87 protein-coding genes and 11 pseudogenes (1 of these 98 running past the window's edge) are annotated in these 113,545 nt (G+C 60.7%); 39 read left to right on the top strand and 59 right to left on the bottom strand.

What is annotated here, in order from left to right; translation table 11 throughout:
- The 4 genes and pseudogenes from groEL to CQ13_RS14475 form a co-directional block, all read right to left on the bottom strand.
- A pseudogene (gene groEL / locus CQ13_RS14485) lies at positions 1-187 on the bottom strand (chaperonin GroEL); the annotation flags it as partial.
- 387 nt (positions 188-574) lie between these two features.
- On the bottom strand, positions 575-718 hold the full coding sequence (locus CQ13_RS42950) for a hypothetical protein (protein ID WP_156433670.1): 144 nt from the start codon (positions 716-718) through the stop codon (positions 575-577).
- 1 nt (position 719) lies between these two features.
- Positions 720-1,121: a hypothetical protein gene (locus CQ13_RS14480; protein WP_057843557.1), complete on the bottom strand. Its 402-nt coding sequence runs from the start codon at positions 1,119-1,121 to the stop codon at positions 720-722.
- Positions 1,122-1,876: 755 nt separating this feature from the next.
- Entirely contained in the window at positions 1,877-4,279 is a 2,403-nt protein-coding gene (locus CQ13_RS14475; protein ID WP_082637467.1) for an AI-2E family transporter, read from the bottom strand.
- Positions 4,280-5,616: 1,337 nt separating this feature from the next.
- Here CQ13_RS14475 and CQ13_RS14470 point away from each other — a divergent pair.
- The 5 genes from CQ13_RS14470 (at position 5,617) to CQ13_RS14455 (ending at position 10,113) form a co-directional block, all read left to right on the top strand.
- On the top strand, positions 5,617-6,138 hold the full coding sequence (locus CQ13_RS14470) for an ATP-dependent DNA ligase (protein ID WP_245309179.1): 522 nt from the start codon (positions 5,617-5,619) through the stop codon (positions 6,136-6,138).
- 19 nt (positions 6,139-6,157) lie between these two features.
- On the top strand, positions 6,158-6,355 hold the full coding sequence (locus CQ13_RS45630) for an ATP dependent DNA ligase (RefSeq protein WP_245309178.1): 198 nt from the start codon (positions 6,158-6,160) through the stop codon (positions 6,353-6,355).
- 544 nt (positions 6,356-6,899) lie between these two features.
- Positions 6,900-7,964, top strand: coding sequence for an alpha/beta fold hydrolase (locus CQ13_RS14465; RefSeq protein WP_057843506.1), 1,065 nt, complete (start codon positions 6,900-6,902; stop codon positions 7,962-7,964).
- Positions 7,965-8,153: 189 nt separating this feature from the next.
- Positions 8,154-8,942 (top strand): alpha/beta fold hydrolase, encoded by a 789-nt coding sequence (locus CQ13_RS14460; protein ID WP_057843505.1) that lies wholly within the window; start codon positions 8,154-8,156, stop codon positions 8,940-8,942.
- A complete protein-coding gene (locus CQ13_RS14455) occupies positions 8,935-10,113 on the top strand; it encodes a PAS domain-containing sensor histidine kinase (RefSeq protein ID WP_057843504.1) in 1,179 nt (392 codons plus the stop codon). Before CQ13_RS14460 ends, CQ13_RS14455 begins: the two co-directional genes overlap by 8 nt.
- A 344-nt stretch (positions 10,114-10,457) precedes the next feature.
- Here CQ13_RS14455 and CQ13_RS14450 read toward each other — a convergent pair whose 3' ends face one another.
- On the bottom strand, positions 10,458-10,739 hold the full coding sequence (locus tag CQ13_RS14450) for a SemiSWEET family sugar transporter (RefSeq protein ID WP_245309177.1): 282 nt from the start codon (positions 10,737-10,739) through the stop codon (positions 10,458-10,460).
- A gap of 209 nt (positions 10,740-10,948) precedes the next feature.
- Between CQ13_RS14450 and CQ13_RS14445 the strand changes: the two genes are divergently transcribed.
- Positions 10,949-11,278 (top strand): hypothetical protein, encoded by a 330-nt coding sequence (locus CQ13_RS14445; RefSeq protein ID WP_197427339.1) that lies wholly within the window; start codon positions 10,949-10,951, stop codon positions 11,276-11,278.
- 476 nt (positions 11,279-11,754) lie between these two features.
- On the opposite strand, the gene CQ13_RS14440 is transcribed toward CQ13_RS14445, so the two are convergent.
- The 4 genes from CQ13_RS14440 to CQ13_RS14420 all read right to left on the bottom strand — a co-directional run bounded on the left by CQ13_RS14440 (position 11,755) and on the right by CQ13_RS14420 (position 16,934).
- Positions 11,755-11,967: a DUF3072 domain-containing protein gene (locus tag CQ13_RS14440; protein WP_057843501.1), complete on the bottom strand. Its 213-nt coding sequence runs from the start codon at positions 11,965-11,967 to the stop codon at positions 11,755-11,757.
- Between the two features lie 894 nt (positions 11,968-12,861).
- Positions 12,862-13,146, bottom strand: coding sequence for a hypothetical protein (locus CQ13_RS42940; RefSeq protein ID WP_156433668.1), 285 nt, complete (start codon positions 13,144-13,146; stop codon positions 12,862-12,864).
- Between the two features lie 895 nt (positions 13,147-14,041).
- Positions 14,042-14,611: a DUF1236 domain-containing protein gene (locus CQ13_RS14435; protein WP_057843500.1), complete on the bottom strand. Its 570-nt coding sequence runs from the start codon at positions 14,609-14,611 to the stop codon at positions 14,042-14,044.
- Between the two features lie 1,900 nt (positions 14,612-16,511).
- On the bottom strand, positions 16,512-16,934 hold the full coding sequence (locus tag CQ13_RS14420; RefSeq protein WP_057843497.1) for an NUDIX hydrolase: 423 nt from the start codon (positions 16,932-16,934) through the stop codon (positions 16,512-16,514).
- Positions 16,935-17,247: 313 nt separating this feature from the next.
- Between CQ13_RS14420 and CQ13_RS14415 the strand changes: the two genes are divergently transcribed.
- Positions 17,248-18,024 carry a succinate dehydrogenase iron-sulfur subunit gene (locus tag CQ13_RS14415; protein ID WP_057843556.1) on the top strand — a complete coding sequence of 259 codons (777 nt, stop codon included), beginning with the start codon at positions 17,248-17,250 and terminating at the stop codon, positions 18,022-18,024.
- A 1,974-nt stretch (positions 18,025-19,998) separates the two neighbouring features.
- Here the strand turns inward: CQ13_RS14415 and CQ13_RS14405 are convergent.
- The 11 genes and pseudogenes from CQ13_RS14405 to CQ13_RS47110 all read right to left on the bottom strand — a co-directional run bounded on the left by CQ13_RS14405 (position 19,999) and on the right by CQ13_RS47110 (position 31,228).
- On the bottom strand, positions 19,999-20,430 hold the full coding sequence (locus CQ13_RS14405) for a cyclase dehydrase (RefSeq protein WP_245309176.1): 432 nt from the start codon (positions 20,428-20,430) through the stop codon (positions 19,999-20,001).
- A gap of 100 nt (positions 20,431-20,530) precedes the next feature.
- Complete coding sequence (locus tag CQ13_RS14400) at positions 20,531-21,727, bottom strand: zinc-dependent alcohol dehydrogenase (RefSeq protein WP_057843494.1); 1,197 nt, start codon at positions 21,725-21,727, stop codon at positions 20,531-20,533.
- 167 nt (positions 21,728-21,894) lie between these two features.
- Positions 21,895-22,386: pseudogene (locus CQ13_RS41045) on the bottom strand (YciE/YciF ferroxidase family protein).
- A 260-nt stretch (positions 22,387-22,646) separates the two neighbouring features.
- Complete coding sequence (locus tag CQ13_RS46805) at positions 22,647-22,889, bottom strand: hypothetical protein (protein ID WP_347337037.1); 243 nt, start codon at positions 22,887-22,889, stop codon at positions 22,647-22,649.
- A 758-nt stretch (positions 22,890-23,647) separates the two neighbouring features.
- Positions 23,648-24,874 (bottom strand): carboxylate-amine ligase, encoded by a 1,227-nt coding sequence (locus CQ13_RS14390; RefSeq protein ID WP_057843492.1) that lies wholly within the window; start codon positions 24,872-24,874, stop codon positions 23,648-23,650.
- 141 nt (positions 24,875-25,015) lie between these two features.
- Positions 25,016-26,038 (bottom strand): asparagine synthase-related protein, encoded by a 1,023-nt coding sequence (locus tag CQ13_RS14385; RefSeq protein ID WP_430649684.1) that lies wholly within the window; start codon positions 26,036-26,038, stop codon positions 25,016-25,018.
- Positions 26,039-26,099: 61 nt separating this feature from the next.
- Positions 26,100-26,468 carry a hypothetical protein gene (locus CQ13_RS47115; RefSeq protein ID WP_063800077.1) on the bottom strand — a complete coding sequence of 123 codons (369 nt, stop codon included), beginning with the start codon at positions 26,466-26,468 and terminating at the stop codon, positions 26,100-26,102.
- A 523-nt stretch (positions 26,469-26,991) separates the two neighbouring features.
- Positions 26,992-28,110 carry a site-2 protease family protein gene (locus CQ13_RS14375; RefSeq protein ID WP_057843490.1) on the bottom strand — a complete coding sequence of 373 codons (1,119 nt, stop codon included), beginning with the start codon at positions 28,108-28,110 and terminating at the stop codon, positions 26,992-26,994.
- Positions 28,111-28,298: 188 nt separating this feature from the next.
- On the bottom strand, positions 28,299-29,198 hold the full coding sequence (locus tag CQ13_RS14370) for a diacylglycerol/lipid kinase family protein (RefSeq protein ID WP_197427338.1): 900 nt from the start codon (positions 29,196-29,198) through the stop codon (positions 28,299-28,301).
- 88 nt (positions 29,199-29,286) lie between these two features.
- On the bottom strand, positions 29,287-29,985 hold the full coding sequence (locus CQ13_RS14365; RefSeq protein ID WP_057843488.1) for a phosphatase PAP2 family protein: 699 nt from the start codon (positions 29,983-29,985) through the stop codon (positions 29,287-29,289).
- 216 nt (positions 29,986-30,201) lie between these two features.
- Positions 30,202-31,228, bottom strand: a pseudogene (locus CQ13_RS47110) (TerC family protein).
- A gap of 748 nt (positions 31,229-31,976) precedes the next feature.
- Here CQ13_RS47110 and CQ13_RS14355 point away from each other — a divergent pair.
- Positions 31,977-32,630 carry a GGDEF domain-containing protein gene (locus CQ13_RS14355; protein WP_245309175.1) on the top strand — a complete coding sequence of 218 codons (654 nt, stop codon included), beginning with the start codon at positions 31,977-31,979 and terminating at the stop codon, positions 32,628-32,630.
- A 75-nt stretch (positions 32,631-32,705) separates the two neighbouring features.
- Here CQ13_RS14355 and CQ13_RS46435 read toward each other — a convergent pair.
- The 4 genes and pseudogenes from CQ13_RS46435 to CQ13_RS14340 form a co-directional block, all read right to left on the bottom strand.
- Positions 32,706-33,049: pseudogene (locus tag CQ13_RS46435) on the bottom strand (NYN domain-containing protein).
- A complete protein-coding gene (locus tag CQ13_RS46430; protein ID WP_283807506.1) occupies positions 32,992-33,450 on the bottom strand; it encodes an NYN domain-containing protein in 459 nt (152 codons plus the stop codon). Before CQ13_RS46430 ends, CQ13_RS46435 begins: the two are co-directional and overlap by 58 nt.
- Positions 33,451-35,088: 1,638 nt before the next feature.
- Positions 35,089-35,313 (bottom strand): hypothetical protein, encoded by a 225-nt coding sequence (locus tag CQ13_RS14345; RefSeq protein WP_057843487.1) that lies wholly within the window; start codon positions 35,311-35,313, stop codon positions 35,089-35,091.
- 1,116 nt (positions 35,314-36,429) lie between these two features.
- A complete protein-coding gene (locus tag CQ13_RS14340) occupies positions 36,430-36,630 on the bottom strand; it encodes a DUF2905 domain-containing protein (protein WP_057843486.1) in 201 nt (66 codons plus the stop codon).
- Positions 36,631-38,105: 1,475 nt separating this feature from the next.
- Here CQ13_RS14340 and CQ13_RS14330 point away from each other — a divergent pair.
- The 3 genes from CQ13_RS14330 to CQ13_RS14320 are packed head-to-tail and all read left to right on the top strand — an operon-like array spanning position 38,106 to position 39,354.
- Positions 38,106-38,837 (top strand): Crp/Fnr family transcriptional regulator, encoded by a 732-nt coding sequence (locus CQ13_RS14330; protein ID WP_057843484.1) that lies wholly within the window; start codon positions 38,106-38,108, stop codon positions 38,835-38,837.
- Between the two features lie 8 nt (positions 38,838-38,845).
- Complete coding sequence (locus CQ13_RS44420; RefSeq protein ID WP_057843483.1) at positions 38,846-39,070, top strand: DUF6894 family protein; 225 nt, start codon at positions 38,846-38,848, stop codon at positions 39,068-39,070.
- Entirely contained in the window at positions 39,067-39,354 is a 288-nt protein-coding gene (locus CQ13_RS14320; RefSeq protein WP_057843482.1) for a helix-turn-helix domain-containing protein, read from the top strand. Before CQ13_RS44420 ends, CQ13_RS14320 begins: the two co-directional genes overlap by 4 nt.
- A gap of 124 nt (positions 39,355-39,478) precedes the next feature.
- Here CQ13_RS14320 and CQ13_RS14315 read toward each other — a convergent pair whose 3' ends face one another.
- Positions 39,479-39,772: a hypothetical protein gene (locus CQ13_RS14315; protein ID WP_057843481.1), complete on the bottom strand. Its 294-nt coding sequence runs from the start codon at positions 39,770-39,772 to the stop codon at positions 39,479-39,481.
- Positions 39,773-40,496: 724 nt separating this feature from the next.
- Here CQ13_RS14315 and CQ13_RS14310 point away from each other — a divergent pair.
- The gene (locus CQ13_RS14310) at positions 40,497-40,982 is read left to right on the top strand and encodes an Hsp20/alpha crystallin family protein (RefSeq protein WP_057843480.1); all 486 of its coding nucleotides are present in this window, start codon (positions 40,497-40,499) and stop codon (positions 40,980-40,982) included.
- 146 nt (positions 40,983-41,128) lie between these two features.
- On the opposite strand, the gene CQ13_RS45620 is transcribed toward CQ13_RS14310, so the two are convergent.
- Positions 41,129-41,722 carry a PDZ domain-containing protein gene (locus CQ13_RS45620; protein WP_057843479.1) on the bottom strand — a complete coding sequence of 198 codons (594 nt, stop codon included), beginning with the start codon at positions 41,720-41,722 and terminating at the stop codon, positions 41,129-41,131.
- Positions 41,723-41,745: 23 nt separating this feature from the next.
- Positions 41,746-42,360 (bottom strand): annotated as a pseudogene (locus tag CQ13_RS45615) (trypsin-like peptidase domain-containing protein).
- 277 nt (positions 42,361-42,637) lie between these two features.
- On the opposite strand from CQ13_RS45615, the gene CQ13_RS14295 reads away from it, so the two are divergent.
- From CQ13_RS14295 to CQ13_RS14275, 5 genes are all read left to right on the top strand, one after another.
- A complete protein-coding gene (locus CQ13_RS14295; RefSeq protein WP_057843477.1) occupies positions 42,638-44,047 on the top strand; it encodes a hypothetical protein in 1,410 nt (469 codons plus the stop codon).
- A 63-nt stretch (positions 44,048-44,110) separates the two neighbouring features.
- On the top strand, positions 44,111-44,749 hold the full coding sequence (locus CQ13_RS14290) for a DUF4142 domain-containing protein (protein ID WP_057843476.1): 639 nt from the start codon (positions 44,111-44,113) through the stop codon (positions 44,747-44,749).
- Between the two features lie 81 nt (positions 44,750-44,830).
- The gene (locus tag CQ13_RS14285) at positions 44,831-45,616 is read left to right on the top strand and encodes a DUF2243 domain-containing protein (RefSeq protein WP_057843475.1); all 786 of its coding nucleotides are present in this window, start codon (positions 44,831-44,833) and stop codon (positions 45,614-45,616) included.
- 693 nt (positions 45,617-46,309) lie between these two features.
- Positions 46,310-46,819, top strand: a complete 510-nt coding sequence (locus CQ13_RS14280) for a ferritin-like domain-containing protein (protein ID WP_057843554.1) — start codon at positions 46,310-46,312, stop codon at positions 46,817-46,819.
- Positions 46,820-47,724: 905 nt separating this feature from the next.
- Positions 47,725-48,138: an imm11 family protein gene (locus tag CQ13_RS14275; protein WP_057843474.1), complete on the top strand. Its 414-nt coding sequence runs from the start codon at positions 47,725-47,727 to the stop codon at positions 48,136-48,138.
- Between the two features lie 1,204 nt (positions 48,139-49,342).
- Here the strand turns inward: CQ13_RS14275 and CQ13_RS14270 are convergent.
- From CQ13_RS14270 to CQ13_RS14260, 3 genes and pseudogenes are all read right to left on the bottom strand, one after another.
- A pseudogene (locus CQ13_RS14270) lies at positions 49,343-49,853 on the bottom strand (inorganic diphosphatase).
- A 113-nt stretch (positions 49,854-49,966) separates the two neighbouring features.
- A complete protein-coding gene (locus CQ13_RS14265) occupies positions 49,967-50,533 on the bottom strand; it encodes a DUF4142 domain-containing protein (protein WP_156433667.1) in 567 nt (188 codons plus the stop codon).
- A gap of 672 nt (positions 50,534-51,205) precedes the next feature.
- A complete protein-coding gene (locus tag CQ13_RS14260) occupies positions 51,206-51,391 on the bottom strand; it encodes a hypothetical protein (protein WP_057843472.1) in 186 nt (61 codons plus the stop codon).
- Between the two features lie 616 nt (positions 51,392-52,007).
- Between CQ13_RS14260 and CQ13_RS46790 the strand changes: the two genes are divergently transcribed.
- Positions 52,008-52,220, top strand: coding sequence for a hypothetical protein (locus tag CQ13_RS46790; protein WP_057843470.1), 213 nt, complete (start codon positions 52,008-52,010; stop codon positions 52,218-52,220).
- On the opposite strand, the pseudogene CQ13_RS14245 reads toward CQ13_RS46790, so the two are convergent.
- The 3 genes and pseudogenes from CQ13_RS14245 to CQ13_RS14240 form a co-directional block, all read right to left on the bottom strand.
- A pseudogene (locus CQ13_RS14245) lies at positions 52,220-52,578 on the bottom strand (SOS response-associated peptidase family protein); the annotation flags it as partial. The gene CQ13_RS46790 and the pseudogene CQ13_RS14245 overlap by 1 nt on opposite strands.
- Positions 52,579-52,596: 18 nt before the next feature.
- Positions 52,597-52,848, bottom strand: coding sequence for a hypothetical protein (locus CQ13_RS47105; protein ID WP_245309174.1), 252 nt, complete (start codon positions 52,846-52,848; stop codon positions 52,597-52,599).
- A gap of 320 nt (positions 52,849-53,168) precedes the next feature.
- Positions 53,169-53,384, bottom strand: a complete 216-nt coding sequence (locus CQ13_RS14240; RefSeq protein WP_057843469.1) for a hypothetical protein — start codon at positions 53,382-53,384, stop codon at positions 53,169-53,171.
- A gap of 659 nt (positions 53,385-54,043) precedes the next feature.
- On the opposite strand from CQ13_RS14240, the pseudogene CQ13_RS45600 reads away from it, so the two are divergent.
- Both CQ13_RS45600 and CQ13_RS47100 read left to right on the top strand, forming a co-directional pair.
- A pseudogene (locus tag CQ13_RS45600) lies at positions 54,044-54,603 on the top strand (transposase); the annotation flags it as partial.
- Positions 54,588-54,863: pseudogene (locus tag CQ13_RS47100) on the top strand (c-type cytochrome); the annotation flags it as partial. The pseudogenes CQ13_RS45600 and CQ13_RS47100, both read left to right, overlap by 16 nt.
- A 45-nt stretch (positions 54,864-54,908) precedes the next feature.
- Here CQ13_RS47100 and CQ13_RS14230 read toward each other — a convergent pair.
- The 21 genes from CQ13_RS14230 to CQ13_RS14135 form a co-directional block, all read right to left on the bottom strand.
- Positions 54,909-55,958: a UDP-glucuronic acid decarboxylase family protein gene (locus CQ13_RS14230; RefSeq protein WP_057843468.1), complete on the bottom strand. Its 1,050-nt coding sequence runs from the start codon at positions 55,956-55,958 to the stop codon at positions 54,909-54,911.
- A gap of 226 nt (positions 55,959-56,184) precedes the next feature.
- The gene (locus CQ13_RS14225; RefSeq protein WP_057843467.1) at positions 56,185-57,297 is read right to left on the bottom strand and encodes a CgeB family protein; all 1,113 of its coding nucleotides are present in this window, start codon (positions 57,295-57,297) and stop codon (positions 56,185-56,187) included.
- Complete coding sequence (locus tag CQ13_RS14220) at positions 57,294-58,385, bottom strand: CgeB family protein (protein ID WP_057843466.1); 1,092 nt, start codon at positions 58,383-58,385, stop codon at positions 57,294-57,296. Before CQ13_RS14220 ends, CQ13_RS14225 begins: the two co-directional genes overlap by 4 nt.
- Positions 58,382-59,524: a CgeB family protein gene (locus CQ13_RS14215; protein WP_057843465.1), complete on the bottom strand. Its 1,143-nt coding sequence runs from the start codon at positions 59,522-59,524 to the stop codon at positions 58,382-58,384. Before CQ13_RS14215 ends, CQ13_RS14220 begins: the two co-directional genes overlap by 4 nt.
- On the bottom strand, positions 59,521-60,669 hold the full coding sequence (locus CQ13_RS14210) for a glycosyltransferase family 4 protein (RefSeq protein WP_057843464.1): 1,149 nt from the start codon (positions 60,667-60,669) through the stop codon (positions 59,521-59,523). Before CQ13_RS14210 ends, CQ13_RS14215 begins: the two co-directional genes overlap by 4 nt.
- Positions 60,666-61,757, bottom strand: coding sequence for an NAD-dependent epimerase/dehydratase family protein (locus tag CQ13_RS14205; protein WP_057843463.1), 1,092 nt, complete (start codon positions 61,755-61,757; stop codon positions 60,666-60,668). Before CQ13_RS14205 ends, CQ13_RS14210 begins: the two co-directional genes overlap by 4 nt.
- Positions 61,754-62,869: an NAD-dependent epimerase/dehydratase family protein gene (locus CQ13_RS14200; protein ID WP_057843462.1), complete on the bottom strand. Its 1,116-nt coding sequence runs from the start codon at positions 62,867-62,869 to the stop codon at positions 61,754-61,756. Before CQ13_RS14200 ends, CQ13_RS14205 begins: the two co-directional genes overlap by 4 nt.
- A gap of 211 nt (positions 62,870-63,080) precedes the next feature.
- Complete coding sequence (locus tag CQ13_RS14195) at positions 63,081-64,328, bottom strand: phosphopentomutase (RefSeq protein ID WP_057843461.1); 1,248 nt, start codon at positions 64,326-64,328, stop codon at positions 63,081-63,083.
- Positions 64,300-64,806 carry a class I SAM-dependent methyltransferase gene (locus CQ13_RS14190; RefSeq protein ID WP_197427336.1) on the bottom strand — a complete coding sequence of 169 codons (507 nt, stop codon included), beginning with the start codon at positions 64,804-64,806 and terminating at the stop codon, positions 64,300-64,302. Before CQ13_RS14190 ends, CQ13_RS14195 begins: the two co-directional genes overlap by 29 nt.
- Positions 64,764-65,198, bottom strand: a complete 435-nt coding sequence (locus tag CQ13_RS14185; protein WP_156433666.1) for a cupin domain-containing protein — start codon at positions 65,196-65,198, stop codon at positions 64,764-64,766. Before CQ13_RS14185 ends, CQ13_RS14190 begins: the two co-directional genes overlap by 43 nt.
- Before the next feature lie 95 nt (positions 65,199-65,293).
- A complete protein-coding gene (locus tag CQ13_RS40995; protein WP_082637456.1) occupies positions 65,294-65,455 on the bottom strand; it encodes a hypothetical protein in 162 nt (53 codons plus the stop codon).
- Positions 65,456-65,457: 2 nt separating this feature from the next.
- A complete protein-coding gene (locus tag CQ13_RS14180; RefSeq protein ID WP_156433665.1) occupies positions 65,458-66,009 on the bottom strand; it encodes a GNAT family N-acetyltransferase in 552 nt (183 codons plus the stop codon).
- A 225-nt stretch (positions 66,010-66,234) separates the two neighbouring features.
- Positions 66,235-66,537 carry a glycosyltransferase family protein gene (locus CQ13_RS14175; protein ID WP_057843457.1) on the bottom strand — a complete coding sequence of 101 codons (303 nt, stop codon included), beginning with the start codon at positions 66,535-66,537 and terminating at the stop codon, positions 66,235-66,237.
- Entirely contained in the window at positions 66,528-66,977 is a 450-nt protein-coding gene (locus CQ13_RS40990) for a PIG-L deacetylase family protein (RefSeq protein WP_057843456.1), read from the bottom strand. Before CQ13_RS40990 ends, CQ13_RS14175 begins: the two co-directional genes overlap by 10 nt.
- Positions 66,937-67,368: a PIG-L deacetylase family protein gene (locus CQ13_RS40985; protein ID WP_197427335.1), complete on the bottom strand. Its 432-nt coding sequence runs from the start codon at positions 67,366-67,368 to the stop codon at positions 66,937-66,939. The genes CQ13_RS40990 and CQ13_RS40985 overlap by 41 nt, the downstream gene beginning before the upstream one ends.
- Positions 67,369-67,411: 43 nt before the next feature.
- Entirely contained in the window at positions 67,412-68,347 is a 936-nt protein-coding gene (locus CQ13_RS14160; protein WP_057843454.1) for a glycoside hydrolase 5 family protein, read from the bottom strand.
- Positions 68,340-69,110 carry a TIGR04290 family methyltransferase gene (locus CQ13_RS14155; RefSeq protein WP_057843453.1) on the bottom strand — a complete coding sequence of 257 codons (771 nt, stop codon included), beginning with the start codon at positions 69,108-69,110 and terminating at the stop codon, positions 68,340-68,342. The genes CQ13_RS14160 and CQ13_RS14155 overlap by 8 nt, the downstream gene beginning before the upstream one ends.
- Complete coding sequence (locus tag CQ13_RS14150) at positions 69,107-69,922, bottom strand: nucleotidyltransferase family protein (protein ID WP_082637455.1); 816 nt, start codon at positions 69,920-69,922, stop codon at positions 69,107-69,109. The genes CQ13_RS14155 and CQ13_RS14150 overlap by 4 nt, the downstream gene beginning before the upstream one ends.
- Positions 69,923-69,924: 2 nt before the next feature.
- Positions 69,925-71,019: a CgeB family protein gene (locus CQ13_RS14145; RefSeq protein WP_057843452.1), complete on the bottom strand. Its 1,095-nt coding sequence runs from the start codon at positions 71,017-71,019 to the stop codon at positions 69,925-69,927.
- Positions 71,016-71,597 (bottom strand): histidine phosphatase family protein, encoded by a 582-nt coding sequence (locus tag CQ13_RS14140; RefSeq protein WP_283807507.1) that lies wholly within the window; start codon positions 71,595-71,597, stop codon positions 71,016-71,018. Before CQ13_RS14140 ends, CQ13_RS14145 begins: the two co-directional genes overlap by 4 nt.
- A 28-nt stretch (positions 71,598-71,625) precedes the next feature.
- Positions 71,626-72,702, bottom strand: a complete 1,077-nt coding sequence (locus CQ13_RS14135; protein ID WP_057843552.1) for an inositol-3-phosphate synthase — start codon at positions 72,700-72,702, stop codon at positions 71,626-71,628.
- A gap of 71 nt (positions 72,703-72,773) precedes the next feature.
- Between CQ13_RS14135 and CQ13_RS42925 the strand changes: the two genes are divergently transcribed.
- From CQ13_RS42925 to CQ13_RS14120, 4 genes are all read left to right on the top strand, one after another.
- Positions 72,774-72,935 carry a hypothetical protein gene (locus CQ13_RS42925; RefSeq protein WP_156433664.1) on the top strand — a complete coding sequence of 54 codons (162 nt, stop codon included), beginning with the start codon at positions 72,774-72,776 and terminating at the stop codon, positions 72,933-72,935.
- Positions 72,936-73,061: 126 nt separating this feature from the next.
- Entirely contained in the window at positions 73,062-73,346 is a 285-nt protein-coding gene (locus CQ13_RS14130) for a hypothetical protein (RefSeq protein ID WP_057843451.1), read from the top strand.
- A 216-nt stretch (positions 73,347-73,562) separates the two neighbouring features.
- Complete coding sequence (locus CQ13_RS14125) at positions 73,563-74,417, top strand: SIR2 family NAD-dependent protein deacylase (RefSeq protein WP_057843450.1); 855 nt, start codon at positions 73,563-73,565, stop codon at positions 74,415-74,417.
- 491 nt (positions 74,418-74,908) lie between these two features.
- Positions 74,909-75,523 (top strand): hypothetical protein, encoded by a 615-nt coding sequence (locus tag CQ13_RS14120; RefSeq protein WP_057843449.1) that lies wholly within the window; start codon positions 74,909-74,911, stop codon positions 75,521-75,523.
- A gap of 725 nt (positions 75,524-76,248) precedes the next feature.
- On the opposite strand, the gene CQ13_RS42920 is transcribed toward CQ13_RS14120, so the two are convergent.
- Positions 76,249-76,674 carry a hypothetical protein gene (locus CQ13_RS42920; RefSeq protein ID WP_156433663.1) on the bottom strand — a complete coding sequence of 142 codons (426 nt, stop codon included), beginning with the start codon at positions 76,672-76,674 and terminating at the stop codon, positions 76,249-76,251.
- 161 nt (positions 76,675-76,835) lie between these two features.
- On the opposite strand from CQ13_RS42920, the gene CQ13_RS14110 reads away from it, so the two are divergent.
- Complete coding sequence (locus CQ13_RS14110) at positions 76,836-78,074, top strand: alpha-amylase family glycosyl hydrolase (RefSeq protein WP_156433662.1); 1,239 nt, start codon at positions 76,836-76,838, stop codon at positions 78,072-78,074.
- Between the two features lie 241 nt (positions 78,075-78,315).
- Here CQ13_RS14110 and CQ13_RS14100 read toward each other — a convergent pair whose 3' ends face one another.
- Both CQ13_RS14100 and CQ13_RS14095 read right to left on the bottom strand, forming a co-directional pair.
- On the bottom strand, positions 78,316-79,341 hold the full coding sequence (locus CQ13_RS14100; RefSeq protein ID WP_057843445.1) for a Gfo/Idh/MocA family protein: 1,026 nt from the start codon (positions 79,339-79,341) through the stop codon (positions 78,316-78,318).
- On the bottom strand, positions 79,338-80,324 hold the full coding sequence (locus CQ13_RS14095) for an MDR/zinc-dependent alcohol dehydrogenase-like family protein (RefSeq protein WP_057843444.1): 987 nt from the start codon (positions 80,322-80,324) through the stop codon (positions 79,338-79,340). The genes CQ13_RS14100 and CQ13_RS14095 overlap by 4 nt, the downstream gene beginning before the upstream one ends.
- Before the next feature lie 245 nt (positions 80,325-80,569).
- On the opposite strand from CQ13_RS14095, the gene CQ13_RS14090 reads away from it, so the two are divergent.
- Complete coding sequence (locus CQ13_RS14090) at positions 80,570-80,827, top strand: hypothetical protein (RefSeq protein WP_197427334.1); 258 nt, start codon at positions 80,570-80,572, stop codon at positions 80,825-80,827.
- Between the two features lie 191 nt (positions 80,828-81,018).
- Here the strand turns inward: CQ13_RS14090 and CQ13_RS14085 are convergent.
- Positions 81,019-81,711 (bottom strand): annotated as a pseudogene (locus CQ13_RS14085) (thiamine pyrophosphate-dependent enzyme); the annotation flags it as partial.
- A gap of 88 nt (positions 81,712-81,799) precedes the next feature.
- On the opposite strand from CQ13_RS14085, the gene CQ13_RS44405 reads away from it, so the two are divergent.
- The 5 genes and pseudogenes from CQ13_RS44405 (at position 81,800) to CQ13_RS40975 (ending at position 84,687) form a co-directional block, all read left to right on the top strand.
- Positions 81,800-82,114 carry a hypothetical protein gene (locus CQ13_RS44405; protein WP_057843442.1) on the top strand — a complete coding sequence of 105 codons (315 nt, stop codon included), beginning with the start codon at positions 81,800-81,802 and terminating at the stop codon, positions 82,112-82,114.
- 11 nt (positions 82,115-82,125) lie between these two features.
- Entirely contained in the window at positions 82,126-82,551 is a 426-nt protein-coding gene (locus CQ13_RS44400; RefSeq protein WP_057843441.1) for a phage holin family protein, read from the top strand.
- Entirely contained in the window at positions 82,529-82,750 is a 222-nt protein-coding gene (locus CQ13_RS14070) for a DUF3618 domain-containing protein (RefSeq protein ID WP_057843440.1), read from the top strand. Before CQ13_RS44400 ends, CQ13_RS14070 begins: the two co-directional genes overlap by 23 nt.
- A gap of 3 nt (positions 82,751-82,753) precedes the next feature.
- Complete coding sequence (locus CQ13_RS14065; protein ID WP_057843439.1) at positions 82,754-83,569, top strand: hypothetical protein; 816 nt, start codon at positions 82,754-82,756, stop codon at positions 83,567-83,569.
- Positions 83,556-84,687 (top strand): annotated as a pseudogene (locus CQ13_RS40975) (YihY/virulence factor BrkB family protein). Before CQ13_RS14065 ends, CQ13_RS40975 begins: the two are co-directional and overlap by 14 nt.
- A 293-nt stretch (positions 84,688-84,980) precedes the next feature.
- Here CQ13_RS40975 and CQ13_RS14055 read toward each other — a convergent pair.
- Positions 84,981-85,538 (bottom strand): YciE/YciF ferroxidase family protein, encoded by a 558-nt coding sequence (locus tag CQ13_RS14055; protein ID WP_057843437.1) that lies wholly within the window; start codon positions 85,536-85,538, stop codon positions 84,981-84,983.
- Positions 85,539-87,274: 1,736 nt separating this feature from the next.
- Here CQ13_RS14055 and CQ13_RS14045 point away from each other — a divergent pair.
- From CQ13_RS14045 to CQ13_RS14010, 8 genes are all read left to right on the top strand, one after another.
- Complete coding sequence (locus CQ13_RS14045; RefSeq protein ID WP_057843435.1) at positions 87,275-88,423, top strand: amidohydrolase; 1,149 nt, start codon at positions 87,275-87,277, stop codon at positions 88,421-88,423.
- Positions 88,424-88,681: 258 nt separating this feature from the next.
- Positions 88,682-91,018, top strand: a complete 2,337-nt coding sequence (locus CQ13_RS14040; protein ID WP_057843434.1) for a TonB-dependent receptor — start codon at positions 88,682-88,684, stop codon at positions 91,016-91,018.
- A 385-nt stretch (positions 91,019-91,403) separates the two neighbouring features.
- A complete protein-coding gene (locus CQ13_RS14035) occupies positions 91,404-91,631 on the top strand; it encodes an MbtH family protein (RefSeq protein ID WP_057843433.1) in 228 nt (75 codons plus the stop codon).
- Positions 91,632-91,653: 22 nt separating this feature from the next.
- On the top strand, positions 91,654-92,409 hold the full coding sequence (locus CQ13_RS14030; protein ID WP_082637453.1) for a thioesterase II family protein: 756 nt from the start codon (positions 91,654-91,656) through the stop codon (positions 92,407-92,409).
- A complete protein-coding gene (locus tag CQ13_RS14025; protein ID WP_057843431.1) occupies positions 92,378-93,346 on the top strand; it encodes a TauD/TfdA family dioxygenase in 969 nt (322 codons plus the stop codon). Before CQ13_RS14030 ends, CQ13_RS14025 begins: the two co-directional genes overlap by 32 nt.
- 54 nt (positions 93,347-93,400) lie before the next feature.
- Complete coding sequence (locus tag CQ13_RS14020; RefSeq protein ID WP_057843430.1) at positions 93,401-103,153, top strand: non-ribosomal peptide synthetase; 9,753 nt, start codon at positions 93,401-93,403, stop codon at positions 103,151-103,153.
- Positions 103,154-103,155: 2 nt separating this feature from the next.
- Positions 103,156-109,743 (top strand): non-ribosomal peptide synthetase, encoded by a 6,588-nt coding sequence (locus CQ13_RS14015; RefSeq protein ID WP_057843429.1) that lies wholly within the window; start codon positions 103,156-103,158, stop codon positions 109,741-109,743.
- Positions 109,736-113,545, top strand: the start of a protein-coding gene (locus CQ13_RS14010) for a non-ribosomal peptide synthetase (protein ID WP_057843428.1). The gene runs 12,627 nt beyond the window's last position; the window shows 3,810 of its 16,437 coding nt (coding positions 1-3,810); its start codon is at positions 109,736-109,738; the stop codon falls past the right edge of the window. The genes CQ13_RS14015 and CQ13_RS14010 overlap by 8 nt, the downstream gene beginning before the upstream one ends.

Below are 113,545 nucleotides of genomic sequence, written 5' to 3'. Positions count from 1 at the left end.
TGGTGACGAAGTAGGGCGAGATGTAGCCGCGGTCGAACTGCATGCCTTCGACGACGTCGAGTTCGGTCTCGAGCGACTTGGCTTCCTCAACCGTGATGACGCCCTCGTTGCCGACCTTCTTCATGGCGTCAGCCAGGAACTTGCCGATCTCGGCGTCGCCGTCGGCGGAGATGGTGCCGACCTGGGCGCGCACTCGAAACTGATCAAGCCAGCCGAAATGCACGCCGTCGACGGCGTGTTCCGGTTGCATTACCGCAACGGAGTAGACGTTGGGGGTGATCTTTGTCGCTCATGAGCAAATTGCTTTCAGGAAATCTACTCCGTCACTCGGGCCAATTCAGCGAAATCCTGGTCCCACATCTTCTGCTCACCGGCGCCGACGAAGTGATCGAATAATTTTCGCTGTTTGCTGCGGTGCATGAGTCCGAATCTGGCACCTTTGAGACATGCCGACAGACTCTGAACTTGTCTGCTTATCGGGTAGACCGGAAGTGCTCGGCCCTCCGTCAGAACGACGCGAACGACCCGTAGCCGGCTTGCCGGTGTAGTTCTGAAAGGAAAATCGCGCGAGACGTCAGCGATTGAATGTCAGAGTCGGGGCCATGGTTGCGGAGCTGTCGGTTTGAACCCCATTGACCAGCACATAGCCGCCGAACAGGATGACGGCCAGCAAGCCATAGACAAGATAGGACCGCCGTCCGGATCTTTGTCCGTTCATTTCACTGCAACCCCTGTTTTGGCGAACCGATGCTCAGCTCTTTCGTCGCCGTCTTCGAGAGTTCGGCTTCGACGCCGGCGGCGCAGGCCCTCGCGAATGAATAGTCCATGCTCGTGGCGGCAACGGTCTTGACGTACTCGCTGATGACGTTGTCCTTATAGGAACCCGCCGCCTTGAACTTGGCGACGGCGCCGTCGGCCGCGGTGAACTGCGCGACGCAGATCGGGACCAGGACAGACATCCGGCCGTTGCTCTCTGCCATGGCGGTCATGGTTTTGGCGGTGCCGCTGGTGACCCAGCCGCCCCACATGAATCCGATCGCCACCGCAGCAACAGCGCCGAACGCGATACCCTGGAGAAAGCGGGTCCGCGCCTCACCTTGCAAAATGTCGGGCATTCTCATGATGGTCTCCTTTGTTGTTGTTTGCGCGCACGAGCGCGTTCGCAGCCGCAGGATGCCGCTTGCATCCGCGCTTAGCAAAAACATCCAGCCTATTGAGATTGCGCCTTCCGATGGCACGCAAGCTGCCGCTACGAGGACGAGCAGCGACTTCGGACGTCACCGCTTCATGGACAGCTTCAAGGCGAACAACGGCCACCCCTATCGCTCGACGGTAGATCTTTGTCGTGATGCTGTACAGCACGTTCTTGCTCTCTAGTCAGAAGGTCGCAGCGCCATCGTCTCTGGAGAGCGATCCCAGGCCGTGATCGCAGCTATCAGCGGCGTGGTCGCGACGATGTTCATGACCGCGTCAGATTATCAGCCAGGACAGAAAGCTATCTCCGCGGTCCTGGACGCGCTTTGCACGCTGGATGAAGGACCGCGGCATCGCCGGTCAGATGATTTTCTATGGTTTGCCCGTTGGCGGCTGTCCTTAAGTCAGTACCGGAATATTGCGCCATGGCCGCGCGTGTTTCGCCGGCGTTAGCCCCACCTGTCTCGGCAAAGACATCGTGCGCTATGCGCGAGGAGCCGACGGCACGCCGCCTCATCACCCGCACACCGATTCACCGGGAATTGGGCCCGCCAAGCGGCAGCGTCTTCAGGTCCTAAGGTCGGGAGGTCCCTTCGAACTCCCGGGCAAACCGTTTTTGCGAAGACACTTTCATCATAAGCCAGCCTTCCGTCTTCAGAACCTGGAGTTGGCGCTGCTCAGGCTACGGAGGCACTTTCTGACCGGCCGTTCCCGATGAGGCAGCAGGTGCTGATTCAACCGACGCTTCTTCTTCCGCATCACTCGTTGTCATGGTGGCTACGACGTCGGCGGCCATCGTTTCAAGCAATGCGACGTCGCTTTCCTTCAGGGTGCGGGGTTCGGAGTCGAGAATGCATAGCGCTCCGATTACCAGGCCGTCGGCTGCGCGTAGCGGCGCCCCGGCGTAGAACCGCATGTCCCATTGCTCGATCGTCTGGTTATCGGCAAAGCGCGGGTCGCGCTCGATATCCGAAACCACCAGCGTCTCGTCGTCGGCTACTACGTAGTTGCAGATCGCGTGTTCGCGGTCCATCGGCAGCAGCGCGCCTGCATCATCGGTAATGGCGTCCGGCAATTTTCCACTTTGTCCGACGAAGTATTCGCGGTCCTTATCGATAGTGGTGATCACGGCAACGCTGGTGTCAAATACTTCGGCCGCGCGTTTTGCGAGTGCATCCAGAGCGTCACGTTTGTTTCCGTCCAGGACCCCGGTCGCTTTCAGCGCGTCGACACGCGCTGCGTCGTTGTCAGGCACAGAGGCTCGTTGGGCTGCTTTCGCTTCTTCAGGGTCGACGATGCGGTGAATACGACGAACGGCCTCCTCGATTGAAGTCACGACCGCATCGGCTTTGAGCGTTTCAAGGGATTCGTCGGTCAATAGTTCCGCCGGCGCGTTCCATAGCGCCAGAACGATGCGCAGAGTCGGCCATCGTCTTCGCAGACGCCGGCAAGCGTGACGAGCGGGAATGGCGGGATTCGACGTAAAGTAACTGAGGCAGACAAGGTCCGCGCCCTTCAGATCAAGCTTGGCCAGATAGTCAGCATTGACACTTGCAGGGGGTTGAGACGTCGCGGCGATTCCTTCGAAAGCAAGCGCGTGAGCTAGCATCTCGCCGGCGAGAGCATCGATCTCCCATTTTCCGCCGATGCACAGGACCGTTGGCGTTGCCTCCGAGCTCAGGGATGAGGGGTATTGTTCCTTGAGATCGTCGAGCAGCGCATCCATTCCGCTCGCCAGACGCAGGCGGTGCTCGGCACTCGCGTTCTGGAGATACTCCTCGCTTGCCAGACGAAGGACCTCGATGCCGATTGCATCGTAGAATGATACGACCGAAGACTTTTCGATCTCGGTGCTTGCGATCTCGACGGCTTCGTCGGCATCATTTGCAATCAGCCGCTGATAGATGCGGGCCGGAATATCTAGTGCAGGTGTCGAGCCAAGCATGGTGTCGAGGAAGCGCAGCTGCGGCAGATTGCGTCCGAGGACTAGCAGACAAACCGTGAGGGGGGTGGAGAGGATCAGCCCCACGGGGCCCCAGAGCGCTGTCCACAATATCGCCGCGGCGATCAGGGAGATGGCCGACAGGCCGGTGCTGGAACCATATAGCAGCGGCTCGACAATGTTGTTACTTATCAACTCTAGGATGACGATCAGCGCAACGGTCCAGAGCAACATGCTCCAGCCATTGTCGACGGCGAAAGCGATCGCGACTGGAAAGATCGCAGCAATCAGCGGGCCGACATAGGGGACGAAGCGCATGACCGCGCCTAGGGCGCCCCACAGCATGGCGCCTGGCACACCGATGATCCAGAGCCCGAGAGCCAGCGGCACGCCGTAACTGACGTTTACGAGTAGTTGCATCAGAAGATATCTGCTGATACGCGCGCCGGCCTCCTGAATAGCATCCGTCGAACGATGGAAGTTTCCACCCAACAGGCGCAAAAATCGGTCGCGAAGGTTGCCAATATCAAGCAGCCCCAGAAAGACGAAGATCAAAACGATGCCGGCCGTGGCCAGAGGCTCCGCTGACCGCACAAGCCAGGCAAATGCCTGCTCGAACGGCGTTTGCGGCATGGGAACGATTTCGACGCGCTGTGGGGGCGGGCCTTCGGCGGGCTTATCGTCCTTTGACTCGACCTCCTTCTGTACACGTTCGACGGTCTTCAGCACGCCGTCGAACAATCCGGGTGCTTTGAGATTCTGGCGCAGGTCCGCCAACTTCGTCAGTATGGTCGATTGATAGGCCGGCAATTCGACGGCGATCGAACGGACCTGTGCGCCGAGAATGATGCCTAGTCCAACCAGAGCGCACCCGACGGTTACCATGACGAGGCTCGTCGCGAGCAGCCTGGGCAGGCCGAGCCTGGCCAGCCAAGTGACCGGCGGGCTCAGAGCGAATGTGATCAGGAATGCGATCGCGAGCGGTATGAGTATTTCACGGCCGAAATACAGGGCAGCAAGGATAACCGCGCCTGACACCAGGGCGGCCGCAACTCTTACAATGTCCAGTTCGCGAGACGCGACCGGGTCCGTGCGGCCCTGGCTTGGTGATGGAAGCCCTGATGCTGTAGGCAAATTATGCATTGTGCTCCGCCTCACACGAAAACACGAACGGACCCAGCAAGTTCCCCTCATGCCATTCGTGTCGTGGAGCTTGGCACGGGCAATAAACCGTCGGCTTCACGACGGGACAAGCACGCGTTCCGCGAGGATGTGATCGAGAGGATCCGCGCCAGTTAATGGCAGGCTGATCAGCGGTCTCTCAGGCGGTGTCGATTCCGAGGTCCCAGCGGTCTCGATCCACCCATAGGTGCCCACGGCAACCATGGCACTAACCGGATTGTGCGCTTGGCCTAATCGACGTCCGCTGTTAGAGGCCAAGCGGACGCCGATCCATAACTTCTGAAGTACGACTTTCGACGTCGGCACTGGAGTAAAAGCGGTCGTTCCGACGATGCATACGCAACTTCAAGGTGGCTCCGGCCCCGGAAGTCGAGATTGACGGCGCAAGACTGGGGTCCTCGGGGCATCTGTTCAGGCGACGCCACCCCATCCCTACGCTGTCGGGCGCGGATCGTTCCTCCGGATTGTACGAGCGTTAATCGTGAACTGCAGACCAGGGCTAGCCCCAATAGGAACAGAATGAATTCGGGCAACGTTGGTCTGCAGAGTGTTTGCGGAGTAGTTGCAATGCAAAAGATCCCGATAAAGCTGTTGGTGGTTGCAATGCTGATCACGCCAATTTCCGCCCTTGCTCAGAGTGGAGGTAGCGGAGGCGGTTCTGGAGGATCGGCCGGCGGCTCGGCTGGTGGAGCGTCGGCCAGTGGCGCGGCCAGCGGACCGACGGCTGGCACTGGAAGCGCGGCAGGCTCGCCGAACGCGGGCTCAACTGGGGCTGGGACGGCGGCCACCAGCGGCGTGCCATCAGGGCCAGCAAACTCCGGTGGACTGAACAATTCAGTTAACGATCCGAGCGGAGCTGGAAATGCTGCCAAGGTGCCGGATGCTCCAGGAACGAATTCCCTCGGTACCGCCAATTCGTCGGGTTCGACGACTGGCGCCGCATCACCCCGTGGTTCAATCACTGCTGGCACGAGAGACAACAGGGCTGGCGGCACGAACTCTGGGCGGATCGACGGAACGGTCACGCCCGGGCCATCGCTGCCGGGAGACGCAGAAATCCGCGCGGAAAATTCGAAAGTGGACCAGAAGATCAAGAGCATCTGTAAAGGATGCTAAGCACCATAGCATTGGTGGTAGCAGGAAGGACCGCGTCCCCTGATTGTTCGGAATCCACCGGAATTAAGTAAATGCCCGCCGTTGCCCTCAAGTGCGGCGGGCATTTTATGAGTTGCGTTACTGCCTAAGCGTACCCAGGCTCGCTTCATTGCGCGGATGATCGAAGGTTCAAGCCTTCGAACATGCCGGGATTCATACCGCCCCAGCTTGCCACGCTCAAGCGTAGGGTGCCGGTCGGCGACAATTGGATTCACGAAATCAAATATGACGGCTACCGGGTGCAGGTTCACCTGAACAAGGGCAGGGTGACCGTCTACCGGAACGGGCTGGATTGGACCAAGCGCTTCCGCATCATCGTCAATGCTTTCGACATTCCTGCCGAGCGCGCAGTTCTCGACGGCGAGGTGGTCGTCATCAAGGATGGCCGCGCCAACTTCTCTGAGCTTCAGGCCGAGGTCGCAGCTGGCCGGCAGCGGCATCTTGCGTTCTACGCGTTCGATCTCCTCTTCCTGGAAGGCTTCGACCTTCGGAGATCTCCGCAGCTTGAACGCAAGCGGGTTCTCAAGATGCTGTTTGATGAGACCGGGTTGAAGAGCCCAGTGGTCTACAGCGACCACCTCGTCATCGACGGGCGGGACATGTTCCAGCACGCCTGCAAGCTGAGCTGGGAGGGCATTATCTCCAAGGATGCGGACGCCCCATAATCTCCGACCGCAACGATGGATGTCCGCGGAAATCCGCCGCAAGCTGAACGAGGTCGTCAGCCCCAAATCGAAGTTGACCAAGCCCGTCCGCAAACCAAAAGCCACCTGGGTCGAGCCGTCGTTCATGGCGGACGTCGAGTATCGCGACGTCACGTCCGAAGGATTGCTGCGCCATAGCTCCTTCAAGGGGCTGTTCAAGGGAACGCGGCGTTCCTGAGCGCGTCGCGCTTGACGGTAGAGACGCTGCCGAGATTGGTCGAAAATTTTCAGATTGCCTGCGGGTAGAACTGGCGGCGGCACTCCGTCTCTACTCGGAGCGCCGCTGGCAATGGCTGCTGCGTGCCGGCGAACGGACATTAAGCGGGGGCGCGAGTCCGCTGTTTGCGCTGGTAGAGTAACAAGCATTCGCTTGGCTCCAGGCGATTCGCAGCGCTCACGCTGCCGGCCTTCCGCTATGTCGCCTTGTCACGCGTAAAACGACCCGTCTGCGCTCTAAACCTTTGGCCCGCCTCTCCGCGATTTCTGCTAGGCGAGGCAAAGCGGAGATCGTCCAGAGCCGCAAGGGCGTCTGCTAACACCCAACTCAGGCTGTGGGTACCATGGCCCCGGGTCGCTTGAGTTGCGGTGTTGTCAGTTGCTTCAATCCGGCACCAGATTAGCCCTGATCGCGAGGAACGAACCTGAGTGCTGACTGTTCATTCTGCGCGGCAACACTTCTTGGATTCTCCCGGATTTCGTGCACGCCCCCTTGAGTGCATACGATGACCGCAGCCCACCTCCAGACCCGCTCGCTAAGGTCCCTTGCCAATAAAGGCCGTATGATCGCCCAGGCGCATCCTTATGTAGCAGCTGCAGCCGCGACCGCAGGAGCTTTGGCTATACTGGCCTTGGTGAACCGCCGCCTGGCCAGCAATGCTGAAAACGACAATCGTCCCGCTGGCCAATTCCTGGAGGTAAACGGCGTCCGGCTCCACTATGTCGAACGTGGCGCAGGCACGCCGCTGGTCCTGCTGCACGGCAATGGCAGCATGATACAGGATTTCGAATCCAGCGGTTTGATCGATTTAGCCGCCAAGAAGTATCGCGTCATCGTTTTCGATCGTCCCGGCTTCGGTCACAGCGCTCGGCCGCGCAATGTTGTCTGGACTCCAGCGGCACAGGCTGAACTGATTAACAGCGCACTCCAACGGCTGGGCGTCTCTGATGCAATCGTATTGGGGCACTCGTGGGGCGCTTCTGTCGCAGTCGCGCTGGCGCTTAAATATCCGGACCTGGTCCAAGGCCTGGTTCTTGCCTCGGGATATTACTATCCGACGTTGCGTCCTGACGTGGTTGCGTTATCCGCTCCAGCCGTGCCTTTGGTGGGCGATGTCCTGGGGCACACTATCTCACCAATTCTAGGCCGGGTTATGTGGCCGCTCTTGATGGCAAAAATCTTTGGTCCACGGTCCGTGCCTAAGAAGTTTCAGGGCTTTCCGAAAGAAATGGCCCTTCGTCCTTCTCAGATTCGCGCTTCAGCCGCGGAGTCGGCACTTATGATTCCGGATGCATTTTACTTTCGCGACGAGTACGCAAATTTGAAGATGCCCGTGGTCATCGTCGCAGGGGAGGGAGACCGATTGGTTGACATTGATGCGCAATCGACACGGTTGCACCGCGATATTCCCCAAAGCAGTTTTCACCGCGTTCCTGGAACCGGTCACATGATCCATCAGACCGCAACCGGTGTAGTCATGTCTGCAATCGACGAAGTGGCGATCGCGAGGTCCGCGTTGGCTAACAGAAACGTCGAGGAAGCAAATGAAGCAAAGCCGACTGTCTTCTGACGCGTTAGCCATCGCGATCGGCGATCGCGGGTCTAGAACCTGTCGTTGCGGCGGGGTGGTCGGCCGCGACGGCGGTCGGTGCAGCGGCCGGCGCCGCCACCGGCGGAATGCCATCTGCATTGCCGGTAGCTGATTACGGACCAAAGGCTTGAATATGAAGGCCGCCAACGCTCGTACCTAGGAACATCCATGTCAGTTGCAAAGCGAAACAACGTCCGGGTTCGCGGTAGCGGTCCAAGAGCCATGGTGTTTGCTCATGGCTTTGGGTGCGACCAGAACATGTGGCGCTTCGTTGCTCCGGAATTTGAGCGCGACTATAGAACTGTTCTGTTCGATCATGTCGGGGCCGGACATTCAGACTTGAACGCCTACGATCCCGCGCGATACTCAAGTCTCCAAGGTTACGCGGACGATTTGCTCCAAATTGGTCGCGAGCTGCGTCTGGAGAATGCAGTATTCGTCGGCCATTCGGTGAGTGCGATGATCGGGGCTCTGGCTTCGCTCCAGGATCCTGCCATGTTCGGTAGTCTCATCATGGTGGGCCCTTCTCCCCGCTACATCGACGATGATGGGTACAAGGGCGGATTTAGCGCGCAACAGATCGAAGAATTGCTGTCCTTTCTGGAAGAAAACCATATGGGCTGGTCTGCGCAGATGGCGCCGGCCATCATGGGAAATCCCGACCGCCCGGAACTTGCCGAGGAACTGACCAACAGTTTTTGCCGCACCGATCCGGAGATCGCCAAGGCGTTCGCCCGCGTGACCTTCATGTCGGACAACCGTGCCGATCTGCCGAGAATATCGGCGCGAACGCTTGTGCTTCAGTGCAGCGAGGACATCATCGCCGGCCAGCAAGTCGGTGAATACGTGCAAAAGCAAATACCGCGCAGCGAATTGGTGATGCTCAATGCAACCGGGCATTGTCCGAACCTGAGCGCGCCTGACGAAGTTATCGCGGCGATCCGTGCATTTGTCTGATCCCAGCCACGACCGCGATCCGGCTTCGGTCGAAGACCTCGACGACCTCTACGAGAACGCGCCTTGCGGATACCTTTCCCTGCGCCCCGACGCGCGGATCGCGAAGGCCAACCGGACCCTTGCGACCTGGGTTGAGTATGAGCCGGCGGAAATACCCGGAAAGCCGATGACCGATCTGCTCAACGTGGCAGGAGGCATCTTCTTCGAAACTCATGTCCGTCCCCTGCTGCGCATGCAGGGCTTCTTCAACGAATTTGCGATCGACATGGTGACGAAAGCGGGAAACCGCATTCCCGTGCTTGCCAATGCGGTTGAGCGGCGCGACGAAGCTGGCGGACTTCTCTTCACGCGACTCACGATTTTCCGGGCGACCGATAGGCGACGTTTCGAACGCGAGTTGCTGGATGCACGCGCCGCTGCCGAAGCTGCGCGCCAGCAGAGCGAACAGCTCAGAATCCTGACGGAAGCAAGCCTCAGGGCCGAGCGTGAAACGGCCGAACTGCGCGAACAGTTCATCGCCGTGCTGGGCCATGACCTTCGTAACCCGCTTGCCTCGTTATCGGCAGGGGCCCGCATGATGTTGAGAGTCAGATCGCCAGAGGAGGCGGTCAAATTCGAGGCCATGATGCAAAACAGCGTCGCGAGAATGGCAAAGATGATCGACAGCGTGATGGATTTTGCCCGGGGCCGGATGGGTGGCGGCCTGACGCTGGGCCAACGCGCGTTCCAGGCCCTCGAACCCGTGCTCGACCAGGTCGTGGCCGAGTTGGCCTCAGCGCATCCTGAGCGCGCCATCGAAGCGCATTTCGACCTTGGAACGCCGGTTCACTGCGACGCCCCGCGTATCGCGCAGCTGTTCTCAAATTTGCTCGGCAATGCAATTACCCACGGCGCCCCGGATGCGCCTATCCGCGTCGAGGGCCAGGTGCGGAATCAAAGCTTTGAATTGTCCGTTGCGAATGCCGGTCAGCCAATTTCGGAAAAGGCCATGGAGCGGCTGTTTCAGCCTTTCTATCGCGGGGAGGTTCGCCCGTCCCAGCAGGGGCTCGGCTTGGGACTGTATATTGCGTCGGAGATCGCGAAAGCACATGGCGGCACGCTCGCGGTGACGTCCGTACAGGATGAAACACGCTTTACATTCAGCATGCCGTTGGCACCGCCGGCGTTATAGAGCGCGTAAGCTCCCTGGTCGCCGGATACTGACGTCGGGTGATGTTTCGGAGCCATGGTGAGGTAGCATCCGACGGACCAAACAATACCACGTCCCGCCCGTAGGCCTCCGCTGGCCACTGAGGTTCGTGACAGCCACCGACCCGGAATGGCTCGTAGAATTCGTGGGTTGAAAAGAGTTTCTGCCCCAATCTTAGCTATGCACCTAGCGCGATGGTTGACACGGTGCTCGCCACAGAACCTGTCATGAGCGTGGAAGCTACAATTCTGACGATCTATCCATGCGCGCTCTGACCTAATTCTAAAAAGCCAGCTACAACCCGCTTCTGCAATCGATAGTTTCGATTAAGCTTTGCGGTGTTCTCTCAGCTTGAAATAAAGGATGCCCAGCAACAGGCACAGGCTCACAGCATTAGCAATGATGATTACGATGTCCTGCTGCAGGAACCCATATACTATCCAGGTCGCCACACCCAACGCCAAGATCAGGAACATCTTCAGCGAGAGGTCCCCAGCCGAGCCTGTTTCCCAGCATTTCTTTAGCTGCGGGAAATATGAAACGGTCGTGCAAACGGCGGCAAATAAGCCAACAGCAGTGTTCATCGAACAGAAATGAATTGCCGACATGTTCGTTCCTACAGCTGCAACCGGTTTGCGGCGCGGGCAGAAGGTCGAAGGCAGCGTATGTTCATCGAATCGGCATAGCAAATGCTGGGTGATCTAGCGCCAGTCGCCGCGCGGCTCCAACGGCTTGCTGGAAGTGGGAACCACGGAGGAAGTGAAACACTTGATATGAGCCTTGGGAGGTTGCCGCGGACACATACGGGGACGCCATGATGAGTGACAAGGGAAAGACGATGCTCGAGGAGGCCGTCGATAAGGTCAACGATGTCGTCGAGGACCTCACGCTCAAAGCGGCCGACGCTGCGATCGAGCCCACCTCCGAGCACGTTGCGCGGCATAACGAGCAAGTCCGCCTCTCTGAGACGTCAGAAAGCCCTTCTCTTCCCAGTCATATCGATCCAAGCTCCGTGGAGCGTGCTGCTCGTGAACGTCAGAAGTACGTCGAGCAAATCGTCGCAGCGGCTGCGAACTCAGGTCAGGTCAGGGATAAGGCTGAGGCATCGCGGCTGGTGAAGTCAAAGAGAAAGAAGGCCAGGCGCTAAGGGCCGGGACGGAGCGAGACTAACCCACGGACGAAGCAATGGGTGACAAGGCGAGTTTTACCAAGGAAGAATGGAACGTTGCTCCTGGAGAGCCCGATGAAAGCGGGCATGGCCCTCACGGCGGCGGATCCTAGCGGGCTTTGGGGGCTACTAAAGGAATCGTTTGCAGGAGGCAGTGCGCTGACTCAGGCCGTCACTGGTGCCAATACAAACGCTTTGGTCAAGGCTGTGGTCACGGAGTTTTCGACCAGCGAAGGACGACGCGCTGCACACGATTGCCTCAAAAGCAAAGTGTGCCACTAGTCAGGCAGCTGACGTCACGAAAACATCGATCGAGTCATTGCGAACAATTTCTGCACTGCTCAAGGCGAAAGCTCCGGGCGCAGTTATACTGCTCTAAGGATAGCAGGGTACCCGCCCGCAGCTTTTCTACGTTTGGGGCAATCTTCTCCGTCATCACCTTTGGGTCCAGGCCCCTAAACGACGTGGGCTCTCTCACGCATCTCGTCAATCAGCTTTGATGCCTCCGCCTTCGTGAGATTCTCATTGAACAGTTCGGGCGTTCCGGCTTGCTCGCACAGTGTCTTCAGATAGGACGCTTGCGCGCCTGTCATGGGGTCGTCGCCCGAGACCCACTCGTCAGGGTCCTTCTTCGTGTTGTCGGTCGGTTCGGGTTTTGGATTACTCATGATGATGCTCCCGCGGATCGAGCGAATAACGCATGTGTTCGCTATGCGTTCCTGTCACCTCCTATTAGCGTGTGATCCCTTTTCACCTCTCCTCGTCCGGGTGAATCCACTTGTACGGCGTGACGTCGCGCGTCTGGGTCAGCTTGATTAAATGCACCGGCGGCGCGGTTCGGCCCTTCCGCCATGGATGGCGTATGATCCTAACTCGGGCGGGCGCAACGAGAATTCACGCGCGCTCATTGCGAGGCTACACCGTGGTGAATCCGCGCGCAGCATGACCATCAGTAAATCGCTCGACAAGTTCCGCCACGCGGTCGCGTCAGGAATGGTGCAGCCGCGTGGCTGGTTCTATTTGCGCAGAAAGAATGGTGAAAATTGCGACAGACCGTACCCCGGCCCGTCGCACCGTGGGTTAAGCGCGCGTTGATAGGGACACGCCAAGCTTTGCAGCCATGACGCTAGTGGCACCGGGAGTCCGCTTCAACGCTTTTGCGATCTTGGCGACGCCTGACTTGGATTTTGCCATCGTCTTCATTGTTCGAATATCGTCCCTTGTCCACGCGCGGCGGACGACTTTCTTAGCTTTTGCCATTCTTACTCCGAATCATATTGGGCAGTGCCGGGCTTCTATCATGACTGTCTGCGTTGCGACCAAGAACAAACTTTCATTGCGAGAATGTGAATGCGATCTCGCTACGTGAAAACGAGATATGTGATCTAAATTACTGTCATTGGTCGGAGAACGCGGTCATGTACCTCCCTTATCAAGGGGACGGCCCAGCATGGACGACCGATTTTACAGGAATAGAGCGCGCGTCCTCCGGGAACTTGCGGCGGAGGCAGACCCATTAATCAAAGGACGGCTGTTGCGTCTTGCGGACAATTACGACGATATCACCACAACGCAGACAGCGCGTGATCAAGCGTCAAAGAGGCCAGAGCAAAGTGCCCACGTCGATCGTCGCGAAAACTAGCAATTTCTTTCTGCGCTTCGACAACAATCATTGTGTCTTCGCAAACGTCGCGATAGCTGCGACGCGGCTTGGCTCGACCCATGAAGCCATGCGCCGACATTGGCCCGCATGGATTGCCACCGGCATTGCCGCCATCAATCCAAGCGGCCTTTGCTTTGCCGCCAGGCCATTTTATAAAGCCCGATACGCCGCTTGGCGGGGCCATTGGGCACCGGTCTTGACGGTGATGTACGACAAGACTTGCGGGCAACTTCCCAGGATCGCCCAAAGTCGCCGACACAGAGCGCTACGCCATTACGGGTACTAGCGTTCCCGCAATAAACACTGCGCCAGCGACGGGCGCGCTCCTGAGCGCAATGGCTTGGGCTACCGTAGACGTCCCCGCGCTCATTCCGACGAGGACGGCCTTGCCGCTCGCTTTACCGAACGGCGTTCGCGGCCGCGACCGCTGCGGCAGCCGACGTTGGCGAGCTGGGTTTGCAAGCCGTGACAAGCAAGTGCCTTCTAATTCCGAATTAAGCAGTCGCTTGGTATTGCACCACCGGCGCCCGGAACCAGGACGACCGCAACCTTTGCTGATTGCGCGAACGCGCCGGAAAAAGACAACGCAGCGATTGTGATGAATATGCAATGTGCTGCAATGCGCATTTCCACCACTCAAATGAGTTATAGCAAATCATCACATGCTGGACAGAAGATTCCGAAAGGTCAACGCGTGGGGCGCCGCGCGCGCCCCGGGGCACATCCGATCTTGAGCAGTTTAGGGTCTTAGACTGGCGGGTACTAAAACTTGCTCATCCGCAAAATGGGAAACGGAAGACGGAGGCTTCGTTGCCGTCCAAGGTCTTAGGACCTTAACCGCTTAAATCTCTCTCGACTTCACCGCTCTTCGTCAGGGGTAACCCACTTGGTGAGGTTTTTCGGGGTTGATCCTCCCTGCGAGGGCTGCTTGTTTGGAACAACTGCCAACCTATTGAAAATCGATAGAGAGCGTCTTTAGCTTTTTTCCAAATGCGGCTTGGCACTCTGCTCAGCGGCCGGATTCGGGGAGGGGGCTCTCGTCGTTGGCTGTCTTCCAGGCCCGCGTCGGGATGGAAGAATTAGCGCACGCCAGCGATGATTGCCGCTACCCGCCGGGAATTCTGGTCAACTACGACAAGGTCCTTTCCAGCTATTATATATTGGCTGCCCCAGTATCCGTTCAGCACCTGGGTAGCTTCTGGCGGCAGGTCGGCCAACTCGGTTTGACGGGGCACCGACGTGCCGATCATCATCTCGAAATTCGGGCGGTCTATCTTCGGTCCTCCCGCGGAAGAGAAGATAGCCCGCAGCTTGTCCCGCTGCTCCTGGGTGAGTGAGACGGGCTGCGAACTCTGCTTGATGTTGCGCGCCCGACCCCCTGAGCGATCTTCCGTACCAGCAGGGTCATTCTTGGCGACTGCACTCTCCGCTTCGCGCTGGGTCGGGACACTTGTGCCTACCGTGGTGGCTGCGGTCCCCTTGTCGGCCCCCGTGGAGGGCCGACCCAAGTAGTCAGTTGTGCCCAGCAGTTGCGGCACTGCAAACCATGCAAACAGCCCCACGAACACAACGGCCGCGATGACCGAGCCGCCCAACAACAGCTTGCGGGTGCCTTCCCTCTCACCATTTCGGGATAGATCCTTGGGCATTGACCTGCTCTCTCGATCTGAAAATCTCGAGGCAAACCCGAAGCAGAGCTGTTCGTTCCTGTCTGCAGCCCTATTGTGTCGAGCGGTGCAGGCGGTGGCGCGCCCAAGCGGCCCCACTCACATGGCCGAGCCACGCCATTTGGTGGCGGGATGCTTTTGAAGCTGGCCAGGACCGGTGGTTCCTCGATTGCCTCTCGCCCATGTGTCCGGCATCCAGCAGGTCCGGCGACGACCAGCCCCTGCGGGCGCGTCGATGTATGGCCCCGTTAAATCGAGCTGGTCCGTTCAGGATTGCCTTGCCACCGCTCGTCAGTCGGCTTACGCGGCCAACCAATCGGGCTGCTGAGCTGAGAGCCGTTGTTGAAACGTCGAGGGCGCCCGCCCCACGCCTTGGCTGACCTTACCTTTCGGTAATCTCCTTGAAGATAGGTGCCTTCAAACCACCTTAGTGCTAGGCGGGAGCGTCTAAACCCGCTCTTCAACTGACACCCAGCGGCGGTGCTCAGAAAGGCGAGCTGGGTCTTTTGAATTTCCAATATGGCCCTGCCTCACTGAGGCGATGATGATGTCCACTTTGAGAGAACGTCACGGCCGGTTCTGGTCGGACGAAGACGACAATCTGCTGCGCTCGATGTCGCAAGCTGGGAAGAGCCTTACACTGATGACAGTCAGGCTCAACCGCCCGATGGCGTCTATCAAGGCGCGGGCTCAGGACTTGGGTATCCCCATTCCCGGTACCGACATTGGAACGAAGCGGAAGCGTAGCCAGCCTTTCGATAACAGGAAGACCTCTCAACCAGCCGAAAACTGATTCAGGAGTTTCGTCGGCCGCCTGACGTCTCGTCTGTACTTCGATGCGCCATTTAGCGTGCTAAACGGGACGGGGGTCCTGCGTTTGCGCCGGCATCTTGCAGCCCTTCATCCCACATCGCCTGTTCTTTCGGACCTGCAACAATAGGAACGTCGCCGGGCAATGCGAATTGAGAGGATGTCGCGCATTGTAATCCCGGAAGGGTCTCGGCTCCTTCGTGCATAGGGACCCAGTATGGAGGCCAGCAGATGACGAAAGATATGCTACCTATTTGCGCTGGAATGCTAGCAGTTGGTTTGGGGGTGTGGAGCTTCTGGGGTAATCGACAGAGTACGAGACCTGCGAATACGCAAGCCGTGCGGTTCTTGGCCGACGATCCTCGCTGAAACTTGTGTCTGAGAAGAGCCCTCACATGCGGACGGAACGCTAACTCTAGACATCAGACCAAATGCTGAAGAGCAGGCAAGTTCCTTATCGCCACATGCGGTGTAGCTCTTCCGTGTAGCTCTGCTGATTGCCAAAGCCTTCCGGTTTCCAATCGCACTTGCCCGAGTCTGTTTCCGCTACCGTGAGAACAAGACGCACGGGACTGTTTAAGAACGACTCCTTTGTTGCGTCAGCACTCGAAACAGCAGCGCTTAGAGTGGTGTTTGCGGTCTAACTGTCGGGCGTGGCTCCATTCCGCGAAGCCCCTTCCGGGGCGGGTGATCGTTGCGCCAGGTGCTCAATTCACCTTCGCGCGTCGGCTTCCCTCGCCAGCCGCATGGCACGGACCTGCCTGGAATCCGCGAATGGCCTGCCCAATTCTCTGGCCTTGTTTTGGACCGCCAACCTCGGGCGCTTCAGCACCACAGAAGCACGGACGGCCGACACGCCGCTGTCGACGAGTGCACAAAGAAGCTTGATCTGTTCGGCAGTCCAGCTGCGGCTAGTAATGCGAGGCATTTCGGTGACCCATGATCTGGAATTCTTCCTGATGGCTTCCCCTCTCCGGTTGCGGGCTGGCGCTGCCGTAACACTCGGTCTGTTCAGTACACGACAGAGTTGTTTCGGTCCTCTGCTGGCGTTGTCCGCGCGCCTGTCTGGCGTTCAATCTTGGTCATCTTGTTGCTCGATCTCCTTAAGTAGAACTTCGGGAGCAACGTCTTTCGTGATCTCGGCTATCTCCGGCTCTGCGCCGGTGCGAACCTCAAGCTTCTGAGCGATTGCAGAAACCATCTCAGTCAGCCGCGTTAGTTCGTGTTCGGCGAGAAGATCAATGTGCAGATCAAGATCGATTGCTTTTTCCGTTGCCTTCGTTTCCGGAAACGCCCGATCTTCTTTCCCCAGATGTCTCCCGCACGCCGGCCTCTTCGTATGCTTCGATAAGGCGGTCTCGTGCGGAGCAGTCCGCTTGATCGGCCATCCCTTGGGTATCGACCAGCGGCGCTTCTTTCTGGTTGTGATCAGCAATATCTGGAGGTCATCCTCCCGCAGTCGATAAGGCAGAGCTGCAAATTGTTTGAACGCCACCGGGCTAGTCCCCCAAAAGCCCTAGAACAATCCGCACTGGTTATGGTTCCTGGTGGAACGGTCGCGGTCCGCGTCCTCGCTTGCGGCCTCCATAAACGATTGTTTGTCGAGACTACTGAATGACTGTGCGTTTCGTGGCCCGCTCTATCTGCTTTCGAGGTGCCACGCACAAACCACCTAGGGCGCAGGCCTTTTAGTGGCCTGAAATCAGCCAGAGCCAGGAACGATCCTTACAGGCCAGCATTCAGAACCACGGGTGGCCAGTTCGAAGACAGAAGACGGTGCGCTGGGGAAGGTCGTGCGAGGAGTGAACATGGTTCAATTCAGGCTGCCGCAAAACTCCAGGATCGGAACTGGAAGGACCTGGCCGAAACCTGCTTCAGCCAGTTTGCGTGAATTCCGGGTGTATCGATGGAATCCGGAAGACGGCGGGAATCCGCTCACTGACACCTATTTCGTCGACACGGACGATTGCGGACCGATGGTGCTCGACGGCCTGATCTGGATCAAGAACAACGTCGACTCGACGCTGACATTTCGTCGTTCATGCCGTGAAGGCATCTGCGGCTCCTGCGCGATGAATATCAACGGGCAGAATACGCTTGCCTGTACCATGGCGATGGATGCCGAAATAGGCGCGGTGATGATAAATCCCCTGCCGCACCAACCTGTGATCAAAGACCTTGTTCCGGATCTCACTAATTTCTTTGCGCAGCTCGCTAGCATCGAGCCTTGGCTGCAGACCAGGACTCCAACACCTGAAAAAGAGTGGCGGCAAAGCCATGAAGATAGGGAAAAGCTCGACGGCCTATACGAATGCATCCTTTGCGCCTGCTGCTCGACCTCATGCCCAAGCTATTGGTGGAATAGCGAGCGCTTTCTAGGACCGGCCGCCCTGTTGCAGGCCGCACGGTGGATCAGGGATAGCCGTGATGAAGCGACCGGTGAGCGGCTTGACAATCTGGAGGATCCGTTTCGCCTCTACAGGTGCCATACCATCCTGAACTGTGCGAAGGCGTGCCCCAAAGGGCTAAACCCATCGGAGGCGATTGCCGAGCTTAGATTGAAGCTGGTTGAGCGGAAGCTCTGATCATCGCCGCGTCGATGCGTTCGTGCCGATGGCTTTCGCCGTGAAGAGTAGGTTTCAGCCGAGGCTAGGCACGCGTGGCTTCAGATTTCTTCATCATTGGCCATCCTTTCGGATTAGCTGAGGATGAGGTGACGCCGATGAAGCCGCCTTGCATTAGGAACGATCATTTTGATTCACCGTTGCTAAAAACCCAATGAACTCGCGGGCGATCAATGTACGGTTTAGACTGGCCGAAAGGTAACGATGCCCCTCTTCTCTACGAGGCTCTGGATATAGCGATGCCTTATCTGGAGAAGGGGGGTCTTGCGGGACGTGTTGTTAATGCTGAGGAACTTGTCGCGGCAGAGATCCTTGATGCGTGGAGACGGGGTGTGCGGCACAAGATTGCCTTGGCTAACGCCGGAATTGTAGCCGCTGAAAGGCAAGTCGGGATGTTGCCATCCGTTTTCCCGAAAAGCGGGTAGAGCAAATTACAAACTCGACGGTTGGTGGGCGTGAATCGAAGCCTGATTGATTGCCAAGCTTGGCGAGCGATCTGCCGCGCCAGGGGCTGCAGTCAATTGATCTGACGTGAGACCCAGATGAGCGATGTACGTAACGTTGATCAATTAAGGTCCAAAATCGACTCTGGGCAGGCCGGTGACAAAATACCCTGGTCTGACCCTGCAGCTGCGCCGTTAGGAACCGATGATGAAGCGGGGGGTGCACCCCCTACGCGAGCGCAGGTTGCGGCAGCATATCGTCAGGAAGCGGGTAGGCCAGTTTCTTCTTCATCGCCGGTTGGGCGGGGTTTGGGGCAGGGCTGGTGGATCGTCGGGATAACGATACTGATTGCCCTCTCGATGATCGCCGTTCCCTTCTTGCGATAGCGCACCCCATATCGTCTGCGGTACGGCCTTGGCTCTTGCCTGATTAAGGTGTCTCGGTGCGAGTCTGGCTCTGATTTCAGATGGCGACCAGTTGAGCGATGCGGCATCAGCGAGTTATTGACATCGAGGGACATCAGAGGAAGGCAAGGCGCTGATCCGGCAATCGCGACGATTGACCCGAGCAAGTGAAACTGATGTGCCATATCTTCACCGGTCCGGAAGTGCGGGCCGTTGCAAAGGGCCGTTCGCTCGGCTTCGTAGCATCAGGTCATTTGGACGGTTCGGAAAGCAAGCAAGGACGTTGGGCGAACGGGCCATCGGTAGACGCAAGGGTCAGTTCACCCATGCGAAGATCAAAGCGCTCACGGACGATGAGGGCTTGCTGGGTCAGGTCGATCCACGCACCTATTGGACGCCTGCCTCTCCGACACCGGCGCCAAGCGGCTGAGTAATTCTCAGCGAACCTATGGCAGGTGATTTGAGGAGCGCCGCCAGGAGCCACTTCAATCTCCTAACGGCGCCTTATTGGGAACGCCTGATCTGCTTCGGTCGGTAGAATTTTGGAACCACCGTCGCATCTGATTGGTTCAGTGCGCCGGAGGATGAGATGCCCGCAATAGGCTTTCATGCATCGCATGAGCAGTTTCCGCCTTCTGAGTGCAGGCGTCGGAGGCTGCCGGCTTTGATTGCGCGATGTCATCGGACCATTTCCGACCCTGGGGGGCCGGCTCAGGGGCAATGATTTGCCTGGTCATGGCTCGGAGCTGCACTCCATGCAACGACTTTGAGCAGGCCAAAAAGGGAGGCGGAAGCGGAGCACCATTTACAACGGCGGTGGTTCTGGCGATCACGGCTTGCGTGGCGATGTTTGTGTGGCAATTCCTCACGTGGGTGCGAACTGAATTATCTATGTCTGGTGACGCACGGACTTCGGCGGCGCAGTTATCTCCTGCATTCGTTTCGATATTGACGACCAGAGGAGGTCGGATCGAGAGGAATTCGAAACGGCGAGAAGGTGGTCCTTGGCTCGCCAGCTGCTCACGGCATCTGCCAGCCGCAGTGCTGCCGGGCTTTCCTCAACCACCTGTACTTGCTTAGCCGCCTGTTACGTCCATGGACGCAGCAATTCCGGCGTCCTCATGTCATCCGGAACCTTGAAATCTCGAGCTGCTCCTCTCGCGGCTTGCAGACCCTGCGGAAAGCCGCTGCGGCCGCTGTAATCTCTTGCAGCAGTCTTCCGGCTAGCCTTTTCCGAATTCAAGCCGTTGGCGCAGGCCAAGTCGACGATTGTCACCGCGGCGAGAGCGGCGAGTGTAAGCGCGCTTCTGCCCTTGCTATTGTTGTCCTGCCTAAGACCCGTCGCGATGGTGGCGATGTCAGCGAGATCGCCAGCCACTCGGGTCCAAATCCAAGGTTCCGGATTGTGGCTGGTCAAAATGGCGGCGCCGGTTGCGATCTCGCGCGCACCGTAGCCGCGAACCACGTTCTCAATCCCTTCTACGCCGGCAGCCTTGCAAATAGCCTTCGGCGCGACCATCTCGGCGACTCCAAGAGCAATCGAGAAGTAGCCGAGGCCCCTCGCGAGTTTGTCGTGCGGCGATTGCGAGCGCCCGGGCAGGGCGGTTCTACGAACCACATCATCCATGGAGCGCTCCGTTCATTGCGGGCTTCAACACCACCTTGATGCAGCCATCCTGCTTATCCCGGAAGGTCTTGTACATCTCAGGCCCGCTTCCAAGTGGCTCGGTATGGGTGATGACGAAGGACGGGTCTATTTGATTTTCGAGTACCCGATTGAGCAGGTCGTCAGTCCAACGGTTTACGTGTGTCTGACCGGTCCGGATGGTCAAACCCTTGTTCATGACGGCGCCCAGCGGAATCTTGTCCAGCAGGCCGCCATAAACGCCAGGTATTGAGAGGACGCCGGCAGGACGGCAGACATACATCATCTCGCGAAGCACATGCGGGCGATCGGTTTCCAGCATCATGGCTTGCTTGGCACGGTCGTATATCGAATCCACCGAACCGGTTGCATGAGCCTCCAGGCCTACGGCATCGATGCACTTTTCCGGACCCTTGCCGCCGGTCAGTTCGTTCAATCGCTCCACCACGCTTTCCTCTTCGAAGTTGATCGTGATGGCTCCTCCCGCCTTGGCCATCGAAAGACGCTCCGGCAGGCGATCGATCGCGATAACCCGCTCGGCGCCGAGCAACACAGCGCTTCTGACCGTCATTTGGCCGACAGGGCCACAACCCCAGATCGCCACAGTGTCTGTGGGCTGGATGTCGCACTGAACCGCAGCCTGCCAGCCGGTCGGAAAGATGTCGGACAGGAACAGTAGCTTTTCGTCCGGAACGCCCTCCGGGACCTTGATGTGGGTGGTATCGGCAAACGGGACCCGCAGATATTCCGCCTGTCCGCCGGCATAGCCGCCGGTCAGGTGTGTATAGCCAAACAGGCCAGCGGTCGTGTGCCCGAACGCCTTATCGGCAAGGTGCTTGTTGCGGTTCGTTGTTTCGCAAACGGAGAAGTTTCCCCGCCTGCATTGCTCACATTCGCCACAGATGATGGTGAACGGTATGACGACGCGGTCGCCCACCTTAAGCGATTTCCTTGCCGCGGCTCCAACCTCCACGACCTCGCCCATGCTCTCGTGGCCCATGACATCTCCGGCCTTCATACCGGGCATGAAGTGGTCGTAGAGATGCAGGTCCGAGCCACAGATTGCGCAGCTAGTCACCTTGATAATCGCGTCCCGCTCGTGCTCGATCGCTGGATCGGGCACGCTCTCGCAGCGAATGTCCGTGGTGCCCTGCCAAACAAGTGCCTTCATCGCGGCCTCCGCGTTACAAGCTTCGGCGTCTGTGCCTCTTGAACATCAAATGAACGCGTTTGTTCCTCGAGCATTTTTTGGGGTGAGGTCACCAGGTCATGTGGCCTTACGCAGTTTATGAATGTCCTGACCGCGCCTTGCTGCGATTGCGCTGTGCCGCCTTGCCTTCAGGCGTCCTCTTCTTCCTCTTGCTCGGCTTCCAGGTTGATTACTGAAGTCGCAAGCTCGGTTAGCGCCTGATCGGTTGCTTCCTCCTCTTCCAGCGTCTCCTGAAGCAGATTTGCGGTCTGACATCCCGAGTTGTTCAGCCAGGTGCGAAGGGTGCCATAACGGGAGATTTCGTATTGCTCGACCGCTTGTGCGGCAGCGACAAGACCGGCGTCCAGCGCGGGTATCCCGCGAAACTCCTTCTGATTTCAGCGCCCTCATCGGCGATGCCATTGATCCCCTCGCACGGCTTTCCACGAGCTGGCTTGCCAAAGATGCGAAAGCCCGGTCGAGCCGTTTGACCTGACCCTGAGTCTCACCGAGGTGCTTGTTGAAAGCTGCCGTCAGCTCCTTGGACTGCGCCGTCTTCGCCATCTTTGGCAATGTCTTAATGATCTTATTCTCAGTATAAAGTAGATGTCCTTGAGCGCCTCGTGGAAGAGATCGCTCAATTTCTTCTACGGTCGGCTGGTGCGACGCGCAGTTGATTTTATCTTCTTCGCTCGTTTCGCCAAAACTTCTCCTGTGTGCCACTTGAAAAGTGCCTGTCCTGATCGATCAATGTTTGCGTGACGTCGAAAGTTCCAATTGGCCAGGCGGAAGTCCTGGCGCGCGAGGAACTGCTTGAGATAGGCAAGCTCTCCGACCTGGAGCTCAAAAGATGCCTCGCCGTAGGTTTGCAGCTGCGTCCCGTGGTCGGGGGAAGGCAATCCTACTTCAGCAGCCAGTCCAGCGATGAGACCAGGCGTTCAGTTGCATGCTCGGCGTACCACTGGCCGCGGCTGAAAATCACGAAGCGCGAATCGAAATCGACAGGCGCCTGGCTGCCACAGAAGCGTCCTTGCGCTTCATCGTGATAGTGGCGCGCAGATAAACCGGTGCCTTTCCATTCGGCGCGACCACGCCGGCCAAGCGCGCCACGGGCCTCAGTAGAGGATGGCAATGCTCCTGCCACTGCTTGACGAACATCCAGTGCGCGCTATTTGGCGCAATGATGTGAGCAATCGGACCGAGATTCTCGAGGGAACGCTGAAGCACGCGATCGTACCGGGTCGGCGAGTGCAAGACTGATGCTCCATCCCGCAGACGTATAATAGTTATGCGAACCGGCAAAATGGATCACACCCATCGCCCGTATTGGCCCGCTGTCTACAATCCAGACTGAGGCTGCAACGGGCTTGGCGACCTCCAGAGAAGCGTAAGTGATTTGCTCGGCGTTCAGGTGAGGCGCCTGCAATTGCCGGCCCGTGGGCAGAACACGTTGGTCCCGTTCGATGGCAAGAACAAAGTGGACTGCGGCTCGTTCCGCCGCTCCGTTCTGGCTTCATACGTGGTGATTCGGCCATCTGGGCAATGGAACCAACAACCAAGTTGGTGGTTTGTGGCGCACGGCCGATGCGGACGTACCATCGGCGTTGGAACGCCGCCGCTTAGGCTGACCCCCGGCCTAGGGGCGGCGTTTTCGTCCCACGCAAGATGGGGATTCGTTCGGAGACTCCTTTTTCCGCAAGTTTCGTCAGGTGAGCAGGAGCTACCCGGCGGCGTGTGCCGAGATGGAGTGGGAGCCGCGCTGCGGCAAAAGCTGGTCCTGTCGAGCAGCATGGCTGCTGAAATAGATATCGCCTTTCGCGTTATTCTCGTTTCAAGAGTGCGGGATCTCCGATACGAAACCTCAATCATCCACTGACTTGCCAAACAGTGGCGAAAATCAGATTACGGCTCGATGCCAAAGCGGCGGCTTCGCAATGCTTGCTCCGAGCCTGTCGCGGAAGCGATCCACTTCAGAACGGCCGATATGTCTTCCCCCGATTCCCGATAAGTCGAAAGCTGACAATCCGCCGAACTTCCGCGCTCCACAATGAGCCGGCAATGCTCGACTTCGCTGGAGCAGCCAAGTGCTGAGGCATCTTCCGATACTCGTTGGATCAGCGAGGACAGCGCATCCTTGATCGGTATGGGGCCATCCTTCGAGGCAAAAATGCAGTCCGTTCCATAGCGTTGGGCGCGCCATTTATTCTCAACTGCGATCGCCCGATCAACGCTGGTGACCAGGTGCGAGAGAGCCGGCCTTTCATGGAGGTGTCGTACCAGCGAGCGGTACAGGGAGGCGACAGCGAGCGCGTCATCGATGGATGTGCAGACATCGGGAGCGCGCAGCTCCAGGGTAGGGTGGCGCGACGACGGTCGCATTGCCCACCAGATGTAGCTTTCGTCCGGAATCACCCCGGAGTCCTTCAACGCCGCAACGTACGCGTCGTATTCCCGTTTGCTCTCGAAGACCTCGGGAAGACCGGTCCGCGGCAGTTCGTCGTAGGCGGCAAGCCGATAACCCTTCAATCCGGTCTCCTTCGAATTCCAGAAGGGTGAGGAGGTTGAGAGGGCGATGAGCAGGGGGATGTGCGGTATCATGGCTTGCATGACGGCGAAGCGGTTCTCGGGATCCGGAAGCTGGACGTGCACATGCATTCCACAAAGCATGTTGCGGTGGCCGATGGTCCGAAGGTCCTCGATCATCTCCTCATAGCGTGGTTTTGGGCTCGGAACGGATTGCCGCCAGATCGCGGTCGGATGCGTGCCGCATGCCATGATGGCGAGCCCGTATTGAGCGGCCACCGCAGCAACTTCGCGGCGGAGGAATTTCAGTTCTTCCCGCGCGTCTCTTATGTCCAGGTGAATGTTTGTCGCGACCTCAAGTTGGGCCTGCAGCATTTCCCGCATCGCTTGCCCGCCGGTGGACCAACTTGCGGCTTCGAACAACTCGTTGGGTGTCTGGATAGCAACGTTCAGGCTTGTCGCATCGGCCAGGAAATACTCCTCCTCGATTCCGAAGGAGTATTCAGAAGTATCCTCCTGGCCAGCGGCCGAGCGGATTATGATGTGACTGTTGTCGCGGCTCAGGCCCAAACGCAACATCTTCATGATCTTGGGGTCAAATTGCATGAGCCTGCAGCCATGTCTCGAGAAGGGCCGCTTGCCACAATCGGGAATGTCCCTTTGGACTCATCTCAGCTTCGGGATTCTTCAGCATGTGCTCGATAAACTCAGTACGATAGAGTGCGCGTTTCCTTGCGCGCTTGGACCTCAGGATTTCCTTGACGCCGGACAGGAAGGTCCGCGCAGGTATCGGAGCGAGGGAACCGGCAAATATCCCTTGGAGCGGTCGATAACTTCTGCCGGTACGAACTTTCTCGCCGCCTCCCTCAGAATGTACTTGCCGTCGCCCCTGACCTTGAGATTCGCCGGGATGCGAGCCGCCAGCTCGACCACCTCGTGATCTAGGAACGGCACGCGAGCTTCCAGGCCATGGGCCATGGTCATACTGTCGACCCGCTTGACGGGATCGTCGACCAACATGATTTCAGTATCAATTTGCAGGGCCTTGTCGACCGCCGTTGACGCCGAGGGTCTGTGCAAAGAAATCCTCGACAAACCCGAGGCTGAAATCTTTCGAACAAACTCGGGCGACATCAGTCTGGCTAGATCGACATGACTCCAATCGAAATAGGCCCCTTGATACTGCTCGGTCGCATCGTCGGCGGCGAGGAACGACGGAGACCAACTATAGCCTCCGGACACCTCATCTGCGCCCTGGCCGGTTTGGACAACTTTCACGCGCTGGGCGACCTCGGCAGAAAGCAAGAAGAACGCTACGGAGTCGTGGCTGACAATCGGCTTTGACATCGCTTCAATAGCGCCGCCCTCCGTGTAGTAGAGCGGCTTGATGCCCAGACGATCCCGCGCGAGTACAACTCGTCCGCTGTCTCGTTCCCAAACTGCAAAAGCGAACATTCCTTTAAACTTGCGAACGCAGTTAGGGCCCCAGGTATGGTAAGACTTTAGGATGACCTCGGTGTCACCCTCCGAGAAGAAACGATAGCCTTTGGCACCGATCTCCGATTTCAGTTCGCGAAAATTGTAGATACAGCATTTGAAGACGAGCCAAAGACCTAGCTCATTGTCGATCATCGGTTGCTGGGATGCGGGCGCGAGATCCAGGATTCTGAGGCGGCGGTGGCCGAACGCCAAATTGCCTCGGACAAAAAAGCCCACGGCATCCGGACCGCGGGAGTGCATCGACAGGGTTGCTCTCGTGAGTTCCCACAAGGAAACCTCGCCACTGGTCCGCACCTCACCACAAATCCCGCGCATGTCTTTGAGCTCGCTGCTATTCGCCGCGCGCGATAACCCTCTGCAAACGCATGTGTTCCTGTTTTATTTTCCACTGAGTTGGACCGCATGAGAGGAACGATCTCCGCAGGTTTGGAGACAGGGGCGCCAGTGCATGATTCAGCGGCACCTCAGTCCAGTCCGGCTCTTTGTCGAAAGACTCCGAAACCACGATCAGCTGTTCGCCGTTCTCACGAAAATACAAAGTATTCGCGCTGTCGTGCTCGGCGAGCCGAAGGCATAGCGTTACGCGGCCATTGGAAGCTGCGGCGGTAAAGCGCAGCTGCTCCCGATCTCCGTCCTCGTTTACGAATTCGCAGAGGCATTGCAGGACACGCCATGTGGCTTCGACTGGATACTTATCCAATCCGGCCCCCCATCATTGCCAAGAAAACACACACGAACGGGTGGCAGTTCTGTCGGGTTACCGCAGTGCCAGTCGCTGCATGCACGTGAGCGAAAAATACGTGCGAGTGCAGATGCCGGCACCGGTAACGGAGGTTCTCGTCCGACCAGGCAGGCCGGGTTTGCCGTTACAAGCCGGGTTCTGGATGGTTGCCGCACCAGCCCAAGTCAAATCCATCGCCGTTGGTCCAGGCGGTGGATTCGAGAGCGCGGAGGCTTTGGGCTACAAGTGAGTGCTCCGGCTAGTCACGTGAGGCTCGAACGCGGTAGTCTCCCCCCGGTAAGCGATCCAGCGGCACATCGAAAGTGTCCTCTATTAAATTGCGCTTCGACTGCAGAGGGTTAGGGAATGGCCAGCCGCGGGTTCGCTGCAGCTGGGGAGATGCCGAGACGCCTCCCGGAACGTAATCGCCGCTCAGGCCATTGATTCCTCCTGGTCTCGGCAGCAGGCAATCAGCACCCAAATCCTGCGGCAAGTACCCCTTTCAGGCTGCCGCGCGCCGGTGGCCACCGCCCAGGCGGTATCCAGGCGGCATCGCGCCAGCTATCATCAGCATTTCGCCAAGCGTTTCGGAGCTCACGAGCCCAACCAGCCGGCCCGCAGCATCGAGTACGCCGACTGCGGGCGCGCCCTTTTCCTGAAGGAGCTTGAGCGCGTCTTCCAGCGTGCAACGGCGGTCGCACGTCGGCAACGGCGACAATGTCGCTTGCTTGACGTGGGCCTCCGGGCCGGACTCCTTCAGAACTCGGATGAGGTCGGCGCGCGATAGAATGCCGACCGGCCGCTGCACGTGATCCACGATCGGGAACTCGCTCTGGCTGGTGCGCAGCAGGAGCTCGATCGCCTCGTCGATGCGCGATTCCGGCGTGAGCGCCGCGAATTGCGTCATCGTGGCGGCGCCGACCGGCACGCCTTGCGACAAGGAGCGGAGGGCGACCATATGAGCCTCTGCGGAGGCTGCCAGATAGACGAAGATCGCGATAAAGACCAGCATGGGGCTCCCGAAGAGGCCGATAAAGCCGAGCACGAATGCGACCCACTGACCAACCGTCGCGGCGATCTCGGTGGCGCGCACGAAGCCGAATCGCGCTGAGAGGGCCGCGCGCAGGATGCGTCCGCCGTCCATAGGGAAGGCCGGGATCAGGTTGAAGATTGCGAGGAACAGATTCACCGATGCGAGCCTGTCGACCATAGAGACTTTGGCGCTCTCGACTGTGGCGAGCGAGCCGCCGTCCGGTGTCGCGCTAGTGACCAGGACAAGACCGAACGCAATCGCCACATTGACCAGCGGGCCCGCGATCGCGATGAGAAATTCCTTCCGCGGCTCTTCCGGAATGCGCTCCAGCCGCGCAACGCCACCGATCGGAAGCAGAACGACATCGGGCGTCAGAATGCCGAAGCCGCGCGCCGTCAGGATGTGGCCGAATTCATGCGCCAGCACGCAGAGGAACAGAAGCACCATGAAGAGAAGCCCGCTCCAGGCGGCCTCGGCCCCGCCGGAAACGTAGCTCGTGCCGAAAATCCAGGCGAGGAAGAGGATGAACGTGATGTGGATCCGAATGGCTGTTCCTGAGATAGAACCGATTTTCATGGACCAAGACATGGCTTGCCTCGCAATGGTCGGGCGCTAGGGCTGAGTTAAGCGCGAAGTGGTGCTTCTTCGAGAGCTGCGGCTTATGATGAACTGCTTTTCCTGCGACCGCTCGCAAGCGCAGTCCCATGGGTGTCGATTGAAACACGACGCCGGCAGATCCGGCGGCCAAGTTGTCCGCGCGAGCGAATGGCGAGCAGCTATGGATCATTCGCGGCAGGGGCGAGAACGCGCAAAGCGGCGGGCATGATCTTGTAGCGCAGCGGAGTTTCCATCGACCGGATTTCACCATCGAGCGCAACCAATAATCGCTTTCGATGAGAACTAACTTCGAGGGCGGTGACTTTGATGCTACGTAAATTGTGTTGATCAACCATGCCGAACACGCATTTCAGGCCGAGCCATAACAGCCCAAGCCGGCTTTGCGGCTTCGCAACCAACAGGGCCAACTCGCCCCTGTCCAGCGCCGGACGCCTTCCCAAGGCAGCGCCTCTCAATTCGTATGCATTGTTTCCAATTAACACAAATGGGCTACGAAACGTGTCATGACAGTCGTCTGCGCGAATTGAAAGGCGGCGGAGCGGCAAGCTTCGGAACGCCCTTAGGCTGGCCAAAGCCATGGCCGGCCATTTTGACAATCCCCGACGCTTCCTTCGCCGATCTCGATCTAGAACCAGGTAAGGATAGATGCCGATGGATGAGTTGTTGATAAAAATTTGGCCATTCACGTTGCCGACGTCGACACGTCGAGCCGCTCCCGCTGCAATGATGGTGACCGCATCAGTAACATCAGAAGGAATCTTGAGGTCCTTTGCAAAGTTGTTCAAGGTACCTAACGGAATAACACCAAACGGAATGTCCGCACCTACCAATGCACTGGCGACCGTGCGGGTGGTGCCATCACCACCGCCTGCGATAATTGCGTCAAATTCGCCCGCCGCGGCTCTTCTCGCCGCCTGCTTGGCTCCTTCCTGCAGATCCGGCCCCTCGAGGAATTCTAGCGTAGCGGAGATGGTGTGTCGCTCAAAGGCGGCCCTTAGCTCCGCATGCAGCTCTTCTTGCTTCTTCTTCGCGGCGGTGCCGGAAGAGGAATTGAGCAAGATATTGATCCGCTGGGGTTTCAGGGTGGCCTCACTATGATGCGGACCTCTAACCCAAATCGGCTTCAGTTGTTCCGGAGCCTGGAATCTAAACATGTGTGTCGGGCTGGAGGCGGAACATGAGCGCCCAGAACGCTAGCGCCCAGGCGGATCCAAAGCACCAGCCCGCAAGGATGTCGGTGGGGTAATGAACGCCTAGATAAATCCGGCTTACGCCGATCAGAATGATCAACGTTATCGCCGCGGCCATGAAAAAGATTCGAAGGTGCTGAGACGTGGTGCGTCTGGCAAGAACCATCGCTAACGTCATATACGTGATTGCCGATAACGCGGCATGTCCACTGGGAAAGCTCGCAGTGAAGACCCTCACCGCTGGAGCGAGCAGGTCAGGGCGGGGCCTCGCAAACTGAATTTTGAGCAGAGTATTGATTGCTTCACCGCCGGCAACGGCGATTAACACGAGCAGTGCTGTTGCGCGTGCCCCACTAAGAAGCAGGTATCCAATGAACGTAGAAACGATAATTCCCAATACCATGACGCTGCCTAGCGCCGTGACATCGCGAGCGGCTCCCAGTATCCATGGTGGGCCAGTGGGCTCAGAGAGACTGTCCGCACCGCCGCGCAAAGCAACGATAATAAATTGGTCGAAGTTGGTGCTCCGACCTTCCATGACCTGAGTGGCGATAAAGCCAAACATGAGAACAAGCGCAGCAATCAAGAAAGCAGAAACGAGCAGCCATGTCTCGGTGTTCCAAATTACGATGAAGCGTTGTCGAAGGCGTCGCATTAGTTGGCACCTGTTGTCGGCAGTTCGTTGGCAAACACTGGGCCTAGATTGGGCGGGCTCGGGAACATTCCGGTCTCTGATATTCGCCACGGCATGATGCGCTGCACTGGTTGGAACGGACCCACCAGGCAGATGGGCCTGCGGCCATATGTAAAGCTAATCAAGTGAAACGGACCACGATGATATCCTCCTGTTCCTGGCGCGACGATCCCGGCATCAACCCGGAGGGACTGCCGAAGTGTTGCGCCGTTCTGTTGGACCGTCAGCGGACGTTTTCGGAGCGGCGGGCCTGGTGCGCCAGAATGAATAGGCGACGCCGCCAATCAGGACTGAGAGCGTGACCGCGAGCGATACCATCGGGTCAATCTTCCCGAACAGCACGTTGTAGAAAATCTTCACCCCGGCCAAGCCGAGCAGCAAGCCCATCGCGGCCTTCAAGTGCTCAAAGCGCCGGATCACATCTGACAAAGCGAAGTAAAGCGCGCGCAGACCCAGCACCGCGAAAATGTTCGATGTGTAGACGATATAGGGGTCGGTAGTGATGGCGAAGATCGCGGGCACGCTGTCGACCGCGAACAGAACGTCGCTCAATTCCACCAGAAGCAAACTCAGGAAGAGTGGCGTCGCGGTCAGCCGGCCGGGACGGCCATCGGACTGTAGCTCGCGAACGAAGAATCGGCTGCCGTAAAGCTTATCGGTCACCGGCAGCATCCGCCGCAGGAGGTTGTGGAAGGGCTTTTGCAGCGGCTCGCCAGCATGGCCGTGGGACCGGGCGATGCGATAGCCGGCATAAAGCAGGAAGGCGGCCGAAGAGGGGCAGAACCCAAGCGAACTCGTGCACCAGAGCGGCACCCAGCCCGATCAGACCGGCGCGGAGCACCAGTACGCTCACGATGCCCCAGAAGAGCACCCGGTGTTGATGTTCGCGCGGAATCGCCAGCGTCCCAAATATGGCTGAGATGACGAAGACGTTGTCCAGCGAGAGACTCTTCTCGATCAGATAGCCGCTGAAGAAGGCCGCGCCGGCTTCAGAGCCGAGGCTCCACCAAGTCCAGGCTCCAAACGCGACCGCGGCGAGAACGTAGGCGCTGCTCAACAGCAAGCTTTCCTTCAGGGGAATTTCACGCGACCGGCGGTGGAGCACTCCGAGATCGAAGGCCAGCAGCCCCAGAACGATGCCGCCAAAAAGGGCCCAAAGCCACATGGGCCTATCGAGGAACATAGCGTCGAACGCCCACGCCATGTCATTTACCGATGGGACGCCGGCCGGCGGCGCAGTCGTCTTTCACGCAGAGTAACGAGCACTGCAAGACGTGCGACCCGCGCACTTCGCGCCGAAAGCCAGCCGTTTTTCGGGTGGGAGAATCTCCGGCCTGCTCGGGGCTCCTGTAGCAGTGGTTCTGCAGGCGACCTCACATTTGCCAGTTGTTTAATTGTACTCGCCTTCATCACAATTCTGACGAGGGGCACCAGCCCCTTTTCCGGAGCGTCGCAGCGCACGACAACCAACCCGACGATACTGATGTGGGCCAGGATCGCAGCCGAATGAGCAAACAGCTACGTCCCCTTATCATTTTGAAGCGCATCCGTTCCCAAGCGCAACGACCGCTGCTCGAGTGGGTTTGCCTGCTGGGGATTTTAACGCGAAGGACGACAAATTGATCCTAAGGTTTGCCCGAACGCCGGCAGCGAGGCAAAGGCCTGCCACGACCGTGCAACTTTAACTTCCCCAGGCCCGACTGCGCAATTTTAGCTTTGATCTTGTAGCGGCGTTAACGGCATCCCACGGAGCAAACGGGCCTTAACCCGTCGTGAAGCTGAAGAGGTTCATGCTGATTGCAACAACGGCAGAGCGCATGGCGAACCATATCATTACGCACAGGGATGCGCTGCGCCACACCGCGGCTCGCTCAGCCGTGAGCATGGGTCTGACCGTTGTCTTGACATTGTCCTTGTGCCTTATCCAGTTTGGACCCGATCCGGATGCGTTCGTGCGCGCCGGCTTCGTGACCAAGTCGTCGATCATCATCAGCATGATCATTTCGGGTCTGCTGACGGCAGGCCTGAGCTATCGATCCGCTTTGGTGATGCTTGAATTGGCCCTGGCGCGCGCCGAGTTGCTGCGGATTTCCGGTACCGATCAGTTGACCGGACTGCTCAACCGACGGGGCTTTGACCAAGCGGCCGAATCGGCCTTGGCAAAGGCGCAAGAGGCGAACGTGCCTACGACCGTGCTGATGTGCGACATCGACCGCTTCAAGGCGATCAACGACCAGTTCGGGCACGAATTCGGGGACAAGGTGCTCATCGCGATCGCGGAGGTGTTGCGCTCCTTCGCCGAGCGAAGACAGATGCTGGTGGCAAGGCATGGCGGGGAAGAATTTGCCATTCTGATGACCGGGGTATCCAAGGAACGCGCCGCCGAGTATGCGGAAGAGCTGCGGCAGGCCTGTGCCGACAAGGAAATCTCAAACGAACAGATTTCAGCCTGCGTGACGATCAGCATCGGGCTGGCCGGATGCCACGGTGAAACGGAGCTGGCCAAGGTCATGCGCATCGCCGATCAGGCTCTCTATGCGGCCAAACGTCGAGGGCGCAATCGCGTCGTCCGGGCGGACGTCTTGGCGGATTCGATCGCGGCGTAGTCCCAGGCGCATGCCGGACGATGGCGGCCTGGCGATCACAAGTGCGACCTCGTTTTGCGCGGCTCCGCAGCAGCATCAGCCATTGAATTCGTCGACATTCCCGTGCGGTCGTGTGGCAGTAGCGCGCTGAGCGAATTGCGGCGTGCGCAGGTCGCCGCGCTCCCGCGGCGGGCGTTCGGATAGGTCTCGGCTCACCTTGGCTGGCAGCTCCGTCAGGTCGGTGAAGGCATCCGCCTGGCGGCGGAGTTCGTCGGCGATCATCGGCGGCTGGGTGGCGATGCTGGAGACCACCGTGACGCGGACGCCGCGGCGCTGCACCGCCTCGACAGTGAGCGAAAATCGCCGTCGCCCGAAAACAGGATCATCTCGTTGATCCGGCCGGCGAGCTCCATGGCATGGACCGCAAGCTCGATAGCCATACTGCCCTTAGGCTTGCGGCGGCCGGAAGCGTCGACGAATTCCTTGGGGCTTTGGTGATGACGGTGTAGCCGTTGTAGTCGAGCCAATCGACCAGCGGCCGGATCGAGGAGAACTCCTGATCCTCAATAATGGCCGTGTAGTAAAAGGCGCGGAGTAGCGTGCCGCGGCCCCGGAATTCCTCCAGGAGGCGCTTGTAGTCGATGTCGAAACCAAGCGTCCTGGCGGTGCCGTGAAGATTGGCGCCGTCAATGAAGAGCGCAAATCTTGGTGGACGCGGAAGACATTTTGGCGGCTCGAATTGCGTCCGTACGGGGCAGGCGATTCCGCACAGGCTCCGGTTTATCAAAGCGGTCTGAAGTTGAGGTTGGGGCGGCCTTTGACGATTGCCGCTCACTCGCATTCTTTGCACTCGTTCAAGAATTCAAGCTCCGACAAGGAGAATGTATTCCCAATTGTTTGTAGTTTCAAAAGCTTTTTCGCTAACACTTGAACCTTCGCGGAGAAGCAAGAGACAGATGACTGCGATGCCGGAGCAACTCCCATTTTTCGAGACCCACCTGAGAAAACGCGGCCGGGCCTGCAGGTGGTACCTGTGCACGGCCGATGGCCATGCCGTCATGCAGGGATCGGAAGCAAGCCGGACCGCCGCCAGGTACCAGGCCAATCGCGCGCTGTTTCTGATGCTGATGGTTTCGGCTTATCACCCGCCTCGGCTCAGCAGTCGGCGCGGGAGCACCTCACGCCGAAACCGGTCACCAGCCAGCTGAGCCAGACATCCAGTGCGCCGCAGGCCGATTGGCTGCGGCCATTATGTTTCGGACCCGGTTATCGCGCCGGTTGGGGGCACCATCCGGAGTGCCTGGGAGCCGGGGCCCGTACCCGTACGGCACCCGGGCAAGTCTAGCCCCTCGTATCAATTCAACGCCAGCCGGTTGGATGCAGGTTCGCCTGAATACAAGTTCGCGTGCGGCAATCTGAGCGGAGCCGACCCGCGACGGGTGGTCCGCCGACGGAGCGTCGTCGTTTGGTCGCCGATCCGAAGGCGAACTTCGCCTTGGTTAGGCCGATCTGCGGTCTGCCTCGCCTAGCGCCCTTCGCCGACGGACTCTAGCTCACCCAGATTAGTACGGCCGCTCTCGGCTGCCCGAAGGAGTGCTTCGGCAACTCGTTTTCGCGTTTCGTGATTGCCGCCGTTGGGCAGCTTTCGGCAAACGGTCTCGAGTGCGACTTCCAAATTTGCAGCTTTTATCCGGCCAAACTTCTTCATGAGATCTGACCTCGAAAAATACAGAAACGGTGAAAGATTAGCATTTGGCGGCCCGCAGAGGGAATCCGCTCGACATTGCACCTGCGAGATGACGCGTGCGAAGCAGAGGCGGTCGCGACCACCACGGTTGGTGAAGGTTCTAGCCTATAGCCGGTCATCCGTATTTCTACGGTCGCAGAATCCTCTTCCATTGTCGGCTTCAAGACAGACGAGCCGATTTGCAAACGCTTGGATGCCTCGGTTTCAACACCTGAAAAATACTTCTCGATCGCCCGGCCAACAGCCGGGCTTTTCGTTTGCGGCAGCTGAGGTTCGATCAAGGCGCGCTGGCCAAGATGGCGGCGCTCCCGATCATGTTTGCCGCGAGTTGTCGCCGGAAGCGCCGACTGCTGATAACCGTCGCCGGTCCTGCTTCATAAGACTCGGATCAACGCTTGAGCCGGTAATACGCCGTCTTCCGCCAACGTCGATCCTCGATCGGGACGGCCATCCTCATGGCGTCCGGAGCAGCTTGCTCGAAAATTTGAGGTCCTCCTGGACCCTGGGTTCTGGGCGGTTGTTTCCATCGGCCAAATGACGCTGATCGTAGCGTGCCGCTTCACATGATGCAGGCGTGACGGGCGACAAGCCGGTCGCACAGTAAAGATGTTGAGTTGAGCAACATGGGTTGGCACCGACCCTCAGCGAAACGCGCTGCCAGGTCTGTTAAACGAGTTGCGGCTTGGCCGCGGGCGAGCGATGCGAAATAGCCGTCGTCACCGGCGGCTGGATTCAGCCACGAAATGTTTTCCGATTGGCCGCGGCGCGGACCGCTGCTATCGCCATCCAGTCCCGCAGCAGTCCTCTGTCCTCCTTTGAGAATGCGGCCCGCCGCTTGAGATCATCCAGTGTATCTCCGGGATGGCATCGCTCATAATCCTCGCGGATCAGCGACTCCAGGTAAAACTGTTCTTCCTCGCTGGCTCCATGAAGATCGTGGTTGGAGTTGATCGGCATCACTACGAGCTTTCCGAAGGCACTCTGCGCATACCTCTAAGTTAGAGGAGCGAGTGCCTTTTCACTCGGCAACAGGACTCGAACTCAGGCCTTTTTGGCGCAGTGATGTCCAATCTCCACTCGAACCCGCTGCGCTAGTTCTTCTTGAAGTGCTGTGTAACCCTCCCTTGTCATCGGCAGCTTCTAAGTCGGTCTGTCAAAATAATCATTCATTGCATTGCTGCTCATCGTTAGTTCACATTCGAACGCTGCTTCCGGCGTACATCATCCTGAATTTTCAGCAATGAATGTGCCGGTCATCAGTTTCTTCCGGCGGGAGCCAGGGGCGCTCCGCACCTGCCGTACCCTGTGCCTGTCGAAGATAGATGGCCCGCTCGATTAGATCGAGATTGGCTTGGGCGGCCGTGTGCCAAGCGCGTATTCGCGATACACAATTGTTAAGGACGGCGCTCTGAAAACTGGGCACATTGATCTCAGCTGGTAGAGAGCCCTCAGTCCTCACCGGCTGCCCCGAGCTGACACGGCCCGGCGGCCCGGGCCGTGTCAGCCCGCCAGGCATAACTTGGCAGGCATGCGGTTTGGCCATGAACGACCCAGCTACATTTCGCAAGCAAGCGGAGGAATGCCGCCAACAGGCGGCCAAGACCGTTAGCCCCATCGAAAAGCAGCGATGGCTGTTACTTTCCGAGAAATGGCTCCGCCTCGCGCAATATGCCGAGCTAGGGCCACCAGTTGAGCCGCGCAACGTGCTCGGCCCAGGAGGTGAGGGCTTCCTTGGGACTTCCGGTCACGTGTGCGACGCAGAAATGGCCGGTGCGGCCGTACCGCGCGGTCCGCTTGCGTCATAGCTGATGTACTTCAGATAATCAGTCTCCCCAGCTCGACTGGCTGGGCAGCTGTCTCCGCGACATCCTCGATCCGCTCAAGTCGATGCTCCGGCAAAGAACGCAAGCGCTCTGCTGGGATGTTCCTCGATGGGCGAGCCGGCCCGCGGCGCTCTTTTCCGGCTGCAGACTGCGCGCAAGGGATGGTGATCAGCGGCCGGAAGAATGATGGGGCGCGGTAGGCCTGTCCCCAGGCGCCTTCCGACGTCCAGGCTTACGATCTGATCGCACTTCAGCGGTTCACGATCCAGAACACCAGGCTCAGGAAGGCGCTCAACAGCAAACATGTCATCAGCGGGAAGTGGAACGTCATATTTTCCCGCTCGATAACAATATCGCCAGGCAACCGTCCCAGCCCGATCCGGCTCAGGTAAGGCCACAGCAGCCCAATAGCCAGAATGACAATGCCGAGAGTGATAAGAAAGCGCGCCATCGTCGAATGACTCCTGACTTACATATGCGAGCGCCAGGGCTGGATCGCCAGTCTGCTGGGGCGCTGCATAGCTACGCATTTCGTTCAAAACGAAATACACGTCGGCCAGCCGACGGTAGACAGCCCGTAAACGCTCGCGCGGGGGAGTCCGATTGAAGGTGAGGGGCTCGGTGCCTGCTAACAGCTCGGAACGTTACCAATAGAAACTCATCGGTCCTCCTTGCTATGGCGACGTCACTCGCTCCGCGGAGCCCAGTCCAGATCTTCGTCGCCGTTGCGCTGGAGATCAGGAGGACATGGCTTGATTTCCAACTTCTGCTCGAGGACGGGCTCGCCATCCACGTTCTCTACCAGTCCGGCCTCAAAAGCCTTTTTAACGCTTCTTCCTTGGTGGGGAAGGTGCGGCTCAACTTTTCGCCGTCCTTGAACATCGCGTAGGCCATAACTTCCTCTCTATATTACTCGCCTGCACTAGGTTTGATCCCGACCGCCGTTCCAGAGACTTTCGAAGGACCAGTCCACGCACGCGCCTTGCCTGGTACCCTTTGTTGATCCGGCACCAGCCCGCGGCACTAGGAACGACAAGGAAGCGTTGCGGTTTCATCGTTTTCTATAATTTCGGAGCGACCAATTTGATGAGCTACCTGGACCAGCAAGCCTTTGCGGCTGCCCTGACCGTAAGCCGCTTTCACGCCGCCCGCTGACGCACTTGGGCACACCTTTTGCGGGCCGCAGGTGATCCGCTGGGACCCTGGTGCCCGGCAAGAGCTCCAGTTCGAAGTGCCGCGTCAGCACGGCCAACACAATTGTCGCCTCCTGCAGCGCAAACGCCACGGACATGACGGAGGTTTGACGTATTGCCGCAAGAGATGCCTTGGCCGTCGTGGGGTGTGTTCGGCCTACATCAACGCGACGCAATCAATCTCGATATCTAAGGGGCGGATCATTTGGGAAACAAGCCGCGCGCTTGGGATTTTCCGGGAAATGATAGGCGTAGATCCTCGACAGCGTCCCTGGAACCAGCCTGTTTCGTTGCCCGAGAACTGCAACACCCGAGGGTTGCCCATCGCTGCCATTCGGCGAAGATCGCCAGCGCTGCTACTTACAAGCGCGGCGATCAAGAGGCCACTTGGCCAGGCATTCCAGTTGTCTGTAGGCACTCGCGGCACGCCCGCGTCAAAGCCGGCCGGTACGGCGCATTTCTTTTGATCTGTATCGAGCGTCAGTCGTGGGTGAGACCAACCTGGATCGTGGGGCAATCGATAGTAAAAGACTTAAGACACTCAGAATGTGCACTTAGCACAGTTGGGATCGGACAGGGCCGCCGGCGAGAGCGGTTGAAGCCTTCCTGCAGCCATCCCGCTGATCAGCGCCGAACCACGTCTGAATTCGGCAGCGACGGGGATGCTAGTTAGGAACGTTATTTCGAATGATTGGTTTGGATCACAAGGCGGGTGTGTTCTCAGGATTTCAGAATGGACAAGGCCGCCGCTACATCAATCCTGCTGAAAAGACTGCGGGTCAGCACAAATATCGACGAAGAGGATCAGCGCGCGATCAACGCGCTGCCGATCGCGTTGAAGCAAGTACGTGACGAGGAGAGCATCGTATCCACGGGAGATCGTCCTTCCGCTTGCTGCCTTCTGGTGGATGGGTTCATTTTTCGGTCCAAGGTGGTGGGTGGGGGAAAACGGCAAGTAATCGCATTCCATCAACCGGGTGATATTCCAGATCTCCAAAGCCTCTACATTCCAGTGCTGGATCATGATGTGACTGCGCTCGGCGACTGCGTGCTGGGCTTCATCTCTCACGCCCCGTTGCGCGCACTCGTAAGGCACAGGCCAAACGTTGCTGAGATCCTCTGGCGCGACACGTTGATCGATGCAGCCATTTTCCGGGAATGGATTTGCAACGTCGGGCACAGGTCCGGGATCAGCCGAACGGCACACGTGATCTTCGAAATCTACACCAGGCTCAAAGCAGTCCAGCGAACAAAAGACAAATCTTTTCAATTCCCGGCTACCCAGGTTCTGCTCGGAGAAGCAGTCGGGCTCAGCGCAGTCCACGTAAACAGAGTTATGCAGGAACTAAGGGAAAAGGGACTTCTCAGATTCGAGCGCGGCACAGTGACGATACTGGACGAGGCCAAGCTCAAGGATGTAGCCGATTTCGATCCGCTCTATCTGCATCTCGACCCGGCACTGTAGCGAGGGCCATGCCCCGGTACTTCTTCGACATCGATGACGATCAATTCTCCATCAGCGATACGGTGGGACTAGATTGCCCTAGCCTCGAGGCCGCAAGCAAAGAGGCCGTCAGGGTGGCGGCGTGCATCGCCAAAGACCTGTTTTCATCCGGAGCCGGCACAAGGATCACCGTGCGCGTGCGAGATATCGACCAGCAGGTCTTCGAAGCTACCCTGCTATTGAAGGTGACGTGAGTACCTCCCGAGCCGAGATTACCAAGCGGACAGGTCCAAGTACTGAATTGCGCGAGCGCCTCTCCTCGGTCGGACTGATCGCAGACCACCAATTCGAGTTTTCCGTGACTCAGGTCGACCTGGCCGACGCGCTCGGGCTGAGTGCTGTTCACGTCAACCGGGTCATTCAGGAGTTTCGGAAGGACGGCGTGTTGGATTCGCAGAGAAACATGGTCACGCTAAACGACGCTGCCAAGGTGGCGGAGATAGGCGTGTTCGATAACCTGTTACCTCCACACACGTGATAGTGATTTGCCGGCCTAGGTACCCTGTTCAATTACAGCGCGGGTGGCTTTTGACGAGCACATAGAAGCCCTTCGCAAGAAAGTGGCCTCCGTGGCGAGGCCACTTTAGAGCGGCCCTGCGTGCCTACCAACCCGGGGCCAGGTAGTCGACTTCCGCGATATAGCCGTAAGGCGGCAGCGGCGCACGGTAGACTGGGGCCGGCAAATAGGGCGCTCGGGTCACCACCACGGTACGCTTGCGCACGATTGGCACGGGCGGCGCAATGACCGTCTGTCTGACCACATACGGGCCCGGTGACCAGGCTGCGGGATATGGATCGACATAGATCGTCTGTGCAGACGCCGTGCCGCTGCCTAAGCCCAGCCATCCTGCCGCTGCCAAGCCAACTGCCGAGAGCAGATTCGATCTCGCTTTCATGTGCTAAGCCTCCATTGCAAATGGTTTGCGGTTGGAACGGCTACGAAACACGAAGGTTCCTGGCCGGCCAACGGTCGGACAACCGACATGGTGGGGGAAGCCTGAGTGACGACGACCCAGCAACCTAGCGGGATTTTCCGCGTCTCCTAGCGTCGCGTGTTCCACGCGCTCGCAAGATCTGCAGCGCTGGCGTACTTTGTTCGGGCGGCTGATGATATGGGCTCCCCACGATGGCGCTGGCCATGAAGCAGGGCGGATCGCTGCCGGGGAATGTTTGCTCGAGAATGAGGTCCAATTCTTCGGTCGAGACTGGGTGGCTGGCCATAGCTTCTCCCTTGCAAGTGAGCTCAATTCTGCTCCGGGCAAGAACGTAGCTCGGGCCCGGAAGTTCTGCTCTTGTGTTTGCACAGATGGCTTTCTTGGCCGGGGAAGTGCGGCTAAGCTTTTTCCGACGCTCAAAGCTTCGAGTGTGCACGGCGCCAGCGCCTGGCCGCGGCGGGTTTTTTGAGCCGGGGCCGCGGATCGATGATCGCTGAGCAGGCCGCACAACGAACTTGGCAGGCGGGAGGTTTGAGCGTGACCCAGGCAGCGAACTTGCGCGAGCAGGCAGATCAATACCGCCCGCAGGCCTTACGGCCGGTAGCGCGAAAAAACAGCCTCTGAGCGGCGTGTTTGGGCGTCGTTGAGTTCTATCGAATCAACATGAAGAGCAAAGGAGACAAGTATGGCACTACGCGATCTTATTCTCTGGGGCAACGGCCCTCGTGATCTGAGCCTGCACCGCAACGAGCCCAACTCCTTCCTCGCGCTTCATCGCGAGATGAATCGGTTGTTCGACAATGCGTTCCGCTCGCTCGACATCGCTCCGTTCAGCTCGCAGGCGATGGGCTGGCCGAGCGTCGAGGTCAACGAGACCGAGAAGGAAGTCAAAGTGATTGCTGAACTCCCCGGTCTCGAAGAGAAGGACGTCAACGTCGAACTCAGGGACGGTATGCTGACCATCAGCGGCGAGAAAAAGAGCGAGACCGAAGACAAGGAGCGTCGCTTCAGCGAGCGCTACTACGGGCGCTTCGCACGTTCCGTCCCGGTCGATGATATCGATCAGGATAAGATCGCGGCGTCGTTCAAGGACGGCGTTCTCACCGTGACGCTGCCGAAGGCACCCGCCGCGCAGCAGAAGGTGAAGCGGATCGCTATCAAGAGCAACTGATCGCAGGTCGGCGAGAGTTCGCGCTCTCGTCCGACCACCGGCTTTTCCCGCGACGCTAAGCTTCTTCGGTCAGCCGGCGGCTAATCGAGCCATCTGTGCGTGTGCTCTGCAGGGCTTGTTCGATCGCACTCTTCGTAGCCGCCTATTCAGGAGATCGCGACAAAGAGCGACTGGCCGTCGCGGTTGACGCGCAGCAGGATGGGCCTGTTCTCCCGTCGCGCCTTCGCCCACTCCTCCGCCGAATCGGTGGGTTGGGCAACGTCGCGATTATTGGCCGTGACGATCACGTCCCCGGGACGGATCCCGCTCTCGGCGGCCGGGCTGCCCGATTCCACACTGCCGACCATCAAACCGGTATCCAAGCCTAGCCGCCGCCGCGCCACCTCAGGGATCGGCGCGAGACTTAATCCAAGCCGTTTACCGGCCTTATCGCGGTCTTCAAGGGAACCCGTCCGGGTAGGGCGATCCTCTTGACGCTTGTCAATGGCGACCGTGATTTCCTGCGTCTTACCGTCTCGTACCACGGTGAGTGGCGTCCGCACTCCTGGCTTCATCCCGACGACGGCCTTAGACATATCGCGCGGTCCCTCTATGGTCTGATTTCCAATTCGGGTGATCACGTCACCGATCTTGATCCCGGCCTCCTCCGCAGGGCTGCCCGGCTCCACCGAGGCAACAGGTGCACCCTTCGTGTCGGGCCGGCCCAACGCTTGGGCGATCCCGGTCGTCAATTCCTGCAAGCGAACGCCGATGTAGCCCCGCTCTACCTTACCCGTGCGGATGAGCTGATCCGCGACCGCCTGTGCGGTCGCGACGGAACCGCAAATCCGATGCCCACGTTAACGCCCACGGGCGAAAAGATCGCCGTGTTGACGCCGATCACCTCACCGGCGGCGTTGAACAGCGGGCCTCCCGAATTGCCTTGGTTGATGGACGCATCGGTCTGCAGGAAGTCGTCATATGACCCGGCTTGAATATCGCGCGCCCGCGCCGAGAGTACCCCGACAGTGACTGTGCCACCGAGGCCGAAGGGGCTGCCGATCGCGATCGTTCAGGCCCCTGGCTCCATCTTGTCGGAGTCGCCCCAGGCCACGACGGCCATATTGGGCCGCGGCTCGATCTTGAGCACCGCGACGTCGGTTGACGGATCACGACCTACCAGCTTCGCCGGAACATCCGTTTTGTCTGTGAAGCGGACATGAATTTCGCTGGCGTTGTCGACGACGTGGTTGTTCGTGACGATGTGGCCCTCGGCACTGACGATGAACCCTGACCCGAGCGCCGACCGCGCCTGCGGACGGGGTTCGCCGAAGCGACGCCGAAATAGGTCACCGAAGGGCAGATCGTCCGGGATGCCGCGTGCCTCATTCTCGATCATTTGTTTCGTGAGGATTGCGCCGCCGCTGATCGCAAGCGCAGCGTGCCTTCGGACATTTGCTTCCACCAATGTCGGTAAGTTTTTCTACCAATGTCGATAAGCCGATGGAACGCTTCTTTCGTAACGGCATTGAGCGGACACTACTCATGCGGGAATCAATCAGGCTCCGGATTTCTGCGGCGTAAGTGGCGCTATGCGCCTTCCATGCCGAGCATCAGCATGACCATGACCGCAGCACGACCACGACCCATGTTTCCCGAACACGAAAGGGCGGCCGATGTCACAATTTCTCAAAGCAATCGGGCTGTTCGCGGCTGCCTTCGTAAGCAGCGTGGCGGTGCTCAGTCTGGCTGCCATTTCGGATCCGCTGCCGCCCGATACGACCTACCGGCCACTTCCAACCCGCCCATTTTCTGCCGTCAAGGCCGACGATGAGGCGCAGAAGCAGCAGGTCATGCAACGGCAGGCCAGCCTGCTCAATCGACGCTACGACATGTCGGACCGACCGATCGCAGGCGTAATGATGTCGGGCGGTCGAAAGGCGGTGCCGGGTGGCGTTCGGGTCAAGCTGCAGTCGGGCACCACGTGGGAGAACTTGGCCGAAATGAGCCCTGACGAGATTCGTCAAAGGAGCCTTTTGCCCGAAGGCTTCCTTCCACTTCCCCATGTCAAGCAGGCGACCGGCGGCCAAGTCATTCCGGACCGTCAGATCGACGATATCCGAAGACAGGAGGCGCGAGATCTGCGGCGCTTCGACGTCAATTTCGATCTTCCCGACCATCTGACGCCCGAATTTCCGCCGCCCATCTTTCTTACGACCCAGCCGCATCTCGGCGATGTCTCACGCGGGCAGTTGCTGACGATCAAGAATTTCTACGAGGTGATGAACGGGATTATCACTCCGGTGCAGATGGAAGGATTGCGCCTCCTTCTCACGCCGTTCCCACAGGAAGAGTTCAACCAAACCGAAGATCGAAAAGTGGCCGAGCAGAGTACCGGAATTACCTGCCTCGATTGCCACGCCAATTTCCATACGAACGCAGCCTTCCACCTTACGCCCGACGTTCGCCCGCAAGCAGCGCGGTTCCGGCTGGACTCCACCAGCCTTCGCGGGGTGTTCAATCAGCAAATCCACGGGTCGAAGCGGTCACTGCGGTCCATCGAGGACTTCACTGAATTCGAGCAGCGGACCGCGTACTTCAATGGCGACCACGTCAGCGCGACTCGAAAGGGCGTGCATTTGCCCGACCGAACCAATCAAGTCGCCATGATGGCTCAGATGCAGAACATTATCGACTTTCCTCCGGCCCCCAAGCTGGACGCGTTTGGACGCCTCGATCGGGCGAGGGCGACCGAACAGGAACTCGCCGGCGAGCAGGTCTTCTTCGGGAAAGGCCGCTGCAACGAGTGTCACGTTGCGCAGACCTCTTTCATGGACAACAATATGCACGATCTGAAGCTCGAGCGGTTTTATCAGGTCGGGCATACCTTCAACGACTTCGTGACGTTGCCGGACGGCCCCATCAAGACGTTTACGCTGCGAGGAATCAAGGATTCTCCGCCCTACCTGCACGATGGCCGCCTCATGACGCTGGCCGACACCGTCGAATTTTTCAATCTCGTGCTTGGTTTGCGGCTCACGCAGCCGGAGAAGGAAGCGCTGGTCGCCTATATGCTGGCCTTGTGAATGCAAGGACAAAGGACATTCGGCGTCAGGCCCATGACGATCGTTCGATCAAGGAGGCAGACAATGCGTTCGCTCGCCCAGGGACTGGCAGTAGCGACGCTGTTCGCGTCGCCTGCGTTCGCCCAGATCGGCAATCCGGCGGGCACCGAACCGGACACGCGACAGAGCGCGCCTGGCATTCCTGCACCGCATCAGACCAATGCGCAGGACCAGTTATTCGCGCAGCAGGCCGTAATCGGCGGCATGGCCGAGGTGGCGCTTGGAAAACTCGCGGATCGAAAAGCGCATAATCGCGCGGTGGCGGAATTCGCTGGTGTCATGATCCAGGATCATGGCAAGGCGAACGAAAAGCTCGCAAGTCTCGCCGGGTCCGCCCGAATTCCTTTACCGAACGAGCCGGATGCCGAGCACAAGGCCGTTCACGCCCGTCTTGAGCGGCTGAGTGGTGCGCAATTTGATGTCGCTTATCTCGAGGCTCAGGTGCAGGATCATCAGAAGACCGCTCAACTCCTGCAGTGGGAGATCAACTCGGGTCAGGACGCGCAGCTTCAACGCTTCGCATCCGAGACACTGCCAATCGTACTAAGGCATCTGCGCATGGCTCAGGATCTTGCGTCGCAAATTGCGGGCCAGACACCGCGCGAGCTAGCGCCTGCTACCACAGGAATGGGCCATCAAGACCAACCTCGGCGAACTCGCTAGGCGCTGAGCCGCACCAACATTGCAGCCGACCGAGCCGCCGCGGACGGCGCAGCTTCGGCCATGCTTACGCGGAGACTCTCCATGCCCGAATCGGCCCGGTTTACGAAACCCCTGCACTGGTGCGGTCACCTACTGGGCTTCAGCCTCGGAGGCTTCTTCGATGGCATAATGCTTCACCAGATCCTGCAGTGGCACCACCTTCTGAGTGCGCTTCCCGGCGAGCTGTTCCGGGATATCCGATTGCAAATTTTTGCCGACGGCCTGTTCCACGGCGTGATGTACGTCGTAGCCGCAGCGGGCCTGTGGCTGCTCTGGCGCGTCCGGCAGGAGTTTTCTACGGCTGGGGCAGACCAAATTCTATTCGCCGACGTGCTGATCGGTTTCGGCGCATGGCACATCCTCGACGGTATCCTTTCCCATTGGCTGATCGGCATTCATCGCATCCGGATGGATTCCTCCAATCCGCTCGTTTGGGATCTCGTCTGGTTCTTTGCATTCGGCATAGCGCCGCTGTTGCTTGGCTGGCTATTACGGCGGTACCCGCGGTCGGGAAGATCAATGCGCGGCGGTACTGCCGCTTCGGTTACGGTGGTGACTATCTTGAGCGCTGCCGCGGTCTCGATGCTGCCGGCGCCGAACGCCACTCAGGTGATCGTTTATTTCATGCCGGGCACTACCGCGCAGCAAGTCTTCTCAGCAGCAATGGCAGCGGATGCGCGAATCATCGGATTCGATGCATCCCAGACGCTTTGGGCCTTCGAACTTGCCGACGCGGGTCAATCAAAGAATCTCTATCGGCATGGCGCCCTGTTCGTCAGCAATTCAATGTTCCCCGCAAGCTGCCTGTCCTGGTCGCGTCTCATCTGATTGGGCCAATAGACGCTGTGCGTGCCATCGCCGGCGGGATTGCTGAAGGGAAGTCCGAAAGGCCTCATGCACAGCTCCAGCGTCGGCTACGTTTCGTAATCAGTTTGTCGCGTCAGGAACTGCACCGCCATTTGGAGGTCCGCGGGTGATCGATCCTTCCGGCCCGATCGAGCTCGCGAGCAGTGAGCGCCATGACCGCACCCCAAAACCAGGCGGCAATCATGAGAGTGTTCCGATCTCGGGGATGCTGAGTGGCCGCCGTCGATGCCTGGAACGGCAGGGATCCAGCCGAGATACTCGCGGCCCAGATCCCCAGTTCTGTGCGATTTTTCGCGGCGGCAGCGGATACTGAGAAGCTGGAGGGCGTGTCGCCTCAATGACTACGCTCATCGCGAATACGGGAGATCGATGATCTTCCTCCTGCGCGAGAGTGCACGTCACAGTAAGCACCCCACGAGGCGTTGATGAAGAAGCTTCGGGCCGTCCGGCTGGCGGGCGATTGGCGTGCAAACCGAGGTGGCTCCAAAAGCTAAAGTGAGCGTCTTGCCGAAAGAATCACAGCGGCTGAGACTCCATCAGGAACATCACCTAGGTCGTCGGCGTTCCCCAAGGCGGATGGTACTCGGCCAGGCAGGGCTGCCGACCAGAGTACAACGCAAACAAAGCAGTCCACCCACGCAGAAGGAGAGACGAATGGCCAGCGCTGAAGAGCGGTTAATGGAATGGCTACGTGACGCCCACGCGGCGGAGAAACAGGCCGAGACCATGTTGAGCGGCATGGCTCAACGAATCGAGAACTATCCCGACCTGAAGGCGCGGATTGTTCAGCACATCGGCGAGACTCAGCGGCAAGCTGAACGCGTTCGCAGCTGCATCGAGCGGAGGGGCGAGAGCACATCCACGATCAAAGACACTGGCGGAACGATGTTTGGGTTCGGCCAGGCCATGAGCGGCATGTTTGTAGGCGACGAGGTGATGAAGGGTTCGATTGCCTGTTCTGCCTTTGAGGCGATGGAAATCGCCTCCTATCGCATTCTGATCGACACGGCGAGAGAGGTGGGCGATGAGGAAACCGCTCGGACCTGCGAGCAGATCCTGCAGGAGGAAGAAGCTATGGCGGATTGGCTGGAGCAGAACCTTCCAACGTTAACCCATCAATATCTGGCACGCGAGCAAACGCCCGGCGCCCGCGCTACGAGCTAAAACTGCCGCCGCGTCCGGCTGCGCGGTTCGGTCCTCGGGTCCTTGATCGCGAGCGAGCGATCACTGCCCCGAGGTTGCGCATGTCGACCGGCGCGCCGCAGAAGGACCAGATAGCGGCCGGACTCTCGGCGTCTGCGATGCGCGCCAGTGGCGTGCTCCCGATCGACGATGGTTTTCGATACAGCGGGCTGAGAAGCGGCGCGCAGCCGGCAGGCAATGCGGCAAAAGCAGGAGTTGCTTCGCGCCGTAGACAGGGTTGGCAACTCCGCTTCGGCTGTCAGGTAGGAACTGGGGCTGTTCGGCACACGGCATCAGCAGGGATAAGAGGCTGCATGCTTGCACTCGGAGGATCGGGCGTCCGCTAAGCACTTCTCCTGCGCTTGCGCCGGCCGATCTCAGTTCCGGGGATCCCTATACCGAGATCTTCTGCACGCGCTCTGATTGATGCCATCGGCCGATTGAGCTTCACCGTCATAAGGGTGAGACTCTTTCCTGCCTGTGACATAGAGCGCAGCAGGTTATCTTCCTCGTCCGACCAGTGACGGCCGCGGTTTTGTCTCATGCCACTCATCGTAGTTTGCCTCTTAGGCCAATTGAGGCGGGCCAGTTGCAGAAAATCAAAAGGACCCAGCTCGCCTCACTGAGCACGGCCGCTGGGCTTCAGTTGAAGGGCGGATTCAACGCTTCCGCCTGTCACTTACATGGTGCAAACGTGCTTGCCTTCAAGAATATTACGCAATTGTAAGCTCTCTGAAAGTACGCCTCATCAGGAGGAAGTCTTGAGGATCTACGAGCCGCGGGTCCGTCCGAACTTGGAGTGGGTCCTTCCGGTGCACGAGAGCGATCACGAGTATCTGTGGAGCCTGGATGGGACCGCCCGGCGAGCTAGCTGGCGACCAATGCCCATGGCCAGGCTCCTGGTGGACGACGAAGGTGAGCCGCGGGCTGAAGCGGATCTTCCCTGGCTTGGCGGTCACGTGCTGGTGCTTCGCGAGCATGCGGCCAAGGTGCTGGCACCGCTGCTGGACCGTTCCGGCGAACTACTGCCGCTGGCATGTCCGGACGCGGACCTGTGGCTGTTCAACGTGCTAACCGTGGTTGACGCGCTTGATGAGGAAAAGTCGGAGCTGGTGCGGTTCGATGATGGAGACATCCTTGATGTCGAGCGCTACGCGTTCCGGCCGGAACTGGCCGACGGGCTAACGGTGTTCAAGGTGCCGCAGCTGCTACGCGGCCCGTTGTTCTTGGGCGACGAATTTGTCAGTGCGGTGAAAGCTGCCGGATTGCGTGGACCCGAATTTATCCAGCTCTGGCCGTAGCGCGCTGGAAGGGTAGCACGAGTCGAAGCCCATCAATAGCCTGCGCGGATGGGTATCGCTTCCGGCTTTGCCCTGGCAAGCTACGGCGGATAATCGCTCTACCCATCCTGCGCGCTACGTGGCAACGGACCTGCGCGCTCTAGTCGCACTAGCTCCACCTGCCATAGCCCTCGTCGCATCGCGCCCGCGCGCGGCAGGGCACGGGCAGCGGCGGCCGCGGCGCGTATTCGCCCGCATACTCGTATTTCTGTGCTTAGTAGCGCTCCCCGATAGGCGGGCGGGCGCTCGACGTAGACGGGCTGCGCGGGGTAGGGCGTTCCGTACTCGCCATAGACCGATGCCGGTGCGCGGTTGGCCAGTGCCCGGCACGCCGTAAGGGCGCTGCCGATATTCCGTAACCGGGTTCCGCGTAAGGCCGATGAGCCGGGCCAATACGCACATAGATGTCAGCGGAAAGCGCGCAGAGTCCGCCGCCGAGCTCGGCCAGGTTGCCCATTGGCCTTTCGCCTTCGATGCGGCTGGCATGGCTACCTTCCGCGCACTCACGCTGATTGCCACTCACCCTGCCGCTCAGAGTTGCGGCCACGAGGAGATACTGAAAGCCGGACCCACCGGTCGCGGCGACCTGCCGTTTGTGCGTGCTGCATTAAGGAGTCGGTGCGGGTCTGGCCGACTACGCCGACAAAGACGGTGCAGGAAGCGGCCTTGGTGGCGTTCTGCCGAAGAAAACGCAGGTTCTGATCTAGCGCCCTTCTTCCACAGACACGAAAGCCTGGCCTATGTGCATTGCTTCGCCCCGGAGCTATGGCTCAGGCGCGGTCCGGGTGACCGATGGCCTTTAGTGCAGGTCCCAACGTCAGCCCGGCTCACGAGCTGGTGCCCATGATTGGAAGCGCAACGATCGCAGTTCTTCTTAGTCATGGTTGGATCGAGCTCGAGCAAGCCGCTGCCCTAACGCCAGATCGTGCCCTACCGGGCGCCGTCAGCCACCATGAGCTAATCTTAAAGGCTTCGGGACCGGTCTGGCTGAACCGTCCGCGGCTTGGCTCGTTTGTGAAAATGGCAGCTCCTAGCAGATCGTCCGCCACTTAGGATTCGGTCGCTCCTCTCTTCCGCGAGGCCTGAGAGCGCCCACCGTGGCGCTCGTCAGTGTTGCACATCGGGCGAGGATTGAGCGTCAGGAGCTGGAGCTTGGCAGAGGCTATTAGCGCGAAAATCGGTTAATCATTTTGACCGCAGCGCGGGGGCCGCGCCAGCCTAGAAATTCAATCTCCTTTTTCTTGAGCGCGTTGGTGGCACGAAAGAACTTCTGCAGTTCGTCCATGGCCCGCGAAGGAAGATGCCGGACATCGTATAAGTGGCCAGCAAAAGGAGAACGCTCTGGCACTGCGAATACGCGGTCATTTCTATTCTTTTTACGCCCGGTCGTTTGCAGGACCTTGAGGACGCCAATCGGCCTGCAACGAAGCACGAGCCCCGGTTCCAGTCTCGTGAATCACCAGAACATCCACTGGATCACCGTCATCGGCTTTTGTGGAGGGAATGAAGCCCCAGTCATACGGGTAAGTAAGTTCCGTCATCAGAGGTTTCGCGAGTGTAAACACGCGGAGCGTGGAGTCGAATTCCAGTTTGCAGCTACTGCCGCGCGGGGTCTCGACAACAGCATGGATATGTTCTTTGTCGGCCCACGTAGGCAGCTTTATCAAGTTCGTCATTCACCACCACTCGCACAGCTCCCGTGCCGCCCTATCCAAGCCAAGTGGTCGGCCGAGCGGCTGCTCAGCATTCCGCGGAACGATCTCGCTCCTACATTGCCGATGTGTGCCGCTCAGAGGCGGCGCGCCATGGACAAGTGGTGCCGCAAACGCGGCAACGTCGACCGCGCGAAACTGACGAGGCGGGGGTCGTCGCCGGTAGCGCCATAGGATGAAAACAGCGCGACCGCTTCCCGATGCCCGGCCAGTTGCATCTGCGCGTAGACACGGTCAAAACCCGGTCCGCTCAGCGCCCCAAGTTGCGAGAGCATCGCCGCGTGTTTGGGATCGAGCAGACCGAAAGGGCCGGAGAATGCGGTCAGCATCGGCGCGCTCTGTGACAGAGCGGCACTCGTCATTGAATGGTCATTGATCATGTGCTGCGCGAAAGCGCGCACCCGCGGATTGGTGGATCGCTGTAAGGCGAGCTGGCTCGACTGGACCTCGAAGCTATCGCTGGCGGTGGCCATGCGGGTGAAGGTCATTGCGTCGATGCGTTGCTGCGCGGCAGCAGAGTGCACCGCAGCAAAGGCGAGGAAAGCAAAGGCGAGGAAAGCACAGACTGGGAATAAAGTGGGGCGCTTCATTAACACTCCTCGCTTGGCGCTGCAGCAGCTCAACAATTGCATGTGCTCGTTCAACGAACATTTTCATCCATTGTTCCTAAGACCATGTCCGCTATCAGACGGACTGCATCAGTGGCTAGTTCAATAGTTCAACGTGCCAATTCGCCGTGTCATGAAGCGAATCATCCAAGCAAGACTCATTTGAAGATCGCCTCCCTGAAGCAGCAACCAAACTAACTAAGCAGGCAACTTCGGGGAAACAACGCAATGAATGTTACGGAAGGTGCGCGCGAATAGATACGGCTGCGCGCCTAAATGCGTGGTGAGATCTCCCGTCCTTCGATAGCCAGTTAAAACAGGTAGCAAGGGAGGATCATATGATCACTGATACCGCTCGAGGGCCACTTCCATTAGCCATCGTTCGGCGATCGAAGGCGCGAGTTTACTTCTTCTGACTGGCCGCAAGAAACACCAGGCCCGTCGAATCATGGTGACGCACCTTGGTCAGACTTACTGGCGCCGGATATGCCGCTGTGATGCAATTGACTGCTTCCGGCCAGTCCGTCAGCAAGAAAGAAGCCGCAGCTAGTGGTTCTTACCCGAATTGGGGAATGAGGCGAAGAGACGAGGAGGTCAGCTTTGCGGTGAAGAAGGCCCTCAAGAAGTCGGTACCTCCGTAGGCGGGTCGAGCGCCAGCTTGGACGTCAGTAACGGCTCGACAGAATTCGAGTTTTGGGTCGCGGAAGGTCAGGCTGACCACTTGTCTTCTTCGCGCCTGGCTTCGTCTTCGTTAAGGCGCTCTACGATTTCGGCGGCGACGGCGGGACTCTCCGCATCTGCGATGGGAGTACCGTCCTGCTTCTTTATCTTCTGACCTTCGACATCCACGGGAAAATCTTCGGGCCTTAGTGGCTTCTTTGAATTCGGCGTCATGTCCTTCCTCCCTGCATTTCGTCGGGCGATTGCTGCTCTGGCTTAGGTTCTACGCGAGGAATGGTTCCTATCACGCTGATATTGCGTCTACGCATTTTGCCGCAGCAAAAATAGGAACGGGGCAAAGCCTGAAAAATTGCCGGTTTCCACGATTACAAGGAGAACGACCATGAAAGTATCAGCGATCGCGTTACTATTGTTCTTTGGGCTCGGCTCAACGTTGGCTGTCGCCCAAGGCGCCGGAGGAGCCGGGGGCGCCGGCGGTGCAGGCGCGGGCGGCGCAGGCGCCGGCGCGGGTGCTGGCGGCGCTGGTGCCGGCGGCGCTGGTGCCGGCGGCGCAGGTAGCGGAGGAGCCGGTGACGGCGGCGCGGGTGGAACCGGTTCTGGCGGTGCCGCCGGCGGAGGGGGGCCGCCCGTACCAGTTGACAGCTCCCGTAGTCCTGCCGACGTAAGGACGCCAGACGATGAAATGAGAAGGCCGAGGAAGTAAATCGGCCGGCTTTTGCCGACCAAGAACATTTGACCGCTTAAAAGCGGCACGGTGGCAGCCCGGGCTAGTGCGTCAGGCGAACAGCTCGGCCCCGGCGGGCGTGAAGGTGACGAAAGTCCCTGACTCATGCAGCGTGAGCCGACCACGGTAGATCGCTGGCTTGATGCCCTCGCCGTACTCGGCCGGACTGCCGCCGTCGCGAAACAGAAACGGCTCGTTGATCTACTCGATGTGGATGCGCCCTTGAACCGGCTCGACCGCCTTCGCGATCTCGAGGATCCGGCGCGCGGCTTTTTCCGGGCGACTATGGCATTCCGCGACGTCGTCAGAAAGCCTTAGACTTGGTGCGGCCCCGCGATCGGTTTCGATTTCGTCCCCGGTCGGCCTTGAATTCGATCCAGATGCCGGCAAAGCAGGCCAGTGGCCGATCGTCATTGATCGCAAACCAGACGACGTCCTTTTTCTTGGTTTCCGTTCGGCGCTGGCGCGTATTCGGCAAAGCTGTTGAACGGCACCAGGCAGCGGCTCTCCGGTTTCAACCAGCCGCGCCAGTGGGGTGAAGAGGTGTTGCTAATGTTGGTCACCAGCGGCCCGCCGGTCCGCGGCGGCGGCATGGCCCAGCGCAGAGGACGAACTCGCGCTCGGCGCCGGCGTTCTTCACGACTGGCGCGTGATAATCTGGAAGGACGCCTGGCATCGGCGGCAGATTGCCGACTTAGCGGGTGATGACGCGGAAGAGGGCGGCAATAGCGCTTTGGTTGGTGGTACCTCGCTCTAACAATTGGTACGTCCATCGCGTGAACTGTCCGGCAACTACGCTGGTTTCTTTCGCGGGCCGCGAGAACGGATGCCGCAGGTCCTCACCCTGCAAGGCGAGCACGTTACATGGATAAAACAGTATCTCGTCATTGTGCTTGCGGCTGTCGAGCCCCTTGAAATCGGAACGCCCGTCGACGCGGAGCAGCACCGCCTCGCCATCAAAAATACGCCGCCGGGCTCGAAATACGTTGTGCCGGCAGCGCTTAAACCTTGGACGTCCGATGATCTTTCAAAGTCGAAGAGACGGCGGGGAAGATGCCCGCTGGTAATATTACCTCAGAATTGGGAGGACTTCGGTACCCGTCACTCAAAAGTAGATTTCGCCACTGCGATTTTGAGCTCGGTTGATACCACGAGAAGCGATCGAATGATGAATGGATATCGGGCTCGGGGGCTTCGAGTCCGCAAGCGACCCGAAGCGAAACCCCGCCAACCGTGAATCGTTTTTGGTAACTTATTTTCAGTTGTCTACTCGGCCACTGCGTCGTTCAGGCCGAAATCTCGTGAGCGGGCGCCATCTCCTGCTTCATCAAAACCTTCGGCCAGCAATCCGCGCCTGAGCAGTTCTCGCACCGCTGATGCGCGGCTTGGCATGCGCTTCTTAAAGCGCCAGTTGTCGACAAGTTTCAATTCGGCTGGAGTCAGCATGATCTGAAGGCGTTCTGCTCGATTCAGCACACCCATCTTCCCCTCCACAGCAAGGCAAGAGAGTACTCATTAGAAGTAAAAAGCGTCAACAACGTTCCTTACTAATTAGACGTCACGCAGTGTTTAGCCGCCAAACCCGTCTAAATTGCTCATAACTCATTGGATGTATTAAGTTTTTCCTCCCTTTCGTCGCCTGCCAGACAGACGAGCCAGCTTGGCGGGATAAGTCTTCACCCATCACCGCACGGTCCAACGGCAGTTATCGGTGATGAGAACGCCTGTTGCGCGCTCCTGCCTTCCTCGAACGAATGGAGCACCGCATGGTCATCAAGCGTCGCCGTTTTAAACAAACCAAATCACTCGAAGAACGTCTTGCCCAAGATACAGCGCAACTACGCGAGCAAGCTAAGATGCTACCGCCCGGTCGCGTTCGAGAGCATGTCGTGCATAGGATCAGACAGAACGAGGCTGCCTCTCATTTGTGCGAATTGCTTCGCTCGCCGGGGCCGCAGCTTTCTGAGTAAGGAGTATTCGCTGCTGGCACGTTTGAGACATGCCAACTGAAACTGAATATGTCCGGTTAGTGGGGGAGACCGGAAGTGTCCGGCCGACTGCCGAAACGGCGCTTTTGACCTGGCTGTGTGAAAACGCCACTGCTTTGCTATGATTCTCTCGTGATACTGCGGGAGAAGCTGATGAGGCGCTTCGTTGAGCAGGCGGATCGAGGACAGTGGACGCTATTGCCCGAATGCCTCGATGACTTCATTGACGATCGCAACCCTGTTCGCGTGATCGACGTGTTTGTCGATGCGCTCGATTTGGCTGAGATGAACTTTGAAGGGGGTGGAGCCGGCGGCGACTGGTCGGCCATCGTACCATCCCTCGGTTCTGCTCAAGCTTTACATTTACGGCTATCTGAACCGGGTTCAGTCGAGCCGGCGGCTCGAACGCGAGGCCGGGCGTAATGTCGAACTCATGTGGCTGCTGGTCGGCTCGCACCTGATCACAAGACGATCGCAGACTTCCGCAAAGACAATGGCCTGGCGCTGCGAAGGTATGTGCGCGCTTCGTCGAACTCTGCCGTGAGATGGGTCTTCTCGCGACGGCGAGCGTCGCGATCGATGGCAGCAAGTTCAAGGCCGTGAACAACCGGGACAAGAACTTCACACGGGCGAAGGTGGAGCGGCGGCGTGCCCAGCTGGAGGAGAGCGTCGCGCGCTATCTGAGCCAACTTGACACGGCGATCCGGCGCGAGCGCCGGCCATTATCCGGCGGTACGGTTGCGCGGGGTGCCACGTCATTCCAGGAATTCCCGGCGGCGATGGCCAGGTCGGAAGTTCGCTCGCCGGTATCAGGCGGCGCGTCTATGTCGGAGGTGTGGTACCGAACTCGCCGGACGCATTGGTGCGGTGGATTGTCTCGCCACAGGCGTTCTCGCCGCGGTCGGCAATGCCTGCGACCGGAATCTTCGAAGCCGAGGCGCGCGATGTAGCGACCTACCTCTATTCGCGGTGAGTATGGCTGCGGCCGCGGTCGCGCTCTTGTCCGGCGTTACGCGCGTCATCGGATGAACTCGCGCCGCGCTCCCATGCCGGCCCGAGGGTTGATCTGAGCGCGTACCCTGGGCGGCTTCGGAGCAGACATGTTCTCCCTGGTGAAGAGCTTCAGCGAAAAGTAGTTGATGGTTGCGCGCAGGCCTTCGTCAAGAGTGACCCGAGGGCTCCAGCCCAGCGCATCTCGCGCACGGGAAATGACAGGCTGGCGCCGCTTGGGGTCGTCCTCGGGTAGGGGATGATGTTCGATCGGGGATTTCGAGCCCGTTTGGGCAACGACGAGATCGGCGATCTGCCTGATCGTCTGCTCATGGGGATTGCCGAGATTGAATGGACCGGTGATCTCCGGTGGAGTCTCCATCAGGAGCTGGAGACCGGCAAGCAGATCGTCAATGTAGCAAAAGGAACGGGTCTGGGAGCCGTCGCCATAGATGGTGATGGGATCGCCCTTGAGCGCCTGAACGATAAAATTGGAAATGATGCGGCCGTCGTTCTGCAACATGCGTGGACCATAGGTGTTGAAGATGCGCGCGACCTTGATCGGAATACCGTGAATGCGACGGCTGTCGAAGAAGATCGTCTCCGCAGCGCGCTTGCCTTCATCGTAGCAGGCGCGGGGCCCAATCGGGTTGACGTTCCCCAGGTAACTCTCCGGCTGCGGATGAATGTCCGGGTCGCCATATACTTCGCTGGTCGAGGCCTGAAGCGCGCGTGCCTGCTTCTCGCGCGCGAGCTCGACCATATTGCCAGCACCGACAACGCATGTCTGCAACGTGCCGATCGGATCGCGCTGATAATGGCGCGGAGAAGCGGGGCACGCCAGATTGTAGATGCGATCGATCCGTCCGGCTATTTCCAGCGTATCGCGAATGTCGTGCTCGATGAATTCGAAATCCGGATGGTTGATCAACGGCCGAACATTCGAGAACGATCCTGTGAGAAGATTATCGACGCAGTACACGCGATGACCCTGTTGGATAAGTCGATCACACAAGTGTGAGCCGACGAAGCCGGCGCCTCCCGTAACCACAATGTTCAGTTTTGTGGCGGAGCCCATTTTACTTCCTTTCCTCTGTTCACTCGTGCCGGTGGGTGATCCGCGTGTCTAACGCGTCCCGCTTTCACGAAACCGGCTACCACAAGGTACAAACAATTATTGCGTGCGACTGTTCCTTTCAGAAAATGATTGGATGTTCGGTGGGATCGGATTTTCAAGCGCTCGTATTGCTGCGCATCGGACATTGTGGCGACACCGCAATACCCGGAATCGCGCGATCAGATGGCTATACCCGCGCCCGTACGGCTTCGATGGGCGCTATGCGGGCAGGACGGTCGATCACCTCCCTTACGTATCGCTCGAATTCGAGCGCGCGATTTTCGGCGGTGTGACTCTTGAGCGCGCGATCGCGCGCGGCGGCTGCAAGGGCGCGCCGTCGGATTTCGGACGTGCCGGACAGAATCTTGACGACGTCGTCGCTGTCGGCGGCGAGAAGAATCTCATCCTCCGGCGTAAAGAAGTCATCGATGCCTGGCCAGATGTCGCTGATAACCGGCACGCCGCACGCCGCCGCCTCGAACAAGCGAACGCTGGGCGAATAGCCTGCCGCCGCCATGTGCTGCCGGGTCAAGTTCAGCGCATAATGAAGGCTGCAATAGAATTTAGAATGTGCGCCAGGCGGCAGATGCTCAATATATTCGACGTTCGCCGGCCAGTTCAACGTGCCCGGATATTGCGGTCCGACGACGACGAAGCGATGTTCTGGGAGCCGGCGAGCGGGCTCGATCAAGAGCTGCTCGAGCAACGGTTGGCGGTCTTCGCTGTAAGTGCCGATGTAACCCAGCATCCACTGCTTCGGCACCTCGACCGGCTTGTGAATGTTGACGTCCGCCGCGCAATACAGCGCGTAGGCTCGCGGGCTGCCATAGATGCCCTTGATCAATTGCAGCGTCGGGCCGCCGGTGAACGAGAGATACATGTTGAAGCGCGGAATCAGCGACGGACTGATGTATTCCGCGCTGTTGTCGGTCAGCTTGCTAATCGTCACCGGAGTATCGATGTCGTAGAAGATGGTAACGCCGCGGGCAGTGCTCGTAATCCAGTCGCCAAGCGCGATGCCGTCCGGAACGAAGGAGCCGAGCACGACAACGTCGGCGCCGGCGACCATCGCGCCGTATTGCTGAGATACGCGCCTCAATGAATCATAGAGTTTGATCCGGCAATATGGCGCACTTCGCAAGTCCCGATTGTCACGATACCAGGGCACGTCGCGCTCGAGAAACGTGATGCGGTGGCCGCGCGCAGCAAGCGCCTTGGTCAGCGCGCGGTAGGTGGTGGCATGGCCATTGCCCCATGACGAAGTGATCGAAAGTCCGAACATCACAATGTCGAGCTTCATTCCGCCGCCTCTTTGCCGTTCGTTGCGAGGTTCATGACCTTCATGACTTGCGCTGCCCGCTGGATGTAGGTGTGTTGGTCGAGAACGTGCCTGCGCGCCGCCTCGCCGATCCGCCGCGCGCGTTCCGGTGTCAGGGTCTCGATCGTTCGGACCACGTCCTCGGCGCTCTTGACCAGGAGAATCTCCTGGTCCGGCGCAAGGAACTCGTCGATGCCGTCCCATGCGTCGGTAAGTATGCAGGCGCCGGCGCCGGCCGCTTCGAAGATGCGGGTCGGCGGTGAAAAGCCGAACCGCGCCATGCTCTCGCGATTGATGTTCAGTGTGGCCGATCCCGAGCAAAAGAAGGCGTTATGAGCGCCGCTGCCGACGTGGCCTGCGATCGTGACGTTGGCCGGCACCGGCTTGCTTTCCCATCCCGCTCCCCCAAGCAGGAAACGGCGCTTGGGAAGCATTTGCGCGGGCCGGAGGAAGAATTCCTCGACCCTGGCCTCGCGGTCCGGCAAGCGGTTGCCCAGAAAACTGAGGTCGCCCGCGTAGTCGGGCCGCGGCGTAACGGGGTGATGGGTATCCGGGTCAACGGCGTTGTAGATCGGGACGCATTGGCGTGCGCCGAATTTGCGATAGGTCTGAACCACCGGATCTCCGCCCCCATAGGTCAGGACCAGATCGTAGCGAGCAATCGCGAGGCGAAGGTGATGGTTGTTATCGGCGGCCATGCTCTCAAGTGTTGCCGGAGCATCGACATCCCAGTAGATCGTCATCAGCCTGGCACTAGCGAGATCGACTATCGCCAGATCGAGCGCCTCATCGAATACGCCGACGCCGCTTGCCTTTACGATCAGGTCGGCGCCGCGCGTTGCTTCTTCGATCGCATGCCGCCATCCATCTTCCGTTGCAGGATACACCACCACGCGCGCCCAGTCCGGGTCCGGAATGTCCCGATGCCGCTGACGGTCGAACGCATCCGGCTCGTAGAATGTGATCTCCTGGCCCAGCGCGGCAAGCGCCTTGAGCAAGCCGCGATAGTAGGTCGCGGCTCCGTTCCAGTACGACGACACCAGGCTCGATCCGAAAAATGCGATCCTCATGCGACGGTCCGTTCGGTTGCGGCGCGTGTGTCGGCGCGTGGTTGCGTGATTTTCGCCCCCAATTCGGCCACGATGGCGAGCAGTTCATGCACGCGATGCGCACAGGTGTGGCGCGAACGGATCGCGCGCAGACCTCTCTGCGCCGTTTCCGCGGCAAACGCGCCGTCCCGCACGAATGTTCGCAGCGCTGCGGCTACCGTCTCGCCGTCTTTCACCTTGATGTAACTATCCGGCGGAAACAGTGCCTCCGTATCATCCCACGGCGCGCTGATGAGCGGGATTGCGCAGGCGAGGGCCTCGAATACCCGGATGGTAGGAATGCCGGGAAGCGCGGCGACATAGGGCCGGCGGGGCACGTGCATGGTAACGCGCGCGCGCCCAAAAGCATCGGGTACACGATGATTGGGAAGCCAGCCGCGAAAATCGATTCCGGCCACCTGCAGTCGTTCGCGTACGTCTGCGGGATAGCGGACTCCGAATATGCGGGCACTAATGCCGGTCCGCACGACCGGCCCGACAAGAAACTCCTGCAGTTCGCGATCGCGCTCGTCGTCGCCCCAGTTTCCGATCCATACCAGGTCGGCCTCGGTGGCGACGCGCGCTTGAGGCCGGAACAGAGCGACATCGGCGGCTTCGTGCCAGGTGAAAGCCCGACGTCCCCACCCGAGGCGCTGGTAGACCTGGCGCAGCACCTCGCCGAAGGCGAGAATCGCATCGTAATCGACAAGCCGGAAATGGGCGATCTGGTGTGCGGCCGTCGCGGCGCGATGGTGTGTATCGTGAAACAACAAGATAAATTGTCCGCCGTCTCGTCGCTTCTTGCCGAGTGCTTCGATCAGCGATGGCTCATTCCATTCGTGAGCCAGCACCACATCAGCCTGATCCAATGCCTCGTCGAGGTCGAGCCTTGCCGGATCGTAGCTTCGCAACACCGCACCCGACACCAGCGAAGACGCTTCACGCAGACTTTCGTCGCCTCCGTCCTGCATCGCGTTGAGCCGGCTCCAGCCGTCATACGGTTCGTAAACCGTAACCTGATGTCCAAGGTGGAGCAGTTCGCGGACAATTCCGCGCAGGAAATGGGCGTTGCCGTGATTCCAGCATGACAGAAACGAATGATAGAACATCACGAAGTTCATAGCCGTGCCTCGGCCGAATTTGGGTGTGGCTTCCGCTTAATCGTGCGTCCGCCAGAGGAAATATCCTCGTACAGCTCGATGTAGGCAGACACCGTTTCGCGCAGCGAGTAGCGCCGCGCCCGCCGCGCCGCCCGGTGCTGCAGTTCCTCACGCAACGCTTCATTGCGCGTCAACGAGGCGAGCGCGGCCTGCCACTCGGCCTTGTCGCGCGCATCCACGAACAGCGCCGCTTCGTCCCACAGCTCGCGAAAGCTATCGATATCCGACAATACGAGGGCACAGCCCGCTGCCGCCGCTTCCAGAACAGCCAGACCGAACGGCTCGTAGACGGCCGGCGATGCCAGGATGGAAGCGCGCTGCATGGTTTCCAATAGTGCGTCGTGAGATAGTTCGCGCAATCCCTCGCTGTGAGGCAAAGCTGCGGCCGAGGCGTTGTCGCTACCAACGCTGGTGGCTCCGATCGTGTGAATGGGCCATGGCACGCCTGGTGCGATATCGCCCAATACCGACAGATTCTTCGCCTCATCCCATTGTCGCCCGGCTGCCAGAATGAAGGGCTGCTTTCTTGCGCGAGAAGGGTAGGGTACGATCCCGTTCCAGATTGCCAGCCCGCGACTGCCGGGCCGATACAGCCGAGAGATCGTGTCACGGAACGCGCCCGTCGGCGCCACCCATCGGTCCGCGGCAGCGAGACCGGCATGCACATGCGCCATGTATTCCAGCCACCGTGGCTCGGTAGGCTCTTCGTCGCGACAGGCGTGCCACCAGGACCGTACGCAGGAATGGGCAACCACGACGACGGGAGAACGCCATTCGTACATCGCCTCGCGATAGCTGTTGAGGTGCACGACATCCGGCTGCACACGGCGTTCGATCGATGCCAGCCGGTCGGCGGCACGTTCGCTATCCAGGCCTTCCGGATCGATCCATTCAAGGGCAAGATCGGTGATCTCGAGCGTCAGCCCTGAAATGCCCGTGACGGCATCAAGCTGATCGCCCCGTGGTTCGGGGCCGAGCGTCACCAGAACGACCTCGAATCCCTTTCGACACAGAGCCCGCGCCAAGGTCGAGGCGTAGATCCACACCCCGCCGACGGCGTCGGCGGTCATCAATATACGCAGTGCTCGACCCTGTGGCGGCGTCATGGCCCGGCCTCCAGTAGCTCGGAGGTGGCCGCGTTGCCGCTCACGTGGCGGTCCAGCCAACGTTCGATCAGGCGCAGACCCTGCCGAATCGAAACGCGCGGCTCCCAACCGAGCGCGCGCGATACCGCGTGAACGTTGGAGACATACCAGGGCTGGTCTCCGGGACGCCACGCCTCAAAGCGAACTTCGGGCCGTTTGCCTCGCAGCTCGGTGATGTGGGCCAGCAATTCCCGAAGGCTGATCGCGTTGGCAGGTCCGCCTCCCAAATTGAAAATGCGGCCGCGAACGTTGTCGATGTTGTCGAGCGCCCCGATCCAGGCGTTCACGGCGTCGTCGACGTATAGCGCGTCGCGGACCTGGTGGCCGTCCCCGTAGATCGTGATCGGTCGCTCCTGAATGGCCTGGAGCAGGAAATGCGCGATCCAGCCCTGGTCTTCATTGCCGAACTGCCGCTGGCCGTAGATGCAGCTCATGCGCAGCACGACCGACCGCAGGCCGAACACGCGCGCGTAATCGCGGACGTACTGATCTGCCACCCCTTTCGAGCATCCGTAGGGGCTATAGAGGTCGAGCGCAGCATCCTCCGCGATACCGTCGGCGAACTTCGGATCGGCGGGGACGTAGCGGCCGTCCGCCCGATGAACCTCGGACGAGTCAAGCAGCTTGCCGTAGACCTTGTTGGTGGATGCAAAGACGATGGGCGCGCGCGGATTGCGTTGGCGAATCGCTTCAAGCACGTTGAGCGTCCCGCGGCCGTTGATCTCGAAATCCGAGATCGGATCCTCGAGGCTTGTGGTGACGGCAACCTGGGCGGCTAGGTGCATGACGGCGCCGGCCGCAGAGACCAGCTCATCCATCGCATCGGTGTCGCGGGTGTCGGCGACCTCGATTGCGACATTGTTGCCGAATCGATGTCGCAGCCAATCGGCATTCTCCTCCGATCCCTGCCGCGACAGGCTGTCAACCGCTACTATGCTGCGACCGCGTGCGGCAAGGCCGGCCGCGATGTTGCAGCCGAGAAATCCGCAGCCGCCCGTCACCAGCACGCGATCCGAGGTTCCTTTGATGTGTGGACCGGCGACGTTCATGCCACGAGCCCTCGATCTTCCAGCTCGCGTGTCGCGGCCTCCACCGAATCATCGGCGGCCTGACCTGCGAGCCATTCGGCGAGCTGGCGCAGACCCGTTTCGAATTCGACCTGCGGCGCATAGCCAAGCTGGTCGCGCGCCTTGCCGATATCAGCAAAGCAATGACGGATGTCGCCTGCGCGATATTTGCCGGTGACACGCGGATCGAGATGCGACCGACCGCTCACGCGCGCGAGATCGCGCGCCACGGAACTGATGGAACGGCGCTCGCCCGAACCGATATTATAGACGTCTCCGCCCTCGTTCTCGCATTCGAGCGCAAGTTTGCAGGCGCGCGCGACGTCGTGCACGTGGACAAAATCCCGGCACTGATTGCCGTCCTCGAATATCAGGGGCGGGCGGTTGTTGAGCAGCCGCGAGGCAAAGATCGACAGCACGCCGGTGTATGGATTCGAAAGTGCTTGCCGCGGTCCGTAGACGTTGAAGAATCGCAATGCTACTGTCGGAATGCCGTAGGCTTTACCGATAATCAGGCACTGCCGCTCCTGGCTGTATTTGCCGAGTGCGTAGATCGAGCTCAGCGAGGGCGGCTTGCTTTCGGGAGTCGGCAACGGGGTTAGTGGCGCGCCATCGTCGTCGAGAATGTCCCAGCCGCCGCGACGGAGCTGCTCAATCGGCCGTTCCGGCGGCGCGACGATCTCTCCGTCGGCGCGCCGAGCGAGGCCCTCGCCATAGATGCTCATCGAGGATGCGCACACGAGTTTCTCTACCGGCTGGGCGGCGAGCGCTTGCAGCAGTACGGCGGTGCCGAGATCGTTCGTCGTCGTATAGGAAATGATTTCGTACATGCTCTGACCAACACCGACGGCGGCCGCGAGATGGATCACGGCATGCACACCGGCGAGGGCGCGCTTGACCTGATCTGCGTCGCACACGTCTGCGACGATCAACTCGGCGTCCCGCGAAAGGTAGGTCGGGTGCGCGCCTTGCCCATGAACCTGCGCGGCGAGCTTGTCCAGAATCCGGACCGAGTAGCCGGATGAGAGCAGAAGGTCGGTGATGTGGGATCCGATGAAACCTGCGCCACCCGTGATCAGTACGCGTTTTGACATGGTCGCTCCGAAACGTCTGCTGCCGCCGTTCCTGCGAGACGGAATCGTTCGTCGAAAGAAAATGCTTCGGCCAGGTGGTTTGGCCCAGTTTTCAGAGCGAACGTCGAACGAAAATGTTTGTTCCTGAATTTGTGAACGACGTGTTGCTAGCGGCGGAGTGATTGCCCTTTTCGATCTTAACCAGCCTTCCGTCGGCGCGCCGGTTGAAGCGTCATGCTGCGAAATGTCGGCTAGCCAACATATCGCGTGCCGTGCCTGTCGGCGTCGGGCCCAACGCCAGATGTGCGGCGACCGCGGCAGTGACGTCAGCAAAGGTTTGGCGCCGGCCAATCGACCCAGATCCGATCAACGGTCCGAACAGCAATACGGGGACCTGCTCACGCGTATGATCGGTGCCGCACCAGGTCGGATCGCAACCATGGTCTGCGGTGATGATCACAAGGTCGCCAGCGCGCATCTTCTGTCGAATAGTAGGGATGCGTTCATCGAACTGTTCCAGTGCGGCGGCGTATCCCGCCGGATCGCGCCGATGGCCATGGATCGTATCGAAATCGATGAAATTCGCGAACAACAGCCCGCCGTCGGACAGCAAGTCCATTCCCTCCAGCGTCCTGTCAAACAACGCCGCATTGCCGTTTGCCTTGAGCACGCGTCCGGTGCCGGAGTGCGCGAAGATATCGGCGATCTTCCCGACGGTAAGGACGTCACGACCTGCCATCGTGGCGCGGTCGAGCACGGTCGCGCAGGGGGGCGGGACCGAGTAGTCGCGGCGGTTCCCGGTGCGGGTAAAACCATCCTGCGACGAGCCGAGGAAGGGTCGCGCGATGACACGTCCAATGCGAAGCGGATCAACCAATCGTCGCGCTATCAGGCAGACGTCGTAAAGCCGCTCAAGCCCGAAAGCGGCCTCGTGCGCGGCGATCTGAAAGACGCTATCGGCCGACGTGTAGCAAATGGGTTTGCCGGAATTGATATGTTCGTCGCCGAATTTCGCGATGATCTCGGTGCCCGATGCATGGAAATTGCCGAGCGTACCGGGAAGATCGGCCTCGTGGCACAGCTGTGCAAGCAGCTCCGGTGCGAAGCACGGCACTTCGCGCGGGAAGTAACCCCAATCGAACGGGACGGGCACGCCCGCCAGCTCCCAATGTCCGGAGGGCGTATCCTTTCCCTTGGAAACCTCGGCAGCACAGCCGTAACGCCCGATCGGAGCGGCATCGGTTTCCAGTCCAGGCGGCACGCGGCCGGTCGCCAACCTGCATGCTTCACCCAGGCCAAGCTGCACCAAATGGGGCAGTCGGAGCGGACCTGCACGCAGCGAGTCCCGGTCGGCATCGCCGCGCGCGCAGGCCTCGGCGATGTGACCGACCGTATCGGCGCCCTCGTCGCCGTAACGGGCTGCATCGGGAGCGCCGCCGATACCGACGGAGTCAAGCACGAGTATGAACGCGCGAGCCATCGTGGTTCTTTCCTCGACGATTAGCGACGAGCCAACTCCGGATCATTTCGAACGTTCCTGTCCGTCGGATTTCTGCAGCAGAAAGCAGGTGCCATCCCAAAGCGAGAACTCCCAGGGATGCGCTGTAGCAGATGCTCAGTCCCATACCCCGCGCGAGATTCCGCAATTCATTCAGGTTACTGGCGGCATCGCCGTGGTAGGCAAAATTCAGGATCAGCAGGTGGCCGTCGGGTCGCAGGACGCGAGCCGCCTCGCCGACGTGGGCTTGCGCGAGACCGGACATCACCAAATAGGGAAAGACATCGACCGCACAGATGAGGTCGATGCTGCTGTCCTGAAAAGCCGAAAGATCCCGGCCTGAGGCGCGAACGAAGAGCGTGTTGGCGTATCCGGCGCAGCGCTCGCGCGCAGCCTGAAGCATCCGCATGGAAACGTCTATCCCAATGGCGGTTCCGACATGCTGGGCAATGGCCGCCACGATGCGCCCGCTGCCGCAGCCCCATCAAGTACGCAGGCCCTGGGCGTCAGCAACTCCCGCGACTGCATCCACCGCAAGATTTCGACGGTCGCGGCGTGTAAAGGATCGGTCCGGCCAAGGCAGTAAAGCGCGACGCTTGCTTCGGACGAGGCCTCCACTGCGCGGTCGAAGACTGCACCCCATGCGTCCGGTGCCCGCTGCGGATACTCAGGCGCCATGTCATCGAGCGTCCGCATCACCGCCTTGACGCTGGCGAACGCATCGGGCGTCCGGTCCCAGAGCTCGCGCATCTGGTTTAGCCGTCGCAGGGCGTCGCCAGCGTCATCACGGCCGTAACTGCAGATGACGAAATCCAGCGCTCGACTGGCGTCCTCCGCACACCGGGCGGTCATGCACATCTGGCCGAGCGCCACGTTCGCGGGCGTGAGGCCGCGCGCGCAGCGAAGCGCGGCGCGATCAGGCGTTCGTCGACGGGGCTCGCAGTTTCTCAGGCGACATCATCGACCTTGTCAGCGATGCGGTAGAGGATGCGCTTCTTGTTCCAGTGGTTGCGCGCGCCCCACTCATATTTGTAGGGCTCCCGGCCGCGGAGGAAGTGGAAGGTTCGTGCGCCTTCACGCGCGGCCTCAATGATGGCGTGTTCAAGCAAGATTACGCCGGGCGATTCGAATGCATAAGCGGGATCGAAGCGCGTGAGATAGCTGTCTCGAACCCGTCAAAGTTCGAATTGCAGTTGGCGGCTACGATCTCGATCGGGCCACGCCGTCCGGCGTGGTTACGGGCGGTGCGCAGCGCGCGGCGCTTGCGAGCCGGAAATGTCCGTTGCAGTTCGGGAACCGTCGGCGGCAGGACGAGAGCAGGGCACGCGCTGGCATTACCCGTGTTCGCAGCGTAGCCGACCGGGGTCGCCATTCGCAGCGCATAGGCGTGGGGCGGCAACTCGGTAAGTTCAACTTCGTCGCAGATCTCGGCATCGGCCAGATGCGATCCTAGTGCCGCCAGTACCGGCTCTTCGAGTCGGGGTGCGATCAGCACGTCGCGATAGTCCGTCACAGGGAAGCCCATCGGCAGAGCCCGCCTGCCGCGGCGGCAGTGCTCGCAGTAAAACGGGGCGAGCCCGACCAGACGGCCGTCGAGCCGGACGGCAACGACGCAGAGTTCGCCCGGCGCGAAGTTCGTCCGCCAAGGCACTAACCAGGCCACCAGAGCTCCCACCATTCCGGCACCACAGCCGCCAATTCGACCCGGTCTGCGATTGTGCGGCATGCGCACGATCCTGTCATAACGCACCCGCCTTTGCGCGCGCCGAGCCGAACCTGGCCAGTTGCTCGTAAACGGCTGCATAGCGTTGCATCGTGCGCTCGAGCGAGAACCGCTCGCGCGCTGAGCGACGGCACTCGTCCGGATTCTCGACCGGAAGATGGAGCGTCACAAGTCGACGCCGTGCAGGTGAATGATGTCGACCGGCCAGCGGCCAAGCGCCACCGCGATGGCGTCGCGGTGATGGCGTTGCGCCGCCTCGATTTCAGCCCGATGCAAACTGCCAGTTGCCCGGGAAACCGAAACGTGAATGCCGACCGGACGGGAGCCTTCGCAGGCAATAACGATCGAACGGTGGCCGGAGCGCTCCAGCGCCTCGTCGAGTCGATAGAGGATTTGTTCAGCTCCACCGACCGAGTCGGGGCCGACTGGTGCAAAGGGATACGCGATATGAAGTATCGTCAAAGCCATCGGTCGCCTGCCAGACCTATTTCGTCCAACGCTGCACGCGAATGCACGAGCCAATCCTCGCCGGTGATGTCCCAGTCGTAGCGCTCGTAGAGGAGTTGTCCTTGATTGGGCAGCGTGGCGAAGTCGTAGGCAGGAGCCCGTCGGAAATATTCAAGTTCGACGTGGAAAGCCGGCAAGATCGCGCGTTGTGTCGCATGTGCCGTCAGCATGCGGCGCTTCAATCGTCGCTCGCTGTCGTTCAGCGGGATTGAGACCGCCGGGCAATCGGGTTGACGCGAAAATTGCTGTGTCGCCCAACCGTTGCTCTCGGCATGATAGAAGGGCATCTCGATAATGCCCAATTGTTCGCCGCGACGTCGCCGCAGCGCTGCAACTGCGTGTATGGCAAACGCCGTAGCGTCATCGTCGGGATAACCGCCTTCGAACGCATGCGTCAGCACGACATTGATGCTGCGGGCCGTTAATCAGAGAGTAAATCGAGCGCGTGAGATCCGGCAGATGAAGCGCGGCGGCCTGATCGAAGAAGCCGAGCTCGATAATTCGGCTTGCCGGAACATCCGCGAGGGCCATCGCGCTACAGAGTTCGCGAATCCGGGCAGCCGCGTAACCATCCACGCTCGCGTGGCTATGCGCCTTCGCATCCCCGCCATCGCGCGGCGCGCCATTGGTTACGATGATGACGGTAACATTGTCGAGGCGTTGAAGCTGGGCCCCGCAGCCGATGGTTTCATCGTCGGGATGGGCGACAATGATCGCGACCTTGTCCGCTGCGATCCGGGGACGTTCGGGATCGCCAAGGCCTGTCGAGCAGCGCCTGGCTGGCTTGATCAAGCTGAACCGCGTCTGGCTCGGCAATCGTCATGGTGCACAGCTCTCACGGATCTGGGATGGCTGATGCCAGCGGCTCTCTTGCCTTGACATGCGGGCTCGCATAGCGGTGGGTCATTGCAGCACAGAACTCGGCGAATTCCTCCGGTAGCTGCGGAGCGCTGGTGTGATGGGGCGCGATGCCGCGATGTTCGGGCGTGAAGCAATAGGTCAACGTGACGTCGAATTCGGATAGTGCTTCCATTTGGCGATCGAACCAGGCGAGCGCGTTGGGGCGAAAGCTGTCGGCCCAAGACAGACCCGTGCGCAGATATCGCACGCCCAATCGCCTGAGCCAGGCAACCCCCTGGTCGAGACGATGGTCCTCGAAATGAAACCACTGGCATATGCCGAGCGCAGGCGCATGGCGCGGGAAACGCTCTGCGGCGATCTTCGGCGAGCCATCCTCCCGCAATAGGCCCATGGAGAAATGGCGGTAATAGGAAGAGCCCTCGGCCTCCTTATGCCGCGTGGTGGCAGGCCACGCGCGCGGCAGATCGTAAAGACTGTACCAGTGAACGCGCGGCGACTGCCCGATCAGCAGTTCTGACGTGCGATCGAGTCCCCAGGCTTGCACCTCCTCGGCGCCGAAGCTTGACACGCCGACCTCGGAGACCCAGACTGGAAGACTCGTAACGTTCCTGATCTCCGCGATTTTGGCGGGCCATTCATCAATCTGCCAGAGATTCCAGTCGAGCGGAAAGCCGTGCACGGCAATCGCATCGACGTGATCGAGCACGCCTTTCCCGGTCATGTTGGCGATGAAGGCGGGATCGATCGGTGAGATGCCGCCAAGCACGCGGGGGAGCGACGGATTGACCTGCGCGATCGCCTTGCCTGCACCGATTGCCATTTGGGCAAACCGGCTCCAGTCGGGATCAATTTCCGGATCCCAATGCGATTTGTTATTGGGTTCATTCCAGATCATGATGGCTTCAATCATGTCGGACGACCTCACGCGCAATTGGCTGCTCTGATGCCGCCTGGGCATCAGCCCGACGGCAGACATAGACCTCATCTTCAGGGTGCACAGCTACCTCGAAGCCGCTGCTGCGAAGCATCGCTTCGACACAGGCACGGTTCGGAATCCACCAATTGGTCGGATCATCGGCGTAGCGATGCTCCACGAAATGCAGTTTAGGATAACCGGGCCTGTCGAAATGTTCGTCTTCCCAGAAGTCATAATCCCGCTTGATTGGCTCGACGGTGCTGCTGCCGCGCAGCATCGACTGGAATATCAGCAGATTGCCGGCGACGTGTTCATGTATCAGATCCAGCGCGAGCAGCGGATGCCGCAGGTGGTAGAGCACGCCCATGAACAGCACGATGTCGAAGCGCTCGCCCAGCGTGCTTACGTCGTAGATTGAGACGTTGCGGAATTCGATATCGAAATCGTTAACCTCGGCCGCAAACCGGGCCTGACGCAGATAGCCCTCGTCGGAGTCGATCCCGAGCACCCGCGCTGCGCCACAACGTTTCATCTCGATCGAATAAAAACCGGCATTGCAGCCGATATCGAGGACAGTGCGGCCTTCTATCTCGGGCTCGATTGCCTTGGAAAAGCGGCGCCACTTCACGGATGGATAATCGCCGAGAAAATGTGCGGGCGCGGTGCTGACGCCTCCGAGCTCGATGTTGTGGAACCAGGGCCCCAACTGCTCAACGTGCCGCCGGATATCGTTGGTGGTGAAACGCGGATTGCTCATTGCCTTCCAACCCCGTCCTGTAGCGTCGCCCAGCTCCCGGGCCGATTGCGAAGCGCCGTTGGGGGTAGATCGCCGGGCTGAGGCGATCTGTTCTGGATTTCCTGGAGCAGACTCATGGCCGCCCGGTAGCCGTGCAGGGTGCCGAGGTCGACATAGGCCTCGCCGGCTTTCACCGCTGCAGCTTCGCCTCCCTGAGCCAGATAGGCGTTCACCAGCGTGCCGAAATACTCGTCAGTTCTGTTCCGCGACAACCATAATTGCCGCAGCACTTCGAAAACGCGTCCCGGCATTTTGAAGGCACCCCAGATCCAGTTCGAGGCGGCATCCGCCTGCTTGACCTGGATTTCGCGCACGCGATCCTCATCGAGAACGACGGCATCGAAGAACTCGGGCTGTTCGACCGGAAACAGCAGAAACGAAAGAATGTCGTCGGGCAACTTGGCTAGTCCATTTTCAGGAAACCAGATGGTATCGGGCAAGCCGATGACGACCGGCGCGTTGCAATCGATGACTGGCTGGGCTGAGAATACGGCGTCGCACAAACCGATGGGTTCGGGCTGAACAACATAGGCGATGGGCGTGGAGCCATAGCTCGCGCCAAAATATTCGACGATGTCGGATTTGCCCGGCGATATGACAAAGCACACCTTGTTGACGCCGCCGCGAATCATGCGGTCGACAAGATATTCGCTGACGGCGCACGGACGCTCGATGCCGCCTTCGGTACGGCTACCGACCGGCAGCAGTTCCTTCGAGAAGGCGAGCGGCTGGATTCGGCTTCCACGTCCCGCAGCGGGCACAATTCCCCACATGGTCATACCCTCTCGAGTTCGCGGCTTGGCGACGGCGGCACGGCGGTCAGCGCGGCAACCAGTTCGTTAGCCCTTCGTTCCGATGTGTGGGCAGCAAGCGTATGTTCGCGCGCCGCCGCCGCAATGCGGTCGATTTCCTTATCGGAAAGCTCAAGGGCGGAAAGCACGTCGGATGCATCGCGCGCTACCAGGATTTCATCCCCGGGCGTGAAGAATGTCTCCAGGCCTTCCCAAAAGTCAGAAACCACCGCGACGCCGCAGGCGGTGGCCTCGAACAGTCGGCCTGAGGGGCACCAGCCCAGCTTCGCCATCGGCTGACGTGTGACATTCAGCGTGAGGCGCGACGAGGCGTAAAACGCGGGATGTTCGTTAGGCGGCAGATGACGAACGAAGAAGATATTGGCGCACCAGGGAAAATCCTCCGGGTACTGTGCACCGCCAATGACGAAACGAAGGTCCGATCGCGCCTTCGAAGGGGCGATAAACAGTTCATTGAGCATTTCCTGACGGTCGGCGGAATAGGTCCCGAGATAAGACAGTGCGAACCGCGTTTCCGTCGCGGCCGGCACGGGACGATGCACGTCGGGATCGACATGGCCGTAGAGCGGGACGACCCGGCGCGCGCCGAGGCTGTTTTGGAGTGCATCGAGCGCACCGCCGCCGGTGTAGCTGAGCACGAGGTCGAAATCGATGAGTCCGCGCGCGCCGAGATAGGGAACGGCATCGCCACGGCTCAGCCGGGACAGGGTGACCGGCGTATCCAGGTCGTAAAACACCTTGAGCGGGCGGCCTGCAGAAAGCAAGAGATCGGTCGCGACGATGGCATCGGGATCATACGAGGTGACGATGGCTGCGTCCGCATCGCGCAGCTCGCGCCGGGCTTGCGGCTCCACGGAATCCCAGTCCGGGTAGATAACCAGCTCGCCATCCTGCACGGCCAAGAGATCACGGTTCAATGCATAATACGGCGTGTCGCGTTCGAAGAAAACGACATGGTGCCCTTGCCGGCTGAGCGCGGAGCACAGCCCGCGCCAGAGCGTTGCATGACCATTTCCCCAAGATGAGCTGAGCGTGAGACCGAAAATGACGATTTTCATGAGGCAACCGGCTGGTTCAATGCGGTGATTTCGAAGCCGTCGCGCTCGATCGCGAGGGTACTGATCGTGGCGGGCGCGATATCCACCCGGTGAAAATCGTCAAGCGGCAATTTGAGAGCGTACAAGGCAATCGCGCGGATCACCTCGGCATGGCTGCACAATGCCACATGTCCTTTCGGCATTGAGGAGCTTATCCTGGCGAGATGACTGACCGCCCGCATTTGCAGTTCGCTCATGCTTTCGCCGTTCGGCGGACGGGCCGTTCCGCGCATCGAATTCCATTGCGACCAGCGCGGATCTTGGTTGAGCGCGGCGAAAGACCGGCCGGTCCATTCGCCCATGTCCAACTCGTCGATTTCGGGAGAAACTTCGATCGGCATTCCGAGCCGCTGCGCGATCGGCTCGATCGTCTCCTGCGCCCGCGTTTGTGGACTCGACTGTATCAGGTCAATCCGCTTACGACCTAAGCATTCGGCAAGGCGGCGGGCCTGCTCGCGGCCGCGGCTGTTGAGCCGCACACCAGGCGCTCGTCCGACCAGAATATCGTCGACGATGTCGTGGACTCCATGCCGTATCATTGAGAATGTCGTCATGGCATCATCCCGTTCAGCCATTTCCCGCAATGAAATCTAGAGTCCGGCCGCGGGCCTCGTGGTCGGAAAACTGCTGCGGCGGCGACTTCATGAAGTAACTTGACGGGCCGACCAGCGCGCCGCCCATGCCGCGATCGAGCGCCAGCTTGGCGCATCGCACGGCGTCGATAACCACGCCGGCGGAGTTGGGCGAATCCCAGACCTCGAGCTTCATTTCCAGATTGAGCGGCACGCCCCCGAACGTGGTGGCTTCCAGCCGGATATAGGCCCACTTGCGGTCTTGAAGCCAGGGCACATGGTCGCTCGGACCGACATGAATACTGCCGTCGACCAGCGGAACGTCAAGCTGGCTCAGGACAGACTGCGTCTTCGAGATCTTCTTGGATTCCAGGCGATCGCGTTCCAGCATGTTTTTGAAATCGGTGTTGCCGCCGAAATTGAGCTGGTAAGTTCGGTCGAGCCGCACGCCTCGCTCCCGAAACAGATTGACGAGCATGCGATGCAGAATGGTCGCGCCGACCTGGCTTTTGATATCGTCGCCGATAAGCGGAAGGCCACGTGCTTCGAACTTGCTGCGCCATGACGGATTGGACGCAATGAATACCGGGATGCAGTTGACGAAAGCGCAGCCGGCCTCCAGCGCGCGATTCGCATACCATTCGCTGGCCCGCTGTGATCCGACAGGAAGATAGGACACGAGCACGTCGGTTCGCGCTTTTGCAAGGCATGCGGCCACATCGACCGGCGGCTGATTCGATTCCTCGATCTCGTCGCGCAGATAGCGGCCCAATCCATCCAGTGTGGGACCGCGCTTGACGGTAGTGCCGGTTCGTTTGACGTCTGCGAAACGGAATGTGTTGTTGGGTTCGGCGTAGATCGCATCCGCAACGTCACGTCCGACCTTTGCCGCACTGACGTCGAACGCCGTCGCAATCTCGATGTCGCGAATATGATACCCACCGAGATCGACATTCATCAGGCCCGGAAGGGGCTCGTTGGCTTGCACGTCCGCGTAATGGGTGAGCCCCTGGACGAACGACGAAGCGCAGTTACCCACGCCGACGATTCCGACTCGAACCTTGTTGGACATGTTTGTGTTTTCCATGCAGACCGGGCCGCTGTGATGAACTTATGCGATCCGAAACGCGTGCACAGGATTGTTTGTTCCTGCTCGTCTCCGCGCTCAGGCGCTTTCTCGGCATCGCTCCAGCCGATTGGAAGATGAGGAAGAAGATGATCAGCCTGAAGATGAAGAAGATGATCAAGATGATGAAGGAAAAAGCTCGGGGGCGGGATGCGCCTCGGGTTGAGGACGACCCATGATTCAGCTACGCGAACGGCGACGGCTGAGGAACGCTTACCCTGCCCATCGATTGATTTGGTCACAAGGTACCGGACGGGAATGGCCGAGGTGCGTGGGCGTCAAGCGGTACAATCAAGGAGATAGTCATGCCCAAAGGTAACGTCACGACTGATCACAAGAAGATACAGAAATGGGCCGAGGAACGCGGCGGCGCGCCGGCGACCGTAAAGGCGACGAAGGGTGACGGCGAGCCGGGCATCCTCCGCCTCGATTTCGAGCCGCGCGATGAAGCGCTCGAGCCGATCGGGTGGGAGGACTTCTTCGAAAAATTCGACAAGGAGGATCTCGCGTTCCTGTACCAGGATCGGACCGACGACGGCAAACTGAGCCGTTTCCATAAATTCGTCAGCCGGTCGTCCGCGACTGAATAGGCGACCGTAGCGGCCGGGACCGGAGCCGCGTGGGTTGCCGAACATCCTACAGCCCTGATCCAGGCAGCATCGCCTGGTGACGTAGACCAACATGCGCCCGCAATATGAAATACGCTGGTCTGACGATGTGACGGCCCGGCAGGGTGCATTGGGCTGTCCGGAACCAACATTGCAGGCCCGTGTTTATCAGGTCTAATCACGGGCAATTGAAAACGGATGCGATCTTCGAAAGCAGTAGAAGCGCGCACATCATCGCCCCGCGACATCCTGGCGGATGCAATCAGGCGACGCCACGCGATTCTTTTTGTTGGTGCAGGCGTCTCGATGGCCGTGGGGCTACCGTCCTGGCAGACATTGGTCGATCATCTGCTCAAAGAACTCGATCTCGACCCCGCAACAATCGAGGGAATGAACGACGGTTACCAGATGCTCGCTGAGTTCTACCGGCTCAAGCGAGGTGGGCTTGGATCTTTGCGGAGCTGGCTGGATCGCAACTGGAAAGTTTCGTCGGATCGAGTCGCATCATCGCGACTTCACAAGCTCATTGTCGAGCTGGGCTTTCCCGCCATCTACACCACTAACTACGACCGCAATCTTGAGACCGCGTTTGAAGTACATAACAAGCCCTACGCCAAGATTGCCAACGCCAGGCAGATTGTGGATGCTGCCGATGGCGTGACGCATATCATCAAATTCCACGGCGACTTCGATGACGATTCATCCTTGGTCCTGACCGAGACCGATTTTCTGGACCGGCTTTCCTTCGATGCTCCGCTCGATATCAAACTTCGCGCCGATGCCCTGGGCCGCACCATCCTGTTCATCGGGTACAGCATGTCCGATCCCAATATTCGGCTGCTGCTGCACAGCATTTGGCAGACGTGGGAACGGTCCGGCCACAAGGACCACCGGCCGCGCTCGTTCGTATTCATGTCGTCGTCGAATCCCGTACAGGAGGCCATGCTGGCGCGCTGGGGGATTACGCTTTTGACACCCGAACGCGGAGCGTGCGTCGATGATGCGCTGGTTGCGTTCCTGGCCGACATTCACGCGAGGGTGCGCCGTTCGTGAAGGCGAGTTGAACAGATCTTCAAAACGGCGCATGCCCTTTCGGCCGGAAAGTACAGTCCCGGCGGCGGCGCCGGGACTGCCCTTCCGGATCGGCTCCGAACGTCCGGGGGCAGACGAGGGGAGCCAAAAGCCAAGATTCTTCGGGTGAGGTTGGTTCCTCGGGCAGCCTGCTTTAACAACCATCTTCACACGCTTATGGCAGACGTCGAAGCCGCGGCGGCTCCGGTGCCATGGGGCCGAAATTCTAGTCTCTTCTCACCTGCTTAAGTGTCGCCGGCGCGGCTAGCGCCAGAATAGCGCGAGCAACAGGATGACGGGAAGTGGAATGCCCAGCAGCCATAGCAGGGCGCCTCTACCGAATGTCATTGTCCGCTCCTCCTAACAAGCTCACAAGGTTCAAACCGCGCAGGCTGCCGGACGTTCCTCAAACAGGAACTGAAGGTTGCCGCCGGCGTTAGGAACAAAATCCATGTTGCTGGAGGGGATTCGCCATGATCTCGCGCACAGTGCCCAACGCTTTTTTCAGTTGGACTTGGTCGGCTGTACTGGCCGGCGTTTTTGCTTCGCTCGTTGTCCAAATCCTGTTGACCATGCTCGGTTTCGGCATCGGTCTACTCGCGGTTGATGTCCCAACGGCCTCGTCCGCGCCGGCAAGCGCCGGCTGGGTTGCGTTCGTCTGGTGGGCGGTATCGGGCATCATCGCCGCCTTTGTCGGTGGTGCTGTCGCCGCAGCCAATTCGCCCGATCAGACCGGCCTCGGCCGAGTCGGCCATGCGCTGGCCGCCTGGGCGGTCACGACAGTTGTCGTGGTAGCGGCCGCGGCGCTGATGCCTGCTTCCGCAACCAGTATCGCCAGCAACCTGGTCGGTCCGTCCTATGCAGCCAGCGCCCGCGTTGCATCTTTGTCGAATGCCCCGGCGCGCGAAACCGTCGGCACCACGGCCAGGGCGCCGACGCAGTCCCAAATCGACGAGGCTCGTAAGCACTTCGCATATGCGATGTTTGCCAGTTTCTGTGCCCTCCTGTTGGGTGCTGGGGCTGCCTACGCCGCGGGAACGGCGACCACAGGCCAGGCCGTCAAGGAAGCGGCGCGACCGGTGACGTGAGAGTTGGCGGGACCGACGGACTGCTGCCGGCGATCCCACCGATGGCCAAAGAGTTTGTAGATGACCGATTCACCATTCTTTTTGGGGAACGGCATGTGCGTCTCGTTGTTCTTCCCTACGTTTTGAATTGAAGCACACTCGTTCGGATGATGAAGCTGCACACACGCCAACTCCTCCGATCGAGTCGCAGCAAGTGCGGTGAGGCGCAGTTCCGGCGGAAAAAATACGAGTGAGGGCCGTAATCGGCGGTCGCGTGGATCGCCGGCGGAATGGGCCTGGTTTACGGAGATGTGGTGATAATGGCACGCAGTCCGAAGAAAAAAGCCGAAACAACCACGGCGGCGCGGCGGACCGCAAAGAGTAGCAAAGCTCTTGCAGGACGGGATCCGGGCATGTCGCGCAGGCCGACCACCCACGCGAAAGTACGCAAGGCCCGTCTCGCGCGGCGAGCCAAGGACGCCTGACCGGCATCCGCGTGTGTGTCAGCCTGCGCTGACGCCTCGCTCGGGCGCGAAGTCGGTCGATGCTTGCCAGTTTCAGTCGAATAGTTGCACGCCGGCGTTCGGCAAGCTCGGCTACGCCCAGTAGCACGCTGACGACAGTCGTTCGCGAGCGGGATTCGCACACGCATCGTCGCCGCAAAAAGCACGGCTGTTCTATCACGCGGTGCATTTCGCGTTTCCGCAGCCGAACGCGATTGCGGCGCTTACCCTGACGACTGCCGACTATTCAACGCCGGTTCCGCGCGACAGTGGCTGATTGATTCCCATTGACGCACCGCCGATCATGCCCTTGGCAGCCGCAGTGAGCTGGGCCACATGGCCGTTGTGATGCGACACCCGAATTTGATACGCGCCGCCGTACTCGGCTTGGCGCTGGCGCTCGCGAGCGCACTCTCCGCCGATCAGGTTCCGCTTGCGTTCAGCACCCGCGGCGGAGATGCATGGGACTTCTACAGGTCGGTAGACGTCATCGTGCCTGCGGGCCGTTGCGATCATATCGCGATCAGCTCGCCGCTGACGACTGCTGTGCTGCCGCCGGATCGAGGACAAGTTCACATCCGCGTTCCGCTTCAGCCGGGCGAGAATGAAATCAAAGCGGAATGCCGCGAACATGGCGTCGTGCAGGGGGCGGCGCAACAGAACTGGCATGTTCGGCTTCGCAATGTGCCGACGACGTGGATTCATGTGTCGGAGAGCAGCAAAGGCCTGATACTCGATGCGCAGGCGAGTGCACAGGCGCCGATCGGCGGCAGCGCGATCACCAGCTACGAATGGCGGACACGCGACAGTAATATGGCCTGCTTGCCGGCTTGCCGGCGAACGATCCGCGCATTGAACTGCCGGCATCGGCGCCGGATGGCGAGTACATTGTCAGGCTGAAGGTGACGGACGCCGCGGGCCGCAGCGACGAAGGTGCCGTCATGCTTCGCTCGCAGGGTGGCGTACTGCGAGCCGTCGATCCCCTTCGTGACCATTCCGCATGGATCGACCGGGCCGTGGTCTACGGAGTAGTTCCGGCGCTGTTTGGCCCGCGAGGTCTGGCCGACGTCACGGCGCGCCTCGATCAGCTTTCCGATCTCGGGATAACGGCGCTTTGGCTCGCACCTATCACCGAAAGCCCGCCGGGTGATTTCGGCTATGCCGTGACCGACTATTTTGGTTTGCGGCGTAGCCCGGGAGCAGGGGAGGACCTGCGCGAATTGATCCGGGCCGCCCACGCGCGCGGCATCCGTGTCATCATGGACTTCGTGCCAAACCATTTGTCAGATCAGCATCCCTATTTCACGGACACGATCGGGGGCGCCGGCGGCTCGCCCTATTTCGACTTCTTCGCCCGTGGCCAGAACGGAAGCGCCGAACATTACTTCGATTGGTCCAATCTCAAGAACCTGAATTATTCCAATCCGGAGGTGCAGCGCCTGGTCATCGAGGCTTTCGCGCATTGGGTCCGCGAATTCGATGTCGACGGTTTTCGCGTCGATGCCGCATGGGGACCGAGACAGCGGGCGCCCGATTTCTGGCCACGGTGGCGCGCAGAGCTGAAGCGTATCAAGCCCGATCTGCTGCTGCTCGCCGAAGCTTCCGCGCGCGATCCTTATCACGGTCATAACGGCTTTGACGCGGTCTATGACTGGACTGACAAGCTCGGCGAATGGGCATGGCACGGGGCTTTCGAGGATGAAGCAAACACGGCGCGCCGCCTGCGCGCCGCGATCGAGGCATCTGCGTCCGACGCGCTGGTGCTGCGCTTTCTCGAGAACAACGATACTGGAGCGCGTTTCCGTTCGCGCTACAGGCTCGGCCGTACCCGCGTCGCCGCGGCCATGCTTCTGACACTGCCCGGCATTCCCTGCCTTTATACGGGCCAGGAGATCGGAGCGGCCTACGAGCCGTACAAGGATCCCCGTCAGATCGCGTGGGACGATGTTGACGGTCTGCGGGGCTGGTATCAGCGCTTGATTGCGCTCCGTCGCGACAATCCTGTTTGCGATCGCGTGATCTCCGCATGCGCGATGTCGCTCCGGGGGAACAGGTCCTTGTCTATGTGAGGCCGGGCGAGGCGCCGTCGGACAGCATTCTGATCATATTGAACTATGGTCCATCGCGCGCCGATGTCACGATCGGAGCCGATACGATTGCGCTGATGCAGAGCAGGGAGTTTGTCGATCTGCTCACAGGTAATGAAATCATCCCGACGGTTCAACGGTTTCGGTCGCGGGCCACGCCGTTCGCATCCTTAAATCGAAAAAGGACGCCGCGATGCGGTGACCTAAGCTGCACGCCGCCGGTCTACCTGCCATAGATGCGGTCGAGCACTTCTGCGACGTCGGCAAATCGCTCAGCGGACGGATCGAAGCTGTTTCCCGCGGCAAGCCTGCTTGCCCACTCCACGGCGGCGCGTCCGAACCATGCGTCGGGCGGCACCGTCAGGATTTCGCGCGCCGTTCCGCGATAGAGCTCGGCGACGAAATCATAAAATGACCCATTGACGTTTCGCAGCGCTGCCCCGCCACGGGTGCCATAAAACGCGGCGGAAATCACGGCGTCCTGCCCGGCCGGAAAGCGCCACGAACAGCCAAGGTGCACGCTCGCGCCGGTCTCCAGGTCCAATGTAGCGAATGCGTAATCTTCGGCTCGGCCGGCGCAAGCGGAAAGCGGCTCACCCTGCGCGAACAGCCTTGAGGAGGTGCGGGTCACTGCTGGGAAATCCAGTATCCACAACGCGAGATCGACGAGATGAACGCCGAGATCGATCACGCAGCCGCCGCCCGACAGTTTTGGATCGTAGAACCACGGCTTGTCCGGTCCGTACGCGTTGTGAAAGGTGAGCTCCACGGCATAGATGTGACCGAGGTCGCCTCCGCGCACCAGATTGCCGATCTGGCGCATCGCTTCCGTAAAACGATACGAGAGATCGACCGCCAGCAACCGGTTCGCCGAACGAGCCGCCTCGATGACCGCGCGAACTTCTGATGCCGTGCGCCCAAGCGGCTTTTGACAGAAGACCGCTTTGCCACGCCTGAGCGCTTGGATAGCCTGCTCGGCATGCAGCGCAGTCGGCGTCGCAATGACGACGCCATCGAGTGCTTCGTCCAAAAGCTCGTCGAGGCTCGACATCGCCTTGGCGCCGGGTGCGAATTCTGTCGCCTGAGCGATCATGGCCGCGGAAGGATCTGCGACTGCAGCGATATCGACCGTATTGGCTTCGGCCATCGCCCGCATGCGATGATATCCGATCCAGCCTACGCCGAGAAAGCCGATACGAGGCCGGGCGGTCGCAGGGGCGCGTCGAGCGTCGGCCAGCCTATCGGTCATGTGAATGTCACCAAGGCCTTGAGAAACCTGTCCGGACGGTCGCGCGTGGCATTGAGCGCAGCTTCCAGCCGGTCGAGCGAGAAGCGGTGCGTATAGAGTGAGCTCGGATCGAGCTTGCCCGATACGACGGCGTCAACGGATTCCCGGATGCCTCGCATGTAGACCTGCGGATCGCGCTCGTGCGCGTTGATCACATCAATCCCGCGCCAGTTCCAAAGCTGCATGTTGATCTGGCGCGGGCCATCCTGATGATAGCCTGCGATGATCAACCGGCCGCGTTCGCGTGTGAGCTCCGCGGCAAGATCGAGGGACTGCTGCTTACCGACAGCCTCGATAACCCGATCGCATAGTACGCCGCTGGTCAAAGACGCGACCTGTTTGACGATGCCGTCGTGCCCGTTCATCTGAATGCACTCGGCGGCACCCATCCGGCGCGCCACGTCGAGCGAGAAGCCACGCCGGGAAATGGCGATGATATGCGCACCGGCGTTGGCTGCCAGCCGCGTCAGGATGGCGCCGAGAAAGCCGATGCCGACAATGGCAACGGTCTGTCCGGCGCTGATGTCGCTGCGCCGAAAGATATTCATGGCGCAGCCGAGTGGTTCGCCCGGAAATGGCTCGCCGTCCATTGCTGCCGGAAGCGGAACGATGGCATCGGCGTCGGCCACATCGTATTCGGCGTAGCTGTGATACGAGAGCGCGGCGACGCGGTCTCCCGGCGCTAAACCCACGACGTCATCTCCAACAGCATCAACGATGCCCCAACCTTCGTGGCCAAGACCGCCGGGGTCGGTAGGATATCGCATCCACTCCGGACCGGCCCATACCGCGAGATTGGATGCGCAAACGCCGCACCCCTGCAATCGAACGCGCACCTGACCAGGAGCCGGTTCCGGCCGGAGTACGGTCTCGATACGGATTTGACCAGGGCCCGCAACGACGGCGGCACGCATCGTTTGTGGAATCGGAGAGATCTGGTTCATAGCATTGCGAAAGCCAATTCCCGGCGCGTCGACGCGCGTCCCGCTTTAAACCACCGTCCGGTGGAACTGGTTCCTTGCGCGAACCGACTTATCTCACCGCTATTTGCGTTCAGGCTGCTGCATCGAACGCGCACGGTGCCATGTATGTCCTCATTTTGGAACTTTGCTTGCTGTCCGGCGCTGATGACATGAAACTCTAGCCAGCCGCCGTCTGCCGTCATCCAAATTATCTTTTCGAAATGCCAGTGGATTTCGCGCTGACCGTCGCAACTAAGCCCATCGAAATGAATTTTACGCGAATGGTTGAAATCGACGTCCTGGAAAAGCCGATCGGTCGTATAAGAGAGACCTGCGCGATGATGGGCATCGCGGAGAAATTCGATCGCGCGCTTCCCGATCTCGAGACGTTTCTGGAAGCCGAAGTGGCGAGGGGAGAGACCAGAGAAACCAAGCTCACCTTTGATGGGCTGCTTTATCTCAAGCAGTTGCTGGCGAAAGGTTAGACTGCGGCGCCGCAGCATGCCACCCTGCTAGTCGATCCGTGCATGGCGCTTTCCCAGATTGAAGATGAGCGCCTTCTTCTGGAGGCATTTGCCCCGGGTGCCCGACTGCATCTTCTTCTTCGGCCACAACACCACCACCAATGCGCCGGGCATGCTGCATCCGCTTCAGGAAGCCGCGCAGCGCGGCGTCCTTCGGGATCCGTCTTTACCTCCAGCACCACCGGAATTTTGCTGGCCAAGGCCTGGTCCCAGGCTGGTCCAACTTGCTCGGGTCGGTCAACATAGATGCCGTACAGCCCGATCAATTCGGCGAACCGCGAATAGGAAACATTTGGGATCCGCTGCGACGCTTCGAACTTCGGATCTGCATTGATGATCCGCTGCTCCCAGGTGACCTGATTGAGATCCTCGTTGTTGAAGACGCAGACAATCCAGCGATGGTCTTCCCATTCCCGCCAGTATTTGGCCACGGTGATCAGCTCGGCCATGTTGTTCATCTGCATGGCGCCGTCGCCGACCAACGCGATGACGGGGCGATCCGGATCGGCATATTTGGCGGCGATTGCATAAGGCACAGCGGCGCCCATCGACGCGAGCCCGCCCGACAGGGAGGCTTTCATGCTCCGGCGCATTTTCAAGTCGCGCGCAAACCAGTTGGCGCACGAGCCGGAATCGCTCGTAATGATCGCGCCTTCCGGCAGTCGCGGCGACAATTCCCAGCCTACGCATTGCGGATTGACCGGCTCGGCCGGCTGGCGGGCACGGGCTTCCAGCGCCTTCCACCAATATCTGACGTTGGCTTCGATGGTCTTGCGCCAATCTCCCGCGGGTTTCTGGTGAAGTTGCGGCAGTAGGCCACGAAGTGTTTCGGCGGCATCGCCAACCGCTAGAAAGAAAGGGGATAATGCATGCGCTCGAACCGCAGAGGTTTGAGCGTACAGTGGAGGGATTCGCATGCAAGCAGCAGACGCAATGGCCGAAGCCGAACAGGTTGCCGAGCGGAAAAAACAGACCGGCGCGAACCAAGTCGAGGAGATGGCCAAAGCCGTCCATGGCGCGGCCGAAGAGCTTGGGCAGCAGTTGCCGAAGGCCGCCGAGTTCGTACACGCCGCGGCTTCGCGGCTCGAAGAGGGAGCTGGTGCGCTTCGACAGCGCAACGTCGAGGATATGATAAGGACGTTCAACGATTTCTGGCGCAAGGAGCCTCTCGCCGTCTTCGGCGGCGCGGTGCTCGCGGGATTCGCGATTTCCCGCTTTCTCAAGAGTTCCGTCGACAATCGACCCTGAGGAGAGACGTCATGCCCTTTTCGAACCATGCGAGATCGGTACCTGACATCATCGGCGATCTCTTCTCCCAACTGGCGACGCTGCTGCGCAAAGAGACCCAGCTCGCCCGCGCGGAGATGTCGGACAACATGCTCAGCATCGGGCGAGGTCTCGGCCTGATCGTCGGAGGCGCCGTCCTCCTGATCCCCGCCCTGGTCATCCTGCTTCAGGCGGGGGTCGCCGCGCTCACCGACCGCTACGGCATAGTGTCCTATTGGTCCGCTCTCCTGGTCGGGGGAGCGGTGTTGATCGTCGGGATCGTCCTCCTGCTGGTCGGCATCAGTCGGCTGAAGATCGAGAACATCGCACCGAGCAAAACCGTCCACCAGCTCCAGCGGGATGCATCGGTGGCAAAGGAACAAGTGAGACAGGACCATGAGCCACGTCGAGCAGCTTGAACGAGAGACTGAACAGACCCGAGCGGAGATATCGAGCACCCTGGACGAGCTGCGCGCGTGCATGACTCCCGGACACGTGCTCGACCGACTAGCCGACCGCGTCAGCCAGGGCGCTGGCGCAGCCTTCACGCGGAACTTGAAGGACCAGACCGTCAACAATCCGCTTCCGGTGATGCTGATCGGAGCCGGCTTGGCGTGACTCATGCTGGGCTCGCGCGGGGCTTCGGCCGGCGGCTTGATGCGCGGCACCGCAGACCGTCTGCGCAATGCAGCGGGGGATGCGGCGGACAGCATGCGCAGCGCGACCGATAGCGCCAGCAGGACTGCATCCGGCAGGAGCAGCGAATGGGGCGATGCGGCTTCCAGGCTCGGCAAGGAGACGGGCGCGAGCCTCAACTCGACCGCCGAGCGCGCCAGACAGTCCGCCACCGAGGCGGGGAGCATACGGGAAGCCGCCGGCTCGGTGGCTGGATTGGCGCAGCAGGCCACCTCCGATGCCGCCGACGCAATGCGAGATACTGCCGGCGCTATGACCGATTCCGTGCAGCGCTCCGCAGCCGCAGGCTACGAAGCGGCCGCCGACAGTGCACGCCGAACGGCCTCCACCCTCTCGGAATCAACGAAAGCCGTGGGACAACGGACCTGGCAGACGGGCAGCACTTTTGTCGATCTCTGCCGCGAACAGCCGCTGATGCTGACCGGGCTTGGAGTTGCGATCGGGGCTTTGCTGCCACCGACCGACACCGAAAATCAGCTGATGGGGCGGACAAGCGACCGCGTGAAGGAACGCGCCCAAGACGTTGCGTCTGAGCAATGCCAAGGCGTAAAGGAGGCCGGCGAGCGCGTCGTTGAGGCGGTCCAGGACGAAGCCCAACAGATGGCGGGGATGGAGGAGGGCGGATCGAAGGACGAGATGGCCGGACACGCCAAAGCCCATGAAGCCAGCTTGGCGCCCGAGCAACACGCCGATCCCGAATGGAAAGGACAACCCTGGAAAGCTGAAAATGCGCCCCTCTGACCAAGGGCAACTTCCTCGGATAGACGACCGCCCGCCGATTTGGGCTACCGTGACCACCGTAGCATTGTTCGTAGCCGGCTTTCGGCCGCGGCGGTTTTCGTCGGTACCAGTCGATCACACGCGAAGGCTCCCGGCATCGGATGAAGGGCGCGGCCGTCTCGCAAGCGCGCCCTCGGAGATTTCGGCGCGCGGATGGAAGGACATTCTGCTCCGGGTTTTGCACAATATCTCCGAACACCGGATCATTGCTCTGGCCGCCGGCGTGACGTTCTACACTCTGCTGGCCATATTTCCTGCCATCGCGGCCCTGGTTGCCGTCTATGGGCTGTTCTCGGACCCCCAACGCTCACTGTTCATCTGGAGCAACTGTCGGGCTTGCTGCCAGGCGGCGCGATCGACGTCATCCGGACGAACTCACCCGGGTCACATCCCGGCGCGGCAGCACGCTCGGGCTGACCTTCATCGTCGGGCTTGCCGTATCCCTGTGGAGCGCGAACGCGGCGATGAAGTCGGTCTTCAACACCCTCAACATCGTCTACGCCGAAACAGAGGCGCGAAGCTTCATCAAGCTGAACGCCATCTCGCTTGCGTTAACCGCGGCCGGCATCGTCTTCGTGCTCGTGGCCATCGCCGCATTGGTCGTTCTGCCGTCCGCACTCAATTATCTAGGCTTATCGGAGTTCACAGAATTTCTGGTGTGGGCCGGTCGCTGGCCGCTGCTGTTCGCTGTTGTCACGTTCGCGCTTGCGTTTGTTTATCGCTACGCACCATCCCGCGAGAAACCGCGATGGCAGTGGATCACGTGGGGGAGCGCCTTCGCCGCTTTCGCGTGGATTGCGGCCTCCATGCTGTTCTCGTGGTACGCTGCGAATTTCGGGAGCTTCAATCGGAACTACGGCTCCTTGGGCGCGGTCATCGGCTTCATGACCTGGATCTGGTTGTCTGCGATCGTGATCCTGATCGGGGCCGAACTCAACGCCGAAATGGAGCACCAGACCGCACGCGACACGACGACGGGAGCGGCCGAACCAATGGGAGCTCGTGGTGCTCGCACGGCCGATACCGTTGGACCGGCGCAGACCTGGCGGGCAGATAACACACGCCGGCGTGCCAGTTGAGCTTGATACCGCCATTCGATCCCGAGCATCTGGCGAAGTGCTCATACGATGCGAGCAGCAGCCACGCCAGTATCGTCGCCACTGATTCGGCTAGCCGGATGTCCGTGGAGTCGTGCCAGACGTGTGCCTTGATCGCGAGCTCTACTGCTTGAACGTCAGTGTGTTCCGCCTGTCAAACATTAGCCGAACGCGGTCGTTCCACGGCATCCTTGGTGCAAGACACCGAGCCGGCGCGGCCTCGGAGGCCAATGTAACCAGCGCTCGGCGCCCCATGATTTCGCGGGCTTCCCTGGTCAGGCAGCCTCCGCTTGCTCTTGCTCCGCTTGGAGGTTGATCACTGACGTCGCAAGCTCGGTCAGCGTCTTGTCGGTTGCTTCCTCCTCATCCAGCGTCTCCTGAAGTAGACGTGCGGCATCGGACATGCCGAGCTGTTCAGCCCAGGTACGAAGGGTGCCGTAGCGGGAAATTTCGTAGTGCTCGACCGCCTGGGCGGCAGCGATAAGTCCGGCGTCGAGAGCAGGCATCCCACGAAATTCCTTCATGATTTCCGCACCCTCATCAGCGATGCCATTGATCGCCTCACAAGGCTTTCCGCGGGCGGGCTTGCCGATGATACGGAAGACGCGGTCGAGGCGTTTGACCTGACCTTGGGTCTCCCGAAGGTGTTTATTAAAAGCTGCAGCCAACTCCTTGGATTGTGCCGCCTTCGCCATCTTGGGCAATGTCTTGATGATCTTATTCTCAGTGAAGTAGATGTCCTTGAGCGTCTCGTGGAAGAGGTCGCTCAGCTTCTTCTGCGGTCGACTCGGGCGACGCGCCGCCGAGTTTCGCTTCTTCGCTCGTTTTGCCATAACTTCTCCTGTAGCCCCGTTTGGAAGTGCCCCTTGATCAATGTTTGCGTGACATCGAAGGTTCCAATTGGGTTCGAGCGGGCCTGATAGCGTAACGGCAACCCTATTCCAGAAGCCAATCCAGGGACGGTCTCAGGCGTTGGGTTGCATACTCGGCGTACGATAGGCCATGGCTAAAGGTCATAAAACGTGGTCCGAAATCGACCAGGCGTCTGGCCGCCGCCGCAGCTCGTTGCGCTTCGATGCGCCTTCGGCCATCAGTACCGCGCAGAATTAGCTAGGGGGGTGTCCGGTACCGATGGCGGATGAAGCCGGGAAGTCAAAGGTTTGCCGGCGAAGGAAAATGTCAGTGTCTGCCAACAAGCTGGAGAGTAGCAAGTCGAGTCCCGATTGGTAAACCGAAAGCCGTGAGTCCATCCCAATTCTGCCAGTTTTGGGTTTGAAGCGAGGCGTAACCAGCAGACCACGTTCCAAATAAATCGGCGCCGCCGCGTCTCGTTGCTATTGTTGTGCCCTAGGATTGCAATTCCAGTAAAGCGCGATCTCCCTATTCCAATAATACCAGTCAAGCAGGGAATAATCCGGCATGAAAGGCGGCGACACCGGGCCGACCAGGTCAAAGCCGTCGACCGGGGGCAGCCGCCAGGGCCTTGCTCCATTTTTCCATGACGCGATGATTTTGTTCGTTGACGGGGGTCGCGAAGCGATCGGCGCCAGCTCCGCCAGAGCCTCCGCGTTGTTTGCGGACCTTGCCAGTGCTTGCAGGCGAGCGATGACGAGCTCGAACGCCTTCTCGAAGGTCGCCCTTCCAACGACTTGGCACGTGCCGACATAGGATAAAACAAATCAGGGCGTTCCTTGAACGGATATGAACTCCCAGGGATGAACCCCAGGAATAGCCAATCCTGTGCTTGTGCAAATGGGCTCGCAGATACTCCGCCAGCTCGATTCCATCCTGTGTCATCCGCTCCAACGTCATGTCGGCGCGATCGGGTCTTCGGTCTTGCCTCAGGTCCGCCCGGTACCGCGTTGATCCCACCTGCAATTCGGCTTCGGCGGGATCACGCTGGATGCTCACGTCGATGCTGCAGCAGGCGGCGTATCGGCAATCGTGTCGACGCCCGAGCAGCCACAAGGTCCAGGCCTCTGCGTACACAATGAGCCGCCGACTCCGAGCACCTGTTCTCCTCAAGAACGCCGCAACGAAATCGCAACGAATTGGTTGAAACGACCGTGAACCAACGCGACGGAAACGTCTGTCACGGCAGAAAAATCAATAACATGGAAGATGCTCACTGCGTTCGGGACGCAGGGGTCGCAGGTTCGAATCCTGCCACTCCGACCAACTATCGTTGCCATTCATTTACAGGGCTTTTTCTGATTGCTGGCGGTTCCCGAGTCAACCGCGGATTCCCCTTCCAATGCCGAACATAGATGTGCGTTCCCGCGGCGCATGGCGTCCGGGGCTTGCCAGTCTCACCCTCGAAAAGGGAGAGTGCAGGGAATGCCGGGTGCCGGCTCGCACCCGCGGTCTCGTGTGCAATAAGCGCTAAGAGATGCGCACACGAGCATACAGGTACAGCCGGAGCATTCCGGCATTCCCTGCGCAATGGTTTGACGGCTTACGATTCGTTTGGAACATCTCGAAGGAGAGGTTGAATCAGATTGCGTACGATCGATGAATTTTTCAACGTCCGCCATATCGTCTCAATGGTCACGAACCCCGGGGATAGCTCATGTTCTTGCGCGAACAGGACCTCGCGGAATTGGTTTCCTGGCGCCGCGAACTGCATCGCAGGCCGGAATTGTCGGGGCAGGAGAAGGACACGGCGCAAAGAGTACAGGCGTTTCTCAGGGCAGCCGGGGCTGACAAGGTTGTCACGGAATTGGGCGGGCATGGCGTGGCCGGGATCTATCACGGGAGGACGCCCGGCCCGACGATCATGCTTCGGGCCGAACTGGACGGACTGCCGATTCAAGAGACATCCGCGATTCCGCATCGGTCCGAGGTGCCGGGAAAAGCGCACCTCTGTGGCCATGACGGTCATATGACGATCCTGGCAGCCGTGGCGCGCGATCTCTGCCGAACGCGTCCGCGCTGCGGGCGGGCCGTGTTGCTGTTCCAACCCGCTGAAGAGGATGGATCGGGCGCGGCTTCCGTGCTTGCCGACGAAAAATTTCAGCAGCTCCAGCCGGACTTTGTGTTTTCCTTGCACAATCTGCCGGGCCTTGCGCTGGGCGAAGTTACTATCGCAGAAGGCCTGGTCAATTGCGCTTCGCGCGGCATGCAGATCGCATTGTTCGGCCGAACAGCGCACGCGTCGAATCCTGAGCTCGGCGTTTCGCCGCAAGCCGCCATGGTCCGGCTGCTGAACGAAATCCCTGCGCTGGGACAGGGCGGCGAGCTCACCTGCGAATTCTCGATGGTCACGGTCACCCACGCGCGGCTGGGCGAGCCGGCGTTTGGAATCTCGCCGGGTCATGCCGAGCTTTGGTTGACGCTCATACCGCTGACGGATGCAAAGATGGAAAGCATCCGCTTGCAGGCTGAGAGCCTGGTTCGGCGCGTTGCCGAAGACGAGCGGCTGAGAGTGGAGATCGCCTATCGCGACGTCTTCGCTCACTGCATGAACGCGCCGGAGGCCGTCATTCACCTGAAGAAGGCGCTTGATGCCGAAGGCATCGCGCACTCCGCGCGGGGGCTGCCGCTGCGCGGCTCTGAGGATTTCGGCCTGTTTAACCGGCAAGCGAAATCTGCGATGTTTTTCCTGGGCGCAGGCGTGGATCATGCCGGCCTGCATGCGCCGGACTATGATTTTCCGGACGAACTGATCGAAGTCGGCTCGCGGGTCTTCATCCGCACGTTGCGCAATCTGTTGGGTTGATGTGGGACGAATCATTTTCCAGATACCGCTGCACACATCACGACTCGGCCGACGCTTTCGCGTTCAGCTTCGAAAATTAGAACGCTTAAAAATTTCATGCGGTTTAGAACGATTTGAAAAGTGTGAGGTGTTGCCTCATCGCCACTAATGCAATCCGTTATGTGCACGCTTCGTTACCTTAGATGGCTTCTACTCGCCGTTTCCACCTCAGAAGTTAGAACGAGCCGGAACCTGCTTGTGGGCTTTTGGGGTGGAAGTATGACGCATCGAGTCGCTGCCAGAAATGTTATGCGCGCTGTTTCGCTGGGAGCGGTGAGCTATCTTGCGCTCTCTCTGGATTTTGCCGGTGGCTCGAGCGCCTTCGCGCAGAACCTGCCACCCGTCACCGTCGATGCTCCGAGCCAGCAACGCGCGCGGCCCGCGGCAGCACGGAGAACGCAAACGTCGACGTCGCGCGTGCAGCGGCGCGTCGCTGCGCCTGCGCCGCGTCGGGTCGAACCGGTTCCGTATGTGACGCCTTCGACTGGAACGGTCGGGGCGCCGCCCGCGCCCTATGCTGGCGGACAGGTGGCGACGGGGGCTCGGCTTGGATTTCTCGGCAATCGCGGCGTCATGAACACGCCGTTCAGCCAGACTAGCTATACTGCGGAGCTGATGCAGAACCAGCAAGCACGCACCGTCGGCGATGTCCTGTACAACGATCCTTCGGTCCGGATGAAGACGCCTGCCGGCAACGGCATCGACGGCCTCTACATCAGGGGCTTCTACCACGACAGCGGCGACTATTCCATGAACGGCCTCTATGGAATGGCGCCGTTCTATTCAACATCGGCGAATTTCCTCGAGCGTGTCGAGGTTCTGAAGGGACCGGGCGTACTGCTCAACGGCATGCCGCCCGCAGGCGCCGTCGGAGGCAGCATCAACCTCGTGACGAGGAGCGCTCCTTACTTCGACATCACGCAACTGACCGCACTTTATGCATCAAAGTCGCAGTTCGGAATGCAGGCCGATGTCGCCCGCCGCTACGGTGAAAACAAGGAATGGGGAATCCGGTTCAACGGCCTGGGACGAGGTGGATCGACCGCATATGACCGGCAGACCTCCGAGTTCGGCAATGCCGTGCTTAATCTGGACTACCGCGGCGAGCGTGTGCGCTTCTCCACGGATATCGGTTACCAGGCCGAAAATCTCAATCCGCCGCTTCGGTTTCTGACGTTCACCACCAGCCCTCCTTTTTCCACCACCATTCCGGTTCCGGCCTTGCCGAAGCCCGGCACCAACTACATGCCGGACTGGGCGACATGGAAACCGAGGGATGCGTTTGCGATGACGCGCGGCGAAGTCGATCTGACCGAGTCGGTTACTGCATATGGCGCGGTTGGATACCACAGGAGCGAGATCGATTATATCTATCCGTCGCCACGCATCACAAACGCCAATGGCAACTGGACAGCCGCTCCTTTCAATGGACGCGACGTCTATGACAACTACGTGGGTGAGGTCGGCATTCGCGCCTCTGTCGACACTGGCCCCATCAACCACCTTCTGACTGTCAACTACTCGGCCTTCGAACGAGACTATAGCTCATTCGGCAAGGCAGGCGCGGCCGTCTCTTCAAACCTGTACAACCCGGTCGCGATCCCTTACCCGAACTTCGCCACCGTCGCTCAAAATCTGGAAACACGGACGAAGCTTACCAGTGTCGGCATCGCCGACACGATGTCGATGTTCAACAACAGGCTTCAACTCATCGTCGGGGCCAGACGACAGACAGCGGGTGTGGACAGCCTAAATCTTCTGACCGCCGCCAAATCGAGCGTCGATGTGCCGACCTGGAGTCCCGGTTATGCAGTAATCGTGAAGCCGCTGGAGAACGTCTCGCTCTACGCGAACTACATTGAAGGTCTCAAGGCGCCGGAGGTTGTCACCGGAGCCACAACGTACTCGAATGTCGGAGAGATCATTCCGCCCGCGCAAACCAAACAGAAGGAAGCCGGCGTCAAGGTCGATATGGGTCGCGTCACGGTCACCGCGAGCTGGTTCGATATCACCAGTCCGAACACGATAGCGGTCGCCGTGCCTGGACAGACTTTACCTGCAAGGCGTCTTGCCGGCGAGCAGCAAAATCGTGGCGTAGAGCTCTATGCTTTCGGCGAGATTTCGCCGACGGTTCGGATCCTGGGCGGCGTGACTCTCATCGACGGCGAAGTGATCAAGCAATCGACCTCGGCTGGATCGTTGATCTTCAACTTCAATGGCAAGGTACCAGTGGGTGTGTCGGCGTTGAATCTCAATCTTGGCGCCGAATGGGACACTCCCTTCGTGAACGGGCTTACGCTGACGGGCCGGGTCATCCACACCAGCGAGAGTTATGCCAATGATGCGAATACGCAGGAGCTGCCGGCATGGACGCGGGTCGACCTCGGTGCGCGCTACACCTTCCTGTCACCCTGGAACGGCAAGCCAATCGTCATTCGTGCCAATGTAGAGAACGTCTTCAACGAGGCTTATTGGAACTCCTATCGCACGGTAAGCAGCGCCGTATCCCTTGGCGCCCCGCGCACTTATCTCTTATCAACGACATTCAACTTCTGAACGCCGCGTCAATCTAGCCACCTGCAATTCGTGCCGCCGCGGATCTCATCCGCGGCGGCATTTCTTTGATCTGATGGTGTCGCAAAACTGACGGATCGAAATTGACGACAATGCGATGAAAGAATCGTCGCGCGCTGGATGTGCGAGTTCGAAAATCGAAAAGGTTCCCGCCTGGCGAGTTAGAATTGCAAGAAACTGTGCATCGCATTGCCCATCAGTCACTTGTCATGCGCGTCGGCCGCGCAAGCGCGGAGGTTGCATCGTGTCACGCTATCGCCAACTTGGAGCTATTAAAAACTTCGTCGTCGATATTGCTTTGACGATGATTTGCTTCTGACCTAGTCAACACTCCATTGCTTTCGTTTACTGAAGAAGGGACCGAACCATGATGGTGTTCGACAGAGACGACGTCACCTTCACCGTCGTCATCAATCACGAAGAGCAATACTCCATCTGGCCGACGTTCAAGGAAATTCCGGACGGCTGGAAAGCAGTGGGCAAGACGGGCAGCAAGAAGGAATGCCTCGAACACATCGAGCAGGTGTGGACCGACATGCGCCCGCTAACGTTGCGCAAATTCATGGACGAGACGGCCCCGCAGAAGTCGGCTTAAGCCAACGGAGCCTTGTCTTCCGATGCGGCTTCTTTGTCTGCCTTACTCCGGCGGCAGCGCCATGTTCTATGCGCGGTGGCGCAGGCTGTTGCCGTCATGGATCGATGTCCGGCCGGTGGAGTGGCCCGGGCGCGGCGCACGCATGGACGAGCCGCTGGCGACCGACCCGCACGCGCTTGCATGGCAGCTCGCTGCAGAACTTCACGCCCGGCTTGATGCGCCCTACGCGCTGTTTGGACACAGCCTCGGCGCGCTGATTGCGTTCGAACTCGCGCATTTCCTGCGTGATCGTGGCGCGCCTGCTCCGGCTATTCTCTTTGCCTCGGGCGCCGAGGCGCCGGCCGTTCGAGACGGCAGCAAATGGCGCCTGCCATTGAGCGACGAGGCGTTGCTGAAGGAACTCCGCGATCTGCAGGGCACGCCGGATGAGGCGTTGTCGAATGCGGAGCTGATGCGATCGGCATTGCCGGTGCTCCGCGCCGATTTTTTGATGTGCGGCGCCTATGTCTATCGGCGGCGGCATCCGTTGTCGTGTCCCGTGCACGTCTTCGGCGGCGCCGACGACGAGACCAGTCACGAATCGTTACAGGCCTGGCGGCAGGAAACGTCGGCGGAATTCACGCTCGACGTGCTGCCGGGCCATCACTTCTTCATTCACACGCAGCAAGCCGAACTGCTCGGCCTGATCGGGTCGGCCCTGGCCCGGCGGTCGGGGCGATCGATTGGTTCGCATCGGAGCGAGGATCATGAGCGTATTCTCCGTCCAGCCACTCATTGAAGGCAAGCGTCTTCCGTTGTTGCTGAAGGCCGACAAGGCCGGGCAGCCGCTTGGCGCGGCGCTTCCCATGCTGCGCGACACCATCGACCGGCATTTGACCGATTGCGGCGGCATCGTGTTTCGCGATTTCTCTCTCGACGGCCCTGACGCGTTCCGGGCGTTCGCGGCCGATTTCGGTCATCCGCTGCTCACCTACGAGTTCGGATCGACCCCGCGTTCGCAGGTCACCTCCGGCGTCTACACCTCCACGGAGTACCCGCCGCACCAGCATATCCCGCTGCACAACGAGCAGGCCTACACGCGCGATTGGCCGATGAAGATCTGGTTCTATTGCATGCAGCCGGCGCAGGAGGGCGGCGAAACGCCGATCGCCGACAGCCGCGCCATCTATCGCGATATGCCGCCGGCGATTCGGGAGCGTTTCACCGAGAAGGGCGTGATGTATGTGCGGAACTACGGCAATGGGCTCGACGTCGACTGGCAGCAGGTGTTCGGCACGGAGTCCAGGGCAGAGGTCGAGGCCTACTGCGCCGGGCACGACATCGAATGCGAATGGAAGGAAGACGGCGAGCTTCGCACGCGCCAGATCAGTCAGGGGGCGGCACGGCATCCGGTGACGGGAGAGTGGGTCTGGTTCAATCAGGCCCATTTGTTTCATGTCTCCAATCTCGAGCCGGAAGTGCGCGAGAGTCTGCTCGACGTGGTCGGCGACGAGACCGAACTGCCGCGTAACGTCTTCTACGGCGACGGTTCGCCGATCGACGACGAGACGCTCGCCACCGTCCGCAACGTTCTCGAAACCCACAAGATCAGCTTTCCCTGGCAGGCCGGCGATGTGGTGATGCTCGACAACATGCTCACCGCGCATGCGCGCGCGCCGTTCAAGGGGCCGCGCAAGGTGATCGTCGCGATGGCGGAAGCGCATCGGCAGAACTGATCGGCATTTTCGGGCGACGAGAATAGTCGTCGCGCGCGAACTGGATTCGAGAAGATGTACAGAGACAACCTCGTCGAACGACTACGGTGCCACGCCGCGTTACGCCCGGACGGGATCGCGTTGCGCTTCCTGGAGGGAGACAGCGTCGCCGAAGAGCTGACGTTTGCCGGTCTCGACGCCCGGATTCGATCCGTCGCAGCCCGGCTGCAGCAGTTGGGCGGCGCGGGCGAGCGCGCGGTGATCCTGCTGCCCAGCGGCCTCGACTATGCCGTGGCGTTCTATGCGTGCCTGTACTCGGGTGTGATCGCCGTCCCGGCCTATCCGCCGGAGGGCGGCGTCGAACGTTATGCGGGACGTCTCCACGGTATTCTGCGCGACGCGACGCCGCGCTTCATACTGACCGAAACCATGCTGCTTGGCGCGGTGGAAGCGGCACTTCCCGAACTGGCGAATGTGGAGATCATCGCGGTAGATGCGATACCGGCGGCGTTTGCAGCGGAGTGGCGCGAGACGATGCCGGAGGCGGATTCCGTTGCCTTCATGCAGTACACGTCCGGATCGACCTCGCAGCCGAAAGGCGTTTGCGTCTCGCACGCAAACCTGACGGCCAACGAGAAAGCCATCGAGGCCGTGGCCCGAGGGACGCTCGACGACGTCTTCGTAAGTTGGCTGCCGCTCTATCACGACATGGGACTGATCGGCGGATTGCTGAATCCGCTGTTTACCGGCTTTACCGCCGTCCTGATGTCGCCGCGCCATTTTCTCGAGCGGCCGCGACGCTGGCTTGAGGCCATCGATCGTCACGGCGGCACGATCAGTGGCGGACCCGACTTTGCCTTCGCGCTGTGTGCCGACCGCATTTCCGGCGAAACGATCGGCCGGCTCGACCTCAGCCGCTGGAAGTTTGCATTCTCAGGCTCGGAGTTCGTTCGCAGCAGTACGCTCCGCAGATTCGGGGAACGATTCGAGCCGGCCGGGTTCGATCGACGAGCGTTGAACGCCTGCTACGGCTTGGCCGAGGCGACGCTGCTGGTGACGGCAGGTGACCTCTCGACCAAAACTGTCAGCTATACCCTCGATTCGGCGGCGCTTGCGGCGGGGCGCGTCGCAACAGCCGACGAGGGCACTGACCTTGTGTCATGCGGTCGGGCGGCCGCCAATCATGTCACGCGCATCATGCGCATTGATGGATCGATGGCGGCAGAGGCCGACGAAATCGGCGAGATCTGGGTCGCCGGCCCAAGTGTCGCGCTCGGATACTGGAACAATCCCGAAGCCACGCAAAAAGCCTTCGTCGAGCGCGATGGTATGCGTTGGCTGCGTACCGGAGATCTCGGTTTCGTCAAGGACGGCACGCTGATCGTGACGGGCCGGCTCAAGGACCTGCTGATCGTTCGCGGCCAGAATGTATATCCGACTGACGTCGAGCAGGCGGTCGAAGCCGAGGTCGAAACCGTCCGCAGCGGACGGGTTGCCGCGTTTGCGGTCGAGATCGATGGACGGGAAAGCATCGGCATCGCGGCAGAGTTCAGCCGTACCGTTCTCAAGCGCAGCGATCCCGAGGCTCTTGCGCAAGCGATCGGCGAGGCCGTGCTGCGGCAGGCGCAGGAATATCCGGCCATCATCGTCCTGTTGAACCCGCAAGCGATGCCGCTGACGACGAGCGGAAAACTGCAGCGCTCCGCCTGCGCCGCCGGCTGGGCCAACAACACGCTCGACAGCTTTATGGTGTTTGAGCGAGGCAGACGCCGCGATGGCGCGACGCTGACGGCGCCCGTAACCGACACCGAGCGCGCGCTGGCATCGATCTGGTGCGAGGCGCTGGGCGTCCGGGCCGTGCATCGCGAGGACGATTTCTTCGTGCTGGGCGGAAACTCGATCGCGGCGGGCCAGATCGCCGCCGCGCTGCGCGAACGCTTCGGCGTCGAGTTGGAATTGCGCAGCTTTTTCGACGCGCCGAAGCTTGACGCATTCGCTGATCATATCGACGCCATGTTGCGCGAGGGCGCGAAGAGGGCGCTTCTCCCGATCCAGCGGGCAGCGGCGGCCGATCGCGTGGCCTTGTCGCATGCGCAGGAGCGGCTGTGGTTTCTCTGGAATCTGGACCCCGATGGTACGGCCTATACGGTCGCGAGCACGACCCGGCTCAAGGGAAAGCTCGACCATACCGCCTTGTCGCAGGCGATTGCGGAGATCGTTCAGCGTCACGAAGTGCTGCGCACCACGTTCGTCGCAACGGATGGTCGCGCAAGACAGATTATTCACGACGCTCTGTCCGTCGATATCAGGCACCAGGATCTTCGGGGGCTTTCTGCCGGGCATGCGGCGGAAGTCAGGCGATCCGAACTCGGAAAACCGTTCGACCTTGTCAATGGGCCGCTATTGCGGGCGGTGTTGCTTCAGTTCGCAGATGATGCGCACGAGTTGCTGCTGCTTGCTCATCACATCGTCGTCGATGGATGGTCGCTCGACGTGATGCTCGAAGAGCTGGCGGGACTCTACCGCAACGGCACCGGGCAGGACGCAGGCCGGCCGCCGGTGCCGATGATGCAGTATGCGGATTTCGCCGTCTGGCAGCGAAACTGGCTCGCTTGCGGCGAGGGAGATCGGCAGCTCGCGTATTGGCGCGCAAAGCTGGGTGACGCGCACCCCGTGCTGGCTCTGCCCCATGACCGGCCGCGTATCGCAACGCAAAGTCATGCCGGCGATACGATCGGCCTTGCCATAGACGGCGCGCTGGCCGCTCGATTGCGGGAGATCGCCGCAAAACATCGCGTGAGCGTCTTCATGCTGCTGCTCGCGGCATACCAGGGGCTGTTGTATCGCTACGCGGGGCAGGGCGATTTGCGCGTCGGCGTGCCGGTCGCGGGGCGTCGTCACGCCCAGCTCGAGCGGCTGATTGGCTGCTTCGTCAACACGCTGGTGCTGCGGGCCGAGATTGCCGATGGCGCAACCTTCCCGACTCTGCTCCAGCAGGTCAAGGACGCGGTGATCGAAGCGCTGTCCCATCAGGATCTGCCGTTCGAAATGCTTGTCGACGGGCTGCGCCCTGAACGAAGCGGTGGGCACAATCCGCTGTTCCAGGCCAAGTTCAACTACATGACGGCGCCGCGCGGGTTCGACGGCGTCGAAGGGCTCACGGCCGAGATCGACATCATGGACCTCGCGGGTTCGCATTTCGATCTCGCGCTCGACATCGTCGATGGCGTCGGCGGCATGAAGGCAACGTTCAACTACGCCACCGATCTGTTCGATTCCCCGACGATCGCGCGGCTGGCCGCACAATTCGGCTCGATGCTGCGCCAGATCGCCGAAGATGCGGAGCGGCGGATATCAGACTTCGTCATCGACGATGCGAACCGGCAGGTGGTGCCGAGCGAGGCAGCCGTGTTCGGATTCACCGATGTGGTCGGTCTTCATCGCGCGTCGACGATCGATCGCCATGCCGCGGTTGCCATCCGGTGCGGCAGCGAGACGCTGACGTTCGCCGAGCTGGAGCGGAAATCGAACCGCATCGCACATATGCTCGCCAGCAAGGGCGTGACGCGCGAGGTGCCGGTTGCGCTGTGGATCGAGCGCTCGCCGGCCTTCGTTGTCGCGCTGCTTGGTGTGCTGAAGGCGGGCGGCGCCTATGTGCCGCTCGATCCGAAATGGCCGCTGGGGCGCATCAGGCGCATCCTGAAGGACGGGGACATCGATATCGTGCTGGCAGCCGGCGATAAGCTGGTGGAAGCGCGTGCACTCGATTGCCTCGTGCTCGATGCTGAAGCCGAAGCTGCGCGCGGGAACACATCGAGCGTACCGCTCGATAATGTGATCCACCCGGCGCAGGCCGCTTACGTCATCTATACCTCCGGATCGACCGGGACGCCGAAGGGCGTTGCCGTCTCGCACGGTGCGTTGGCCAATTACGTGCAGGCCCTGCTGCAACGCCTGCAGCCGCAGCACCTGGCGAACATGGCGATGGTCTCGACCGTGGCGGCGGATCTCGGCCACACGGTCCTGTTCGGTGCGCTCGCCTCCGGCGCGACGCTGCATTTATTTCCGCCCGAAGTGGTGTTCGATGCGGATGCGTTCGCGAAAGCCATGCGGGACCGCGACGTCGGCATTCTCAAGATCGTACCCAGCCATCTGCGAGGCCTGTTAAAGGCTTCGGGCTCGGCCGACCTCCTGCCGAGCGATGCGCTGATCCTCGGTGGGGAAGCCAGCGATCCCGCGCTGTTGAACGAGATTCGGCAGTTGCGGCCGCAATGCCGAATTCTGAATCACTACGGGCCGACGGAAACGACAGTTGGCGCGGTCACGCACGAATGTAAGCCTGAAGGCGAGACAGGTTCGGTTCCGATTGGCTTGCCGCTTGCCAATCTGCGCGCGCACGTTCTGGATGATGCGCTCAACGAGGTTCCGATCGGCGTAGCCGGCGAACTCTATGTTGGAGGCGCCGGCGTCGCGCGGGGCTATCGTGGCGAGGCCGGCTTTACCGCCGAGCGCTTCATTCCGGACCCGTTTGGATCGGCCGGAGAGCGGCTGTATCGCACCGGCGATCGCGTTCGCTGCGATCGGGCAGGCCGGCTGATATTCCTCGGCCGTGGTGATGATCAGATCAAGCTGCGCGGCTATCGCATCGAGCTTGGTGAAGTCAGGCGCGCGATCGAGGCGCTGCAGGGGATCGACGACGCGGTGGTTGTCGCACGCGCCGTGGGCGATAGCGCCGAACGCCAGGAACTCGTTGCTTACTGTGTGCCCGCGATGGGCGCCACGCCGAAGCCGGATGTGATCAAGCAGCAATTGGCTGCGGTAATGCCGGAATACATGGTGCCGTCGCACATCATTGTTCTGCAGCGGCTGCCGCTGACGCCAAACGGCAAGGTCGACCGCAAGGCGCTGCCGGAGCCGGTGGGAGATGTGGTGGCCGCGAACTATTCCGCGCCGCTGGGAGACACTGAGGAACAGATTGCGGCCGTTTGGCGTGAGGTGCTCGGTCGCGAACGCATCGGCCGCAACGACAATTTCTTCGAGCTTGGCGGCGATTCCATTCTCAGCCTGCAGATCATCGCACGCTTGCGCAAGCGCGGCATTCGCCTGACGCCGAAGCAGGTCTTCGGCCAGCAGACGGTGGCCGGATTGGCAGCCGTCGCCGCCGTCGCGGCAGCACCGTCAGCAAGGAAGGAGAGTTCGGCCGCAAAGACATCGACCGATGCCGCAACCGGCATGCGTCATTTGCTGCCCATTCAGGCACGTTTTCTCAGCGAAGACATCGGCTACCGGGATCACTGGAATCAGGCCGTGTTGCTGGCCGCGCAATCGCGGATGGACTGGGAGACGCTGCGGCGTGCGCTGGCGATAATCGTCGATCATCACGATGCGTTGCGCCTGCGGTTCGCGCAAATCGACGGCGCGTGGCGCGCGGCGCAGAGCACGCCGCCGCCGCCGTCGGAGTTGCTGTGGATCCATACCGATGTCGAAGACGCGACACAGGTCACCGCGCTTGCATCGGCCGCCCAGCAAAGCTTGTCGCTGTCCGCGGGTCGTTTGCTGCGTGCGGTGGCGATGGACCTTGCGGACGGCAGCCAGCGGCTGCTGATCGCTATCCATCATCTGGTTGTCGACGGCGTATCCTGGCGGGTCCTGCTCGAAGACCTCGCTTCAGCTTATGACCAGTTGAAGAGAGACGCCGCCGTGACGCTGCCGCCGAAGAGCGAGTCTTACGCGACCTGGGGCGAACGGTTGCATTCGTATGCAGCGACCAGGGAGCTTGCCGACGAACTGCCGTTCTGGCTCGATTGTGCGGCGGGTCCAAATCTGCCATGCGACGATGATCATGGCGGCGTCGATCGGGTCGGTGACGGCGAAGAGGTGTCACTGGTGTTCGATACCGAGGTGACGTCGAGGCTGCTGCAGGAGGCGCCGTCGGCCTATCGGACGCAGATCAACGATCTGATGCTGGCGAGCCTGGCGCGTGCCGTGTCGCGCTGGAGCCAGCGCGACGATGTAACGGTCGAGCTCGAAGGTCACGGCCGCGAGGACATATTTCCCGGAGCGGATGTTTCCCGGACGGTCGGCTGGTTCACGACAGCCTTCCCGGTGCGGCTGCAAGGCGGGTCGGACGACCACGCCTCCCTGATCAAGACGGTGAAGGAAAAGCTTCGCGCGATTCCGAACCGTGGGCTTGGCTACGGCGTGTTGCGCTATCTCGGCTCCGAGGACCAGCGCAACGCGCTGGCGCAACTGGCGGAGCCGCAGGTCGTCTTCAACTATCTCGGTCGCTTCGACGGTAGCGTGGGGGCTTCCTCGCTGTTCGGATTCGCGCCCGAGAGCGCGGGTGCGTCGCGCAGCGCCGCCGCTCCCTTGCGGGGATGGCTCAACATCACCGGTCTGGTGCGTGAGGGATGTCTGCATCTGTCCTTCGGATATGGACGCAAGCGCTATCGGCGAGAGACGGTGGAGCGGCTGGCGAAACTTTACGAAATGGCCCTGCGCGAGCTGGTGGCGCATTGCTGCAGCGGAGCATCTGGTCTCACGCCTTCGGACGTCGCGTTGTCCGGGCTCGACCAGGCCGATCTCGATCGGTTGGGAACGACTTTGGATCTCCGCAGCATCGAGGATATCTATCCGCTTTCGCCAATGCAGCAGGGCATGCTGTTCCACGCGGTCCGCGATGGCGACAATGATGCCTATGTCAACCAGGTCGGGCTCGAGCTGTTCGGCTTTGATGCCGACAAGCTTCGAGTCGCGTGGCAAGCGGTGTGTGACCGGCACGCCGCCCTGCGGACCGGCTTTGTCTGGCAGCACGTGTCAGGCGCGGCCCAGCAGGTCGTGCACCGTCACGTGAGGGTGCCGTTCGTCGAAGAGGATTGGCACAACCGGACGGCAGCGCTGGAACGCAAAGGCGGACGCGCTGAACTGGATGCCGCGCTGGCGGAAGTGTCGCGGCGGGAGCGCGAGAACGGCTTTGACGTCTCTCAGCCGCCGCTGCAGCGGGTGCGGTTGATCCGGCTCGACGACAAGCGCCACTGGCTGATCTGGACCCATCACCACATCTTTGTCGACGGCTGGAGCTCGGCGCGGCTGGTTGCGGAGGTATTTCGGCATGTGAGCGCGGGCACACCGCCGGCCGTGCAGGGAAGCTATCGCGACTACATTGCATGGCTGCAAAGTCGCGATCACGCAGGCGCCGAGAAATTCTGGCGCGACGCTTTGGCAGGGCTCGAAGCGCCGACCCTGCTCGCGAGTCCGCCGGTTACGAACAAGGCATCAGAGGCGGAAGGACACGCCAGCATTGCGCTTTCGGTGAATCCGGAGTTGACCGAACGGCTGAAGGCATCTGCGAAGCGCGAGCGGGTGACGCTCAATACGCTCGTTCAGGCGGCGTGGGCGCAGTTGTTGCGGCGGCATTCGGGGCAGGCCGCCGTCTGTTTCGGGGTGACCGTGTCGGGCCGTCCGGCAGACCTGCCGGGCTCCGAGGAGATGGTGGGCCTCTTCATCAATACGTTGCCGATTGTCGACGCGCCTAGCCCGCAAGCGCGTGTCGGTGAGTGGCTGCGTCAGTTGCAGGAGCAGAACCTCGCTCTACGCGAGCATGGCTGGACGCCGCTCTACGAAATCCAGCGCCTCGCCGGCCAAGCCGGGCAGGCTCTGTTCGATAGCATTCTGGTGTTCGAAAACTATCCGATCGATGAGGCGCTGCGGCGAACGGGGGAGAGCGGCCCGCGCCTGGGACGGGTGCAACATGTGACGCCGACAAATTATGCGCTGGCGGTTGCCGTGTTCGCCGGAAGCGAGCGGCTCGATCTCGAGTTCAACTACGACCGCGCCCGCTTTGACGAGGTTGCCATCCGGCGCCTCCGGGACATCCTGCATGGATTGCTGGAGCGGATCGCCGCCAATGCGGAGCGACCGATCGGCGATCTCGGATTATCCGCCGGCGACGAGGCCCGGCGAATTCTGGAATGGAGCGGTGCCGGCCGTTTGGCGGCAGGTGCTCCATATGTCGGTGTCGTCGCGCATATCGAGGCGCAAGCCGCGCGGGCGTCTTCTGCCCTTGCGATTGTGTGGGGCGACCAGCGCCTGAGCTATGGCGAGTTGAACGCCCGGGCCAACCAGCTAGCGCGACGGCTTCGCCTTTGGAACGCCGGTCCGGATCGCCTGACCGGCATCGCCTTGACGCGCAGCCCTGAAATGATGGTCGCGCTGCTGGCCGTTCTGAAAGCAGGCAGCGCCTATCTGCCGCTTGATCCGGATTATCCGGCCGAGCGGCTCGCCTACATGCTGCGCGACAGCGCGGCGACACTGGTCTTGACGCAAAGCGCGCTGCTCGAACCTCTCGCGCCGGTGCTGCGCGAGACCGGCGTCGAGGCCTGGTGCATCGACGAGCCGCAGCGGCCCGTCGGCGAAGATACAGCCAATCTGAATGTCGGGATTCATCAGGATAGTCTGGCCTACGTCATCTACACGTCGGGTTCGACCGGGACGCCGAAGGGCGTGGCGGTAACGCATGGGCCGCTGGCCATGCATTGCGAAGCGATCGGCCGGTTGTACCGTATGACTTCCCGCGACCGGGAGTTCCAGTCGGCCTCGATCAATTTCGATATTGCCCACGAGCGCTGGCTGGTGCCGCTGATGACAGGTGGCTCGCTCGTGCTGCCGTCCAGGCCAGGTCTATTGATCGACGACCTCGTCGATGAGATTGCAAGAAACTCGGTAACGTCGATCTTTCTGCCGCCAGCTTATGCGGATCAAATGAGCGCAGCGTTGCGGCAGAGTGGGCGCCGGCTTTCGATCAGGGCCTGCATTGTCGGCGGCGAAGCTTGGTCGGATACCGGAATCAAAGCGCTCCGCCAGACCGCCGACGTAGACCTTCTGGTCAATGCTTACGGCCCGACCGAGACGGTGATCGCGCCGACGGCGTGGCTCGTCGACGACGCTGCGTTGACGCCGGGCCTGCCGGCCCCGATCGGGCGGCCCGTTGGCATCAGGTCCGCCTACATTCTCGATGCCGACCTCAACATCGTGCCCGTTGGCGTTACCGGCGAGCTGTTCATCGGCGGTGTTGGGTTGGCGCGAGGCTATCTGAACCGGGGCGCGCTGACGGCGGAACGGTTTGTCCCGGATCCGTTCGGCGGTAGGAGCGCGCGCCTCTACCGGACCGGCGATCTTGCGCGGTGGCGGGCAGACGGCGTGATCGACTATGTCGGCCGCGCGGACCAGCAAGTGAAGATCCGCGGCTTCCGGATCGAACTGGGAGAGATCGAGGCGCGTCTGCTCGAGCAACGCGGCGTGCGCGCCGCCGCCGCGGTGACGCGCGAGGGCAGGACCGGCCGTCAGTTGATCGCCTATGCGAGCGGCGAGCCGACCCTTGACGGCCGCGCCTTGCGCGATGCGCTGTCGGCCATTCTGCCCGACTACATGGTGCCATCGACGATCATGGTGCTCGAGCAATTGCCGCTGACCCCCAATGGCAAGATCGACCGTCGCGCATTGCCGTCGCCGCACGAGGATGCCCAGGCCTACCGCCGCTATGAGGCGCCCGAGGACGAAATCGAGATCGCGCTGGCGAAGATCTGGGCCGAACTGCTCGGCGTCGACCAGATCGGACGCAACGATCACTTCTTCGAGCTCGGGGGACACTCATTGCTGGCGGTCCGGGTACTTAGCCGGGTGTCGCAGGAGATCGGCGTGTCGATCCCGGTGTCAGATCTGTTCGTTCATCCCGACCTCGCGTCATTCGCGCGCGTCGTGTCGATCAGGCTGATCGAGCAGGAGTTCGATGCCGATGAGCTCCAGGATCTGATCGCGGCGGGGCAGTGAACATGGCTGAACCATCAAAGCCAGGTTTGCGTGATCTGGATTCCGCACAGGTGAAAAAGCTCCTGTCGCTGGCGAGAGACCGCGGTCGAACTGCCAGCAAGGTTGGAATCTCCTCGATTGGGGCCGTGCCGCGCGGCGGGCCGCTGGAATTGTCCTTTGCCCAGCAGCGGCTTTGGTTGCTGGCGCAGCTCGATGGCGCCAACGCCAACTATCACATTCGCGGCGCTTTGCAGCTTTCGGGTGATCTCGACGTCGATGCATGGCGTCGCAGCCTTGATCAGTTGTTTGCGCGTCACGAGGCGCTGCGCAGTGTCTTCCGCGTGGTCAATGGAAAGCCTTGCGTTGAATTGCTGCCGGCCGATGCGTGCCTGCCGGTGCTCGAACATGATTTGCGGCAACGCCTGGATGCCGAACAGGAACTCGCGCGCTTGTGCCGCGAGGAGGCCGATACGCCGTTCGATCTCGCCGCGGGTCCGTTGATCCGCGGACGCCTGATACGGACAGCGGAAAAGAAGTATCTGTTCCTGCTCACGCAGCATCACATCGTATCCGACGGCTGGTCCATGGGCGTGCTCGTACGCGAGCTTGGCGCGCTTTACCGAGCCTTCGCGACAGGCCAAAACGATCCGTTGCCGCCGCTGGCAATTCATTACCCGGACTACGCTGCCTGGCAACGGCAGTGGCTGGCGGGCGAGCGATTGCAGCGGCAGGTCGACTATTGGCGGCAGGCGCTCGCGGGCGCTCCCGCGGTGCTCGAATTGCCGACAGACCGGCCCCGCCCGCCGGTCAGGTCTCTCGCCGGCGCGTCATTGCCGATCGAGATCGACGCCGAGCTTGCGCATCGTATCAGGCTATTCAGCCAGTCGCACCGCGTGACGGCATTCATGACGGTGCTGGCGGCCTGGGCGGCGGTGTTGTCAAAACTTTCCGGGCAGACCGATCTTGTGATCGGCACGCCGACGGCAAACCGCAACAGGCGCGAAATCGAGGGCCTAGTCGGCTTTTTCGTCAACATGCTGGCGCTCCGCGTCGATTTATCGGGAGAGCCTGATGTGGCGGAGCTGCTCAGCCGTATGCGCGCTGCAGCGCTCGAAGCTCAGGATCATCAGGATCTGCCGTTCGAGCAACTCGTCGAGATCATTCAGCCGCCGCGGCGGCTGGAGCATACGCCGGTCTTCCAGGTCGTGTTTGCCTGGCAGAACAACGAGCCGGCAATCGTTGAGCTACCAGGCCTCAAGGCCGAGATAGCCGATATCCCGCTGCAGCAGGTCAAGTTCGATATCGAGCTCAATCTGGGGGAGGCGGACGGCCGCATCGTCGGCGCCTTGAACTATGCAACGGCACTGTTCGACGGAGCGACGATCAGGCGTCACCGGGACTATCTGCTCGTCTTGCTGCGGGCCATGGTCATCGACGCGGATCAAATCGTCGACCGGATCGATATTGTCGGCCAAGAGGAACGCAAGCTCGTTCTGGATACATGGAACGAAACGGCTGCGCCATTCCCATCGGAGCGCTGCATCCACGAACTGTTCGCAGAGCAGGTCCGAACCGCGCCCGAAGCCACAGCGCTGGTTCACGAGGACGTTCGCCTGAGCTATGGCGAGCTTGATGCGAAGGCCAATCAGCTCGCACGGCACCTGATCGCTTTGGGCGTCGGTCCAGATCAGCCGGTCGCGATCTGCCTGGAGCGCGGCATCGCCATGGTCGTCAGCCTGCTGGCCGTGCTGAAGGCGGGCGGCGCTTATCTGCCGTTGGATCCGGCCTATCCGGCGGAGCGGTTACGCCAGATCGTCGAGGATGCAAAACCGAGATTGTTGATCGTTGATAGTGACGGACGCGCAATCTTCGCGAATGTCGCGTGCGAGATCGTTGATCTCGATGCGTGCGCGCCTGCCATCGCAGCGCTTACGGCATCAGATCCAGGTGACCTTGTCACGGGACTTACGTCACGGCATCTCGCCTACATCATCTACACTTCCGGTTCTACCGGCCGGCCAAAGGGGGTGATGGTCGAGCATCGCGGCCTGGTAAATTTGGCGCGGGCCCAGCGAGCGCTGTTTGACGTTTCCCAACGCAGCCGCGTCATGCAGTTTGCTTCGTTAAGCTTCGATGCCAGTACCTGGGAAATTGTCATGGCCCTGTGCTCGGGGGCCGAACTGTTTCTGGTCGGCCCGCGACAGCACCGCAATGCGTCGGAACTGCTCGATTTTCTCTCGGACAACGCCATTACGCACGCGACCTTGCCGCCGGCCATGCTGCAGGGGCGGGATGATCTCGACAGGCTGGCGTCGCTGCAGGTGCTCGTCCTCGCCGGCGAATTGCCCAAGGCGGAATTGATCAATGATCTGCCGCCTAGCGTTGCCGTCTTCAATGGCTACGGGCCGACGGAAACGACGGTCTGCGCTACCAGTTGGCTGCGGCCGGCGGGCTTTGATGGCGACGTCGTGCCGATCGGTCGTCCGCTTCCCAATACACGTATCTATCTGCTTGATAGCTTCGGTGCGCCCGTTCCGCTCGGTGCGACCGGCGAAATCTACATCGGCGGGGCAGGAGTGGCCCGCGGGTATCTCAATCGCACCGACCTGACGGCGGAACGTTTCGTGCGCGACCCCTTCAGTGGCGACGCTAACGCGCGGATGTATCGCAGCGGCGATCTCGGATGCTACCTGCCGGATGGCAACATCGCGTTCCTCGGTCGCAACGATCATCAGGTAAAAATCCGCGGCTTCCGCATCGAATTGGGCGAGATCGAGTGTCGCCTTAATGAGCACACCGGCGTGACCGATGCGGTGGTGCTGGCGCTGCGGGATCACAGCGGTGACCCGCGGCTGGTCGCCTATGTGGCCGCGAGGGACGACGGCGTGAAGCGTAATGCCGGTGAATTTGCGGCTGTGATGCGCAATCATCTCCGTGAGCGTCTGCCGGACTACATGGTGCCATCGGCGTTCGTGCGCCTGGATGCGCTGCCGCTGACGCCGAATGGCAAGATCGATCGCAAGGCGCTGCCCGCGCCGGAGGATGATGCCTTTGCAAGGCGCAGTTTCGAGCCGCCGCAGGGCGAGATCGAGGAGGTCGTTGCAAGGGTCTGGACCGAGCTGCTCGGCGTCGATCGTATCGGACGCAACGATCACTTCTTTGAGCTGGGAGGCCACTCGCTGCTTGCGGTCCGCATGCTGGAGCGCTTGCAGCGGCATTCGCTCCGCGCCGATGTGCGCACGCTGTTCGCAAAGCCGGTGCTCGCGGATTTCGCCGCCAGCCTCGACGGTGGCGTCGGCGCGGCTGTTCCGGCCAATCTGATCACGCCGCAGACGACGGCAATCACGCCTGGGCTGCTGCCATTGATCGCGTTGAATCAATCCGACATCGACAGCATCGTGGCCAGTGTGCCCGGGGGCGTTGCCAACATCCAGGACATCTACGGCCTGTCACCGCTACAGGACGGCATCCTGTTTCACCATCTGCTGTCGAAGGAGGGCGATCCATATCTGCTGGTCGGCCAGATGGCGTTCGCAAGCCGCGACCTGATCGACCGTTATCTCGCCGCCGTTCAGCAGGTCATCGACCGGCACGATATTCTCCGCACGTCCATTGCATGGGAGGGGCTATCAGCTCCGGCGCAGGTGGTTTGGCGGCGAGCTTCTGTAGTCATCACCGAGGTCGCGCTGGACCGCGAGAGCCCGGCGCATGAGCAGCTTGCGCGGCGTTTCGACCCGCGCCGCCATCGGATCGACCTTGGCCGCGCGCCCTTGCTGCGGTTTGCAATCGCGCGCGATCCGGGCAAGGAGCGCTGGCTGCTTTTGGTGTTGCTGCATCATTTGATCGGCGATCACTCTACGCTGGAGGTGATGCACGACGAAGTGCAGAAGATATTATCCGGGCGTAGTCATGAGCTTCCGGCTCCCTATCCGTTCCGAAATCTGGTGGCGCAGTCGCGCGGATCGGCCGCCATCGCGGAGCACGAGCACTTCTTCCGAAGCATGCTCTCTGATATCGATGAGCCGACCACGCCGTTTGGGCTGGATCGCGTGCATGGCGACGGTGGCGGCGTGGCGGAAGCGCGGCGAACGCTTCCGGAACAGCTCAACGCGCGGCTTCGCGCGCTGGCGCGGCGGCTGGGGGTGAGCCTTGCCAGCGTCTGCCATCTCGCGTGGGGACAGGTGGTGGCGCGAAGCAGCGGGCGTGAGCGCGTCGTGTTCGGCACGGTTCTGTTCGGCCGAATGCATGCGGGCGCCGGCGGCGACCGCACCATGGGGCTGTTCATCAATACATTGCCGCTGCGGCTCGATCTCGATGACACTGCGGTTGAAGACAGCGTTCGTCATGCGCACGCCCGGTTGGCCGAGCTGATGGCGCATGAACATGCCTCGCTGGCGCTCGCGCAGCGATGCAGCGGTGTCGCAGCGCCGGCGCCCCTGTTCAGTTCGATCCTGAACTACCGGCACAATGCGAAGCCGGAGGCTTCGTCCACGAATCAGGGCGGCGCAAGCCTGCACGGCATCGAGTGGCTCGGCGGCGAAGAGCGTACCAACTATCCCTTGATGATGGCGGTCGAGGATTATGGCCAAGCGCTCAGCTTGACCGCTCAAGTCGTCCATCCGCTCTCGGCCGATCGCATCTGCGCCTTGATGCAGCAGGCGCTCGATCAATTGGCGGAGGCGCTGGAACGCGCGCCACACTCTCCGGTGCGGCAACTGGATGTTCTGCCTGCCGAAGAGCGTCAGCTTTTGCTGGAGACGTGGAACCGGACGCAGGCGCAATATCCACGGGACCGTTCATTCGTCGAGCAATTCGAGGCGCAGGTCCGCCAATCTCCCGACACGATCGCGCTGGTGTTTGGCGATGAGGCATTGAGCTACGCCGCGTTGAACGCTCGCGCCAATCGGCTTGCGCGGCGGCTGCGCGATCGCGGCGTCGGAACCGACGCGGTGGTGGGGCTGGCGCTGGAGCGCGGCGTCGAGATGATGGTCGCGCTGCTGGCGGTATTGAAGGCGGGCGGGGCCTATCTGCCGCTCGATCCGGACTACCCGGCGGAGCGGCTGGCGCACATGCTGCGCGACAGCGGCGCTGCGCTGGTGCTGACGCAACGGACGCTGCTGGAGCAGTTCGCGCCCGTGCTGAAGGAAACCGGCGCCGAGGCCTGGCTGCTCGACGAGAAGCAGCACGGAGATGGCGAGAGCGGTGATGCGGCGAATTTCAGCGTGGTCGTCCACCCCGAAAGCCTGGCCTACGTGATCTACACCTCCGGCTCGACCGGCCTGCCCAAGGGCGTGATGGTCCGCCATGATGCGGTGACAAGCTTTTTGGCGACGATGGCGGAGCGGCCGGGCATGACGGCTCAGGATCGCGTGCTCGGCCTGACCTCGCTGTCGTTCGACATTGCGGTGCTGGAACTATGGCTGCCGCTGACACTCGGAGCCTGCGTGGTGCTGGCGGATCGCGCGGCCGCGCATGATCCGTCGCGGCTCAAGGCGATAGTAGCCGCGCACGGCGTCACGCTGATCCAGGCGACGCCATCGACCTGGCGGATGCTGCTCGATCATGACGGTCCATCGCTGCCGGCAAGCTGCCGCGTGCTGTGCGGCGGCGAGGCCTTGCCGCCGGACCTGGCGCGGCAGCTGGTGGCGCAGGCCGGCGAGGTCTGGAATCTGTATGGCCCGACCGAGACCACGGTGTGGTCGGCCCGCCACCGCCTCGATGCGCAGGACGACCGTCCAGTTTTGGGCGGCCCGATCGGCAACACCACGCTTCATATTCTCGACAACGACCTCAATCTCGTGCCGGTCGGCGTGGCGGGCGAGCTCTATATCGGCGGCGCGGGCCTTGCGCGCGGCTATTGGCGGCGCGGCGCGCTGAGCGCGGAACGCTTCATCCCCGATCCGTTCGGCCGGCCAGGGGCGCGGCTCTACCGCACCGGCGACATAGCACGGTGGCGCGCCGATGGCGTGATCGAATATATCGGCCGCGCCGACCATCAGGTGAAGATCCGCGGTTTTCGGATCGAGCTCGGCGAGATCGAGGCGCGGCTGTTGGCGCAGGCTGGCGTACGCTCGGCGGTGGTGGTGGCGCGCGAGGCCGGCGCTGCCCGCCAGCTCGTCGGCTATGTCAGCGGTGAAACGTCGCTGGACGGGACAGCTCTCAAGACCGCGCTGTCGTCGCTGCTGCCGGACTACATGGTGCCGCCACGGATCGTGGTGCTGGACCGGCTGCCGCTGACACCGAACGGCAAGATCGACCGCAAGGCGCTTCCGGCTCCGGACCAGCTCGCGACATCAACCGAGCGCGTCGCACCGCGTACATCGGTGGAAGCGGCGCTCGCCGCGATCTGGGCCGATCTGCTGCGCCAGCCCAATATCGGCGTCACCGACAACTTCTTCGAGCTCGGTGGCGACTCTCTCACCGCCGTCCAGCTCGTTAGCCGCATCAAGCGCGATCTCGGCCAGGACCTGCCGCTGAACCGCCTGTTTGAAATGACGACCATCGAGACGATGGCCGCTGCTCTTGCCCCTGAGATTCAGGTCGACAAGCGCAGCGATGACATCGCCGCGATGCTCGACATGTTGAAGGAAGTCGAACTTTCCGATGAATGATATCGCCGCCACGCAGAAGCAGCAGCTTCGTGACATCTCACGACGCTTGATGCGCCTTGATACCAGCAAGCAACAAGCGTTCCTGACGCAGCTCGCGGCGAAGGGCGTCAATCTCGCCATGCTGCCGATTGCGCGCCAGGAGAAAACGCAGGCACCGCTTTCTTTTGCGCAATCGCGCCTCTGGTTCCTGTGGCGGATGGATCCGGACAGCGTCGCCTACAACATATCGGCGACGGTACGGGTGCGAGGGCAGCTTCAACGGCACGCCCTGCAGCAGGCCTTCGATGCGCTGGTCGCCCGTCACAGCGCGCTTCGTACGGTGTTCCGGCAGCAGGGCAAGGAAGCCGAGCAAGTCGTGCTCGACCCGCAACCGTTCGCGTTGCGGCATGTATCGCTCTATGGCGATGACCGCGAGCAACAGAGATATCTGCTGGCGCGGCAGGAAGGATCACTGCCGTTCGATCTCGAAGCCGGCCCGCTCATGCGCGCTGCGTTGCTGAGGCTGGAAGAAGACGACCATCTCCTTGTCGTCAGCCTGCATCACATCGTGGCCGACGGCTGGTCGATGGGCGTGCTGGTCGACGAGTTCTGGCGCTTGTACGCGGCATTCGCAGGCGGCGAGACGCCGGCTTTGCCGGAACCCGATATTGAATATGCCGACTATGCCTGTTGGCAGCGGCTCTGGATGAGCGCTGTCGATGGCGAGCGCCAAGTCAACTACTGGACGGCGCGCTTAAAGGATCCGACGGTGCTGCAGCTTCCAATCGATCGGGCGCGGCCGGCGGTTCCTGATCTCGCCGGCGCCGCGCTCCGCAGGGCGCTCGATCCGGCGCTCGCTGACGGCCTGCGCGCGTTGGCGCGCCGGCACCAGACCACGCTGTTCGTCGTCCTGCTGTCGAGCTTCAAACTGCTGCTTTATCGCTACACCGGCCAGTCCGACATCAGTGTCGGCGTGCCGGTCGCCAATCGCCACCGGGACGAGACGCACGGCGTGATCGGGCTGTTCGTCAACACCCAGGTGCTTCGCACGCAGCTCGACGGTCGCGCGGCGATCGCTGACTTCATTGCAGCGGTCCATTCGGCCACGATCGAAGCGCAGGCGAACCAGGACCTTCCGTTCGAGCGGTTGCTGGAAATCCTGCAGCCCAAGCGCAGCCTGAGCCAGAACCCGCTCTTTCAGGTACTCTACAATCATCAGCGCCGGCGCGTGTCGGGCAATCCGCCCGACCGCACCGGCCTGCAGATCGAGAAGATCGACGCCGAAGTCGACACGGTCAAGTTCGACCTGGCGCTCGACAGCGAAGAGGGACCGGCAGGGGAGATTCGCGCGATCTTTACCTATGCGACCGCGCTGTTCGAGCCGGCGACGATCGAACGCCTTGCGTCGCATTGGATCACGATCCTGAACACGATGGTTCAGGACGGCACGCAGTCGGTCGCCGGCATGACGTTGCTTTCCGCGCAGGAAGTGACCACGCTGCACGAGTGGAACGGCGCGGAAGCCGAGATGGACGCGCCGTTTACGCCGGTGCACCAAACGTTCGCGCGGCTGGCCACGGAAACGCCTGACGCGCCGGCGCTCATCTTTGGCGACGATGTGATCTCCTATGCCGAGCTTGACCGTCGCGCCAATCGGCTCGCACATCGTCTGATCCGTTTGGGCGTCACTCCTGCCGATCTGGTCGGTATCTCGGCGCGGCGCTCGCCATCGCTCGTTACGGCCTTGCTGGCTATCTTGAAAACCGGCGCGGCCTATCTGCCGCTCGATCCCGAGCATCCGGCAAAACGACAGGTCGTAACCATGCGCGACGCCGGCGTGCGCTTCGTGCTGGTTGATTTGGAAGGCTCGGCGCTCACTGCGCTTCCGTCAGGGATCGCGGCTGTCCCGCTCGACGCAAACGATTTCGGCCAAGAGCCGGAGAGCGATCCCGGCATTGGCGTCGGAGCGACAAGCCTTGCCTATGTGATCTACACCTCGGGCTCCACCGGCATCCCGAAGGGAGTCGCAGTGGAGCATGGGCCGTTTGCGATGCACTGCGAGGTGACCGCCGGACTCTACGACATGGACCGGCATTCGCGCGAGCTGCACTTCCTGTCCTTTACGTTCGACGGCGCTCATGAGCGGCTTTGGACGGCGCTGACTTGCGGCGCGGCGCTCGTGATGCGCGACGAGAATCTGTGGTCGGCCGAACAGACGCTCGACGTTCTGCGCAAGCAGCGCGTCACCCATGCGGGCTTTCCGCCGGCCTATTTGCAGCAGCTCGCCGACTTTGCAGCATGGCGCGGCGATCCGCCGCCGGTCGGGCTTTACTCGTTCGGTGGCGAGGCCATGCCGAAGGCAGGCTTCGACAAGGTCAAGCGCGCGCTTAAGCCGCGGACATTGATCAACGGCTACGGCCCGACTGAAACCGTCGTGACGCCGCTGCTCTGGAAGGTCGATGCCAGCGAGGAGATCGAGGGCAACTATGCGCCCATCGGCTGTCCTGTGGGACGCCGCTCAGCTTATATTCTGGATGGGGACCTGAACATCGTGCCGGTCGGCGTGACCGGCGAATTGTTCATCGGCGGCGAGGGACTGGCGCGCGGCTACTGGCGCCGCGCCGGACTGACGGCCGAGAGATTCATTTCCGATCCCTTTGGTGCGCCCGGCGCGCGGTTGTATCGCACCGGCGATTTGGCGAGATGGCGCCCCGATGGCGTGATCGAGTATGTCGGGCGCTCCGATCACCAGGTGAAAATCCGCGGCTTCCGGGTCGAGCTCGGCGAGATCGAGGCGTGGCTGATGCGCCAGCCGGGCGTGCGATCGGCGGTCGTCGTTGCGCGCGAAGCCGGCGTAACCAGCCAACTGGTCGGATATGTCGCCGGCGAGGGCACGTTCGATGAAGCGGCAATGCGCGCGGCCCTTTCGGACGAACTGCCCGATTACATGGTGCCGACCCGTATCGTGAAGCTTGAGCGGCTGCCGCTCACCGCGCACGGCAAGGTGGACCGCGAAGCGCTGCCGGCGCCCGATGTGCAAGCTACTGCGCCCGGACGTGTCGCGCCGCGCACCGCGACCGAGACGACGCTTGCCGCGATCTGGGCCGAGTTGCTTGGCCAGCCGCTCATTGGCGTTGACGACAATTTCTTCGAGCTCGGCGGCGATTCCATCATCTCTCTGCAACTGGTCGGCCGCGCCCGGCAGTCGGGCCTCGTGATCGAACCGCGTGATGTTTTCCGGCACCAGACCTTGCAGGAGCTGGCGCGGGCCGCGCGCATTGAACGGTCGGTGGAAGAGGCGGCTCCCGAGAGAAACCTCGAGGGCAGCGAACATCCGCTGTTGCCGATCCAGGCGCGGTTCTTCAGCGAGGATGCCGGCGAGCGTCATCACTGGAATCAGGCCGTCCTGTTGATGCCGAAGTCGCGGCTGGATTGGGCGAGCGCTGAGCGCGCGGTCGCCGCCGTTGTCGCGCATCACGATGCCTTGCGTCTTGGCTTCAAGGAAGTCGACGGCGCTTGGCGCGCAACCTATTGCGCCGCGCCGGCAGTGTCGGAGTTGTTGTGGATTCGGAGTGGTATCCGCGATGCAGCCGAGGTAACGGCCGTCGCTTCTGCCGCCCAGGCCAGCCTGTCGCTGGCGGGACTGCTGTTGCGCGTGGTCGGCATGGATCTCGCCGACGGCAGCCAGCGGCTTCTCATCGTGGTGCACCATCTCGTCATCGACGGCGTGTCATGGCGCGTGCTGCTCGAAGACTTTGCTGCGGCTTACGGGCAGTTTCAGCAAGGCGCAGCGTCGATCGCGCTGGCGAGGAGCCAATCCTAT

It is taken from the genome of Bradyrhizobium retamae (assembly GCF_001440415.1).
GTDB classification, from domain to species: Bacteria; Pseudomonadota; Alphaproteobacteria; order Rhizobiales; family Xanthobacteraceae; genus Bradyrhizobium; species Bradyrhizobium retamae.
The sequence above is the reverse complement of the archived record's forward strand: the minus strand, read 5'-3'. Positions and strand labels throughout refer to the sequence as shown.

Excerpts from the sequence above, each read along its gene's own strand:
- CQ13_RS42950 (WP_156433670.1), bottom strand. The coding sequence starts at position 718 with ATGAACGGACAAAGATCCGGACGGCGGTCCTATCTTGTCTATGGCTTG.
- CQ13_RS14480 (WP_057843557.1), bottom strand. The coding sequence starts at position 1,121 with ATGAGAATGCCCGACATTTTGCAAGGTGAGGCGCGGACCCGCTTTCTC.
- CQ13_RS14475 (WP_082637467.1), bottom strand. The coding sequence starts at position 4,279 with ATGCATAATTTGCCTACAGCATCAGGGCTTCCATCACCAAGCCAGGGC.
- CQ13_RS14470 (WP_245309179.1), top strand. The coding sequence starts at position 5,617 with ATGCCGGGATTCATACCGCCCCAGCTTGCCACGCTCAAGCGTAGGGTG.
- CQ13_RS45630 (WP_245309178.1), top strand. The coding sequence starts at position 6,158 with ATGTCCGCGGAAATCCGCCGCAAGCTGAACGAGGTCGTCAGCCCCAAA.
- CQ13_RS14465 (WP_057843506.1), top strand. The coding sequence starts at position 6,900 with ATGACCGCAGCCCACCTCCAGACCCGCTCGCTAAGGTCCCTTGCCAAT.
- CQ13_RS14460 (WP_057843505.1), top strand. The coding sequence starts at position 8,154 with ATGTCAGTTGCAAAGCGAAACAACGTCCGGGTTCGCGGTAGCGGTCCA.
- CQ13_RS14450 (WP_245309177.1), bottom strand. The coding sequence starts at position 10,739 with ATGTCGGCAATTCATTTCTGTTCGATGAACACTGCTGTTGGCTTATTT.
- CQ13_RS14445 (WP_197427339.1), top strand. The coding sequence starts at position 10,949 with ATGAGTGACAAGGGAAAGACGATGCTCGAGGAGGCCGTCGATAAGGTC.
- CQ13_RS14440 (WP_057843501.1), bottom strand. The coding sequence starts at position 11,967 with ATGAGTAATCCAAAACCCGAACCGACCGACAACACGAAGAAGGACCCT.
- CQ13_RS42940 (WP_156433668.1), bottom strand. The coding sequence starts at position 13,146 with ATGGCCCCGCCAAGCGGCGTATCGGGCTTTATAAAATGGCCTGGCGGC.
- CQ13_RS14435 (WP_057843500.1), bottom strand. The coding sequence starts at position 14,611 with ATGCCCAAGGATCTATCCCGAAATGGTGAGAGGGAAGGCACCCGCAAG.
- CQ13_RS14415 (WP_057843556.1), top strand. The coding sequence starts at position 17,248 with ATGGTTCAATTCAGGCTGCCGCAAAACTCCAGGATCGGAACTGGAAGG.
- CQ13_RS14405 (WP_245309176.1), bottom strand. The coding sequence starts at position 20,430 with ATGGTCGCGCCGAAGGCTATTTGCAAGGCTGCCGGCGTAGAAGGGATT.
- CQ13_RS14400 (WP_057843494.1), bottom strand. The coding sequence starts at position 21,727 with ATGAAGGCACTTGTTTGGCAGGGCACCACGGACATTCGCTGCGAGAGC.
- CQ13_RS14390 (WP_057843492.1), bottom strand. The coding sequence starts at position 24,874 with ATGCAATTTGACCCCAAGATCATGAAGATGTTGCGTTTGGGCCTGAGC.
- CQ13_RS14375 (WP_057843490.1), bottom strand. The coding sequence starts at position 28,110 with ATGTCTTGGTCCATGAAAATCGGTTCTATCTCAGGAACAGCCATTCGG.
- CQ13_RS14365 (WP_057843488.1), bottom strand. The coding sequence starts at position 29,985 with ATGCGACGCCTTCGACAACGCTTCATCGTAATTTGGAACACCGAGACA.
- CQ13_RS46430 (WP_283807506.1), bottom strand. The coding sequence starts at position 33,450 with ATGCGAGTGAGCGGCAATCGTCAAAGGCCGCCCCAACCTCAACTTCAG.
- CQ13_RS14345 (WP_057843487.1), bottom strand. The coding sequence starts at position 35,313 with ATGCCGATCAACTCCAACCACGATCTTCATGGAGCCAGCGAGGAAGAA.
- CQ13_RS14340 (WP_057843486.1), bottom strand. The coding sequence starts at position 36,630 with ATGGCGCGCTTTCTTATCACTCTCGGCATTGTCATTCTGGCTATTGGG.
- CQ13_RS14330 (WP_057843484.1), top strand. The coding sequence starts at position 38,106 with ATGGACAAGGCCGCCGCTACATCAATCCTGCTGAAAAGACTGCGGGTC.
- CQ13_RS44420 (WP_057843483.1), top strand. The coding sequence starts at position 38,846 with ATGCCCCGGTACTTCTTCGACATCGATGACGATCAATTCTCCATCAGC.
- CQ13_RS14315 (WP_057843481.1), bottom strand. The coding sequence starts at position 39,772 with ATGAAAGCGAGATCGAATCTGCTCTCGGCAGTTGGCTTGGCAGCGGCA.
- CQ13_RS14310 (WP_057843480.1), top strand. The coding sequence starts at position 40,497 with ATGGCACTACGCGATCTTATTCTCTGGGGCAACGGCCCTCGTGATCTG.
- CQ13_RS14295 (WP_057843477.1), top strand. The coding sequence starts at position 42,638 with ATGTCACAATTTCTCAAAGCAATCGGGCTGTTCGCGGCTGCCTTCGTA.
- CQ13_RS14290 (WP_057843476.1), top strand. The coding sequence starts at position 44,111 with ATGCGTTCGCTCGCCCAGGGACTGGCAGTAGCGACGCTGTTCGCGTCG.
- CQ13_RS14285 (WP_057843475.1), top strand. The coding sequence starts at position 44,831 with ATGCCCGAATCGGCCCGGTTTACGAAACCCCTGCACTGGTGCGGTCAC.
- CQ13_RS14280 (WP_057843554.1), top strand. The coding sequence starts at position 46,310 with ATGGCCAGCGCTGAAGAGCGGTTAATGGAATGGCTACGTGACGCCCAC.
- CQ13_RS14275 (WP_057843474.1), top strand. The coding sequence starts at position 47,725 with ATGGCCAGGCTCCTGGTGGACGACGAAGGTGAGCCGCGGGCTGAAGCG.
- CQ13_RS14260 (WP_057843472.1), bottom strand. The coding sequence starts at position 51,391 with ATGACGCCGAATTCAAAGAAGCCACTAAGGCCCGAAGATTTTCCCGTG.
- CQ13_RS46790 (WP_057843470.1), top strand. The coding sequence starts at position 52,008 with ATGCAGCGTGAGCCGACCACGGTAGATCGCTGGCTTGATGCCCTCGCC.
- CQ13_RS14240 (WP_057843469.1), bottom strand. The coding sequence starts at position 53,384 with ATGGGTGTGCTGAATCGAGCAGAACGCCTTCAGATCATGCTGACTCCA.
- CQ13_RS14230 (WP_057843468.1), bottom strand. The coding sequence starts at position 55,958 with ATGGGCTCCGCCACAAAACTGAACATTGTGGTTACGGGAGGCGCCGGC.
- CQ13_RS14225 (WP_057843467.1), bottom strand. The coding sequence starts at position 57,297 with ATGAAGCTCGACATTGTGATGTTCGGACTTTCGATCACTTCGTCATGG.
- CQ13_RS14220 (WP_057843466.1), bottom strand. The coding sequence starts at position 58,385 with ATGAGGATCGCATTTTTCGGATCGAGCCTGGTGTCGTCGTACTGGAAC.
- CQ13_RS14215 (WP_057843465.1), bottom strand. The coding sequence starts at position 59,524 with ATGAACTTCGTGATGTTCTATCATTCGTTTCTGTCATGCTGGAATCAC.
- CQ13_RS14210 (WP_057843464.1), bottom strand. The coding sequence starts at position 60,669 with ATGACGCCGCCACAGGGTCGAGCACTGCGTATATTGATGACCGCCGAC.
- CQ13_RS14205 (WP_057843463.1), bottom strand. The coding sequence starts at position 61,757 with ATGAACGTCGCCGGTCCACACATCAAAGGAACCTCGGATCGCGTGCTG.
- CQ13_RS14200 (WP_057843462.1), bottom strand. The coding sequence starts at position 62,869 with ATGTCAAAACGCGTACTGATCACGGGTGGCGCAGGTTTCATCGGATCC.
- CQ13_RS14195 (WP_057843461.1), bottom strand. The coding sequence starts at position 64,328 with ATGGCTCGCGCGTTCATACTCGTGCTTGACTCCGTCGGTATCGGCGGC.
- CQ13_RS14185 (WP_156433666.1), bottom strand. The coding sequence starts at position 65,198 with ATGACCGCCCGGTGTGCGGAGGACGCCAGTCGAGCGCTGGATTTCGTC.
- CQ13_RS14175 (WP_057843457.1), bottom strand. The coding sequence starts at position 66,537 with ATGGCTTTGACGATACTTCATATCGCGTATCCCTTTGCACCAGTCGGC.
- CQ13_RS14160 (WP_057843454.1), bottom strand. The coding sequence starts at position 68,347 with ATGATTGAAGCCATCATGATCTGGAATGAACCCAATAACAAATCGCAT.
- CQ13_RS14155 (WP_057843453.1), bottom strand. The coding sequence starts at position 69,110 with ATGAGCAATCCGCGTTTCACCACCAACGATATCCGGCGGCACGTTGAG.
- CQ13_RS14150 (WP_082637455.1), bottom strand. The coding sequence starts at position 69,922 with ATGTGGGGAATTGTGCCCGCTGCGGGACGTGGAAGCCGAATCCAGCCG.
- CQ13_RS14145 (WP_057843452.1), bottom strand. The coding sequence starts at position 71,019 with ATGAAAATCGTCATTTTCGGTCTCACGCTCAGCTCATCTTGGGGAAAT.
- CQ13_RS14140 (WP_283807507.1), bottom strand. The coding sequence starts at position 71,597 with ATGATACGGCATGGAGTCCACGACATCGTCGACGATATTCTGGTCGGA.
- CQ13_RS14135 (WP_057843552.1), bottom strand. The coding sequence starts at position 72,702 with ATGTCCAACAAGGTTCGAGTCGGAATCGTCGGCGTGGGTAACTGCGCT.
- CQ13_RS14130 (WP_057843451.1), top strand. The coding sequence starts at position 73,062 with ATGCCCAAAGGTAACGTCACGACTGATCACAAGAAGATACAGAAATGG.
- CQ13_RS14125 (WP_057843450.1), top strand. The coding sequence starts at position 73,563 with ATGCGATCTTCGAAAGCAGTAGAAGCGCGCACATCATCGCCCCGCGAC.
- CQ13_RS14120 (WP_057843449.1), top strand. The coding sequence starts at position 74,909 with ATGATCTCGCGCACAGTGCCCAACGCTTTTTTCAGTTGGACTTGGTCG.
- CQ13_RS42920 (WP_156433663.1), bottom strand. The coding sequence starts at position 76,674 with ATGCCAGTTCTGTTGCGCCGCCCCCTGCACGACGCCATGTTCGCGGCA.
- CQ13_RS14100 (WP_057843445.1), bottom strand. The coding sequence starts at position 79,341 with ATGACCGATAGGCTGGCCGACGCTCGACGCGCCCCTGCGACCGCCCGG.
- CQ13_RS14095 (WP_057843444.1), bottom strand. The coding sequence starts at position 80,324 with ATGAACCAGATCTCTCCGATTCCACAAACGATGCGTGCCGCCGTCGTT.
- CQ13_RS44405 (WP_057843442.1), top strand. The coding sequence starts at position 81,800 with ATGGCCGAAGCCGAACAGGTTGCCGAGCGGAAAAAACAGACCGGCGCG.
- CQ13_RS44400 (WP_057843441.1), top strand. The coding sequence starts at position 82,126 with ATGCCCTTTTCGAACCATGCGAGATCGGTACCTGACATCATCGGCGAT.
- CQ13_RS14070 (WP_057843440.1), top strand. The coding sequence starts at position 82,529 with ATGAGCCACGTCGAGCAGCTTGAACGAGAGACTGAACAGACCCGAGCG.
- CQ13_RS14065 (WP_057843439.1), top strand. The coding sequence starts at position 82,754 with ATGCTGGGCTCGCGCGGGGCTTCGGCCGGCGGCTTGATGCGCGGCACC.
- CQ13_RS14055 (WP_057843437.1), bottom strand. The coding sequence starts at position 85,538 with ATGGCAAAACGAGCGAAGAAGCGAAACTCGGCGGCGCGTCGCCCGAGT.
- CQ13_RS14045 (WP_057843435.1), top strand. The coding sequence starts at position 87,275 with ATGTTCTTGCGCGAACAGGACCTCGCGGAATTGGTTTCCTGGCGCCGC.
- CQ13_RS14040 (WP_057843434.1), top strand. The coding sequence starts at position 88,682 with ATGACGCATCGAGTCGCTGCCAGAAATGTTATGCGCGCTGTTTCGCTG.
- CQ13_RS14035 (WP_057843433.1), top strand. The coding sequence starts at position 91,404 with ATGATGGTGTTCGACAGAGACGACGTCACCTTCACCGTCGTCATCAAT.
- CQ13_RS14030 (WP_082637453.1), top strand. The coding sequence starts at position 91,654 with ATGCGGCTTCTTTGTCTGCCTTACTCCGGCGGCAGCGCCATGTTCTAT.
- CQ13_RS14025 (WP_057843431.1), top strand. The coding sequence starts at position 92,378 with ATGAGCGTATTCTCCGTCCAGCCACTCATTGAAGGCAAGCGTCTTCCG.
- CQ13_RS14020 (WP_057843430.1), top strand. The coding sequence starts at position 93,401 with ATGTACAGAGACAACCTCGTCGAACGACTACGGTGCCACGCCGCGTTA.
- CQ13_RS14015 (WP_057843429.1), top strand. The coding sequence starts at position 103,156 with ATGGCTGAACCATCAAAGCCAGGTTTGCGTGATCTGGATTCCGCACAG.